This window comes from Streptomyces sp. NPDC033136 (assembly GCF_055578235.1).
In genome coordinates this window covers 320469-430868 of sequence record NZ_JBVIPD010000002.1, presented here as the reverse complement: position 1 = coordinate 430868, position 110400 = coordinate 320469, and the positions used below count along the sequence as shown (strand labels likewise).

General features: G+C 72.1%; 103 protein-coding genes, 2 tRNA genes, 3 pseudogenes and 1 riboswitch (1 of these 109 cut by a window edge). Of the genes and pseudogenes, 35 read left to right on the top strand and 73 right to left on the bottom strand.

All coding sequences use genetic code 11. From position 1 onward, the window contains the following. Together ACZ5TL_RS05140 and ACZ5TL_RS05135 are read right to left on the bottom strand one after the other, a co-directional pair. Positions 1-1013: the 5' portion of an NAD(P)-binding domain-containing protein gene (locus ACZ5TL_RS05140; RefSeq protein WP_468587789.1), read on the bottom strand. 700 nt of this gene lie to the left of the window's left edge; the window shows 1013 of its 1713 coding nt (coding positions 1-1013); the start codon lies at positions 1011-1013; the stop codon falls past the left edge of the window. Continuing rightward, entirely contained in the window at positions 1010-2839 is a 1830-nt protein-coding gene (locus ACZ5TL_RS05135) for a glycosyltransferase (protein ID WP_468587787.1), read from the bottom strand. Before ACZ5TL_RS05135 ends, ACZ5TL_RS05140 begins: the two co-directional genes overlap by 4 nt. A gap of 181 nt (positions 2840-3020) precedes the next feature. Between ACZ5TL_RS05135 and ACZ5TL_RS05130 the strand changes: the two genes are divergently transcribed. Continuing rightward, a complete protein-coding gene (locus tag ACZ5TL_RS05130; protein WP_468587785.1) occupies positions 3021-3908 on the top strand; it encodes an alkaline phosphatase family protein in 888 nt (295 codons plus the stop codon). 9 nt (positions 3909-3917) lie between these two features. Here the strand turns inward: ACZ5TL_RS05130 and ACZ5TL_RS05125 are convergent, their stop codons facing one another. Both ACZ5TL_RS05125 and ACZ5TL_RS05120 read right to left on the bottom strand, forming a co-directional pair. Further along, a complete protein-coding gene (locus ACZ5TL_RS05125; RefSeq protein ID WP_468587783.1) occupies positions 3918-5003 on the bottom strand; it encodes a GNAT family N-acetyltransferase in 1086 nt (361 codons plus the stop codon). Then, positions 5000-6070 (bottom strand): phosphotransferase family protein, encoded by a 1071-nt coding sequence (locus tag ACZ5TL_RS05120; RefSeq protein ID WP_468587781.1) that lies wholly within the window; start codon positions 6068-6070, stop codon positions 5000-5002. The genes ACZ5TL_RS05125 and ACZ5TL_RS05120 overlap by 4 nt, the downstream gene beginning before the upstream one ends. Before the next feature lie 152 nt (positions 6071-6222). On the opposite strand from ACZ5TL_RS05120, the gene ACZ5TL_RS05115 reads away from it, so the two are divergent. Continuing rightward, on the top strand, positions 6223-6951 hold the full coding sequence (locus ACZ5TL_RS05115; RefSeq protein ID WP_468587779.1) for a TetR/AcrR family transcriptional regulator: 729 nt from the start codon (positions 6223-6225) through the stop codon (positions 6949-6951). On the opposite strand, the gene ACZ5TL_RS05110 is transcribed toward ACZ5TL_RS05115, so the two are convergent. From ACZ5TL_RS05110 to ACZ5TL_RS05085, 6 genes are all read right to left on the bottom strand, one after another. After that, entirely contained in the window at positions 6917-7741 is an 825-nt protein-coding gene (locus ACZ5TL_RS05110; RefSeq protein WP_468587777.1) for a DUF427 domain-containing protein, read from the bottom strand. The two genes, ACZ5TL_RS05115 and ACZ5TL_RS05110, sit on opposite strands and share 35 nt — an antisense overlap. A gap of 256 nt (positions 7742-7997) precedes the next feature. Continuing rightward, a complete protein-coding gene (locus ACZ5TL_RS05105; RefSeq protein WP_468587775.1) occupies positions 7998-9185 on the bottom strand; it encodes an ABC transporter ATP-binding protein in 1188 nt (395 codons plus the stop codon). A gap of 90 nt (positions 9186-9275) precedes the next feature. After that, a complete protein-coding gene (locus tag ACZ5TL_RS05100) occupies positions 9276-10109 on the bottom strand; it encodes a carbohydrate ABC transporter permease (protein ID WP_468587773.1) in 834 nt (277 codons plus the stop codon). Next, positions 10109-11068 carry a carbohydrate ABC transporter permease gene (locus tag ACZ5TL_RS05095; protein WP_468587771.1) on the bottom strand — a complete coding sequence of 320 codons (960 nt, stop codon included), beginning with the start codon at positions 11066-11068 and terminating at the stop codon, positions 10109-10111. The genes ACZ5TL_RS05100 and ACZ5TL_RS05095 overlap by 1 nt, the downstream gene beginning before the upstream one ends. Before the next feature lie 70 nt (positions 11069-11138). Then, complete coding sequence (locus ACZ5TL_RS05090; protein ID WP_468587769.1) at positions 11139-12368, bottom strand: ABC transporter substrate-binding protein; 1230 nt, start codon at positions 12366-12368, stop codon at positions 11139-11141. A gap of 572 nt (positions 12369-12940) precedes the next feature. Continuing rightward, positions 12941-13014: transfer RNA gene (locus tag ACZ5TL_RS05085), tRNA-Pro, on the bottom strand. A gap of 97 nt (positions 13015-13111) precedes the next feature. Between ACZ5TL_RS05085 and ACZ5TL_RS05080 the strand changes: the two genes are divergently transcribed. Next, complete coding sequence (locus ACZ5TL_RS05080) at positions 13112-13654, top strand: DUF309 domain-containing protein (protein WP_468587767.1); 543 nt, start codon at positions 13112-13114, stop codon at positions 13652-13654. Between the two features lie 117 nt (positions 13655-13771). After that, positions 13772-14545, top strand: a complete 774-nt coding sequence (cobF, locus tag ACZ5TL_RS05075; RefSeq protein ID WP_468587765.1) for a precorrin-6A synthase (deacetylating) — start codon at positions 13772-13774, stop codon at positions 14543-14545. A gap of 293 nt (positions 14546-14838) precedes the next feature. On the opposite strand, the gene ACZ5TL_RS05070 is transcribed toward cobF, so the two are convergent. Next, positions 14839-15579, bottom strand: coding sequence for a cobalt-precorrin-6A reductase (locus tag ACZ5TL_RS05070; protein ID WP_468587763.1), 741 nt, complete (start codon positions 15577-15579; stop codon positions 14839-14841). A gap of 86 nt (positions 15580-15665) precedes the next feature. Here ACZ5TL_RS05070 and ACZ5TL_RS05065 point away from each other — a divergent pair, with 86 nt between their 5' ends. Further along, a complete protein-coding gene (locus ACZ5TL_RS05065; RefSeq protein WP_468587761.1) occupies positions 15666-16466 on the top strand; it encodes an HAD-IIA family hydrolase in 801 nt (266 codons plus the stop codon). On the opposite strand, the gene ACZ5TL_RS05060 is transcribed toward ACZ5TL_RS05065, so the two are convergent. Beyond that, positions 16452-17225, bottom strand: a complete 774-nt coding sequence (locus tag ACZ5TL_RS05060) for a sulfite exporter TauE/SafE family protein (RefSeq protein ID WP_468587759.1) — start codon at positions 17223-17225, stop codon at positions 16452-16454. The two genes, ACZ5TL_RS05065 and ACZ5TL_RS05060, sit on opposite strands and share 15 nt — an antisense overlap. 104 nt (positions 17226-17329) lie before the next feature. Then, positions 17330-18517 (bottom strand): thiolase family protein, encoded by a 1188-nt coding sequence (locus ACZ5TL_RS05055; RefSeq protein ID WP_468587757.1) that lies wholly within the window; start codon positions 18515-18517, stop codon positions 17330-17332. Positions 18518-18702: 185 nt separating this feature from the next. On the opposite strand from ACZ5TL_RS05055, the gene ACZ5TL_RS05050 reads away from it, so the two are divergent. From ACZ5TL_RS05050 to ACZ5TL_RS05035, 4 genes are read left to right on the top strand one after another with little or no spacing between them, the layout of a single operon-like run. After that, positions 18703-18960 carry a WhiB family transcriptional regulator gene (locus ACZ5TL_RS05050; protein WP_468587755.1) on the top strand — a complete coding sequence of 86 codons (258 nt, stop codon included), beginning with the start codon at positions 18703-18705 and terminating at the stop codon, positions 18958-18960. Continuing rightward, positions 18957-19439, top strand: a complete 483-nt coding sequence (locus ACZ5TL_RS05045; protein WP_468587753.1) for a Dps family protein — start codon at positions 18957-18959, stop codon at positions 19437-19439. The genes ACZ5TL_RS05050 and ACZ5TL_RS05045 overlap by 4 nt, the downstream gene beginning before the upstream one ends. A gap of 50 nt (positions 19440-19489) precedes the next feature. Further along, the gene (locus ACZ5TL_RS05040) at positions 19490-19834 is read left to right on the top strand and encodes a DUF3140 domain-containing protein (protein ID WP_468587751.1); all 345 of its coding nucleotides are present in this window, start codon (positions 19490-19492) and stop codon (positions 19832-19834) included. 2 nt (positions 19835-19836) lie between these two features. Beyond that, positions 19837-20484: an HhH-GDP family DNA glycosylase gene (locus tag ACZ5TL_RS05035; protein ID WP_468587749.1), complete on the top strand. Its 648-nt coding sequence runs from the start codon at positions 19837-19839 to the stop codon at positions 20482-20484. A gap of 83 nt (positions 20485-20567) precedes the next feature. Here the strand turns inward: ACZ5TL_RS05035 and ACZ5TL_RS05030 are convergent, their stop codons facing one another. From ACZ5TL_RS05030 to ACZ5TL_RS05000, 7 genes are read right to left on the bottom strand one after another with little or no spacing between them, the layout of a single operon-like run. Next, entirely contained in the window at positions 20568-21257 is a 690-nt protein-coding gene (locus ACZ5TL_RS05030; RefSeq protein ID WP_468587747.1) for an SDR family oxidoreductase, read from the bottom strand. Then, entirely contained in the window at positions 21254-22135 is an 882-nt protein-coding gene (locus tag ACZ5TL_RS05025; RefSeq protein WP_468587745.1) for a cupin domain-containing protein, read from the bottom strand. Before ACZ5TL_RS05025 ends, ACZ5TL_RS05030 begins: the two co-directional genes overlap by 4 nt. Then, a complete protein-coding gene (locus ACZ5TL_RS05020) occupies positions 22132-23502 on the bottom strand; it encodes an amidohydrolase family protein (protein WP_468587743.1) in 1371 nt (456 codons plus the stop codon). The genes ACZ5TL_RS05025 and ACZ5TL_RS05020 overlap by 4 nt, the downstream gene beginning before the upstream one ends. A gap of 34 nt (positions 23503-23536) precedes the next feature. Then, positions 23537-24517, bottom strand: a complete 981-nt coding sequence (locus tag ACZ5TL_RS05015; protein ID WP_468587741.1) for an alpha-ketoacid dehydrogenase subunit beta — start codon at positions 24515-24517, stop codon at positions 23537-23539. Next, the gene (locus ACZ5TL_RS05010) at positions 24505-25482 is read right to left on the bottom strand and encodes a thiamine pyrophosphate-dependent dehydrogenase E1 component subunit alpha (RefSeq protein WP_468587739.1); all 978 of its coding nucleotides are present in this window, start codon (positions 25480-25482) and stop codon (positions 24505-24507) included. The genes ACZ5TL_RS05015 and ACZ5TL_RS05010 overlap by 13 nt, the downstream gene beginning before the upstream one ends. Further along, positions 25482-26855, bottom strand: coding sequence for a M24 family metallopeptidase (locus ACZ5TL_RS05005; RefSeq protein WP_468587737.1), 1374 nt, complete (start codon positions 26853-26855; stop codon positions 25482-25484). The genes ACZ5TL_RS05010 and ACZ5TL_RS05005 overlap by 1 nt, the downstream gene beginning before the upstream one ends. A 52-nt stretch (positions 26856-26907) precedes the next feature. Beyond that, positions 26908-27540, bottom strand: a complete 633-nt coding sequence (locus tag ACZ5TL_RS05000; protein WP_468587735.1) for a helix-turn-helix domain-containing protein — start codon at positions 27538-27540, stop codon at positions 26908-26910. A 334-nt stretch (positions 27541-27874) separates the two neighbouring features. Between ACZ5TL_RS05000 and ACZ5TL_RS04995 the strand changes: the two genes are divergently transcribed. From ACZ5TL_RS04995 to ACZ5TL_RS04985, 3 genes are all read left to right on the top strand, one after another. Beyond that, entirely contained in the window at positions 27875-28690 is an 816-nt protein-coding gene (locus ACZ5TL_RS04995; protein ID WP_468587733.1) for a hypothetical protein, read from the top strand. Between the two features lie 374 nt (positions 28691-29064). Continuing rightward, a complete protein-coding gene (locus ACZ5TL_RS04990; protein ID WP_468587731.1) occupies positions 29065-29877 on the top strand; it encodes an SAM-dependent methyltransferase in 813 nt (270 codons plus the stop codon). A 140-nt stretch (positions 29878-30017) separates the two neighbouring features. Next, entirely contained in the window at positions 30018-30545 is a 528-nt protein-coding gene (locus tag ACZ5TL_RS04985) for an NUDIX hydrolase family protein (protein ID WP_468588017.1), read from the top strand. Positions 30546-30763: 218 nt separating this feature from the next. Here the strand turns inward: ACZ5TL_RS04985 and ACZ5TL_RS04980 are convergent. Continuing rightward, a tRNA-Pro gene (locus ACZ5TL_RS04980) sits at positions 30764-30837 on the bottom strand. Between the two features lie 136 nt (positions 30838-30973). Here ACZ5TL_RS04980 and ACZ5TL_RS04975 point away from each other — a divergent pair. Together ACZ5TL_RS04975 and ACZ5TL_RS04970 are read left to right on the top strand one after the other, a co-directional pair. Next, a complete protein-coding gene (locus ACZ5TL_RS04975) occupies positions 30974-31678 on the top strand; it encodes a transketolase (RefSeq protein ID WP_468587729.1) in 705 nt (234 codons plus the stop codon). Positions 31679-31707: 29 nt separating this feature from the next. Then, positions 31708-32619, top strand: a complete 912-nt coding sequence (locus tag ACZ5TL_RS04970) for a transketolase family protein (RefSeq protein WP_468587727.1) — start codon at positions 31708-31710, stop codon at positions 32617-32619. A 13-nt stretch (positions 32620-32632) separates the two neighbouring features. Here ACZ5TL_RS04970 and ACZ5TL_RS04965 read toward each other — a convergent pair whose 3' ends face one another. The 12 genes from ACZ5TL_RS04965 to ACZ5TL_RS04910 form a co-directional block, all read right to left on the bottom strand. After that, positions 32633-32992, bottom strand: coding sequence for an MmcQ/YjbR family DNA-binding protein (locus ACZ5TL_RS04965; RefSeq protein ID WP_468587725.1), 360 nt, complete (start codon positions 32990-32992; stop codon positions 32633-32635). A 30-nt stretch (positions 32993-33022) separates the two neighbouring features. Next, entirely contained in the window at positions 33023-33550 is a 528-nt protein-coding gene (locus ACZ5TL_RS04960) for a GNAT family N-acetyltransferase (protein WP_468587723.1), read from the bottom strand. Continuing rightward, on the bottom strand, positions 33547-34104 hold the full coding sequence (locus ACZ5TL_RS04955) for a helix-turn-helix domain-containing protein (RefSeq protein WP_468588015.1): 558 nt from the start codon (positions 34102-34104) through the stop codon (positions 33547-33549). Before ACZ5TL_RS04955 ends, ACZ5TL_RS04960 begins: the two co-directional genes overlap by 4 nt. A 61-nt stretch (positions 34105-34165) precedes the next feature. Beyond that, positions 34166-35068 carry a LysR family transcriptional regulator gene (locus ACZ5TL_RS04950; protein WP_468587721.1) on the bottom strand — a complete coding sequence of 301 codons (903 nt, stop codon included), beginning with the start codon at positions 35066-35068 and terminating at the stop codon, positions 34166-34168. A gap of 18 nt (positions 35069-35086) precedes the next feature. Beyond that, positions 35087-36292, bottom strand: coding sequence for a glycine C-acetyltransferase (locus ACZ5TL_RS04945; protein WP_468587719.1), 1206 nt, complete (start codon positions 36290-36292; stop codon positions 35087-35089). A 35-nt stretch (positions 36293-36327) separates the two neighbouring features. Further along, positions 36328-37356 (bottom strand): L-threonine 3-dehydrogenase, encoded by a 1029-nt coding sequence (gene tdh, locus ACZ5TL_RS04940; RefSeq protein WP_468587717.1) that lies wholly within the window; start codon positions 37354-37356, stop codon positions 36328-36330. 182 nt (positions 37357-37538) lie between these two features. After that, positions 37539-38111, bottom strand: a complete 573-nt coding sequence (locus ACZ5TL_RS04935; RefSeq protein WP_468587715.1) for a GAF domain-containing protein — start codon at positions 38109-38111, stop codon at positions 37539-37541. 61 nt (positions 38112-38172) lie between these two features. Then, positions 38173-38802, bottom strand: a complete 630-nt coding sequence (locus ACZ5TL_RS04930) for a GTP-binding protein (RefSeq protein ID WP_468587713.1) — start codon at positions 38800-38802, stop codon at positions 38173-38175. After that, positions 38780-39151 (bottom strand): DUF742 domain-containing protein, encoded by a 372-nt coding sequence (locus ACZ5TL_RS04925; protein WP_062930368.1) that lies wholly within the window; start codon positions 39149-39151, stop codon positions 38780-38782. Before ACZ5TL_RS04925 ends, ACZ5TL_RS04930 begins: the two co-directional genes overlap by 23 nt. A 2-nt stretch (positions 39152-39153) precedes the next feature. After that, on the bottom strand, positions 39154-39585 hold the full coding sequence (locus ACZ5TL_RS04920) for a roadblock/LC7 domain-containing protein (protein WP_466851364.1): 432 nt from the start codon (positions 39583-39585) through the stop codon (positions 39154-39156). A gap of 68 nt (positions 39586-39653) precedes the next feature. Next, positions 39654-41909 carry a sensor histidine kinase gene (locus ACZ5TL_RS04915; protein ID WP_468587712.1) on the bottom strand — a complete coding sequence of 752 codons (2256 nt, stop codon included), beginning with the start codon at positions 41907-41909 and terminating at the stop codon, positions 39654-39656. A 529-nt stretch (positions 41910-42438) separates the two neighbouring features. Further along, positions 42439-43704: an MBL fold metallo-hydrolase gene (locus tag ACZ5TL_RS04910; RefSeq protein ID WP_468587710.1), complete on the bottom strand. Its 1266-nt coding sequence runs from the start codon at positions 43702-43704 to the stop codon at positions 42439-42441. Positions 43705-43831: 127 nt separating this feature from the next. Between ACZ5TL_RS04910 and ACZ5TL_RS04905 the strand changes: the two genes are divergently transcribed. Then, positions 43832-45010, top strand: a complete 1179-nt coding sequence (locus tag ACZ5TL_RS04905) for a Glu/Leu/Phe/Val dehydrogenase dimerization domain-containing protein (RefSeq protein WP_468587708.1) — start codon at positions 43832-43834, stop codon at positions 45008-45010. An 84-nt stretch (positions 45011-45094) separates the two neighbouring features. Then, entirely contained in the window at positions 45095-45688 is a 594-nt protein-coding gene (locus ACZ5TL_RS04900; protein WP_468587706.1) for a TetR/AcrR family transcriptional regulator, read from the top strand. Between the two features lie 582 nt (positions 45689-46270). Here ACZ5TL_RS04900 and ACZ5TL_RS04895 read toward each other — a convergent pair. The 4 genes from ACZ5TL_RS04895 to ACZ5TL_RS04880 all read right to left on the bottom strand — a co-directional run bounded on the left by ACZ5TL_RS04895 (position 46271) and on the right by ACZ5TL_RS04880 (position 51600). Continuing rightward, on the bottom strand, positions 46271-47056 hold the full coding sequence (locus tag ACZ5TL_RS04895) for an SGNH/GDSL hydrolase family protein (protein WP_468588013.1): 786 nt from the start codon (positions 47054-47056) through the stop codon (positions 46271-46273). A 145-nt stretch (positions 47057-47201) separates the two neighbouring features. Continuing rightward, positions 47202-47918: a DUF6250 domain-containing protein gene (locus tag ACZ5TL_RS04890; protein WP_468587704.1), complete on the bottom strand. Its 717-nt coding sequence runs from the start codon at positions 47916-47918 to the stop codon at positions 47202-47204. Between the two features lie 192 nt (positions 47919-48110). Further along, positions 48111-49049, bottom strand: a complete 939-nt coding sequence (locus ACZ5TL_RS04885) for a LysM peptidoglycan-binding domain-containing M23 family metallopeptidase (RefSeq protein ID WP_468587702.1) — start codon at positions 49047-49049, stop codon at positions 48111-48113. 4 nt (positions 49050-49053) lie between these two features. Then, a riboswitch (cyclic di-AMP (ydaO/yuaA leader) is annotated at positions 49054-49208 on the bottom strand. A 316-nt stretch (positions 49209-49524) separates the two neighbouring features. Next, positions 49525-51600, bottom strand: a complete 2076-nt coding sequence (locus tag ACZ5TL_RS04880) for an alpha-galactosidase (protein ID WP_468587700.1) — start codon at positions 51598-51600, stop codon at positions 49525-49527. Between the two features lie 179 nt (positions 51601-51779). On the opposite strand from ACZ5TL_RS04880, the gene ACZ5TL_RS04875 reads away from it, so the two are divergent. After that, positions 51780-52577, top strand: coding sequence for a tyrosine-protein phosphatase (locus ACZ5TL_RS04875; protein WP_468587698.1), 798 nt, complete (start codon positions 51780-51782; stop codon positions 52575-52577). Positions 52578-52591: 14 nt separating this feature from the next. Here ACZ5TL_RS04875 and ACZ5TL_RS04870 read toward each other — a convergent pair whose 3' ends face one another. From ACZ5TL_RS04870 to ACZ5TL_RS04775, 20 genes are all read right to left on the bottom strand, one after another. Continuing rightward, complete coding sequence (locus ACZ5TL_RS04870) at positions 52592-52711, bottom strand: DUF6126 family protein (RefSeq protein WP_468587696.1); 120 nt, start codon at positions 52709-52711, stop codon at positions 52592-52594. Continuing rightward, a complete protein-coding gene (locus ACZ5TL_RS04865) occupies positions 52708-52986 on the bottom strand; it encodes a cupin domain-containing protein (RefSeq protein WP_468588011.1) in 279 nt (92 codons plus the stop codon). Before ACZ5TL_RS04865 ends, ACZ5TL_RS04870 begins: the two co-directional genes overlap by 4 nt. 98 nt (positions 52987-53084) lie before the next feature. After that, complete coding sequence (locus tag ACZ5TL_RS04860) at positions 53085-54500, bottom strand: aspartate aminotransferase family protein (RefSeq protein WP_468587694.1); 1416 nt, start codon at positions 54498-54500, stop codon at positions 53085-53087. Further along, positions 54497-56392 (bottom strand): 1-deoxy-D-xylulose-5-phosphate synthase, encoded by a 1896-nt coding sequence (gene dxs, locus ACZ5TL_RS04855; protein ID WP_468587692.1) that lies wholly within the window; start codon positions 56390-56392, stop codon positions 54497-54499. The genes ACZ5TL_RS04860 and dxs overlap by 4 nt, the downstream gene beginning before the upstream one ends. 28 nt (positions 56393-56420) lie before the next feature. Beyond that, positions 56421-57578 carry a flavodoxin-dependent (E)-4-hydroxy-3-methylbut-2-enyl-diphosphate synthase gene (gene ispG / locus ACZ5TL_RS04850; protein ID WP_468587690.1) on the bottom strand — a complete coding sequence of 386 codons (1158 nt, stop codon included), beginning with the start codon at positions 57576-57578 and terminating at the stop codon, positions 56421-56423. Between the two features lie 4 nt (positions 57579-57582). Continuing rightward, the gene (hpnH, locus tag ACZ5TL_RS04845) at positions 57583-58605 is read right to left on the bottom strand and encodes an adenosyl-hopene transferase HpnH (RefSeq protein ID WP_468587688.1); all 1023 of its coding nucleotides are present in this window, start codon (positions 58603-58605) and stop codon (positions 57583-57585) included. A gap of 5 nt (positions 58606-58610) precedes the next feature. Further along, entirely contained in the window at positions 58611-59252 is a 642-nt protein-coding gene (locus ACZ5TL_RS04840; RefSeq protein ID WP_468587686.1) for a 5'-methylthioadenosine/S-adenosylhomocysteine nucleosidase family protein, read from the bottom strand. Beyond that, the gene (gene shc / locus ACZ5TL_RS04835; protein WP_468587684.1) at positions 59252-61390 is read right to left on the bottom strand and encodes a squalene--hopene cyclase; all 2139 of its coding nucleotides are present in this window, start codon (positions 61388-61390) and stop codon (positions 59252-59254) included. The genes ACZ5TL_RS04840 and shc overlap by 1 nt, the downstream gene beginning before the upstream one ends. Positions 61391-61512: 122 nt before the next feature. Beyond that, complete coding sequence (locus ACZ5TL_RS04830; RefSeq protein WP_468587682.1) at positions 61513-62649, bottom strand: polyprenyl synthetase family protein; 1137 nt, start codon at positions 62647-62649, stop codon at positions 61513-61515. Further along, complete coding sequence (gene hpnE, locus ACZ5TL_RS04825) at positions 62646-64070, bottom strand: hydroxysqualene dehydroxylase HpnE (protein ID WP_468587680.1); 1425 nt, start codon at positions 64068-64070, stop codon at positions 62646-62648. The genes ACZ5TL_RS04830 and hpnE overlap by 4 nt, the downstream gene beginning before the upstream one ends. Beyond that, positions 64070-64435, bottom strand: a complete 366-nt coding sequence (locus tag ACZ5TL_RS04820; protein WP_468587678.1) for a DUF6380 family protein — start codon at positions 64433-64435, stop codon at positions 64070-64072. The genes hpnE and ACZ5TL_RS04820 overlap by 1 nt, the downstream gene beginning before the upstream one ends. Beyond that, entirely contained in the window at positions 64432-65382 is a 951-nt protein-coding gene (hpnD, locus tag ACZ5TL_RS04815; protein WP_468587676.1) for a presqualene diphosphate synthase HpnD, read from the bottom strand. The genes ACZ5TL_RS04820 and hpnD overlap by 4 nt, the downstream gene beginning before the upstream one ends. Next, the gene (gene hpnC / locus ACZ5TL_RS04810) at positions 65379-66281 is read right to left on the bottom strand and encodes a squalene synthase HpnC (protein ID WP_468587674.1); all 903 of its coding nucleotides are present in this window, start codon (positions 66279-66281) and stop codon (positions 65379-65381) included. Before hpnC ends, hpnD begins: the two co-directional genes overlap by 4 nt. Positions 66282-66639: 358 nt before the next feature. After that, complete coding sequence (locus tag ACZ5TL_RS04805) at positions 66640-67428, bottom strand: ABC transporter ATP-binding protein (protein ID WP_468587672.1); 789 nt, start codon at positions 67426-67428, stop codon at positions 66640-66642. Continuing rightward, on the bottom strand, positions 67421-68350 hold the full coding sequence (locus ACZ5TL_RS04800) for an ABC transporter permease (protein WP_468587670.1): 930 nt from the start codon (positions 68348-68350) through the stop codon (positions 67421-67423). The genes ACZ5TL_RS04805 and ACZ5TL_RS04800 overlap by 8 nt, the downstream gene beginning before the upstream one ends. A gap of 99 nt (positions 68351-68449) precedes the next feature. After that, positions 68450-69322: a glycosyltransferase family 2 protein gene (locus tag ACZ5TL_RS04795; RefSeq protein ID WP_468588009.1), complete on the bottom strand. Its 873-nt coding sequence runs from the start codon at positions 69320-69322 to the stop codon at positions 68450-68452. Positions 69323-69327: 5 nt separating this feature from the next. Continuing rightward, positions 69328-70107: a CDP-alcohol phosphatidyltransferase family protein gene (locus tag ACZ5TL_RS04790; RefSeq protein WP_468587668.1), complete on the bottom strand. Its 780-nt coding sequence runs from the start codon at positions 70105-70107 to the stop codon at positions 69328-69330. Further along, a complete protein-coding gene (locus ACZ5TL_RS04785; protein ID WP_468587666.1) occupies positions 70085-71146 on the bottom strand; it encodes an iron-containing alcohol dehydrogenase family protein in 1062 nt (353 codons plus the stop codon). Before ACZ5TL_RS04785 ends, ACZ5TL_RS04790 begins: the two co-directional genes overlap by 23 nt. Continuing rightward, on the bottom strand, positions 71134-71886 hold the full coding sequence (locus ACZ5TL_RS04780; RefSeq protein WP_468587664.1) for a phosphocholine cytidylyltransferase family protein: 753 nt from the start codon (positions 71884-71886) through the stop codon (positions 71134-71136). The genes ACZ5TL_RS04785 and ACZ5TL_RS04780 overlap by 13 nt, the downstream gene beginning before the upstream one ends. Further along, on the bottom strand, positions 71883-73688 hold the full coding sequence (locus ACZ5TL_RS04775; protein ID WP_468587662.1) for a DUF5941 domain-containing protein: 1806 nt from the start codon (positions 73686-73688) through the stop codon (positions 71883-71885). Before ACZ5TL_RS04775 ends, ACZ5TL_RS04780 begins: the two co-directional genes overlap by 4 nt. 278 nt (positions 73689-73966) lie before the next feature. Between ACZ5TL_RS04775 and galE the strand changes: the two genes are divergently transcribed. The 3 genes from galE to idi all read left to right on the top strand — a co-directional run bounded on the left by galE (position 73967) and on the right by idi (position 76988). Then, positions 73967-74938, top strand: coding sequence for a UDP-glucose 4-epimerase GalE (gene galE, locus ACZ5TL_RS04770; protein WP_468587660.1), 972 nt, complete (start codon positions 73967-73969; stop codon positions 74936-74938). Between the two features lie 226 nt (positions 74939-75164). After that, a complete protein-coding gene (locus ACZ5TL_RS04765) occupies positions 75165-76103 on the top strand; it encodes a cation diffusion facilitator family transporter (protein WP_468587658.1) in 939 nt (312 codons plus the stop codon). 291 nt (positions 76104-76394) lie between these two features. Then, positions 76395-76988: an isopentenyl-diphosphate Delta-isomerase gene (idi, locus tag ACZ5TL_RS04760; protein ID WP_468587656.1), complete on the top strand. Its 594-nt coding sequence runs from the start codon at positions 76395-76397 to the stop codon at positions 76986-76988. A 21-nt stretch (positions 76989-77009) separates the two neighbouring features. Here the strand turns inward: idi and ACZ5TL_RS04755 are convergent, their stop codons facing one another. Beyond that, positions 77010-77516 carry an ATP-binding protein gene (locus tag ACZ5TL_RS04755; RefSeq protein ID WP_468588007.1) on the bottom strand — a complete coding sequence of 169 codons (507 nt, stop codon included), beginning with the start codon at positions 77514-77516 and terminating at the stop codon, positions 77010-77012. 219 nt (positions 77517-77735) lie between these two features. On the opposite strand from ACZ5TL_RS04755, the gene ACZ5TL_RS04750 reads away from it, so the two are divergent. Beyond that, positions 77736-78491, top strand: a complete 756-nt coding sequence (locus tag ACZ5TL_RS04750) for an enoyl-CoA hydratase/isomerase family protein (protein ID WP_468587654.1) — start codon at positions 77736-77738, stop codon at positions 78489-78491. Here ACZ5TL_RS04750 and ACZ5TL_RS04745 read toward each other — a convergent pair. Continuing rightward, positions 78478-79114: pseudogene (locus tag ACZ5TL_RS04745) on the bottom strand (DJ-1/PfpI family protein). The gene ACZ5TL_RS04750 and the pseudogene ACZ5TL_RS04745 overlap by 14 nt on opposite strands. A gap of 273 nt (positions 79115-79387) precedes the next feature. Here ACZ5TL_RS04745 and ACZ5TL_RS04740 point away from each other — a divergent pair. The 4 genes from ACZ5TL_RS04740 to ACZ5TL_RS04725 all read left to right on the top strand — a co-directional run bounded on the left by ACZ5TL_RS04740 (position 79388) and on the right by ACZ5TL_RS04725 (position 83304). Beyond that, positions 79388-80257 carry an SCO6745 family protein gene (locus ACZ5TL_RS04740; RefSeq protein ID WP_468587652.1) on the top strand — a complete coding sequence of 290 codons (870 nt, stop codon included), beginning with the start codon at positions 79388-79390 and terminating at the stop codon, positions 80255-80257. A 128-nt stretch (positions 80258-80385) separates the two neighbouring features. Next, positions 80386-80517, top strand: coding sequence for an LPFR motif small protein (locus ACZ5TL_RS04735; protein WP_252100478.1), 132 nt, complete (start codon positions 80386-80388; stop codon positions 80515-80517). A gap of 99 nt (positions 80518-80616) precedes the next feature. Next, a complete protein-coding gene (locus ACZ5TL_RS04730) occupies positions 80617-83058 on the top strand; it encodes a Tex family protein (RefSeq protein ID WP_468587650.1) in 2442 nt (813 codons plus the stop codon). Between the two features lie 99 nt (positions 83059-83157). Next, positions 83158-83304 carry a hypothetical protein gene (locus ACZ5TL_RS04725; RefSeq protein WP_468587648.1) on the top strand — a complete coding sequence of 49 codons (147 nt, stop codon included), beginning with the start codon at positions 83158-83160 and terminating at the stop codon, positions 83302-83304. Here the strand turns inward: ACZ5TL_RS04725 and ACZ5TL_RS04720 are convergent. Together ACZ5TL_RS04720 and ACZ5TL_RS04715 are read right to left on the bottom strand one after the other, a co-directional pair. Next, positions 83301-84941, bottom strand: a complete 1641-nt coding sequence (locus ACZ5TL_RS04720; RefSeq protein WP_468587646.1) for an ABC-F family ATP-binding cassette domain-containing protein — start codon at positions 84939-84941, stop codon at positions 83301-83303. The genes ACZ5TL_RS04725 and ACZ5TL_RS04720 overlap by 4 nt on opposite strands. Positions 84942-84966: 25 nt before the next feature. Further along, a complete protein-coding gene (locus ACZ5TL_RS04715; RefSeq protein WP_468587644.1) occupies positions 84967-85989 on the bottom strand; it encodes an oxidoreductase in 1023 nt (340 codons plus the stop codon). A 67-nt stretch (positions 85990-86056) separates the two neighbouring features. Here ACZ5TL_RS04715 and ACZ5TL_RS04710 point away from each other — a divergent pair, with 67 nt between their 5' ends. Beyond that, positions 86057-87007, top strand: a complete 951-nt coding sequence (locus ACZ5TL_RS04710) for an FAD-dependent oxidoreductase (RefSeq protein WP_468587642.1) — start codon at positions 86057-86059, stop codon at positions 87005-87007. Positions 87008-87599: 592 nt separating this feature from the next. On the opposite strand, the gene ACZ5TL_RS04705 is transcribed toward ACZ5TL_RS04710, so the two are convergent. The 3 genes from ACZ5TL_RS04705 to ACZ5TL_RS04695 form a co-directional block, all read right to left on the bottom strand. Continuing rightward, on the bottom strand, positions 87600-89300 hold the full coding sequence (locus ACZ5TL_RS04705; RefSeq protein ID WP_468587640.1) for a BCCT family transporter: 1701 nt from the start codon (positions 89298-89300) through the stop codon (positions 87600-87602). Positions 89301-89405: 105 nt separating this feature from the next. After that, a complete protein-coding gene (locus ACZ5TL_RS04700; protein ID WP_468587638.1) occupies positions 89406-90701 on the bottom strand; it encodes a M14 family metallopeptidase in 1296 nt (431 codons plus the stop codon). Continuing rightward, a complete protein-coding gene (locus tag ACZ5TL_RS04695) occupies positions 90698-92653 on the bottom strand; it encodes a Xaa-Pro dipeptidyl-peptidase (protein WP_468587636.1) in 1956 nt (651 codons plus the stop codon). The genes ACZ5TL_RS04700 and ACZ5TL_RS04695 overlap by 4 nt, the downstream gene beginning before the upstream one ends. Before the next feature lie 66 nt (positions 92654-92719). On the opposite strand from ACZ5TL_RS04695, the gene ACZ5TL_RS04690 reads away from it, so the two are divergent. Together ACZ5TL_RS04690 and ACZ5TL_RS04685 are read left to right on the top strand one after the other, a co-directional pair. Continuing rightward, a complete protein-coding gene (locus tag ACZ5TL_RS04690; protein WP_468587634.1) occupies positions 92720-94186 on the top strand; it encodes an arginase family protein in 1467 nt (488 codons plus the stop codon). Positions 94187-94301: 115 nt separating this feature from the next. Then, a complete protein-coding gene (locus ACZ5TL_RS04685; RefSeq protein ID WP_468587632.1) occupies positions 94302-95018 on the top strand; it encodes a MerR family transcriptional regulator in 717 nt (238 codons plus the stop codon). On the opposite strand, the gene ACZ5TL_RS04680 is transcribed toward ACZ5TL_RS04685, so the two are convergent. From ACZ5TL_RS04680 to ACZ5TL_RS04665, 4 genes are all read right to left on the bottom strand, one after another. Next, positions 95004-97190, bottom strand: coding sequence for a 3-hydroxyacyl-CoA dehydrogenase NAD-binding domain-containing protein (locus ACZ5TL_RS04680; RefSeq protein WP_468587630.1), 2187 nt, complete (start codon positions 97188-97190; stop codon positions 95004-95006). The genes ACZ5TL_RS04685 and ACZ5TL_RS04680 overlap by 15 nt on opposite strands. A gap of 34 nt (positions 97191-97224) precedes the next feature. Further along, entirely contained in the window at positions 97225-98439 is a 1215-nt protein-coding gene (locus tag ACZ5TL_RS04675) for an acetyl-CoA C-acetyltransferase (RefSeq protein ID WP_468587628.1), read from the bottom strand. Continuing rightward, positions 98436-99596, bottom strand: coding sequence for a CaiB/BaiF CoA transferase family protein (locus tag ACZ5TL_RS04670; protein ID WP_468587626.1), 1161 nt, complete (start codon positions 99594-99596; stop codon positions 98436-98438). The genes ACZ5TL_RS04675 and ACZ5TL_RS04670 overlap by 4 nt, the downstream gene beginning before the upstream one ends. 110 nt (positions 99597-99706) lie before the next feature. Beyond that, entirely contained in the window at positions 99707-100087 is a 381-nt protein-coding gene (locus ACZ5TL_RS04665) for an MmcQ/YjbR family DNA-binding protein (RefSeq protein WP_468587624.1), read from the bottom strand. Between the two features lie 91 nt (positions 100088-100178). Here ACZ5TL_RS04665 and ACZ5TL_RS04660 point away from each other — a divergent pair, with 91 nt between their 5' ends. Continuing rightward, a complete protein-coding gene (locus tag ACZ5TL_RS04660) occupies positions 100179-101357 on the top strand; it encodes a saccharopine dehydrogenase family protein (protein ID WP_468587622.1) in 1179 nt (392 codons plus the stop codon). Between the two features lie 31 nt (positions 101358-101388). Here ACZ5TL_RS04660 and mmpA read toward each other — a convergent pair whose 3' ends face one another. Continuing rightward, positions 101389-101535 carry a morphogenic membrane protein MmpA gene (mmpA, locus tag ACZ5TL_RS04655; RefSeq protein ID WP_468587620.1) on the bottom strand — a complete coding sequence of 49 codons (147 nt, stop codon included), beginning with the start codon at positions 101533-101535 and terminating at the stop codon, positions 101389-101391. Between the two features lie 177 nt (positions 101536-101712). Between mmpA and ACZ5TL_RS04650 the strand changes: the two genes are divergently transcribed. After that, positions 101713-101907 carry a hypothetical protein gene (locus tag ACZ5TL_RS04650; RefSeq protein WP_468587618.1) on the top strand — a complete coding sequence of 65 codons (195 nt, stop codon included), beginning with the start codon at positions 101713-101715 and terminating at the stop codon, positions 101905-101907. On the opposite strand, the gene ACZ5TL_RS04645 is transcribed toward ACZ5TL_RS04650, so the two are convergent. From ACZ5TL_RS04645 to ACZ5TL_RS04635, 3 genes and pseudogenes are all read right to left on the bottom strand, one after another. Then, complete coding sequence (locus tag ACZ5TL_RS04645) at positions 101895-102587, bottom strand: endonuclease V (protein WP_468587616.1); 693 nt, start codon at positions 102585-102587, stop codon at positions 101895-101897. The two genes, ACZ5TL_RS04650 and ACZ5TL_RS04645, sit on opposite strands and share 13 nt — an antisense overlap. Positions 102588-102662: 75 nt before the next feature. Beyond that, positions 102663-102986, bottom strand: coding sequence for a plasmid stabilization protein (locus ACZ5TL_RS04640; RefSeq protein ID WP_402610745.1), 324 nt, complete (start codon positions 102984-102986; stop codon positions 102663-102665). Between the two features lie 70 nt (positions 102987-103056). Beyond that, a pseudogene (locus ACZ5TL_RS04635) lies at positions 103057-103182 on the bottom strand (oxidoreductase); the annotation flags it as partial. A 213-nt stretch (positions 103183-103395) separates the two neighbouring features. Here ACZ5TL_RS04635 and ssgD point away from each other — a divergent pair. Then, positions 103396-103812, top strand: coding sequence for a spore wall synthesis regulator SsgD (ssgD, locus tag ACZ5TL_RS04630; RefSeq protein ID WP_468587614.1), 417 nt, complete (start codon positions 103396-103398; stop codon positions 103810-103812). 359 nt (positions 103813-104171) lie between these two features. On the opposite strand, the gene ACZ5TL_RS04625 is transcribed toward ssgD, so the two are convergent. Then, complete coding sequence (locus ACZ5TL_RS04625; RefSeq protein WP_468587612.1) at positions 104172-104819, bottom strand: GOLPH3/VPS74 family protein; 648 nt, start codon at positions 104817-104819, stop codon at positions 104172-104174. Between the two features lie 292 nt (positions 104820-105111). On the opposite strand from ACZ5TL_RS04625, the gene ACZ5TL_RS04620 reads away from it, so the two are divergent. The 4 genes and pseudogenes from ACZ5TL_RS04620 to ACZ5TL_RS04605 all read left to right on the top strand — a co-directional run bounded on the left by ACZ5TL_RS04620 (position 105112) and on the right by ACZ5TL_RS04605 (position 110389). Continuing rightward, positions 105112-106791 (top strand): ABC-F family ATP-binding cassette domain-containing protein, encoded by a 1680-nt coding sequence (locus tag ACZ5TL_RS04620; RefSeq protein ID WP_468587610.1) that lies wholly within the window; start codon positions 105112-105114, stop codon positions 106789-106791. A gap of 146 nt (positions 106792-106937) precedes the next feature. Next, positions 106938-107918 (top strand): annotated as a pseudogene (locus ACZ5TL_RS04615) (ATP-binding cassette domain-containing protein); the annotation flags it as partial. 526 nt (positions 107919-108444) lie between these two features. Then, entirely contained in the window at positions 108445-109221 is a 777-nt protein-coding gene (gene ddaH, locus ACZ5TL_RS04610) for a dimethylargininase (protein WP_468587608.1), read from the top strand. A gap of 190 nt (positions 109222-109411) precedes the next feature. Continuing rightward, positions 109412-110389 carry an acyl-ACP desaturase gene (locus tag ACZ5TL_RS04605; RefSeq protein WP_468587606.1) on the top strand — a complete coding sequence of 326 codons (978 nt, stop codon included), beginning with the start codon at positions 109412-109414 and terminating at the stop codon, positions 110387-110389. Positions 110390-110400 lie beyond the last annotated feature (11 nt).

The window sequence follows — 110400 nt, the reverse complement described above, 5'->3', positions numbered from 1 at the left end:
ACGAGGCCCCGCCCGGTGCACGCGTGCACCTTCCGCGGTACGCAGGCGAAGGGCACCGCGCCGGTGGCGAGCACCACGGAGGCGGCGAGCGGTTCCTCGCCGGTGTCGAGGAGCAGCCGGAAGCCACCGTCGGCGGCCCGGATCCGGCGCACCCGGCAGGGCTCCACCTCAGGCACCTGGTGCTCCTGGAACCAGCGGCCGTAGGCGACGTACTCCGCCAGCGGCACCGGCCGCTGGTCGTCCGCCCGGGCCGGCCCCCTGGCCGCTCGGCAGTCCGTGAACCCGTAGCCGGGCTGCGGGGCCGCGATGGCGGAGGCGGCCGGGGCGGTCAGCAGGAGCATGCCGTCGGGCATGTGCGTCCGCCACGGCTCCATCGGCTGCCCGAACACGCGCGGCCGCATTCCGGCGGCGCGCAGATGGCACGCGGTGGCCAGGCCGTACGGTCCGGCACCGACGACGGCGACGGCGACGCGGTCGCCCGGCCGGGCCGGACCGCGCGAGGCGCCGGGCCGTTCGCCGGAAACCGGCCGGACCGTGGCGCCCGAGCCGTACGCGGTGCCCGTCCTGGGAGCGGGCCGGGTGCGGGGGGCCGACGGGGCGTCGTCCGGGCCGGTGCGCCGCGCGCCGGGACGGCGGCTGCCGGGTGTGGGCAGCAGCGCGAGGAGCGAGGTCATGGCCGCCAGGGTGATGATCACGCGTGTGGTGGTGAAGGAGTCGCTGAGGTAGAACGGCTGCGCCGTGAGGACCGCCAGGCACAGGCTGAGCGCCACGGCCAGGAACGCGGTCTCCACCACGAACGGCGAGCCCCGGTCGTGCCAGGGCGTCGGCCTGGCCCACCGCGTGGCCGCGGCCCCCGGGCACAGCAGCAGGAACGCGCAGACGGCCAGCAGGCGCGGGACGCCCGCGTCCGGCAGGGCCAGGCTCGCGGCGAGCGCGAGCCAGCCGGACAGCGCGAGCGTGATGCGCAGTGGCCATCTCCAGCGCGGCGGAAGGCTGGTGGGGAGCGTGGTCATGGCGCCTCCCCCGCGTCGGGGTTCTGGTACCGGTAGACCACGGCGTCCTGGTTGCGGAACACCTGCACGAACCCCCAGGTGTTCGACATCGCGGTGTCCATGCGCCGCATGGTGTCGGCAGGAAGGGTGCCGTTGAGGTAGCACTCGGCGGCCTGGGCGCGGCTGAGCACGATGTAGGCGGGTTCGCGGACCGTGGCACCGTCGATGAACGGCTCCAGCCCCTCGACCGGGTCGTCCACCAGCCGCTGCCGGACCGCGACTTCCTGCTCGTTGAGCTGGATCCGCGGATGTCTGTCGTAGTTCATCTCCAGGCCGGGCACATCGGAGGTGAGGGAGACGATCAGCGAGCCGGGAGGCGTGGTGGCCGTGACGAAGCGGGTGGCGGCCACCTCGTCCTTGGTGAAGTGGTTCGCCGCCTCCTTGCCGTAGTAGCCGAACAGCAGCCCGCCGAGCATCGCCGGCAGCAGCGGGGCGACCACGAACACGCGCAGCCGTGGGTGCCTGCGGGATTCGAACAGCAGTGCCGAGATGAGGAGGGCGGCGGCGGGCAGCGCGAACAGATAGGCGCGGAAGATCATCTCGCCGCCGTAGGAGTTCGCGATCAGGACCGGCATCGGGGCCAGGACGAGCAGCGGCATGCCCGTACGGCGGGTCCAGCGCCGCACGACGAACGCCAGGGCCGCCAGCAGGAACACGGCAGCGGACAGGCCCCGGTCGACCCAGGAGACCGTCACCTGCCCGGGGGCGGCGGCGCCCAGGGCCGCGAGCCCCGAGACCACGTTGGAGTCCGGCTCCAGCAGCGCGCTCACGAACTCGCTCAGATTCGCCGAGAGGAACGGCCGCGCCACGGTGGTGTCCCAGAGCAGGGTGAGGAGGACCCCGGCGCCCAGCACCGGCAGCAGCACGCGTCTGTTGCGGCGCGGCAGCGACAGCGCGACCAGGGCGCTGACCATCATCAGCGGGGTCAGCGGGTGGGAGCAGACGATCACCGCCATGATCAGCACGACGAGCAGGTACCGGCCGACGGGCCAGGCTCTGTCCCGGGAGCCCGGTGGTCGCTCCGCCCAGGCCCGCAACTGCCCCATCACCAGGGCGATCAGCGTGACGAACAGCAGGAACGCGAACGCCTGGGGCGCGAAGTAGTCCTGTCCCACCCACGAGCAGGAGTAGAAGATCCAGACGGCTCCCCACACGAGTCTGCGGTCGGTGGTCACGGCCCGGTAGGTCAGCAGGAGCGGGGCGAGCAGCAGGACGTTGTTGACGGGCGGGGCCCACACCGCGTAGCCGAGCGACGACTCCAGGCCGGTGGCCCGCACCACCAGCGCGTTGAGGTGGAAGAAGCCCGGCCACTGGTCGTAGACGTCGAGTTTCTCCGCGCCGGGCACACTGCCGTCGTTGCGGATCATGGCGTCGACGACCGCGACGTGCTTCCACGCCCAGCCGTAGCGGAGGGTGGGATACAGCAGGGCCGGCGTGGCGTGCAGGATCGCGATCAGGCCGAGGACGTAGGCGGCGAACCAGCCGCCCCGGGTCCGCCGGTCGGACAGGGCCACGCAGAAGCCGAGGACGAGCACACCAAGGGCGATCCAGAAGAGCACCGGCAGCACCTGGAGCAGGCCCAGGTCGGTCATGGCGTTCAGGTTCACGTGGCGCAGGGACAGCAGCCACAGGACGAGCGCGACGGGCAGCACGGCGCGCACCGCCCACTGTGGTGCCGTCGTGCGCCTCCGGCCGGGCGGCACCACCGGCGCTTCCCCGGATCGCCGCGTCTCGGCGGTGGCACGCGGCGCCCACTGACGCGTCGTCAGCGGCGAACGGTTGCCCATGGAGATGCCTCCCGCACAGCGGGTGGGACGACCGGGCCGTGGAGCGCCTGCCGCGGCGCTTCCCTCATCTGCACACACCAGCGATGCAAACCGGCCAAAATGCGGCATTAGTGCTAAAAGTTACGTTACTGCCGTTTTGTGCGCCCGGCAGCGCGGATGGACCGACCGCCGGAGGAGAGCAGTGACGCCACGAGTGATGACACCGCCCAGGCCGCCGCACCGCCTGCGAAAGCCGCTCATCGCCGCGTCGGCCGTCCTCGCCGCGCTCCTGCCGGTGGCGGGCTGCGGTTCGCCGGGCCAGAGCGACGGCGTCCCCAGGCCCGACCACATCGTGGTGGTCGTCGAGGAGAACCGCGGCTACGAGGACATCATCGGCTCGCCCGATGCCCCGTTCATCAACGAACTGGCCCGCAAGGGCGCCAACCTCACCCAGTTCTTCGCCATCACCTATCCGAGCCAGCCGAACTATCTGGCCCTGTTCTCCGGTTCCACCCAGGGCGTCGGCAACGACTGCCCGAACGACTTCTCGTCCCGCAACCTCGGCTCCCAGCTGCTGCAGGCCGACCTGACGTTCACCGGCTACGCGGAGAGCCTGCCGAGGGTCGGCTTCAAGGACTGCACCAGCGGCCCGTACGTACGCCGGCACGCGCCATGGGTGAACTTCACGAATCTGCCGGACTCCGTCAACCGCCCGTGGACGGACTTCCCCGAGGACTTCTCGGACCTGCCGCACGTCTCCTTCGTCGTACCGAACCTCGACAACGACATGCACGACGGCGGCATCGAACGCGGCGACGCATGGCTGCGGAAGAACCTCGGCGACTACGCCGAGTGGGCGATGACCCACAACAGCGTCCTCGTGGTCACCTGGGACGAGGACGAGGGCGGCGAGGACGAGGACAACCACATCCCGACCGTCGTCGTCGGCGAGCAGGTGGAGCCGGGCGCACACGACCAGCCGAACAACCTGTACGGCCTGCTCCGCACCATCCTCGACGCCTACGACCTCGACCCGCTCGGGCACAGCGCCGAGGCCGAGCCCCTGGACATCTGGAAGGGCGACGGCTGACCGGCACCCTCAGGCGTCCTGAAAGCGGATCACGCGCTTGACGGCCGTCCGCAGTCCGCGTTCGGCCGCGGAGACGGGCAGCCGTTCCCGCGAGAAACGCGGAGAGGAGCCGGGCACCGCTCCGAAGCCCGCCTTGTAGTGCTCCAATGAGGATCCCGGGGCGGACTCACCCATGTCGTAGTACCGGCAGCCCTGCTCGCACGCCTCCTCGATGGCCAGCTTGTTCAGCAGGGAGCCGGCCCCGGCCGGATGGGCCACGTCCCGGTTCATCGCCGCCCGCCAGAACTTGGCGTGAGAACCGTGCCGCAGGACGACGATGGACGCCGCAGGCTCACCGTCGCGCCGGACCACCCAGATCGCGCAGGACTCGCCGAACCGGGCGGCCACTGCGGCCAGGCGCCCCGTGGGGAACTCCCTCCTCCTGCGCCACCGGGCCAGCGCCAACGGCTCGTGCTGCTGCCTGGCCCAACGCTCGATCGACTGGTCGTACAGCTGCTGGAAGACGGGGGCGAGCCTGCCAGTGCGGTCCACCTCCACGTCGAGGTGCGCCTTCTCGGCATGTCTGATGTCACGCCGGGCCCGTTTGTGGAAGACGTGCTGCCATACGGCGCCGAAGCCGCCGTCGAGGTCCACCACCTGGGTCATGTGGGACTCCAGCCGGAAATTCCCCGGAGCGGCCCGCTGCCACAGCTCGGCGTCCCACGGCCGGAAGCGCACACCGACCCGCAGGGCAGGCCGGCGCGCCAGGTCGTCGAAGAGCGCCCGTGCCTTCTCAGGGCCTACGCGCCCCGACGCCACCGGCCCACCGATTCCCCAGCCGGCCGGCCAGGACTCCTCCGTGTCGAGCCGTCCTGGTCGTCGCCCTCTGTTGACGAGGGGGAGCACGATCCGGCCGCCGTCGTCGAACCGGTAGAGCCGACTGGCGTCCCGGTAGGGCCCCGTGTCGCACAGGCAGTCGAGCCAGGTCGGTGTCTGTGTGACGCAGTTGCCCGGGTCCTGCGCGGCCAGTTCCCACCAGGTGTCGCGGGGCGCGGGAGTCGTGATGTGCGCGGGGCCCGCAGCCGTGTCGATCAGGAATTCAGCGGGTGTGTTCACGATCTTCTCCAGCGGGATCCTGGGCTGTGCGGCTTCTGGTGTGCCAGCACCTCGCTGAGCACGGACACGATGTTGTCGGCGACCCACCGGTGGCTGCGCCCGTACCGGGCCGACTTCTCCACGTTCCCCGCCACGTGCCACAGCCAGGTCAGCAACGTGAACGCGGCCTCCGCCCCGGGGCCGGGCGCCAGCGCCCCCGACTCGGCAAGCAGCCGTCGGTCCTCGGACAGGAGGGAAGCACTCCGGACCACATCGGCGACGACCTCTCCGAACTCCCGTCCGCCGAGTTGGTGCCGCATGGTCAGCACGAAGGTGTGGCAGTCGAGTACGGCCGGGCCGTCGGGGACGGCGCCCGCCCAGTCGATCACCCCGGAAAGGGTGCCCTGGCCGTCCGTCAGCAGCACGTTTCCGGGGTGGAAGTCGCCGTGCGTCCAGGCCACCAGCAGCCGGCGCCCGGCCAGTGCGTGGTCCACCTGCTCACGCACCGCCGCCAGCGCTTCCGCTCCCTCGCCCCGGCGGCACCAGCGGACCTCCTCGGCGAGTACGGCCAGCCGGGGTTCCACCCACCCGGCCACCCGGGGTGTCACCTCCTCCGTCCGGCCGGTGGCGAGGTGCAGTTCGCGGATCGCCGCGAGGGCGGACGCGGTGACCCGGCGGGCCAGCCCCGGGGAGCGCCGCAGCAGCGCATCGGCCTCGACGCCCGGCAGGCAGGACTCCACCAGCACCGGCAGCGGCCCTTCCAGTCGGTGCTCCTCCACCGACGGAAGGAGCCGCCGCCACGACCCGAGCCGCTCGTCCCGGGCCAGCCGCCGCACGGCCGCGCACTCGTGCTCCAGCGAGGCGGCCGCGCGTGCGCTGCGGGGGTGCTTGACCAGGGCGGGCGCCGTGCCGCCGCCGTCGAGCCGGAAGACCAGGAGGTCGGAGAAGGTGCGCCGGGGCCTGTGCGGCTCACCGTCGGGGTCCAGCGAGTCCGCGAGCCTGCGCGCCGCCAGGGCGTCGGCGGGACGCGTCAGGAGGCCGGCGGGACGCAACGGCAGGAAACCCCTCAGCTCCTCGGTGAACGTCATCCGGCACTCCCTCCAGCCAGATGCCCGCGACTGCCCCCGTATCACCTCTTTTCATCATCGGCGCAGCTCGGTCGAGGTGCGACTCGGCCCGGATCGTGTATGTGTACGTCGTAGAGGGTCGGCTTCGTCCCTCCGCACACCGAGGAGGCAGCATGGCGAACGGCCGTGGGCAGGGCGAGTCCCGCCGCGCCAGCGACCGCGGCCGCTACGGCCGGCTGAACCGGGAGCGGGTGCTGGCCAGCGCCCTGGAGCTGGTCGACCGTGAAGGGCTCTCGGCGCTGAGCATGCGCCGTCTCGGCAGCGAGCTCGGCGTGGAGGCCATGGCGCTTTACCGGTACGCGGCGAGCAAGGACGCCCTGCTCGACGGGCTGGTCGAGGCTCTGTACCTGGAGCTGGAGGAGCGACTGGCCGCCGGCGCGGCGGCGGACGCCGACTGGCGGGCCGCACTGCACCGCGTCGCCCGCACCACCTACGACGTGTGTCTCACACACCCCCAGGCGGTACCGCTGATCGCCACGCGTCTGCTCGCGGTCCCGCTGGCCCGGCGGCCCGCCGCGGTCCTGCGGGACCACGAGCGGGTGCTGGCCCTGCTACGGGACGCCGGTTTCGACGAGGCGGCCACGGCCGGCCTGTTCCGCGCGTTCACCGCCTGGCTGCTGGGCTATGTGTCCGTGGAGCTGCGGCCCACGGTGGACAACCCGGACGAGACCGATCCGGCCTTCCGTCTGGGGCTGCACCGGCTGCCGCCCAAGGAGCTGCCGACCCTGCGGGAGACGGCGGCCGCGCTCGCCGAGCGGGGCGGTCCCGAGGGCCTCGCGGCCGGCCTGGACGCCCTGCTGGACGGCTTCACCGGCGGCGCCCCTTCCGCAGCATCCGGCTGAACGGCGTGTCCGGGCGCTCCAGCCGCTCGCCGTCGAGCGTGATGTCCACGGCCTCGTTGAAGAAGGCGATCCGCCCCTGGATCGCCGTCACCGCGGGCAGCGGCTCCGGGTAGCTCCAGACGATGTTGGGCGGTACGTCGCCCTCGCCACGCCAGGACCAGTACGCGGCGGTGCCCTTGTAGGGGCATCCGGTGCTGTGGTCGGTGGCGTCGAACAGATCGAGGCGGACGTCCTCGCGGGGGAGGTAGTACCGGGTGGGCAGGGAGGTCTCGAAGAGCAGCACCGGGGCGTGGCTGTCGGCGACGACCCGGCCTTCGATCTCGACCCGGACGTGGCGGCTGCTGGGCAGGGCGTCCACGCGTTTGTGCGGGTCACGGGGGTGGACGAAGATCTCCTCGTCCTCCTCGTACCAGTGGTCGAGGCCCGTGTCCGTGCGCAGGAACCACTCGAAGGCGATGTGGCCGGCCAGGTCGTCGGCGGGGAACGTCCAGGCCGCATTCTCACGGACGTCGCCGGCGGTGTCGAGGTCGTAGAAGACCTGGGAGCCGGTGTGGGTGCCGGTGGGCGGGTTCTTCGCCGGGCGGAGGAGGTCGGTGCGGACGTCCTCCCGCGGGAAGGCGTACTGCGGCACGGGCAGGCCGGGTTCCCAGACAAGGACCGGGTTCCGGCTGTCGACGACGGTGACATCGCCCTTGAGGCCGCGCACCCAGCGCTCGCTGGGCTCCCACAGGAGGCCTTCCGGGGTGGTCCTGATCGACCGGGCGGTGGGGTGGGCCGGGCGGCTGTTCATGGCCGGTGCTCCTTCCGGAGGGTCCGGATGCGGGTTCCTCTCCACGGTCCCATGCTCGGTTCCCCGCTCTCAGCGCGCCCCGTCCAGCCGGGCCCGCTGCTCGCGCTCTGCTCGAAGAGCTTGGGGGAGGTCCGTGCCGATCGTGCGGTACCGCATACCTGTCGCTCCCTCCGGCGGGTTCCGGGAGTGAGTCTTCAGCCTGGAGTGCTCTCGAGGTGAGACGGGCCGAGCGGTGGTCCCCGTGTGGGGTGCGTCGTCAGGCCGCACTCACCGGATGCGTGAGGTTCGCTCCGGTCGCCGGGGCGAACACGTGAGCCTTGGCCATGTCGACCCGCAGCTCGAGCGGTTCGCCCTCGCGGGCACGCGTGGCGGCGTCCAGACGGGCCACGATCTGCTGGGTGTCGGTGCCGGTGTCGCGCAGGCCCGAGTCCTTGGCGAGCTCCTCCAGTTCGGTGGTCGTGGCGGGCCCGCCCTCCGCGGTGAAGTAGACATACGCGTCGGAGCCCAGCGACTCCAGTACGTCCACGGTGACGGTGCAGACCGGACCCGTCCGGTCCCGGTCCTGGGACAGGGCCACGTCCTCGAATGCCTCCGGCCGCAGCCCGACGATGACCTCACGGGGCGCGTTCTGGCGTTCCAGCGCCTGCCTCGTACGGTCGTCGAGGGTCAGGTCGCCGAGGGGTGAGCGCAGGGCACCGTGCTCCAGAGTGGCGTTCAGGAAGTTCATCGCCGGGGAACCGATGAAGCCCGCGACGAAGAGGTTGCGCGGCAGGTCGTACAGCTCGGCGGGGGTGCCGATCTGCTGGACCAGGCCCTGCCTCATGACCACGACGCGGTCGCCCAGCGTCATCGCCTCGGTCTGGTCGTGGGTGACGTACACGGTGGTCGTGCCGAGGCGCCGCTGCAGCCGGGAGATCTGGGTGCGCATCTGTACCCGGAGTTTGGCGTCCAGGTTGGACAGCGGCTCGTCCATCAGGAACGCCTTGGGATCACGGACGATCGCCCGGCCCATGGCCACCCGCTGGCGCTGCCCGCCCGAGAGGTTGGCAGGCTTGCGGTCCAGGTGCTCGGTGAGGTCGAGGATCTGGGCGGCGTGCGTCACCTTGGCGTTGATGGTGTCCTTGTCCACCTTGGCCAGACGCAGCGGGAAGCCCATGTTCTCCCGGACGTTCATGTGCGGATACAGGGCGTAGCTCTGGAACACCATGGCGACGTCGCGTTCCTTGGGGGCCAGGTCGTTGACGACTCGGTCTCCGATGCGCAGGGTGCCCTCGGTGATGTCCTCGAGTCCGGCGATCATGTTCAGGGTGGTGGACTTGCCGCATCCCGACGGACCGACCAGGATCACGAACTCGCCGTCGGCGATCTCGAGGTCCACGTCCTTCACGGCGAGGGCCCCGTCGGGAAAGCGCTTGGTGACTCCCTCGAGGATGATCTCGGCCATGGATGGTGCCTCCTTGCCTTCATGCCTTCCGGGTCCGGATACCGCGGTCGGTGTCCCGGACCGGTGGCCTGCCTGCCACGGTCGGCCCGTTCACCCCTTGACCGCCCCGGAGGTCAGTCCGGCGACGATCCGCCGTTGGAAGAGCAGGACGAAAACGATGATCGGGATGGTGATCACCACAGCGGCGGCGGCGATCGATCCTGTGGGCTGCTGGAACTGGGAGCTCCCGGTGAAGAACGCGATCGCGGCGGGCACGGTGCGCGCGGACTCGGTGGACGTGAGCGAGATGGCGAACAGGAAGTCGTTCCAGCAGAAGATGAACACGAGAATGGCCGTGGTGAACACGCCGGGTGCGGCCAGCGGCGCGATGACCAACCGGAAGGCCTGCGCGGGCGTCGCCCCGTCGACCTTGGCGGCCTTCTCCAGATCCCACGGGATCTCCCGGAAGAACGCCGACAGGGTGTAGATGGCGAGCGGCAGGGAGAAGGTCATGTACGGGATGATCAGCCCGATCCAGGTGTCGAAGATCCCGATGATCCGCTCGATGTTGAACAGCGGTGACACCAGGGAGATCGGCGGGAACATGGCGATCAGCAGTGACATGCCGATGAGTACCCGCTTGCCGGGGAACCGCAGCCGGGCCACCGCGTAGGCGGCCATGGTGCCCAGGGCCACCGCGATCACCGTGGCGATGAGGGCGATGCCGATCGAGTTGATCAGCGCACGGGTGAACTCGGTGGTCTCGAAGATTCCCCGGTAGTTCTCCCAGGTCCAGTCCGTGGGGATGTAGTTGCCGTCCGTCAGGGTGGCGGGGTCCTTGAACGACAGCGCGGCGATCCACCACACCGGGAACAGGGCGTACAGCACCACCACCACGTTCAGGACGCCCCATCGGGCGGCATGTGTCTTTCCCACTGCGGCCATCAGCGCTTCACCTCCGCTCCCGGTGCTGCGGTGCCGAAGAGTTTGACGAAGGCGAAGGCGATGATCGCGACGCAGATGAAGATCAGGACCGAGATCGCCGAGCCGATGCCCAGGTTCAGCGCGGTGAACAGGTTGTCGTACCCGAGGATCGACAGAGAGCCGGTCCCCTGGGCGCCCCCGGTCAGGATGTAGATGTTGTCGAAGATCCGGAACGCGTCCAGGGTGCGGAAGAGCAGTGCCACCAGGACGGCCGGCTTCATCAGCGGCAGCATGATCTTGGTGAAGCGCTGCCAGGCGGTGGCGCCGTCCACCATGGCCGCCTTCAGGGTCTCCTCGGGGACCAGCGCGAGGCCCGCGAGCAGCAGCAGGGCCATGAACGGCGTCGTCTTCCACACCTCGGCGAGGATGATCAGCCAGAGGGCGGGCCACTGTTCGGTCAGCGGAGCCTCCCCGCTGGGCAGCAACTCGGCGAGGTATCCGAGCTCCGGGGTCCAGGCGTACTGCCAGGAGAAGGCGGCGACCACGGTGACGATCCCGTACGGAACGAGGACCGACGTGCGGACGGCGCCGCGCCAGAAGATCGTGCGGTGCATGACCAGGGCGAGGCCCATTCCGAGGGCCAGTTCGATCGCCACGGACACGGCGGTGATGAACAGCGTGACCCAGAAGGCGTCCCACCAGAACGGGGAGGACAGCACCGCCCCGTAGTTGCTCAGGCCGATGAACTCCGCCTGTCCGGGGAAGCGCAGGTCGTACCGCTGGAGGGACAGATAGACGGCGTACCCGATGGGGTAGGCGGTCACGGCGATCATGACGACGACGGCGGGCGCGCAGAGCAGCCAGCCGAGCCGGCGCTCCTGCCTGGCACCCGCGGAGAGTGCCGCCCGGTCCGGCTCCGCCTGCTCCGTCTGTGCCTCTGGGGGCGGTGGGGGTCCGGCGGGTTGCGCCCGTGTGCTCATCTCGGGCCGCCCGAGGACGCGGCCCGCGCGGTGCGGCGCCGGGCGACGAAGTGGTGCGGGAAGTGGTGGTTCACGGGATCACACCCTCGGATCGCAGGGCCTGGTCGATCTGTTCCCGGATGGTGTCGACCGAGCTCTCCGGACTGATCTCGGACGGCGGGGACAGCGTGTGGGAGACCGCGATCGACACGTTCTGGTAGACCGGAGTGATCGGGCGCACGCTCGCCGACTCCAGGGCGGCCAGCACTTCCTCGGAGAAGGGGTACTCCTTCATGAACGCCGGATCGTCGTACAGGGCGCGCAGCGTGGGCGGCAGACCGCCCTCGAGCGCGGCGGTGAGCTGGTTCTCCCGGTTGCGCAGGCACAGCGCCGCCTCGAACGCCAGGTCGGGGTGGCGTGAGTAGGCGCTCACCGCCAGGTCGATGCCGCCGATGGTGGGCCGTGCCGGGCGGTTCGCGTCGACCCGGGGGTACGGCGCCCAGCGGAAGTCCTTGAACAGCTCGGGGTTGTTCGCCCTCATCGACGGATAGACGAACGGGTAGTTGAGCTCGAACGCCGCCACCCCCGACTCCATGGCGAGCCGGTTCTGGTCTTCCATCTGGTTGGACAGGGAGGGGTCCGCGGCCGGGGAGTTCGCCAGATCGCGCATGATCCCGGCGGCCCGCACGGCAGGAGGACCGAGGGAGGGCTCGGTCGCGCTCGCGTTGAGGATGGAGCCGCCCGCACTGTTGACCAGCGTGTTGAACCAGACGGTCAGGCCCTCGTACTGGGCTCCCTGGATCTCCACGAAGTGCGGTTTGCCCTGCTGGGCGAGGTCTGCGGCCATGTCGAGCATCTCGGCCCAGGTCCTGGGCGGAGTGGGCACCAGGTCCTTGCGGTACCACAGGAGCTGGGTGTTGGTGTTGTACGGGACGGCGTACAGCTTGCCTTTCCAGGTCGAGGTCTGCAGCGGTACGCGCAGGGTGCCCTCGGTGGCCTGCTGCTTCACCGCCCCGGTCCATTCCCGGATCCAGCGTGCCTCGGCGAATTCCGCGGCCCAGGTGACGTCCAGGCCCAGGATGTCGAGCGAGTCGTCTTCGGCGGCGAGTCTGCGCACGAGTTGCTGGCGCTGGCCGTCCGCGGCACGCGGGAGTCTGTTGTAGCTGATCGAGTAGCGGCCGCCCGACGCCTGGCTGCACCGGTCGGCCGCCTTCTGGAGCGCTCCCGAGTCGTCCGGGAAGTTGTACCAGTTGAGGGTGGGCCTACCGGAGTCCTCGTCACCGCCGCAGGCGGCGAGCACCGACGCCAGCAACGGCAGCACGGCGAACGCCCGCAGCCATCGCGTCCCTCTGGGACGCCCCCTCTGACCTGAAACCGGTCGGCAGCCGCACCTCGCGTGCACGCGCTCCACACCTCGCTTCCGGACGGTGGCAGGGGACTCGGGCCTCGCAGCGTTTTCCTCCCGGCGAACACTAAGAGGTACATAGGGCATGATCAAGCACATATCGCACCTAATCACCCAAAGGCTCACTGGGGGCCGACTCGGCGAGCCTGCGGGCATGGAAGGGGAGACGGTCGACCTCGGCTGCTTCCCGCTGCCCTGCGGCAGGGTGCGCGATCCGTCCGGCCGTTCGGCATGGAAGGGTCCGCCGAAGCCGATCGATGAGGGGGGCGCCGTTCTGTGCGTGGCCGTGCGTGTCGGCCGGACGCGGCGTCAAGGGAACCTCTGAGCAGGTGAGAGTGCCTGAACAATCGCCCCGGTGACGCGCCCGGACCGAGTCGGGGCGCGGTGCACGACCGCCCCATGGCGCTCGGTCCCATCCGGTCCCACGAACAGCCGAGGGCCGGTTTCGGATTCCTCCGAAACCGGCCCTGACCAGCGACTCTCACAAGTCGGGACGACAGGATTTGAACCTGCGACCCCTTGACCCCCAGTCAAGTGCGCTACCAAGCTGCGCCACGTCCCGATGCGCGCATCCGCGGTGAACCGCGTGATCGCGCGGACAGCACTTTACCCCACACCCCCTGCCGCGCCGAAAGCGGGCCGGGCGGGACAATCGGCATATGGGCAGCACTGGAGAGACCTACTCGGACCGGCCGGGCGACGGCGCACGGGACCGCGACCACGAGGGGCGGGCGCGCAACGCCCGGCCGCGGGACGGTCTCGGACGGCCCCTGCCGTACGGCGCGGACGGCGTGCCCCGGCAGCCCGAGGGCGTCGTCCGCACCCCGCGGGAGACCGTCACCGAGGCGCAGCGGCTGCTGGACGAGGGGAAACCGTTCCACGCGCACGAGGTCTTCGAGGACGCCTGGAAGTCGGGACCCGACGAGGAGCGCGAGCTGTGGCGCGGTCTCGCCCAGCTCGCCGTGGGCCTGACACACGCCGCCCGCGGCAACCTCACGGGCGGGGCACGACTGCTGCGGCGCGGGGCGGGCGCGGCCGAGGCCTGGGTGTCCGCCTCCGGGCAGGAGCTGCCGCACGGGATCGACGTCGAGGGCGTGGCCGCGTGGGCACGGGAGCTGGCCGGGGAGGTGGAGCGGAACGGCCGTGCCGTGGACGCGGGGGCACGGGCGCCTCGGCTGCGGGGTGCGGCGGCCGGGGGCTGAGCCGGGGCGGTGAGGACCGAGGTAGCGGACAGCGGCCAGGATGCGGAGCCGGGAAACGGCACCCGGCAGTCCGACCGCGGTGAACCCGCCGCCGACCGCGTGCGGCAGACTCGGGGCGTGCGAAAGATTCATGTCATCGGTATCGGCGCGGGCGACCCCGACCAGCTCACCCTGCAGGCCGTCAGGGCGATGCGGAGCACGGACGTGTTCTTCATCCTGGACAAGGGCGAGGTGAAGGCGGACCTCACCGCACTGCGGCGGAACATGCTCGACGCGCACCTGCCGCAGGGGACGGCGTACCGGGTCGTCGAGGCGCGCGATCCGGAGCGGGACCGCGGTGCCGGTGGCGCGGCCTACTCCCCCGCCGTCGGGGACTGGCGCAGCGCCCGGGCCGACATCTACGAGCGGCTGATCGCCGAGGAACTCGGCGCGGAGGAGACCGGCGCGTTCCTGGTGTGGGGGGACCCCTCGCTGTACGACAGCACGCTGGGGATCCTGGAGGAGGTGCTGGAGCGCGGCACCGTGGCGTTCGAGTACGACGTCATGCCCGGCATCAGCAGCGTCTCGGCGCTCGTCGCCCGGCACCGCACGGGGCTCAACCGCGTTGCCCGGCCGGTGCAGATCACCACCGGCCGACGGCTCGCGGAGGGCTTCCCGGAGGGCGTGGACGACGTGGTGGTGATGCTCGACGCCCATCAGACGTTCCGGCAGTACGCGGACGAGGACGTCGACATCTACTGGGGCGCCTACATCGGCACCCCGGACGAGGTCCTGGTCTCCGGCCCGATCGCCGAGGCCGCGCCCCGCATCGAGCGGCTGCGCGCCGAGGCCCGTGAGCGCAAGGGCTGGATCATGGACACGTATCTGCTGCGCAGGCATCCCCGCGCCTGACACCGGGGCGCGGGGCCCGGAGCGCGGCCACCCCGGGAGGCTTCCCGCCCGTCACGGCCTGCTCCTCTCCCGCACGGAGGCCGGTGCCCGTGAGGTGGCGGTGATCACCCGGGCCTGGGCCGGCGGGCCGGTCGGCTGGAGGCCCGGCTCGGGCGGGACTTCGGCCGCCCCTCGGACAGCGGCCTGCGCCTCGCGGTCGACGCGATCGCGAGGCGGCTGCTGACGGAGAACCGGGGCCAGGGGCTGCTGGGCAGGGCTGCGAAGACCCGGGCGACCAGCGCGGTGGATCCGTCCTATCCGAGCCCCAGCCGTTCCAGCACCCCCGCCACATCGGGTACGGCTGTCACGCCGTCCGGCAGCGGCGGCCGCCGGACCACCACGACCGGCAGACCGAGCTCCCGGGCCGCCGTGAGTTTGGCGGCCGTGGCCGCTCCCCCGCTGTCCTTGGTCACCAGCACGTCGACGCGGTGCTCGCGCAGCAGGGCCGTCTCGCCGGGCACGGTGTACGGGCCGCGGGCCAGCAGCACGTGGGTGTCGGGCGGCATCGGCGGCTCGGGCGGATCCACCGACCGTACGACGAAGTGGAGTCGCGTGAGGTGCGCGAAGGAGGCCAGGCCCAGGCGCCCGGTGGTGAGGAACACCCGGCGGCCGAGACGGGGCAGCAGGTCCGCCGCCGCGTCCAGGGAGGGGACCGGGTGCCAGAGGTCCCCGCGGCCGGGCTGCCATCCGGGGCGGCGGAGCACCACGGCGGGGACGCCGGTCGCGGTCGCGGCCCGTGCTGCGTTGGCCGTGATCGAGCCGGCGAAGGGGTGCGTGGCGTCGACGAGCGCGGTCACGCCCTCCGCCCGCAGCCACCCGGCCAGCCCCGCCGCCCCGCCGAAGCCTCCGACGCGCACCTCCCCGTCGAGCGCGCCCGGCTTCGCCACGCGCCCGGCGAGGGACGTCGTCACCCGGACACCGGGGTGCTCGGCCAGCGCGGCGGCCAGTGCGCGGGCCTCGGTCGTGCCGCCGAGGATCAGGACGTGAGGGGACACGGCGCCGAGCCTACGAGGTCCCGTACGGCGGACAGCGGGACGGGTGCGGACCGGCGGGCGCGGCGCGCGGTGGCTATGGTCCTGGCATGGAGTCCGTGCGTGCCGTGCTCGTGGACATCGACGGGGTGCTCACCGTCTCGTGGCGGCCGCTGCCCGGGGCGGTGGAGGCGTTGCGGGAGATCCGGGAGGCCGGGCCGGTCGTCCTGCTGGTGACGAATACGACCTCCCGGACCCGGGCGTCGATCGCCGGGACGCTGGCGGACGCGGGGTTCCCGGTGTCCGCCGAGGACATCCTGACCGCGCCCGCCGCCACCGCCGCGTACCTCGCCGAGCACTGTCCCGGCGCCCGGTGCGCGCTGCTGAACAGCGGCGACATCGCGGAGGACCTCGACGGGGTGACCGTGGTCGACCCGGCGGACACCGGCAGCGTGCCGGATGTGGTGCTGGTCGGCGGGGCCGGTCCCGAGTTCGGCTACGAGGCACTCGACCGGGCCTTCGGTCATCTGCAGCGCGGCGCCCGGCTGGTGGCGATGCACCGCAACCTGTACTGGCGTACGGACGCGGGGCTGCGGCTGGACTCCGGTGCGTTCCTGGCCGGGCTGGAACGGGCCGCCCGGGTGGAGGCGGAGATCACCGGCAAGCCGGCGCGGGCGTTCTTCGACTCGGCGCTCGCCCGGCTGGGCGTCGGCGCGGACGCGGCCGTGATGGTGGGGGACGACGTCGAGTCCGACGTGCTGGCGGCGCAGCGGGCCGGTGCCACCGGGGTCCTCGTGCGCACCGGCAAGTTCCAGCCGGAGACGCTCCGGTCCGCCGACGGCACGCCCGATCACGTGATCGACTCGTTCGCGGACCTCCCGGCGCTGCTGCGGGGGTCAGCGCAGCAGTAGCTGCAGGCCGCCCAGGACGGTCGCCGCGATGACCAGCTGCTCGAACAGCCGCTGGTTGATCCTGCCGACGGCCCACGTGCCGAACAGCGCGCCGGGCACGACGAACACCACGAGGGCCAGGTCGAGCAGGAGCGAGCGGCCGTCGATCAGGCCGAGGCCGGCGCTGAAGGGCAGTTTGGAGACGTTGACGATCAGGAAGAAGAAGGCCGACGTGCCGAGGAAGCCGAGTTTGCGGAAGCCTGCGGACAGCAGGTACATCGACATCACCGGGCCGCCCGCGTTGGCGACCATGGTGGTGAATCCGCCCAGGACGCCGTACGAGCGGGCTTTGAGACGGCCCGGCCGGGTGGTGACGGACTCCGGCTCCTCCTCCGTGCCGGCCGTGCGCCGGCGCCACACCGTCACACCCGCCATCAGCAGCAGGATCACGCCGATCGAGGTCCGTACGACCGCGTCGTCGGCCCACATCAGGAACACCGTGCCGACGACGACGCCCGCGGCGACCGCCGGGAACAGCCGCCACAGCGTGGGCCAGTGCGCGTGCCGCCGATAGGTGGCGACGGCGAGGAGGTCTCCGGCGATCAGGACCGGCAGCAGGACGCCGGTGGAGGCGCGGGCGGGCAGCACCGCGGCGAAAATGGCGAGGCTGACGGTGTTGGCCCCGCTCACCGCGGTCTTCGAAAAGCCGACGAGCAGGGCCGCGAAGGCGAGGGCGGCGAACTCCCAGCCGGTGATGTGCCAGAGCGTCATGGTGTTCATGCGAACACTGATGCTATGGGCAACGACCCGGGGCGGGTAGCGGCGTCTCGCCTGGTGGGCCGGGTCCAGGGGCCTTCCTGACGGGTCTCCGCGGGAGAAGGCTCCTAGTGCCGTTCGACGAGTACGGCACTGCCCTGCCCGACACCCACGCACATCGTCGCCAGCCCCCGCCCCGCACCCGTGCGCCGCATCCGGTGGAGCAGTGTCGTCAGGATGCGGGCGCCCGAGCAGCCAAGCGGGTGGCCGAGGGCGATCGCGCCGCCGGTCGGGTTGACCAGATCGGGGTCGATGCCGAGCTGGTCGACGCAGGCCAGGGCCTGGGCCGCGAAGGCCTCGTTGAACTCGGCCTCCTCCAGGTCGCCGACGCTCCAGCCGGCGCGGGCGAGGACCTTGCGGGTGGCGGGGACCGGGCCGATGCCCATCACGTCGGGGTGCACACCGGCCGAGGCGCCGGCGACGTAGCGGCCCAGGGACTCCAGGCCCAGCTCGTTCAGGGCCTCCTCGCTGACCAGGAGGAGGCCGGCGGCGCCGTCGTTCATCGGCGAGGCGTTGCCCGCGGTGACCGTGCCGCCCTCCCGGAAGACCGGCTTCAGCCGGGACAGCTTCTCGTACGAGGTGTCCTCGCGGACGCACTCGTCGGTGTCGACGACGACCCCGTCGGGGCGTTCCACGGGCAGGAGTTCGTTGTCGAAGTGACCGTTCTTGCGGGCCAGGGCGGCACGCTGGTGGCTGCGCAGGGCGAACTCGTCCTGGCGTTCGCGCGGGATGCCGTACCGCTCGGCGACCTCCTCGGCCGTCTCGCCCATGGCCAGCAGGCCGTGCAGGTCCCGCATCGCGGGGTTGACCAGGCGCCAGCCGAGGCGGGTGTCGGCGGTCTCCATGCGGTGCGGCAGGGCCTCGTCCGGGCGGGGCAGGACGAAGGGGGCGCGGCTCATCGACTCGGAGCCGCCCGCGATCACGATGTCGGCCTCGCCTGCGGCGATGGTACGGGCGGCCGTGGTCACGGCCTCCAGGCCCGAGGCGCAGAGGCGGTTGACGGTGGCGCCGGGCACGGACTCGGGGAGGCCGGCGAGCAGCGCGGCCATGCGGGCGACGTTGCGGTTGTCCTCGCCGGCCTGGTTGGCGGCGCCCCAGTAGACGTCGTCGACGCGGGCGGGGTCCAGCGCGGGCACCTCGCCGACCAAGGCGCGGACCACGGTCGCGGCGAGGTCGTCGGGCCGCACCGAGGAGAGGGAGCCCCTCAGCCTGCCGAGGGGGGTGCGGCGGGCGGCCGCGAAGTGGACGGGACGCACGAGAGGACTCCTCACACCACTTAATTAGCACTGCTAGTTTCGGACTATAGCCGCTCGGCCCGCCTCCTGTGAAGATTTCGCGGGTGGAAGTGCCCCCGGCGGGCGTGATCGCAGGCCGGGAACAACCGGCATCCGCGCTTCCGCATCCGGGTTTGCCCCAGAGGACCCGGGGCACCCGCGCGGTCATGGAGTGGTTGCGGAGCGCCGCCTGCGTGGACGAGGACCCCGAGCTGTTCTTCCCCGTGGGCACCGCTGGACCCGCCGTACGGGACGTCACCGCCGCGAAGCGCATCTGCGCGCGCTGTCCGGTCACCGACGACTGCCTGACCTACGCGCTGAGCAACGGCCAGGCCTCGGGCGTCTGGGGCGGCACCTGCGAGGAGGAGCGTGACGCGCTGCTCCGCACCACGAGGAACGACGCGAGAAGGAGAAGCGCCCTATGACGGCTGTGCGCAGCACACTGCCCGACGAGGCCCGACGGGTCTCCTGCGAGGCACTCCAGGACACCCTGGTGGATCTGCTCGGACTCTCGCTGATCGGGAAGCAGGCGCACTGGAACATCGTCGGACCGCGGTTCCGGTCCATCCACCTCCAGCTCGACGAGGTGGTCACGGCCTCGCGGAACTTCGCCGACACGGTCGCGGAGCGGTCCGCGGCGCTCGGCGTCCCGCCGGACGGACGGCCGGAGACCATCGCCAAGGCCTTCACGCTGCCCGCCCCGAAGGAGGGCTGGGTGCGCGACGCCGACGCCGTGCAGGTGATGGTGGAGTCGCTGCAGGAGGCGATCGGCCGGCTGCGCGAGCGCATCGACACGACCGAGAAGGCGGACCTGGTCACCCAGGACCTGCTGATCGGCATCACCGCGGAACTGGAGAAGCAGCGCTGGATGTTCGACGCCGAGAACGGCCCCGGCGAGGGCTGACACACGGGCCCGGCGCAGAGCATCCGACGTACGTACGGAAGGGGCAGGCGATGACCGACGCCCTCGAACTCGACGCGCTGTGGGAGGACTTCCACCGCGTGGTGAACATGACATCGCAGGAACTCGCGGCCTGGCTGCGGGTGCGGGACGCCGACGAGGCAACGGAGCCGCTGCCGGAGCAGGCGGGCACGCCCACCGGGCAGCACGTTCTGGCGATCCTGCAGAAGCGGCGCACGGACCTGACCGACGACGATCTGCGCGTGATGCAGAAGGTCGTGGACACGGTCACCGATCAGGCCGACCTGGAGAACGAGCCGGAGCCCGAGGTGACGGCCGAGGACACCCGCCGCCGGCACCGGCTGATGACGCTCGGCCACGACCCGCTGAAGGCGTAGCCGTGCGACGGCAGGAGCGCGTCGTGCGGGCACTCGTCGATGCGCACAGCCGGACGTACGCGGACGAGGCGGGCATCCGGCTGAAGGACACACCGCAGCCGCTCTACCGGCTGCTGGTGCTGTCCCATCTGCTCAGCGCCCGCATCCGCGGTTCGATCGCGCTGGCCACCGCCCGGGCCCTGCACGAGGCGGGGCTGCGCGATCCGCGCCGCATGGCGGAGGCCGACTGGCAGGAGCGGGTGAACGCGCTCGGCCGGGGCGGTTACCGGCGCTACGACGAGCGCACCGCCACGCAGCTCGGCGACGCCGCCGAGCTGCTGAGGGACCGGTGGGGCGGGGACCTCAGGCGGCTGCGCCGCGAGGCGGACGGCAGGATCTCCGAACTGCGTCGGCTCCTCGGGGAATTTCCCGGGATGGGACCTGCCGGAGCCGGCATCTTCCTGCGTGAGGCGCAGGCCGTCTGGCCGGAGGTGGCCCCCTTTCTGGACCCCAAGGCCCTGCGGGGCGCCGAGCGGCTGAACCTGCCGAAGGACCCCGAGCGCCTAGTCCACCTGGCCGGGAGGACCGACCCGGCCGTCCTGGCCGCCGCGCTGGTACGGGCGGCGGTGGACAAGGACGTGGCGCAGGACACCCTCCGGCGCGCCGGGTGACCGGGACGGGCTCGAGCCGGGACCGGGCCTCGTCCGCCCGGGCACGGCCCTGCGCCGGCCGGTCCTCCCGGTTCCCTTCGCGCTCACCCGAGCAACCAGCCCCCGTCGACGGGCAGTTCCACCGCGTTGACCGCCTGGTTGCACAGCAGGAAGTCGACCGCGTCCACCACGTCCGCCATCGCGGCGAGCCGCCCCGTGGGCGTCTCCGTGCGCAGCGCGGCGAGCACCTTCTCCGGCTTGGCCTGCCAGTACGGGCTGTCGCCGACGACACCGGGGTGCACGGCGTTGACCCGGACCGGCGCGAGTTCCACGGCGAGGGAGTTCATCAGGCCCCGCACCCCCGCGTTGACCGTCGCCACCGTCGTCGCCCCCGGGTAGGGGCGTTCCTTCGCCTGGCCGCCGAACAGCACGATGGCGCTGTCGTCGTGCAGCCGGCCGCGCAGCGTGTGCACGACCTCGGTGTAGCCGACGAGCTTGAGGGTGACCAGGCGCAGGGCGGCGTCGATGTCGTACTCGGTCACCTTGTTGTCGTCCCGGGAGACACCCGAGATGACCAGATGGTCGACGCGCCCCACGTCGGCCAGGGCCGCCGCGATCTCCAGCGGTCGCGCCAGGTCGACGGCGAGCCCCCGCGCGCCGACGTCCTTGGCGACCCCGTCGGCGCGCTGGGCGTCCCGGCTGGTGAGCGTCACGTCGTCCCCGCGTCCGGCCCGGGCACGGGCGAACTCGAACCCGATCCCGGACGTCCCGCCGACGACGAGCACACTGTTCATGACTTCTCCTCCAGTGCCGTGCGCAGGTAGTCCCAGTCCCGCGTGAACCGGTACGCGTGCCGTGCCGGCGGCTGCGGCGCCTGCGTCTCCAGCCAGCGCAGCGGCCCCTGCCCGGCGTTGGCGAACCCGTGGACGCAACCGGCCCCCGCCCAGGCCAGATCGCCGGGCTCCAGCCGGTACCGCTCCCCGTCGAGCGTGGCCTGCGCCACCCCTTCGAGGATCAGGTACGTCTCCTCGAAGGGGTGGTCGTGGGTGCCGATGACCCCGTCGGAGGCATACCGCACCATGAACATCGTCGAGGCGACCGCGCCCAGGTCGCCGTCGACCATCATCTTCACCGTGATCCCGCTGTAGACCAGCAGTGCCGTGCGCATGCTCGCCGTGACGGCGAGCAGGTCCTGGGACTGCCTGCCGGGATCCATCTGGCCGGGCTCGAAGCGGCCGAAGGAGCGGGTGCGCGGGTCGCGGACGTCGACCCGGACCGGATCGCGCTCGGGCAGGCCGGGCACGGCCTGGGTGTCGTGCCCGTAGCGGGCCCTCGGGACGGGGGCGAGCATGCCCGCCCAGCGGCCGCCGGTGCCCCCGGCACCGCGCCAGGCGTGCGGAACCCCGACGGGCAGGAGGCCGTAGTCGCCCTCCCGCAGCAGGTACGAGCCCTCGGGCACGTCGAGGACCACGGCCCCGTCGAGGACGTGGAAGGTCTCCTCGTACGAGTGCACATGGGCCGGAACGCGGCCGTCCGGGCGCAGTTCGCACAGGCCGAAGCCGGTGTGCACACTGCCGTCGTCCTCGCCGACCAGCGTCCGCCGCCGGTGGCCGTGGGCGTCGTACGGCGGCTCGGGCACGTCGGCGGCGTGGCGCACGAGGTGGTTCGTCATGCCGTCGCCTTCGTCCGCTGCGCCCTCTTCGCCTCCTTGGCCGCGAGGAGCCGGTCACGGGACTCCCCGACGAGCCGCAGGGCGCGTGCCGTGTCGGCGAGCAGCCTGCCGTCGCGCTTGTGGAGCACACCGTCGACGAGGACGGTGTCCACGTTGGACACGTCGGCGCACAGCGTCACCGCGGCCGCCGCGTCGTGCACGGGGGCGACGTTCGGCGCGGTGGCGTCGATCGCGACGATGTCGGCGCGCTTGCCGGGGGTCAGGGAGCCGGTACGGTCCTCCAGCCCGGCGACATGGGCGCCGTTGCGGGTGGCGATCTCCAGCATCTGACGTGCTGTCAGCATGGTGTCCGGGACCGGCAGGTTGGCCTGCCAGCAGTCGGCGTTGACCCGGGCCCGCTCGGCGCCGAAGGCGGCGCGGATCTGGGTGAACATGTCGCCGGGCACGGTGGTGACGACGTCGATGCTGAACGAGGGCCGCAGGCCGTGCTCGATCGCCTGCATCACGGGCGGCCAGCCGTGCCCCATCTGGAGTTCCACCTGCGGGGCGACCGACACCGTGCCGCCACTGTCGGCGACCATCCGCCACTCCTCCTCGCTGAGGTGGCAGCAGTGGACGTAGGTGGTGTCGGGGCCGAGGAGCCCCAGGCCGTGGAGCTGCCTGACCATGCCGAAGCGGCCGGCCAGCCGGCCCATGGCCACGTGCACGGTGATCGGCAGGCCCAGCTCGCGCGCCATGGCCCACTCGGCGGCGACGACCTCGTCGACGCAGAAGCCCGGGCCGCGCGTGGCCAGGGCCATGGTCAGCAGGCCGTCGTCGGACGCGAAGTGCGCCGACCGGATCCGCCGGACGTCGTCCGCCGGCATCGCGATCCTGCTCTCGAACCAGTAGTCGGCGAGGGAGGTGTTGGCGCTGCCGTACGCGTACTGCGCCCGGATGCCGGACTCCGCCAGGCCCTGGATCGCGGCGTCCGGGTGCTCGGGGGTGTTGTTGATGTGCGACCAGTCGACGAGCGTGGTGATGCCGGCGTTGAGGCACTCCAGCGCGCCCGCGAGGTTGCCCGCGTACACGTCCTCCGGGGTGTACAGGGGAGCGAAGGTGTCGAGTATGTCGACGAAGTAGTCGTCGAGGGTGGCGTCGGGGGCGACGCCCCGAATGGGGGCCTCCCAGGTGTGGCGGTGGGTGTCGACGAAGCCGGGGATCACGATGCGGCCGGTCATGTCGAGCACCTCGGCGTCGGCACTGATCTCGGGCTCGACGGCAGCGATCCTGCCGTCCTCGACGAGGACGTCCCCCTGGGGCAGGTCACCGATGCCGGGATCCATCGAGATCACGTGACCGGAGCGGAGCAGTGTCCTGGTGGTCATCGCGCTTCCTCCCATGGGGTGTGCGGTACGGGGATCAGTAGGCGGCGAGTCCTCGGACCGCCGTGACGACCTTGTCGACGGTGGGGACGACGCGCTCCTCCAGTACGTCGGCGAACGGCAGCGGTACGCACTCCCCCGCCACTCGCCTCAAGGGCGCGTCCAGCAGGCCGAAGCCCTCGTCGGCGACGACCGAGACGACGGTGGCGCCCCAGCCGCCCTGGTACGGGTTCTCCTCGACGGTGACGAGCCGCGAGGTCCTGCGCAGCGAGTCGAGGACGGCCGCCATGTCGAGCGGGACCAGGCAGCGCAGGTCGATCACCTCCGCCTCGATGCCCTCCCCGGACAGCACGTCGGCGGCCTTCAGCGCCAGGGGTACCGTCGAGGCGAGCGCGACGAGGGTGAGGTCGGCGCCCGGGCGGACGACGGCGGCCCGGCCCAGCTCGACGACGTGGTCCGGCGGGGGCGGGGCGCCCTTGGTGGACAGGAGTGCCTTGTGCTCGAAGAAGACCACGGGGTCGTCGCTGCGGATCGCCGCCGCCATCAGGCCGATGACGTCGGCGGGTGTCGCCGGTGCGGCGATCTTCAGGCCGGGGACGGTCAGGGCCCAGTTCTCGGTGGCCTGGGAGTGCTGGGCGCCGAAGCCGAGCCCGCCGCCGTTGGCGGTGCGCACGACGAGGGGGACCGTCACCTGGCCGCCTGTCATGTAGCGGACCTTGGGGATCTCGTTGGCGAGATAGTCCCAGCAGCAGGCCAGGAAGTCGGAGAACATGATCTCCGCGACGGGCCGCGTCCCGGTCATGGCGGCGCCCATCGCCGCACCCACGATGGCCTGTTCGGATATGGGTGTGTCCCACACCCGCCCGGGCCCGAACTCGTCGAGCAGCCCCGCGGTCGTCTTGAACACCCCGCCGGCCGCGCCGATGTCCTCCCCGAGGCACACGACCGACGCGTCCCGGCGCATCTCGCGGGCGATGCCCTCGGCAACGGCGTCGCGGTAGGTGATCACGTCCGCCATGCGGCACCTCCGTCCGCCCACACGTCGGTCAGCGCCTCACGCGGATCGGGGGCCGGGCCGGCCTTCGCCGCCTCGACGGCCCGCTCCACGACGGCCCGGGCCCGCTCGTCGGCCCCGGCGATCGTCTCCTCCCCTGCCCCCAGTTCGGCGAGACGTCCCCGCGCGAGGTCCAGCGGGTCGTGCTTGAGCCACCGTTCGACCTCCTCGGCCGGGCGGTAGGCCGCCGGGTCGGCGCGGCTGTGCCCGTAGTGGCGGTAGGTCTCGGCCTCCAGCACGGCTGGCCCGTCTCCGGCCCGGGCCCGGCGCGCCAGCCGCTCCACCGCCTCCTCGACGGCCTCGACGTCGTTGCCGTCGACGACCTCGCCCGGGATGCCGTTGGCGGACGCCCGGTCGGCCGCCGGGCGGGGCACCGCCGTGACATCGGCGATCGGCGTGTACTCCATGTACAGGTTGTTCTCGCACACGAACAGCACCGGCAGTTTCCATATCGCGGCCAGGTTGAGCGACTCGTGGAAGGCACCGATGTTGGTCGCGCCGTCCCCGAAGAAGGCGACCGCGAGCTGGTCCGTGCCGCGCAGCCGGGCGGACCAGGCGGCTCCGACGGCCATCGGCAGATGGGAGCCGACGATGGCGTACGAGCCGAGCATGCCAGTGTCGGCCTTGGTCAGGTGCATGGAGCCGCCCTTGGCCTTGCACAGCCCGGTCGCGCGGCTCATCAGCTCGGCGAGGCACTCCTCGGGGGTGCCGCCCCGGGCGAGGGCATGGTGGTGGCCCCTATAGGTGGCGAACACGTAGTCGTCCGGGCGCAGGGCGGCGCTCGCCCCCACTGCGACCGCCTCCTGCCCGGCGGCGAGATGGGTGGTGCCCTTCACGAGACCCTGCAGGAACAGGTCGTGGGCGGCCTTCTCCGTACGGCGGATGACGGCCATCCGCTCGTAGCGGTCGAGGAGGGCGGGCGCGTCCATCAGCGGTCCCCGGAGGTCGTCGCCGGGCGGTCCCCGGAAGTCGTCACCGAGCCGTTCCCGGTGTTCAGGTGGGACTGCGCCTCGCGGCGGGTGTTCAGTTCACCGCCCACCGTCCAGTACTTCCGGCCGGCCACCAGCAGTTCCTCCGCGGGGAACTTGGTGATGACCTCGCAGCCGTCCGCCGTGACGACCAGCTCCTCCTCGATGCGGGCGGCGGACCAGCCGTCGGCGGCGGGCCAGTACGTCTCCAGCGCGAACACCATGCCCTCTTCGAGGACTTCGGGGTGGTCGAGGGAGACCAGGCGGCTGAAGATCGGCTTCTCCCAGATCGACAGGCCCACGCCGTGGCCGTACTGGAGGGCGAAGGCGGCCGTCTCGTCGGCGAAGCCGAACTCCTCGGCGCGCGGCCAGACCCGGACGATGTCGGCGGTGGTCGCGCCGGGCCGGACGAGCGCGATCGCCTCGTCCATGAACTCCCGGCAGCGCACGTAGGCGTCACGCTGCGCCCGCGAGGCGCTGCCCACGGCGAACGTGCGGTAGTAGCAGGTGCGGTAGCCGAGATGACTGTGCAGGATGTCGAAGAAGGCCGGGTCGCCGGGGCGGACCAGACGGTCGCTGTAGACGTGCGGGTGTGGTGAACAGCGCTCGCCGGAGATGGCGTTGACACCTTCGACGTACTCGCTGCCGAGGTCGTACAGGACCTTGCTCACCAGGCCGACGCACTCGTTCTCGCGCACGCCCGGGCGCAGATACCCGTACAGCTCCTCGTAGGCCGCGTCGACCATGGCGCAGGCCTGGGTGAGCAGGGCGATCTCGTCGCCGGTCTTGATCCGGCGGGCCTCCAGGAAGACCTGCTGTCCGTCGACGACGTCGATGCCCTCGGCGCGCAGCGCGGCGAGCACCGGCAGCTCGGCGACGTCGACGCCGAGCGGTTCTCCCGCGAGCCCGTGGTCGCGCAGCTCTGCGGCGATCTTGGCGGCCACGTCCTCGGCGATGCCGGCGTCCGGGTGGAACGCGCCGCGCAGGGTGGAGATGCCGGCACGGGCCCCGGTGGGCGGGCCGCCCTTGCCGTCGGTGTAATCGAGCCACGGGTTGTACAGCTGGTGGTGGCGGGCCGCGGAGCCGAAGTCCCAGACGACGGGTTCGCCGTCGCGCACCAGCAGGGAGAAGCGGATCAGCTTGTCCATCGCCCAGGTGCCGATGTGCGTGGCCGTCATGTAGCGGATGTTGGCGAAGTCGAAGCTGAGCACCGCGCCCAGCGCGGAGCGGTTCAGCGATGCGTGGAGCCGGGCCAGCCGCTGCCCGCGCAGCCGGTCCAGGTCGATGCGCTCTTCCCAGTCGACGGCGTTGGGGCCGTATGTGCGGATCGCCATGGCGACCACCCCCACTTCGGAGTGAACGCCCGGGTGCGGCGGGTGTCAAGCCTCACTGAACATCGCCGGACACGAACCAGACACCCACAGCCGGTACCTCTCCATCGTTGCGGTACCGGTGGGGGGTCGTCGACTCGAAGCAGACGGAATCCCCCGGGCGCAGCGTGTGCTCGTCGAACCCGAGGGTGAGGACCAGCTCGCCGGAGGTCAGATAGCCGTACTCGGTGCCGGTGTGCCGCATCAGCGCGCCGGAGCCCGAGGATGCGCCGCCGGGCCGGTAGGTCACCAGCAGGAAGTCGACGTCCGCGCCCGGCACCCGCCCGAGCCGTTCCCAGACGACCCCCGAGTCCAGCTCCAGCGTCTCGCGCTCGCCCGCGCCGGTCAGCGGGCCGATCCGGCGGGCCGGGCCGGCGGCGAGGGCGGCGAACGGGGCCGTGCCGGGCGGGCTCACGCCGGCCGTCGGCGAGGCGGCCCGGGCATCGAAGAGGGACTCGACGGAGATCCCCAGCACCGTGGTGATCGCGTACAGGGTGCTGACGGACGGCTGGCTCTTGCCGGTCTCGATCTGCGACACGAGGCTCGCCGACACACCGGCCTCCCGGGCGAGCGCACGCAGGCTCATCCCCCGCTCCAGGCGCGCCTGCCGCATACGCGCCCCGACGGGCGGAACCTCGGCGGGTGACACGGGCGGCTCCTCGTCTCGGTACGGTAAGTGTGCAGTGTCATTGAACAGTGCACGGGAACCGGGACGCCACCGTTTCCCCGGTGCTTCGCCACCACGGCCCGCAACCGTCCGCACCGCCCGTATCGCCTGTACTGCCGGCACCGCCCGCATCACCCGCACCGCCCGGCCCGAAGACCACAGCCAGGGCGATGATCACGCCCGGCGGGGCGGCACGCCCGGCCGTGGTGAAACACCGGCGCCGCGGGACTCACCTGAACGGCCCGACGCCGGTGGTGGGGCGTGGGTGCCGGTGGTGCGCTGAGGGCACGCGTCACGTTCTCAGGAGGCACTCCCGATGACCCGTCGATCGCCCCGGCTTGCCCGCGTCCTCTCCACCGCCCTGGCGGCGGGCACGCTGCTGACCACCGCCGCCTGCTCGGACGAGGGCGGCACGGAGGGTTCGCACGTCGCGGGCGTCACCACGTCACAGGTGGCCGGGAAGCGGCAGACCCCCTCCCCCACCGCCACCCTCAGCACGGACGGCGCACGGACCGCGCTGATCACGGAGGCGGACATCGAGGACGACTGGAACCAGGTCACGGACACGGAGGCCGAGAACTGGCACGACAGTCTGCTCATCGGCACGGTCGACGTCTCCGACTTCCTGACCGCCAAGGCCGACGCAGCCGACTGCCAGCGGCTCATGGACTCCCTGTTCGACGACGACCTGCTGGGCAGGCCCTCGGGCGCCTCCGAGCTGCGCGGCTTCGAGCAGGGCGACTCCCGTCTGCTGTACCAGGTCGCCTCCTACGGCCGGGCCGACCCGCAGGACTCCCTGAAGTGGATGGCCGCCCTGCCGGAGAAGTGCGACCGGTTCACCGTGACCGACGGCGGCGAGAAGCGCACCGTCCAGGTCGTCGAGACCTCGCTGCCCCGCGTGGGCGACGCCCGGGAGGGCCTGCGCGTGACGGTGCAGGGCACGGCCGGGGGCGACGCGGCCACCCTGACCCTGGACGTCGCCGCCGTGCGGGTCGGCGACGACGGGATCACCGTCACGGCGGGCGGCCTCGGCGGGGACGAGAGCGACTCCGTCGAGCAGGCGGCCGAGCTCGGCACCCAGCGCCTGAAGGACGTCCTGGCCGGCAAGTCACCCGCCGCGAGCCCCAACTAGTGCCGCGGCAGGCAACGTTTGCCCGTCAAGGAGCGGCGTCGTGGGGGTGCCTCCCGCCCGAGCCGTGCGAAGCGCGGTTCGAGGGTGGGGGAGCGTGCTCTCGGTGTGCCGGCCGGAAGTCCTCGTACTGGATGTACCTGGGCTTTCGGCCGGTGCGGCGAGAGTGCGCCGGGCGTCGCGACGGGGCGAACGTTGCCTGTCGCGGCACTAGCCGCGACAGCACGTCGGGCGGCTCGGGCAGCCCTCTCCCGCCCGGCGGCCCCGACTGCCGTGCCCGCTCTGCCGATTCCCGGGACAGCGTGATCATCGCAGCGGCACAATGGCGGCGACGACCGGTTTCGGTCGTTCGTGCGAGGGCGAGGAGAGGACGAGTCGTGAGCGATGCCCACACCCCTTCGGGAGGATCGGCGAAGCTGAACACCGGTGTGGCGCACAACGCGCGCGTGTGGAACTACTGGATCGGCGGCAAGGACAACTACGAGGTCGACCAGCAGGTCGGCGAGCACGTCGCGGGCATGTTCCCGATCATCCGGGACATCGCCCGGGCGGACCGCGACTTCCTCGGCCGGGCCGTGACGTTCCTGGCCGGTGAGCGCGGAGTGCGGCAGTTCCTCGACGTCGGCACGGGCCTGCCGACAGCGGACAACACCCACGAGATCGCCCAGCGCATCGCACCCGACTCCCGCATCGTCTACGTCGACAACGACCCGATCGTGCTGGTGCACGCCCGCACGCTGCTGACCGGCAGCCACGACGGCGTCACCGCCTACATCGACGCCGACGTGCACGACCCGGACGCCATCGTCGAACGCGCCGGGGACACCCTCGACCTCGGCCGCCCGGTCGCCGTGATGATGCTGGGCATCCTCAACTTCGTCCTGGACGTGGACGAGGCCCGGGACATCGTGCGCCGCGTGATGGCCGCGGTCCCCTCCGGCAGCTTCCTCGTCCTCACCCACCCGACCTTCGACGACGAGTTGGGCGGCGCGGGCCAGATCCCCGCCATGAAGTTCTGGAACGAGAACGCCACTCCCCCGATCACCGCCCGCAGCGGCGCGGACATCGCCGCGTTCTTCGAGGGGCTGGAGCTGCTGGAGCCGGGCATGGTGTCGTGCGGGCAGTGGCGTGCCGAGCCCGGCTCGGCCGTGCTGGTACCGCAGTACGGCGCGGTGGCCGTGAAGCCCTGAGGGCGCCGGCTTCGCCGCGGGCACCCGGCAGAAACGGGCTGCCCTGGACGATTGAGCGGGCGTGTGGCCGGTCACAGTTCTCCTGGAGCGGCTATCCAGGAAGTCCGAACGGCTGAAAGTATGATCAAGCAATGTCTGACATGACCGAAACCACGCCCGGCTGGCTGTCCTCCGACGAACTGGAGATGGCGCGCGCCCGCATGCCGATCCTGTACGTCGAGGCCGTCCCGGTACGCGTCGACGACAGCGGCGAAGTCACCAGCGTCGGCCTGCTGCTGCGCATCGGCCCCGACGGTACGGTCAGCCGGACGCTGGTCTCCGGCCGCGTGCTGCACCACGAACGCGTCCGCGACGCCCTCCTGCGCCACCTGGAGAAGGACCTCGGCCCGGTCGCGCTGCCCCGTGTCCCGGCGTCGCTGCAGCCGTTCACGGTCGCGGAGTACTTCCCGACGCAGGGCATCACGCCGTACCACGACCCCCGCCAGCACGCGGTGTCCCTCGCGTACATCGTGCCGGTCACAGGCGACTGCCGGCCCCGGCAGGACGCGCTCGACCTGGTGTGGTTCAGCCCGCGGGAGGCCCTCTCGGAGGCGGTGCAGAGCGAGATGCCGGGCGGGCACGGGGTGCTGCTGAAGCAGGCACTGGCGTACGCGGGGTGCGTGAGCTGACCGTCCGGGGCGCCCGGCGAAAGGGCCTCGCCGATGCGGCTGGCCGCTGCACCGCACTCCTGACGGTCCCTGCCCATGCCGTGGTCGACCTGCGGTCAGCGGCTGGCTGCCCTGGCCGGCGCGATGACCTGGACGGTGGCGGACGAGGCGGACGGGCCGCTCTCCCAAAAAAACGATCAGCGGGTCCGCCGATACGGCGGACCCGCTGATCGATTCTGTCGGGACGACAGGATTTGAACCTGCGACCCCTTGACCCCCAGTCAAGTGCGCTACCAAGCTGCGCCACGTCCCGTTGCCCGTCTGACCTGGGGATTCCCCCGGCCCGACGCGCAGGGAAACAATACCGCACTCGCGCCGGTGATCGCGCATCCGTTTCCCGGTGACCACCGCTTGACCTCAATATAGCTTGAGGTTGCACGCTCGTGGACATGACCAACGCGACACACACCTCCACGGCCAGGTACACCGATCTGCCTGGGCTGATGGCCCTGATGACCGGCGACGAGAAGCACGGCCCGGCCGCGACGTCCACGCTGGACGTGCTGTGGGTGCTCTACGACCGGGTGCTGCGGGTGAGCCCGGAGGGGATGGCCGACCCGGGGCGGGACCGGTTCCTGCTGTCGAAGGGGCACGGGCCGATGGCCTACTACGCGGTGCTGGCCGCCAGGGGATTCGTACCGGTGGAGTGGCTGCCGGGCTTCGGCTCGTACGACTCCCCGCTCGGCCACCACCCCGACCGCACCCTCGTGCCGGGGGCCGAGATCGGCAGCGGTTCCCTGGGGCACGGGCTGCCGATCGCCGTCGGGACGGCACTGGGGCTGCGCGCCCAGGGGCTCGACGAGCCCCGGGTGTGGGCACTGATCGGGGACGCCGAGCTGGACGAGGGCAGCAACCACGAGGCGATCGCCTTCGCCGGGCCCGCCGGACTCGACCGGCTGCACACGGTCGTCGTCGACAACTCCTCCGCGTCGTACGCGCGCCCCGGCGGGATCGCCGCCCGCTTCGAGGCGGCGGGCTGGTCCGCGCTGACCGTCGACGGCCGTGACCACGAGGCCCTGTACGCCGCCTTCACCGCACCGCACCCGGGCCGCCCGCACGTGGTCGTGGCCCGGGTCGAGCCCAAGTCCGCCTGACCTCCCGTACCGGAAGGAACCCGAACTCCATGGACACCATGCGTGACCGTTTCGCCCCTGCCGTCTCCCGGCTGCTCGACGAGGATCCCCGGGTCGCCGTGGTCCTCGCCGAGATCGGCGCGGACGGCTTCGCCGAGGCCGCCCGGCGCCATCCCGGCCGGGTCGTCAACGTCGGCATCCGCGAGCAGCTCCTGGTCGGGGCGGCGGCGGGAATGGCACTGACCGGGCTGCGGCCCGTCGTGCACACCTTCGCCAGTTTCCTCGTGGAGCGGCCCTTCGAGCAGGTGAAGCTGGACCTCGGACACCAGGACGCGGGCGCGGTCCTGGTGAGCGCCGCCGCCTCCTTCGACTGGCCGGCCGGGGGCTACACCCACATGGCGCCGGGCGACGTGGCCCTGCTCGACACCCTCGACGGCTGGACCGTCCACGTGCCGGGCCACCCCGACGAGGCCGGGACACTGCTGCGGCACGCGGTCGCCGCGGGCGACGACAAGGTGTACGTACGGCTGTCCCTGCAGTCCAACGGGCGGGCCCTGCCCGTCGACGGGGAGCGCTTCCGCACGGTCCGCGAGGGGCACGCCGGCGTCGTGGTCGCCGTCGGTCCGGTGCTCGACGCGGTGCTGGCCGCCACCGAGGGCCTCGACGTCACCGTCCTGTACGCGACCACCGTCCGCCCCTTCGACGGTCCCGCCCTGCGCCGGGCCACCGAGACGGCCGGGACGGACGTCGTCCTGGTCGAGCCCTACCTGGCGGGCACCTCGACGGCCGCCGCGAACGACGCGCTGTCCGATGTGCCGCACCGGGTCCTCGGGCTGGGTGTGGGCCGTCGTGAACTGCGGCGGTACGGGCGGCTGGAGGAGCATGTCGCCGCCCACGGCCTGGACGCCCGGTCGCTGCGGGGGCGCATCGGGAGCTTCCTCGGGGCGGCGGCTCCCGCGTGAGAACCGCGGGAGGTCACTCCCCCGCCGCGAGACCGAGCCGGGGATGTGCCTCCAGGAGCCGGGTCGGGGCGGCCTGGCGCCAGGAGTCGGCGAGGATGTCCCGCAGTTCGGCCTCGTCCTCCAGCGCGCCGAGCCGGGCTCGCACCCAGGCGAACTGGGACTCGTGGTCGGCGATCCAGAACTTTCCCGGCTCGGCGAGCACCAGCTCGTTCCGCTCCTCCTTGGGGCAGCGCACGGCGAGGGACGTCTCGTCCTCGGGCAGCGTGGCGAACATCTTCCCCGCGACCCGGAACGTGGGCATGCTCCAGGCGATCTTCTCCGTGGTGTCCGGCAGGGACAGGGCGATCCGTCGTACGTCTTCGGCATCCGGCATGGCAGGCACCGTATCGGCTCCCACTGACAATCACCTGGTGAGAGCGGTTGCCGGTATGTGCTTGTAGTAGATCGTCGTCGGCCGCAGCACCCCGCCCGGGTCGGCCGCGTAGTCGGGGATCGCGCCGATCGCGGTCCAGCCGGCGGACCGGTACAGCCGCTCGGCGGGGCTGCCGGTCTCGGTGTCCAGGTGCAGGAGGGTGACACCGGCCGCCGCGGCCGCTTCCTCCGCGACGGCCAGGAGACCACGGCCGAGGCCCTGCCCTCGGGCCTCCCTGTGCACCATGAGCTTGACGAGTTCGGCGCGGTGACGGCTGTTGGCCTTGCCGGGGAAGGCGAGGCTCACGGTGCCGAGCACCCGCTCGCCGTCGTAGGCCGCCCACACGGCGAGCCGGCCCGCGGCCACCTCGGCGGCCCGCTCCCGCCACCAGGCGAGGGCCTCGGCACGGCCGAGCGGGGCGAGGAAGCCGACCGAGGCGCCACTGTGCACGGTGTCGGTCAGCAGGTCCGCCAACGCCCCGGCGGAGCCGAGCAGCTGAGCCTCGTTCAGACGGATCACGGCCGCACCACCGCCAGCAGGTAGCGGACGCCCTCGGGAGTGGTGCAGCGGAACCGGGTCGGGCCCCATACGCGCATCCGCAGGCAGTCGCCGGTGCCCAGGTGGTGTTCGGTGTCCTGCGCGGTCACGGCGAGGTCCCCCTCCAGGACCCAGATGTGCTGCTCGAGACCGACGACGGGTGGCCGGTCGTAGGCGATGTCGGCGCCGGGGGTGAGGCGGCCCTCGACGAGCTCGCCGCGCAGGGCGGGGTGCGGGGGTGACACGGACCGCCGCACGAAGCCGGAGGCCCGGTCCTCCCACAGGGGCTGGCCGGCGGCCCGCACCACGGGCTCCGGTTCGGCCTCGACCTCGCTGAGCACCTGGGACATGGTCCGCCCGTAGACCGCGCACAGGCGGTTCAGCAGCGAGGCCGTGGGGCTGATCTCCGCCCGCTCGGCCCGGGACAGTGTGGACCTGCTCACTCCACTGCGGTCCGCCAACTCGCCCAGGGTGTAGCCGTGTTCGGCCCGCAGCCCGGCCAGGCGGGCGCCCAGCCGGGTGTCGACCGGGTCCATGTCGTCGCTTCTCACATACGGGACGCTATCCCGGATATGAAACGTACGCGTGAACGAGTCCTCACACCGGGGCCGCCGTGCCGAGCGCGTCCAGCACCGGGCGGATCAGGGGATGCTCCTCGGCTCCCCGGCGTACGGCGGCGAAGACCCGGCGGGTGGGGGCGGTGCCGTCGACGGGGCGGACGACGACCCCGGCGAGGTCCATGCCGCGCAGAGCCGAGCGCGGCACCAGGGCGACGCCCGCATCCGCCGAGGCGAGGGCGACGACCGCGCGGAAGTCGTCCGAGGAGTGCTCCATCCGGGGCTGGAAGCCGGCGTTCTCACAGGCCAGGACCACCACGTCGTGGCAGGGGTTGCCGGAGTACGGGCCGATCCAGGGGTCCTTGGCCAGTTCGGCGAGCGGGACCTCCGCCGCGCCGGCCAGGCGGTGGGCGACCGGGACGACCGCGTCGAAGGGCTCGGCGTACAGCGGCACATGGGCCAGCCGCGGGTCGTCGGCGGGCGGGGCCCCGCGGTACTCGACGGCGACGGCGACGTCGACCTGCCGGTCCAGCACCATCGGCAGGCTCGCGTCCCCCTCGGCGTCCTGGACGCGGATGCGGATGCCGGGTGCCGACTCGGCGAGGCGGACCACGGCGGGCGCCACCACCAGGGCGATCCCGGTGGCGAAGGAGGCGACCGTGACGGTGCCGGCCGCGCCCGAGCTGTACGCGGCGAGTTCCGCCTCGGCCCGCTCCAGCTGGGCGAGGACGGCATTGGTGTGGTCGAGCAGGATCTCACCGGCCGGGGTGAGGCGTACGCCCTTGGCGCCCCGCTCGACGAGCCGGTGTCCGGTCTCCTGCTCCAGCGCGGCGAGCTGCTGGGACACGGCCGACGGGGTGAGGTACAGCGCGGCGGCAGCCGCCGTCACCGTGCGGTGGTCGGCCACCGCACGGAGGATGTGGAGCCGCCGCGCCTCGATCATGTGACCGATTCTCTCAGGTCACCGGCTGTTTTCAGCCTCCAGCTCCGCCCGCGCCGCCACGAAGGCGTCCACCGCACGGTGCACGTCGTCCGTGGAGTGCGCGGCCGACAGCTGGACGCGGATCCGGGCCTGGCCCTGCGGCACGACCGGGTACGAGAAACCGATCACGTACACCCCGCGCTCCAGCAGCAGCTCCGCCATGCGCCCCGCGATCGTGGCGTCCCCGATCATGACCGGGGCGATGGCGTGGTCGCCGGGCAGGACGTCGAAGCCCTCCTCGGTCATGCGGCTGCGGAAGAGGGCCGTGTTCTCGGCGAGCCGGACGCGCAGGTCGTCGGCCGACTCCAGCAGGTCGAGCACCTTCAGGGAGGCCGCCGCGATCACCGGGGCGAGCGTGTTGGAGAAGAGGTAGGGCCGGGAGCGCTGGCGGAGCAGGGCGACGATCTCGGCGCGGGCGGCGACGTAGCCGCCGGAGGCACCGCCGAGCGCCTTGCCGAGGGTGCCGGTGATGATGTCGACGCGGTCCATGACGCCGTGCAACTCGGGCGTGCCGCGGCCGCCGGGGCCGACGAAGCCGACGGCGTGCGAGTCGTCGACCATGACCATCGCGTCGTAGCGGTCGGCCAGGTCGCAGATCTCGCGCAGCGGGGCGACGTAGCCGTCCATGGAGAAGACGCCGTCGGTGACGATCAGCCGGCGACGCGCGTCGGAGGCCTCCTTCAGCCGGGCCTCCAGCTCGGCGAGGTCGCGGTTGGCGTACCGCAGGCGGCGGGCCTTGGACAGCCTGATGCCGTCGATGATCGACGCGTGGTTCAGCGCGTCGGAGATGACCGCGTCCTCCGGGCCTAGCAGCGTCTCGAACACGCCGCCGTTGGCGTCGAAGCAGGAGGAGTAGAGGATCGTGTCCTCCTGCCCGAGGAACGCCGACAGCCGCGCTTCGAGCTCCTTGTGCACCTCCTGGGTGCCGCAGATGAAGCGGACGGAGGCCATGCCGTAGCCCCAGCGGTCCAGGGCCTCGTGTGCGGCGGCGACGACCTCGGGGTGGTCGGCGAGACCGAGGTAGTTGTTGGCGCAGAAGTTGAGGACCTCGCCGGGGCGGCCGCCCGCGGTGACGTTCACGGTGGCGGACTGCGGGGTGCCGATCACGCGCTCGGGCTTGTGCAGGCCGGCGGCGCGGATCTCGTCGAGGGTGGCGCGCAGGTCGTCGCGCACGGAGTCGAACATGGAAGAGCTCCTGAGGTGCTTGCGGGGAAGGGGAGTCACGCGGTCCAGTCGAGGATGACCTTGCCGCCGCGGCCGCTCGCCGCGTCCTCGAACGCCGCCTCGAAGTCGCGGTGGCCGTAGCGGCCGGTGATGACGGGCGCGAGGTCCAGGCCGCCCTCCAGCAGGACCGACATGGCGTACCAGGTCTCGAACATCTCGCGGCCGTAGATGCCCTTGATGGTGATCATCGAGGTGACGATCCGGGCCCAGTCGACGGGGAACTCCTGTGCGGGCAGGCCGAGCATCGCGATCCGGCCGCCGTGCGTCATGTTGGCGATCATGTCGCGCATCGCCTCGGGGCGGCCGGACATCTCCAGACCGATGTCGAAGCCCTCGCGCAGTCCGAGCGTGCGCTGCCCGTCGGCGATGGTGGCGGTCGAGACGTCGAGCGCGAGGCTCACGCCGATCTTGCGGGCCAGCTCCAGGCGCTCCTCGCTGACGTCGGTGATCACGACGTTGCGGGCCCCGGCGTGCCGGGCCACGGCTGCCGCCATCAGCCCGATGGGGCCCGCTCCGGTGATCAGGACGTCCTCACCCACGAGAGGGAAGGACAGCGCGGTGTGCACGGCGTTGCCGTACGGGTCGAAGATCGCGGCCACGTCGAGGTCGACGGGCACCCGGTGCACCCAGACGTTGGCGGCGGGCAGCGCCACGTACTCCGCGAACGCCCCGTCCCGGCCGACCCCCAGCCCCACGGTGGCCCGGCACAGGTGCCGGCGGCCCGCCAGGCAGTTGCGGCACTTGCCGCACACCAGGTGGCCCTCACCGCTCACCCGGTCCCCGACGGCGATGTCGGTGACGTCGCGCCCGGTCTCGACGACCTCGCCGACGAACTCGTGCCCGACCACGAGCGGGGTGCGGATCGACTGCTGGGCCCAGCCGTCCCAGGCCCTGATGTGCAGGTCGGTGCCGCAGATGCCGGTGCGCAGCACCTTGATCAGGACATCGCCGGGGCCGATGGCCGGCTCCGGGACGTCCGCGAGCCACAGGCCGGGCTCCGCCTTCTGTTTGACCAGCGCCTTCACCGCTACGGCTCCTGGGGGTGAGTCCCGGCTCCGGGCGTGCCGAAGGAGCCCCTGGGCCGGGAGAGGAGTGGAATCGCACAGCAATCTGCCGGACGCCGGCCGCATGGTCCATCGAGGATTTCTTAAGCGCCGCCTCAGCTTTCCTTCACGCCCTCACCTGTCCCCGCGGGAATCCGGGGCGGTCAGCAGGGCGGCAGGCCCTCCCGGCCCTCCAGCCGGGCGACGAGTTGCGCGGCGTGATCCTTGATGGCGGTCAGGCCCGGCTTGCCCCAGGGCCGCGGTTCGACGTCGGCGACACTGACAGTGCCCAGCACCAGGCCCGTGCCGTCGATGAGCGGTGCCCCCAGATAGGAGCGGACTCCGAACTCGTCGACCACCGGATTGCCCGCGAACCGCGGGTAGTCCCCGACGTCCTCCAGGGCCAGGGCCTTGCGACGCGCCACCACATGGGGGCAGAAGCCGTGGTCGCGGGGCAGGGCACGGCCGAGGCGCGGGCTGCTGCCGTCGCTCCGCACGACCGGCGCGACGGCCGGGACGTGCAGGCCCGCGTAGAACTGCCCGTGCTCGTGAGGGAAGTTGACCATGGCGTACGGAGCCCCGGTGAGCTCGGCGAGACGGTACGCGAAGGCGTCGAGGACGGGTTCGGGGCGCTCCCCCAGGCCCATCCCGCGCAGTCGGCGAGCGCGAGTGGGGGCCTCCGTGTCCTCGGGTGTGAGCAGTAGACGACCGGCCGGGCGCGGCGGGTCGTAGCTCATGGGCGTGCTCCCGGAGTGTGGGCATGTGTCATATACGGTCTCCCTGAGGGGTGTTGGGGGATCACATGTGGGCGCCGTACCCCGTCGTGGGGGCGGGCGTGTGGGCGATGAGGTGGCGCACCAGGGTCAGCAGGGTCTGGACCCCTGAGCTGGAGATCCTGGCGTCGCAGCACACGACGGGGATCTCGTCGGACAGGTCGAGGGCACCTCGTACCTCCTCGGGGTCATAGCGGTAGGCGCCGTCGAACTCGTTGACGGCGACGATGAAGCCGAGGCCGCGCTGTTCGAAGAAGTCGACGGCCGCGAAGCACTCCTGCAGGCGGCGGGTGTCGGCGAGGATGACCGCACCGAGCGCGCCCTCGCACAACTCGTCCCACATGAACCAGAAGCGTTCCTGGCCGGGTGTGCCGAACAGGTACAGCACGTGTTCCGGGTCGAGCGTGATGCGGCCGAAGTCCATGGCCACGGTCGTCTCGACCTTGTTCTCGATGCCGTCGAGGTTGTCGGTCGCGGCGCTGACGGTGGTGAGCAGCTCCTCCGTGCTGAGCGGCGCGATCTCGCTGACCGCGCCGACGAAGGTCGTCTTGCCCACGCCGAACCCGCCCGCCACCAGGATCTTCAGCGCGGTGGGAAACGGGTCCGAGCCGTGGCCGGGTCCGCCGGCGTGGTCAGAGCTGTCGTCGTAGTCCATCGAGCACTGCCTCCAGAAGAGCCCGGTCCGTCGGGTTGTGGTGGAACGCGGGGGGCTTGGTGGTCAGCGCCCCGCAGTCGACGAGGTCCGCCAGCAGCACCTTGGTGACGGCCACCGGCAGTTTCAGATGGGCGGCCACCTCGGCGACCGCGACGGGCACACGGCACCGTTCGAGCGCCTGCGCGTGTTCGGGGCCGAGGTAGCCGAGGGGGGTCGCCCCGGTGGCCATCACCTGCGACACGAGGTCGAGTGCGACGGTGGGACGGGTACGGCCGTTGCTGACCGTGAACGGGCGCACCAGCCGCCCGGCCGCGTCGTCGAGCCAGGGCCCGTCACCGGCCGCCGTCACGCTCAAGGCCTCATCGCCGGAGATTCGACGGACTGCCGGGGAGCGGTCACCAGGTAGGGGCGGACGCTCTTGACCAGCATCGCCATCTCGTAGCCGAGCACGGCCGCGTCGGCCTCCCGGCCGGCGAGCACGGCCAGGCAGGTGCCCGAGCCGGCGGTGGTGACGAACAGCAGGGTCGAGGCGAGTTCGACGACGACCTGCCGGACGTCGCCGCCGTCGCCGAAGCGGACCCCGGCGCTGCGACCGAGGGAGTACAGGCCGGAGGCCAGGGCGGCCATGTGGTCGGCACTGTCCGGGTCGAGGCCGTGCATCGACTTCACGAGCCCGTCGCAGGACAGGAGCACCGCGGCGGTCGTGTGCGGTACGCGCTGCACGAGGCCGCTCATCAGCCAGTCGAGATCGGATACGTGGGCGGTCGGCGCATCGCTCGCCATGGTGGATCGACTCCTTGGGGTACGAAGGTCTGCGGGAGCGCTGGGGGTGGGGGTGGAAACGGGGGTGGTCATCCGGCGGGTGCGCTCCCGTTGTGCCGGGTGGTGGTGTCGCCGTGGTCGGGGCGGGGCCGGGTGGCCCGGGTGGTCGAGGGGGACAGCTCCGTGGGGAAGGCCTCGAGGTGGACCGGCCGCACGGGGATCGGGTCCCTGTGGGGGGACTCCCTGGGGGTCGGGTCACTGTGGGTCGGGTCCGGGGGTGTGGGGCCCGTGGGTGCCGGGTCCCTGGGTGGGGGGTCCCTGGGTGGGGGGTCGGTGTGGGCCGGGTCCGTGTGGGACGGGTCCATGCGGGACGGGTCCGTGTGGGACAGGTCCGTGTGGGACGATCCCAGGTCGCCCCACTCCGTGTTCCCGGCCTCCATGTGCTGTTGGGCCTCGGCGAGGCTGATGCCGCGCTGGAAGGCGGCCATCAGACCGGGGTCGTGGCTCACGAGGAACTCGGGGTCCTGGCGCGGCGTCGGGCCGTCGCGCAGCTGCGGTGCGATGTGCTCCTGGGCGCGGCGGCGGGGCAGTTGGGGTTTGCCCATGGTGCCGCGCACGGTGCCGTTGCGGGGGGTGGGCGGCGCGGTCCCGTGCTCGGCGAGGGCGCGCCGGTCCTCGGGGCTGATCCCGGGCCGTGCCTCGGCCGGGGTGGGCCGTTCACGGCGGGCTCCGCGCACGGGAAGGGGGGCGGGGCAGCCGCTCTGTCCGGCCGGGTCGCGAACCGTTTCGGCCCCGTGCCGCTGCCCGCGGGGAAGGGCGGGGGACGCGAGCGGGTTCGAGGTTCGCGCGTCGGCCCCGGCCACGGATGCGGTCGGGAACCCGGACGCGATCCCTTCTTCCCGGGTCTGCTTGTCCCGGGTCTGCCCGCCGGTCCCGCCTTCGTCTCCGGCCCCGGAGCCGCCTCCAGGACCAGCACCGGCACCAGCCGAGAGCCGCCCGCTCTGCCTGTTCTGCCCACTTTGGCCGATCTGCCGGATCTGCGGCGGCCCCGCCTGCCCCATCGGCACGACCGCACGCTCCGCCCCCACCGTCGCCCCGCCCTGCGGCTCCGCTCCCCCGGGCGCCCCGGCCTCCGCCCCCAGCAGCGCCTGCGGCACGACGAGCACCGCCTGCACTCCGCCGTAGATGTTGGTCTGCAGGCGGACGGTGATGCCGTGCCGCCGGGCGAGCTGCGAGACGACGAACAGGCCGATCCGGCCGTCCGCGAGGAGCCGGGCGACGTTCACCTGGTCGGGGTCGGCGAGCAGGGCGTTCATCCGCGTCTGCTCCTCGACGGGCATGCCGAGGCCTCGGTCCTCGACCTCGACGGCGAGCCCGGAGGTGACGAGGCTGGCGCGCAGCAGCACCTGGGTGTGCGGGGCGGAGAACACCGTGGCGTTCTCGACGAGTTCGGCCAGCAGGTGGATCACATCGGCGACGGCGTGACCGCGCAGCTCCCCGTCGATCGGCGGGACGAGCTTGACCCGCGAGTACTGCTCGACCTCGGCGATGGCCGACCGCAGCACCTCGGTCATGGAGACCGGGTTGCTCCACTGCCGGCGGGAGACGGCCCCGCCGAGCACGGCGAGGTTCTCGGCGTGGCGGCGGATGCGGGTGGCGAGGTGGTCGACGTGGAAGAGCCCTTTGAGCAGGTCGGGGTCCTCCATCTCGTTCTCGAGCTCGTCGAGGATGGAGATCTCGCGGTGCACCAGTGACTGCAGGCGCCGGGCGAGGTTGACGAACACCTCGAGCTTCTGTTCACTGCCCGCCTGGCTGGAGAGCTGCGAGGCCTGGACGACGGCGGTGACGGCACCGTCGTGCGCGCGGGCCAGGTCGCCGGCGAGGAGGTCGAAGTCGTCGGCGTCCTCGGCGGGACCGCCGGACCGGCTCGGCGGACTGTGCTGCGGCGGACCGTCGCCGCGGCGCAGCGTCTCGACCAGGGCGCGCAGATCCGCCTCGCGCCGCGCGGTGGTGCGGCGCAGGGCGCCGAGGCGGTCGTGCACGGACCGGGCGGCCCGGTTGGCGGCCACTGCGGCGACGGCGATGCCGACGAGGGCCACCGAGACCGCGCCGCCGAGCACGGCCCACAGGGTGAGCCCCGGCCGTACCCCGGTGGACCGGACGGTGAAGAGGACGGCCGCGCAGCCGCTGAGGGCGACGGCGACGGGCGGCAGTACGGCGATGCGCAGCAGCTGGGAGCGTATATGGGTCTCGGGAAGCGCGGGTGCGGTGCGGGCGGCCGGCCGCCCGTGCCGCCCGCCCTCACGGCGGTCTGCGCGTGCGGCCGGGGCGCGGAGGTGAGACATCGGCGTCCTCGTACTGGTCCGTCGGGCCGGGGTGCCTTGGGGGCTCGCGGGGGTGCGTCCGGGCTCACGCGGCCGCCTCCGCGCGCCCCGGGCCGTCCGCCCGGCCTCACCCGGCTTTCGCCCCGTACCGGCGTGACCGGGATCGGTGTGCTGACCCGGGCCGGAGGTCACGGCGGCACCGGTGCCGGCGTCGGTGGTACGCGGGCAGCGGGAATCCCCGTCGCGTCGACTCCCTCGTCCGCCTTGCGCCTGCACGTGCCGGCCCCCGCTCCCTGATCCGCCTGTTTCCCGACGGCCACTGACAGTAGTCGCCAGCGCATCATGTGCGGTGGGCAGTTGACAAACTCATACGCTGAGCGTCCCGCTCTGGTATGAGGTCTCGCACGACAGAGCGATAACTCACTCATGGATCCGACCACGAACGACAGCCGTTCGATCCAACCTGGTCAGAAGCGGTCATACGCCGACGGCGAGGGCCGGGGAGCCTCTCGCCCCCGGCCCTCGCCGTCCCTCCGCCGTACGTCCCGAGTCAGCCCGCCGGGAGTGTTTCGGGGCTCTCGGTGCTCTGGCCGGCCCGCCGTCCGCCGTCACTCACCGTGTCGGTCTGGGCCATGGCTGCCCGGTCCGAGACGGTCTTGATCGTGGCGTCGGAGACCGCTTCCGCGGCCGGACGCCCGCGCGCCGGTGCGAGCGCCACCCCACGCCACCACGGCTCGGAAGGGACGGCCCCGCCCGTGGGCTCGAAGGGCTCGCCGGGCCGGGGCAGGGCGACCCGGGCGCCCACGGTGCGGGCGGCCTCGTGGGTCCCCTCGCCGGGTTCCGCCCACGGGTGCGTGGCCAGGTTGAAGGTGGCCCAGTGAATCGGCAGCATCGGCCCGTGCTCCGGCCCGCCCTGCAGGTCGAGGTGGGCGCGCATGCCCTCCTCGGGGGTCATGTGGATGTCGGGCCAGAAATCGGAGTACGCGCCGATCTGGATCATCGTGGCGTCGAACGGCCCGTGTGCGGCGCCGATCTCCTTGAAACCGTCGAAGTAGCCGGTGTCGCCGCTGTGGTAGATCCGGTGCTCCTCACCGGCTACGACCCAGGAGGCCCACAGGGTGTGCTGGGTGTTGCGCAGGCCCCGGCCGCAGAAGTGCCGGGCCGGGGTGGCCGTCAGGGTGAGGCCGCCGATCTTCGTCGACTCGTGCCAGTCCAGCTCGCGCAGCCGGCCGGCGGACACGCCCCAGTGCTCCAGGTGCGCGCCGACGCCGAGCGGGACGGCGAACAGCGTGTCGGTGCCGGCCAGCGCCTTGATGGTGGGCATGTCCAGGTGGTCGTAGTGGTCGTGCGATATGACCACGACGTCGACCGGGCCGAGCGCGGCCAGCGGCAGGGGCACCGGGTGCAGCCGCTTGGGACCGGCGAAGGCGAGCGGCGAGCAGCGCTCGCCCCACACCGGGTCGAACAGGACGCGCCGGCCGTCCATCTCCGCGAGCACGCTGGAGTGCCCGATCCAGGTCAGCCGCAGGCCCGTGGCCGGGGGCCGGGCGATGTCGGCGAGGGTGGTGGCGTGCACCGGCACGGTGCCCTTCGGGACGCGGCGGGGCCGTGTCTCCTTGTCGAAGAAGGCCTTCGCGAAGTCCAGGGCCGAGCCCGAGGGGCGGGTCCGCGCGGGGCCGCCGGGGTTCTGGAAGACCCCGTCCTTGAAGTGGGGCGATCTGCGGACGCGCGCCATGCGCTCACCGTCCGGGTCCGCGCCGAACGCCCCGGGCTGCAGCGCGCGGAGCCCGGAGCTCAGGGTACGGAAACCGGCCACGGTACCTCCAGGTCGAGTCGGTCAGGCTTTCCATTATGGTCGGACCCTCCGACACCACTGGGTCACGGATGTCCCGCCGGGGGGACACTGACCGACGATTCAGCGACCCGGCGGCGAAGGAGCCCGTATGGTCGGCCCCCTGATGTCCCTGACCTGGACCGATCACCTCACCGGCCGGCAGGGCTTCCTGGTCGTGGACCGGCTGGTGCGCGGTGTCGCCAGCGGCGGGCTGCGGATGCGCGCGGGCTGCACCCTGGACGAGGTGACGGGCCTGGCCCGCGGCATGACCATGAAGGAGGCCCTGCACTACGACCCCGCGAGCCGCTACGTCCCGCTCGGCGGCGCCAAGGGCGGCATCGACTGCGACCCCCGGGATCCAGCGGCGTACCCGCTGCTGGTGCGCTACCTGCGCGCGATGCGGCCGTACCTGGAGAGCTGCTGGACGACGGGCGAGGACCTGGGGCTCACGCAGGACCTGGTGGACCGGGCCGCCGCCGAGGCGGGGCTGGTCTCCTCGATCCAGGCCGTGTATCCGCTGCTGGACGACGAGGCCGAGGCCCGGCGGCGGCTCGCGGACGCGTTCGCGGTCGAGGTGGACGGCATCGGGCTCGACGGGCTGGCCGGCGGCTGCGGTGTCGCCGAGGCGGCCCTCACCGCCCTGGACCGGGCCGGGGTGCCGCACTCGGGGACACGCGTCGCCCTCCAGGGGCTGGGCACCATGGGCGGGGCCACCGCGCGGTTCCTCACGCGCGCGGGGCTGACGGTCGTGGCCGTCGCCGACCTCAAGGGCACGATCGCCAACCCGGCGGGCCTGGACGTCGAGGCGCTCCTCGCGGCGCGCGACGCCCACGGCACCGTGGACCGCGCCGCCCTGCGGCCCGACGACCGCGAACTGCCGGGCGACGCCTGGCTGTCCGCCGACGCGGACGTGCTGGTTCCGGCGGCCGTGTCGTACGCGATCGACGCCGGGAACCAGCAGCGGATCACCGCCCGCTGGGTCGTCGAGGCGGCCAACATGCCCGTACGGCCGGAGGCGGAGCTGCCGCTGGCCGCGCGCGGTGTGACCGTGCTGCCGGACGTCGTGGTCAACTCCGGGACGAACGCCTGGTGGTGGTGGACGCTGTTCGGGGACATCGGCGCCGACGCCGGGGAGGCGTTGGCGCACACGCGCCGCTCGATGCGGGCCCTGGTCGAGCGGATGCTGGCCCGCGCGCAGGCCGACGGGACGACCCCGCGGGCCGCCGCCCACGCGATCGCGGCGGACCTGCTGCCGGTGATCGCGGAACGGTTCGGCTGGTACCGCTGAGGCAGCGGCGGACCGGCCGGATCCGCACGTCGGCAGGAAGCGGCGCGTAGGTAGGGTGACGGAGTGACGAGAGTCCGGTTGAGCGTGGCGGAACGGCGCGGGGAACTGCTGCGGGCCGCCGTCGAGCAGATCGAGGCCCGGGGCGTGGCCGCGGTCAGGATCGCCGACGTCGCCTCGGCGCTCGGGGTGAGCAACGCCCTGGTGCTCTACCACTTCGCGTCGAAGGAGCAGTTGGTCGCCGCGGCCTTCCGGCACGCCGCCGAGGCCGACCTCGCGCACCTGCGCAAGCTGCTGGGCCGCCGGACGTCGGCGCTGCGGCGGCTGCGGTCGGCCGTCCGCTGGTACGCCCCGACCGGCCAGGCCAAGGGCTGGCGGCTGTGGATCGAGGGCTGGGCGGCGGCCCTGCGCGAGCCCGCGCTGCGGGAGGTCACCCAGGACCTCGACCGCCAGTGGAAGGCGGCCCTGGCCGAGGTCATCGCGGAGGGCGTCGCGGCGGGCGAGTTCCACTGCCCGGACCCGCAGGCCACGGCCCTCCGCCTCACCGCGTTTCTCGACGGCCTGGCCGTCCAGTTGACGTCCTACCCCGGGGCGGTGCCGCGAGCTCGCGCCCAGCAGTGGCAGGAGGAGGCCCTGTCACGCGAACTGGGTTTGCAGTCGGCCCCCTTGCCCCGCCCATGAGCAGCCCGGCGTAGGTGCCAGGATCGGGGCGATGCGCAATTCGGCACAACGGGGTGCCGCCGCGCCCACCCTCCCCCAAGCTCTCGGCTTCGCTCGAGCAGGGGGACCCCGTCGCCCCTGACGGCACGCATGCCCACAGCCGGGCGGGGGCGCGACGCGCCCGCAGTCGCCGGACGACTACGGGGGGCGTCGTTCGCATCTGGGCGGAGCTACGACGTGCCCGCGGCCACCCGACGGCACAAGAGGACGGCACCACCACGCGCCCGCAGCCACCCGACGACGCAAGAGGACGGCACCACCACGCGCCCGCGGCCACCCGACGACGCAAGAGGACGGGGCCACGACGCGCCCGCACCCGCGTACGGCGAGCAGGGGACGTGTCGGGGGGTGTCCGCCCGCAGCGGTCGGCGCGTCAACGACCAGTCAGTCGGCGTCCGACCCCATCGCGCCGTTCCGAGGACGGACACCCCCCGGCGCGGCCCCGACCCACCACCCGGCGTCAGGCGCTACGCGCACCCCCCACCCACCCCGCGCAGGCCGCCGCAGGCACCCCGCCCCACCGCCGGAGGCACCCGCCCACCGTCACGCCACCGAAGCGATCCGCATCCTGATGTCGTCCGGCGACAGCGCCCCCTTGGCCGTCACATGGTCCCCCGACGACTCCCCGCGCAGCCGGCGCCCGATCCACGGCACCAGGAACTCGCGTGCCCAGTGGACGTCGTCGCGCCGGATGTCGAGGGTGCCGCGCGGCGGCAGCGGAGGCCACACCTGCTCGGGGTCGGCCGGCACCTCGAGCCCGAGCACCTGGCCCGCACGGAGCGCCACGCGCGTGTGCCCCTCGGGCGACAGGTGCAGCCGGTCGGAGTCCCACGCCCTGCGGTCCTGGACACTGCGCAGGGACCACAGGTCGAGCACCGGGCAGCCGTACCGGTCGGCGATGGCCCGGACATGCCCGTTGTACGTGGCGATCTTGCCCCGCAGATGCTTGAGCACGGGCACGCCACGGGTGTCGAACCCGGTCGTCACCATGACCGTGCCGGCCACGGCGGTGAGCTGGACCAGGGCCCGCTCGAAGCGCCCGGCCACCTCGTCCGGGTCGGTGCCGGGCCGGATGATGTCGTTGCCCCCGGCGCAGAACGAGACGAGGTCCGGGGCCATCTCGACGGCCCGCGGAACCTGGTCCGCCACGATCTGGTCGAGGAGTTTCCCGCGCACGGCGAGGTTGGTGTACCGGAAGTCGCCCTCGGGCCTGCGGTCGGCGAGCAGGACGGCGAACCGGTCGGCCCAGCCGACGAACGCCCCGTCGGGGCCGGGATCACCGACGCCCTCGGTGAAGCTGTCCCCCACCGCCACGTACGACCCGATCACTGCTCTGCTGTCACTCTTCGAATCGTCTGCCACAGCCGCTCATGATTCACCTTCCAATGTGACTTACGCGACCGTAGGAAGGGGTTGACGAGTGGTGAGATAAGCCACTCCCCAAGCGTTCGCCAACTCCGGAATACGCAGCTTGTCAGGGATGTTTCGGGGTGAGCCGCCAGACCCGGAATCCGGTGATCCGGAAATGGCTCCACACCGTCCGGAAGGCGAAGTGGCCGCCCGTGTAGGGCTGCGGGTCGGTGTGGTCGAAGACGAGCCGCCCGTTGTTCCACCACCTGACCGTGGATCCGTCGGAGACGATCCGGACCCGGTTCGGCTCGTTCGGGACCAGCAACGGCTCGGTGTAGTCGTACACCAGGGGGCGGACGCCGGGCTCGCCGACGTAACGGCGCAGCCGGGTCGTGGTGTTGTAGTTGGCTCCGTAGCCGGCGTAATACATCGCGAGGTGGTCGTACTCGGCGAGGGCGCCACCGCGTGGTGTGGCGAAGAGATCGTCCGGGGAGCGGACGTCGGTCGCGTTCCAGAAGTTGTTGAGGTCCGAGACCCGGTCGTTGACCCCGCCGGCGGAGACGGGCGTGGCGGTGTACTCGAGGACGTACGGCCCTTCGAGCCGCCGTGTGAACCACACGGTCGCCCCGCTCGGTACGTCGATCTCCAGCACGCCGCGGGAGGCGGTCACGGTGCCGCCGTCCTGGAGTTCGGTCACCCACTGCGTGAGGCCGTGGCGGAAGTCGTCGTGGGCGATGAGACGGCGGTGACGGGGCTCGGCGTGCGCGGTCGCCGCCGGGGCGAGCGCCGCCAGGGCGGCTCCGGCTGCCAGGGTGGTGAACGCTCTGCGGGTGGTCGGCACGGGACACAGCTCCTCGGGATCCGTCTGGAAGCTCCAGAAAGCGCTTGCACTCCGGTCGGGATCACTCTGTCCCAACTGCCGCCCGCTGTCGATCCCTTGGGGATCGGCGGAGGCGCACGCGACCGAAGGCCGGACCCGGGAATCGGGGTCCGGCCTTCGGTCGCGTGTCAGGCAGGTGGTGCTGTCGGCCGGTCAGCCGACGGAGACGCCGTGCGAGCGCAGGTAGGCGACCGGGTCCACGTCCGAGCCGTAGTCCGGCGTGGTGCGGATCTCGAAGTGCAGGTGCGGACCGGTGACGTTGCCGGTCGCACCGGACAGGCCGATCTGCTGCCCGGCGGCCACGGTCTGGCCGGCCGAGACGGAGAGCTGGGACAGGTGGGCGTACTGGGCGTAGCTGCCGTCGGCGAGACGGATGACGACCTGGTTGCCGTACGCGCCGCCCCAGCCGGCGGAGACGACCGTGCCCGCGCCGACGGCCTTGAGCGAGGTGCCGGTCGGGACGACGAAGTCGACACCGGTGTGGTAGCCGCTGGACCACATGCTGCCGGACATGCGGTACGGGGTGCCGACGGTGGCACCGGCCACCGGGGAGCTGTAGCCGCTGGAGTTGCTCTCCGCCGCGGGCTTGGCGGCCGGCTTGGCGGCGGCCGGCTTCGCGGCGGTGTCCGCCTTCGCGGACGACTCGGAGGAGGAGGACGGCTTCTCGGCCTGGCGCTCGGCCGAGGCCTTCGGCGCGGACGGCGCCTTGGGCGCGCTCGTCGCCGCCTTCTTGCCGAGGGAGAGCTTCAGGCCCGGGTGGATCAGCGACGGGTCGTCGCCGACGGCGTCCCGGTTGTCCGAGTAGAGCTTCTTCCAGCCGCCGCTGACGTTCTGGTCGTCGGCGATCTTCGCGAGGTAGTCGCCGGCCTTCACCGTGTAGGTGCGAGCGCCCGTGGCCTTTTCGGCGGCCTTCTTCTCGGCGGCCGGAGCGGACTGGACGGCCTTTTCCGGAGCCGACTGGCCGGTGGCGGCGTGGGCTCCGGCGGCCCCCATGAGCGGAAGGGCGAGAGCGGCCCCGCCGGTTCCGGCGGCGGCGATGGAGCGGGTGAAACGCTGGGTCTTGGGGCGGCGGTGCTTACCCTTCGCGGGCATGGCGAATTCCTCTCCGTCGCCTGCGAGGTGAGCTGTCGGGTGCGAGCTGGAGATGCCCGGCCGCGCCGAGGCGCGGCTTAACCCCAAGCCGTTCCGGGAACCGGAACAGGCGTCTTACCTGTGGGTCCCCCGCTCCTGCCGTACGTCGGGTCAGTGTGTGGGGCTCCGGGCGGCGGCAGGATTAGGCGTCCGTCCGGATGGGTGTGGAACGTAAGCGACCAAGACGCAATGGGACAAGCTTGCGGTTTCCTGTGACGGCTTTTTTCTTGACGCGTCGGCACATTCGCCGTCACCGAGCGTGGATCAGCGATCTCCCGCTTTGCTCAACCACCCTGAATATCGCCAGAATTACGTGAACATGGCGACAACGCATCGTCACGAATATGACGATGGTCACGCACCCCGATCTCATCTTCTTTACGATCGGGGCACGTTATGGCGAAAGGATGGGAAACACTCCATTCGGACAGAAGGGCTACTTCCGCTTAAGGCGGACGACGGTGGCGTCCAGGTCCCCGTGCAACCCGACCCGCAGTCCGTGATGCCGCAGCACGGCACCCCGGTGAACTTCGCCCGTTTCGAGGCATTCGTACGTTGCTGCCGGGTCGATGCCGCGCAGCCTGAGCGCCGGCACGGGCTCGCCGTAGCGCTGCGCCTGGAGCCAGGCGAGGACGACGGTCTCGTCACCGAGGACGTACTGCACCGCACTGAGGCCGCCCTCCGGGGGCCTCAGCCGATACAGGTCGCCGCGCTGCACCACGGGCCGGATCTCCTTGTAGAGCCCCACCCACTGCCGCGCCTCGGCGAGTTCCTCCTCCGTCCACTTCGTGAGGTCGCCGCCGACGCCGAGCACCCCGGCCATGGCGCTGACGAACCGGAACCGCAGGGAGCTGGCCCGGTGGTTGAGCATGGCGTTCGGACTGTCGGTGACCCAGGCGGCCATGACCCGGGCCGGGTGGATCTGACTGAATCCGTGCTGGATGGCGAGCCGGTCGAGCGGGTCGGTGTTGTCCGACGTCCACACCTGGTCCGTGCGGCTCAGCACCCCGAGGTCGATCCGCCCGCCACCGCCCGAGCATGACTCGAAGGCCACGCCCGGGTGCGCGGCCCGCAGCCGGTCCAGCAGGGCGTACAGGCCACGGACGTGGTCGACCCACAGCCGCTGCGGGTAGGGGTCCTCCGGCCAGCCGGCGTCGGTGAAGCAGCGGTTGAAGTCCCACTTGACGTAGTCGATCGGAGCGCCGGAGAGCAGCCTGTCGAGCTGCTCCCACAGGTACTCCTGGACGTCCTCACGGGCCAGATTGAGTACGAGCTGATTGCGGAACTCCGTCCGCTTTCGTCCCGGTTGGTACTGCACCCAGTCGGGGTGCGTACGGTACAGCTCGCTGTCCGGATTGACCATCTCGGGCTCGACCCAGATCCCGAACCGCATGCCGAGGCCGTGCACGTGGTCGGCGAGCGGCCCCAGCCCGCCGGGGAAGCGGTCGGGGTTCGGTGTCCAGTCGCCGAGCCCGGCCCGGTCGCTGGTGCGCGCCCCGAACCAGCCGTCGTCCACCACGAACAGCTCGACCCCCATGGCCGCCGCCCGCTCGGCCAGCACCCGCTGCTGCTCCTCGGAGATGTCGAACTCGGTGGCCTCCCAGGAGTTGAACAGCACCGGCCGGTCCTGGCCGGCGTCCGGGATCACGTGGGCCCGCTGGTAGGCGTGCCAGGCACGGCTCGCCCCGCCGAAGCCGCCGTCGCTCCAGAGCCCGGCGAAGACGGGGGTCGTGTACGACTCCCCCGTGCCCAGCGTCAGCAGGCCCGAGTCGTCGTAACCGGCGCCGCCGGTGATCTGCACGCGTCCGTCCGGGAGCTGTGCCACGGCGATCCGCCAGGACCCGGACCAGCCGAGGGCGCAGCCGTAGACCTCGCCGCGCTCCTCGGTGGCGTCGGTGTCGAGGGCGACCCACGGCAGATGCTGGTGGGAGGTGTGGCCGCGGCGGCTGCCGATGACCTTCTCCCCGTGGGTGAGGGCCGAGCGCGTCAGCCGGGACTCGGCGCCCCAGCGGCCGTGCAGCTGGGACAGCCGCCAGCTGTCGCGGTCCGGGAGGGTCCAGGTGGCGGAGTCGGCGCGGAGCACCTCGACCGCCGGCCCCTGGTTGTCCAGGGTCACCCAGCGCTCGACGACATCCGCCGAGGAGCGCATCCGGTAGTGCAGCGTGACGGCCAGGCCGCCGTCGCGAAAGCGGAGCCTCAGCTCGCCGTCCTCGGTGTCATGCCCTTCGTAGACCCACTCGGTGCCGCGCCGCTCGCCCGTGCGGACGGACAGGGCAGGCCGGACGAAACGGGGGCCGCCCTCGACCGGGTACTCCTCGCGTCCGTCGAGCGGGGACTCGAAGGGCCAGTAGTCCGGCAGCGGCCGGACGGCGAGGGCCTCGGCGTCGGCGAGGCCAAGACGGGGGCCCCAGTGCAGGTGCAGCAGCTCGTCGTGATCGGTGACATGGACGGCGTAGCTGCTGGCCGGCCCGGAGAGCACCCACGTACGACCGTCTTCGGAGATGTCCAGCATCAAGGCCTCACAGATTCGAACAGGCCCGACCAGGTGCGATCAGGCAGCAACATCATCGAGGGCTGTGGGGGCCCGGGGCAACGCCTGCGGACAACTCATGGCCCCAGGCAGGCATGTCGTATCGTCGAGTGATGCCCGTCGACGAGCCGCGTCGGTGGCGCCGAAGGGGAGGAGCCCTCGTGACGCAGCAGGTCCCGTCGACCGAGCCCGAGCTGGCCGGAGTGCGCAACTTCCGTGATGTGGGCGGACTGCCGACCGTCGACGGACGGCGGCTGCGGCAGGGCGTGCTGTTCCGCAGCGGCCACCTCGCCCACGCGACCGGGGAGGACGCGGCGTTCCTGACCACCCTGGGCCTGCACACGATCTTCGACTTCCGCAACGCGGCCGACCAGAAGCTCGAAGGCCCGGACGTCGAGCTGCCGGGCGTGCGCAATGTGAACCTGCCGCTGAGCGACCCCGCCGACGGCGCCGAGTTCTGGAAGATGGTCCGCGACGGCGACCTGGACCAGCTGCGCGCGATCCTCGCGGACGGCAAGGGCGCGGCCCGGATGATCGCCTCCTACCGCATGATCATCAAGGACCGCACCGCCGAGCACTCCCGGGTGCTGCACGCGCTCGCGGAGGACAGCGTCCCCGCGCTGATGCACTGCGCCGCGGGCAAGGACCGCGCGGGCCTGTCCGTGGCGGTGACGCTGCTCGCGGTGGGCGTCGAGCGCGAGGCGATCGTCGACGACTACCTGAAGTCGAACGCCAAGCACCGCCGCTACAAGGTGCACCGCACCAGCTCGCACGCCTCGGCCTACTCCCCCGAGGTCATGGAGTTGCTCAGCCCCCTCTTCGACGCCCGCGCCGAGTACCTGACGGCGGCCTTCGACACCATCGAGGAGACCTGGGGCGGTGCCGACGCCTACCTGGAGAAGGGGCTGGGGCTCACTTCCCAGGCCCGGGAGCGGCTGCGCGAGCGGCTCGTCGACTGAGGCGCCCCCGGCGGCTACTTCGCCCCCACCTCGAACAGCAGGTACACGAACGCGGCGAAGACATGCCCCAGCACGAGGTAGATGAGCAGCCGCACCCACAGGGCGCGGGGGAACCTCTCCTCCCTGCTGCTCATGACACGTCCCCAGGAGTGGGGACCAGGCAGAGGGCGGCCGTGGGGCTCTGCAGCAGGGTGTGGACGAAGAGCAGTTCGACGCCTTCGTGGTCCTCGGCGGCGATCCGGTGCGGGGTGAGCGAGTCGAAGTGGGCGCTGTCGCCGGCCTCCAGCCGGTGCGCGGCGTCCCCGAGCCGCAGCCGGCCCCGCAGCACATGGAGCCACTCCTCGCCGGGATGGACACGGACGATGTCGCCCTGGGAGCCGTACGGGACGTGGACCCGCAGGGCCTGCATCCCGCACACAGGCAAAAGATCCTCAGTGGAAGAACCCCGGTGAAAGACCACGGATGAAGACCACGGGTGAAGACCGCCGATGAGGGACGGAAGGCGGCTCAGCGGTTGGCGACCGCCTGCTTCACGAGCGTCCTGCCGAAGTCCCACACCAGCCCGCCGTTGTGCGCGTCGTCCATGACGGCCGTGAAGGCGTCGACGAACCGGTCCACCTCCCGCTCGCCGATGATCAGCGGCGGGATCAGCTTGATCACCTCCATGTGATCGCCGGAGACCTGCGTGAGGATCCGGTGCTTCCGCAGCAGCGGCACGACGACCATCTGCGCGAACAGTCCCTTGCGGGCGGCCTGGAGCATGGTCCAGCGGCTGCGCAGCTTGAGCGACTTCGGCCGGCCGAACTCGATGCCGATCATCAGACCCCGGCCGCGGACGTCGGCGAGCATCTCGTACGTGTCCGTCAGCGCCGCCAGCCGGGACCGGAGCTGTTCCCCGGTGGCCCGGACGCCCGCGACGATCTGTTCGTTCTCCATCACCGACAGCACCGCCAGGCCCGCCGCCATGGCCTGCGCGTTGGACCCGAAGCTCGCCGAGTGGACCAGCACCCGATCCATGGACGAGTAGACCTTCTTGAAGATCCAGTCCTTGCCGATCGTGGCGCCCACCGGCACATAGCCGCCGGAGAGCGCCTTGGCCACGCACACCAGGTCGGGCTCCACGCCGTCCTCGTGCTGGTAGCCGTAGAAGTCGCCGGTCCGGCCGAGGCCCGTCTGCACCTCGTCGGCGATGAGCAGCGCCTTGTGCCGGTGCAGCAGCTCCTGGGCGGCCCGCAGCCAGCCGGGCGGCCCTTCCAGGACGCCCTTGCCCTGGATCGGCTCGACGATCAGCGCGGCGACGTCGCCCGTCCTCAGCTCCCGCTCCAGCGCGTCGAGATCGCCGAGCGGGACGGCCGTGTCGGGCAGCAGCGGGGCGAAGCCGTCGCGGAAGCCGGACTCGCCGTTCACGGAGAGGGAGCCGGTGGTCAGGCCGTGGAAGGCGTGATCGCAGTACAGGACCCTGGGCCTGCCGGTGACGAACCGGGCGAACTTCAGCGCGCCCTCGACCGCCTCGGTGCCGCTGTTGCCGAAGAACACCCGGTCCAGGTGCGGGCTGTGCGCGAGCAGCTTCTCGGCCAGCAGGCCGGGCAGCGGCTGGCAGTCGAACCGGGTGAGGTCGGCGAGCCGGGCGTCCAGGACGTCGTGCAGCGCCTTGCGCACCACGGGGTGGTGGCGGCCGAGCCCCATCACCCCGAACCCGGCGAGCATGTCCAGGTAGTCGTTGCCGTCCGTGTCGTAGAAGTACGCGCCCTCGGCGCGCTCGTAGACCTTGTCGAAGCCGATGGTGTGCAGCATGCGCGGGAGCTGGTGGTTGAGGTACCGGGTGTGCAGCTCGTAGCGCTCGGCTCCGCGCTCGGCCAGCAGCTTGCCGAGATCGAACTCCCCGGCCCGCGACGACTCCGACGCGGATTCGGCGGTTGTCATTCCTGTGGCTCCTTGGACAGCTCTTCCTTGAGGGTCAGGCTCGCGCTGATCCGGCCGGCGACCTCGACCGGGGTCAGGCCGATGTCGGCGAGCACCTCGCCGCGCTTGGCGTGCGCGAGGAACTGCTCCGGGATGCCGAACTGCCGTACGGGCACGTCGACCTCGGCATCGCCCAGGGCCAGCGCCACGGCGGAGCCGACTCCGGCCGCCCGGCTGTTGTCCTCGACGACGGCGACCAGACGGTGTTCGGCGGCGAGATGGGGGAGCGCCGGGTCCACGGGCTTGACCCAGCGGGGGTCGACTACGGTGCAGCCGATACCGCGGGCCTGAAGCAGCTCGGCGGCCTGGAGGCAGACGGGCGCCATCACGCCCACGGCCACCAGGAGAACCCGCGGCTCCGCGGCACGGTGCAGCACGTCCAGTCCGCCCACCCGGTCGACCGCGGGGATGTCCGGTCCCACCGACTCCTTCGGGAAGCGGACCAGGGTCGGGGCGTCGTCGACGGCGACGGCCTCCCGCAGCTGGGCGCGCAGCTGGGCGGCGTCGCGCGGCGCGGCGATGCGCAGGCCGGGCACGACCTGGAGGACGGACATGTCCCACATGCCGTTGTGGGAGGCCCCGTCGACACCGGTGACACCGGCCCGGTCCAGGACGAAGGTCACCCCGCAGCGGTGCAGGGCCACGTCCATCAGGAGCTGGTCGAAGGCGCGGTTGAGGAAGGTGGCGTAGACGGCGACGACCGGGTGCAGGCCGCCGGTCGCCAGGCCCGCCGCGGACACGGCCGCGTGCTGCTCGGCGATACCGACGTCCCAGACCCGGTCGGGGAACCGCTCGGCGAATCCGCCCAGGCCGACCGGGTGCAGCATGGCGGCGGTGATCGCCACCACGTCCTCCCGCTCCTCCCCGATCCGCACGATCTCGTCGCCGAACACGGAGGTCCAGGAGGGGGTTCCCGCCGGAGACAGCGGTGCGCAGGTCAGCGGGTCCATCACGCCCACGGTGTGGAAGTGATCCTCCTCATGGGCGAGAGCGGGTTCGTAGCCGCGTCCCTTCTCCGTGAGGCAGTGGACGAGGACCGGCCCGTGGAAGCGTTTCGCGCGCCGCAGCGCGGACTCCACGGCCCCGATGTCGTGCCCGTCGATCGGGCCGACGTACTTCAGGCCCAGGTCCTCGAACAGGCCCTGCGGGGAGAAGGCATCCTTGAAGCCCTTCTTCGCGCCGTGCAGGGCCTCGTAGAGGGTGCTGCCGACCAGGGGCGTGCCCTGGAGCACGTCCTTGCCCCAGGCCAGGACCCGCTCGTAGCCGTCGGTCGTGCGCAGCGCCGCGAGATGGTCGGCGAGGCCGCCGATGGTCGGGGCGTAGGAGCGCTCGTTGTCGTTGACGACGATGATCAGCGGCCGGTTCCTGGCGGCCGCGATGTTGTTCAGGGCCTCCCAGGCCATGCCGCCGGTGAGCGCTCCGTCGCCGATGACCGCGACGACGTGGCCTCTCTCCCCCTGCACCTGGCGGGCCTTGGCGAGCCCGTCGGCCCAGCCGAGGGCGGTGGAGGCGTGGCTGTTCTCGATGACGTCGTGCTCGGACTCGGCGCGCGAGGGGTAGCCGGACAGGCCGCCCTTGCCACGCAGCTTGGAGAAGTCCTGGCGTCCGGTGAGGAGTTTGTGGACGTAAGCCTGGTGGCCGGTGTCCCACAGGATGCGGTCGACCGGCGACTCGAAGACCCGGTGCAGGGCGACGGTCAGCTCCACCACGCCCAGATTGGGCCCCAGGTGGCCGCCGGTCCGAGCGACCGCGTGCACCAGGAACTCCCTGATCTCGTCGGATAGTTCCCCCAGTTCCGCCTCGGACAGCGCCTTCAGGTCGCGTGGTCCCCGGATGCTCTCCAGAATCGTCACGGTCGGGCCCCCTTCGGTTCCGTGCTGCTCAGCTCACGGTGACGGCGGGCTCCCCCGGCCCCACGCCGTCCTGCTCCATCTGCTCGGCGAGTTTCATCGCCTCGTCGATCAGCGTCTCGACGATCTTCGACTCGGGGACGGTCCTGACGACCTCGCCCTTCACGAAGATCTGCCCCTTGCCGTTGCCGGAGGCCACGCCAAGATCGGCCTCCCGCGCCTCGCCGGGACCGTTGACCACGCACCCCATGACGGCGACGCGCAACGGCACCTCCATGCCCTCGAGTCCGGCCGTGACCTCCTCGGCGAGCTTGTACACATCGACCTGGGCGCGTCCGCAGGACGGGCACGACACGATCTCCAGCCGGCGCTCCTTGAGCCCGAGGGACTGCAGGATCTGGATGCCGACCTTGACCTCCTCGGCCGGAGGCGCGGACAGCGACACCCGGATCGTGTCGCCGATGCCCCGGGACAGCAGCGCCCCGAACGCCACCGCCGACTTGATCGTGCCCTGGAAGGCCGGGCCCGCCTCCGTGACGCCGAGGTGCAGCGGGTAGTCGCACTGCTCGGCGAGCTGCCGGTAGGCCTCGATCATCACGACCGGGTCGTTGTGCTTGACGGAGATCTTGATGTCCCGGAAGTCGTGCTCCTCGAACAGGGACGCCTCCCACAGCGCGCTCTCCACGAGCGCCTCCGGGGTGGCCTTGCCGTACTTCTGGAGCAGGCGCCGGTCCAGCGACCCGGCGTTGACGCCGATCCGGATCGGCGTGCCGTGGTCCTTCGCCGCCTGGGCGATCTCCTTGACCCGGTCGTCGAACTGCTTGATGTTGCCGGGGTTGACGCGGACGGCCGCACACCCGGCTTCGATGGCCGCGAACACGTACTTCGGCTGGAAGTGGATGTCCGCGATCACCGGGATCTGCGACTTGCGCGCGAGGGTCGCCAGCGCGTCCGCGTCGTCCTGTGTCGGGCAGGCGACCCGGACGATCTGGCAGCCGGACGCGGTGAGTTCGGCGATCTGCTGCAGTGTGGCGCCGACGTCCGACGTACGGGTCGTCGTCATCGACTGCACCGACACCGGGGCCCCGCCCCCGACCGGCACCGGACCGACCTGGATCCGGCGCGACGCGCGCCGCTGCGCGACCGGCCGGACCGGCACCTCGGGAACGCCCAGCGGGACGGCGGTCATGGCGTCACTCCCGGTTCCCGGAGACCGTCTCGCGCATGGCGCGCAGGGACTCCTTCAGCGATCCCATGGTGGCGAGGACGGCGGTGGGCTCGTAGCCGCAGTGCGCCATGCAGTTGGCGCAGCGCGGGTCCTTGCCGCGGCCGTACTTGTCCCAGTCGGTCTCCTCGACCAGCTCCCGGTACGTCGGCACGTACCCGTCGCTCATCAGGTAGCAGGGGCGCTGCCAGCCGAAGAGCGAGTAGTTCGGGATCGCCCACGCCGTGCACGGGAAGTCGACCTTGCCCTCCAGGAAGTCCAGGAAGAGCGGGGAGTGGTTGAGCCGCCAGCGCCGCCGGTTGCCACCCGAGAAGGCCTTCTTGAACAGTTCGCGGGTCTGCTCCACGCCCAGGAAGTGCTCCTGGTCGGGTGCCTTCTCGTAGGCGTAGGCGGGCGAGATCATCATCTCGTCGACCTGGAGGTCGTCGTTGAGGAAGTTCAGCACCTCGATGATCGTCTGCGGGGTGTCGGTGTTGAAGAAGGTCGAGTTGGTGGTGACCCGGAAGCCGCGCCGCTTGGCCTCCTTGATCGCCTCCACCGCCTCGTCGAACACGCCCTCCTTGGCCACCGACTCGTCGTGCCGCTCACGCAGCCCGTCGATGTGCACCGCGAAGGCGAAATAGGCGGAGGGCTCGAACTTGTCCATCTTCTTGCGGAGCAGCATGGCGTTGGTACACAGGAAGACGTACTTCCGCTTGGCCACCAGCTGACGCACGATCTCGTCGATCTGCGGGTGCATCAGCGGCTCGCCACCGGCGATGGACACCATGGGGGCACCGGACTCCATGACCGCCCCCACAGCCTGGGCGACCGGCATCCGCTGCTTCAGCACCCCGGCCGGATGCTGGATCTTGCCGCATCCCTCGCACTTGAGGTTGCAGGCGAACAGCGGCTCCAGCTCGACGATAAGCGGGAACTTGTCCCGCCGGCGGAGCTTTTGCTCAGCCAAATACGTAGCGATCTTGATGGACTGTCGGAGCGGCATGGCCATCTGGCTCACCTCCTGGGGAGCAGCAAGGAACGGTGCCATTCGAAGAAAGCGGGAAGGACGGAGCGAAGGACGCGGAAAGCCGATATTCCACCGCGCACCGTGCCGATCCGGACGAGTTCATGCTCAGGAGCGTCCACGACCACCCGGACAGCCGCAACCGGGCGCTCGCCCGCGCGCACGGCGCTCAGGAGCGTGACCGCCGACTCCATGTCGACCGCGATCGCGCCGGTCGCGCGCAGGGCGGACCGTTCGGGACCGCGCACGACGTGGTCGGAGCCGGTGAGCGGCCCGGTGTGCACGGTCCGGCCGGGCACGGCGCGGGCCAGCGCCTTGACCAGCAGCTCCGCCCCCACACAGGGGATCGCGCCGCGCGGGTCCCGGGTCTCCTCTGCGACGACCAGGTCACCGGGGTGCATGCCCGGGGCGAGCCCCGCGCAGAAGCCGGTGGCGAGTACGGCGGCGTCACGCAGGGCCGGGTCGGCCAGCATCCGTGTGACGGCCCGCTCGGCCGCCGCCGGTCCCATCCCGGTCCGCAGGACGGTGACCGGACCGCCGGCACCGCCCCGGCCGCCCGCGCGCAGGGCGAACTGCTCGATGCCCAGCGCGCAGGCGATCAGCAGCGGGACCGGGGCGGACTGTGCGCTCATCAGCTCCCCTTGGCCTCGAAGAGCGGCGTCCCGGCCTCTGCGCTCCCCCGGGCCCCGGCGAGCGGCCTTCCGGTCTCGCCACCGGCCCCGGCCCCGGCGAGGGGCTTCTCGCTCTCCCTTCCAGTCCCGGCGAGCCGCCGCTCGCTCTCCTCGTCTCCCGGGAGTTTCCCGGCGAAGGGCTCTCCGTGCAGGTACCGGCCGAGCGCGGTGAGCGGGAACACCTGCCGGTAGAGGTGGTAGTTGATGGAGAAGTCCCATGGGAAGCCCGTCCCCGTGAAGTACGGCTCGTCCCAGGAACCGTCCTCCCGCTGGGTGGCGGCCAGCCACTCGATGCCGCGCTCGACGGCCTTGGAGTCCCGCTCCCCCGCCGCCAGCAGGGCCATCAGCGCCCAGGCCGTCTGGGAGGCGGTGGAGGCGCCCCTGCCGCTCCACTCCTTGACGTGCTTGTAGGACCTCAGGTCCTCGCCCCAGCCGCCGTCGTCGTTCTGCACCGACTCCAGCCACGCCACGGCCCGGCGGATCGCCGGGTGCGCGGCGGGGATGCCGGCGGCGGTCAGGGCGGGGATGACGGATCCGGTGCCGTAGACGTAGTTGACGCCCCAGCGCCCGAACCAGGAGCCGTCCGGTTCCTGTTCGGCCAGCAGCCACTCGATGGCGCGCCGGGTGCGCGGGTCGTGGGCGAGGCCCTCCACGGCGAGCATCTCGACGACATGTGCGGTGACGTCCGCGGAGGGCGGGTCGATGACCTCGCCGAAGTCGCAGAACGGCAGCCGGTTCGGGAAGGGGCTGGTGTTGTCGGCGTCGAAGGCGGCCCACGCGCCGTTCTTTGACTGCATGCCGAGCGTCCAGCGCATGCCGCGGACGACGGCCTTGTCGACCCGCTCCGGGTCGTGGTGGGCGATCCGGCGCAGCGCGAGGATCACTTCCGCGGTGTCGTCGATGTCGGGGTAGTTGTCGTTGTGGAACTCGAACGCCCAGCCCCCGGGCAGCAGCCCCGGCCGGCGCACCGACCAGTCACCGGGCCGGACGATCTCCTCGCCCAGCATCCAGTCGGCCGCCTTCACCAACTGCGGGTGATCGGCGGGCAGTCCGGCGTCGGCGAGCGCGATGGCGGCCAGGCAGGTGTCCCACACCGGCGACTGACAGGCCTCGATCATCCGGGCCCCGTCCTCGCGCCACACGGCGAACCGGTCCAGGGACGCGATCCCCTCCCGCATCACCGGGTGCTCCAGGTCGTAGCCGAGCAGGTGCAGCGCGATGATCGAGTACACGGCGGGAGGCTGGATACCACCCCAGCAGCCGTCGTTCTCCTGCCGCTCGATGATCCAGCGGGCGGCGCTGTTCATGGCGGCCCTGCGCAGTCCGCGCGGCGCGACCTTCCGCAGAGCGTGCAGTCCCTTGTCCAGTCGCTGGAAGGCACCGTCCCAGCTGAGCGGCGACGCTGGGGGCCTGACCGGGTTCGGGTGGTCCGGGTCGGTGTGCAGCTCGTCGAGCGGGAAGGGCGCGGGCCGTACCGGCCGCTTCGCGGAGACGACCGTCAGCGGGACGATGGTCTGCCGGGCCCAGCAGCCGAAGTCGTAGATGTTGAGCGGTACCCACTTCGGGAAGAAGATGAGTTCCGGCGGGAGTTCGGGCAGGTCCTCCCACTTCCACCAGCCGAACAGGGCCAGCCAGATCCGGGTGAAGACCCGGGCGGCGGCGATGCCGCCCCGGGCGCGGATCCAGGCCGAGGCCTTCGCCATGTGCGGGGCGCCGGGCGCGTCACCGGCCAGGCGCAGGGCGACGTAGGCCTCGATGGTGGCGGAGAGTTCGCCGGGGCCGCCGTAGAAGGTGCCCCAGGTGCCGTCCTCGCGCTGCTCGCCGCGGATGAAGAGCGCGGCGGCCTGTGTGGTCCTCTCGTCGCGGATACCGAGGAACTGACGGAGCAGCAGGTCCTCGGCGTCCATCGTGACGTTGGTCTCGAGGTCGCCCTTCCACCAGCCCTGGGCGTCCTGGCGCGAGAGCAGGAAGTCCGTGGCGCGCCGCGCGGCGCGGGCGGCGGATTCTGGTACCCCGGCCGCCCCGGGGGTGTCGGTGTCGCTGGCCGCGGCGGCGCGGGGTGGCAGGGCCCCGGTCCTTCCGTCGGTCGTCGCTGTCATGGCTTCCCCTTCGTGCAGTGGTGCAAGGTGTGCAGCTGCTGTGGGTCCGCCGTCGGCCGGTGCTCCGTGGTCTCTCGCGGCACCGGCCGGCGACTACGCGAGGGCTATTCGACCGATAGTGATCATCTCTTTCGTACGACGACGAAGTCCGCGAGTGCCGTGAACTGTGCCCGCACCCGGTCGGGCATGTCGACGGCGTCGAGGGCCTCGATGGCGGTGGTGTGCTGACGGCGTGCCTCGTCGGCGGTCCACTCGCGGCCGCCCGCCTCCTCGATGAGGGCGGCGCGGGCCGCGAACTCCTCCTCGGAGAAGTTCTCGAAGTCGCTGCTCTTGGCGTCGGCGGCGAGGAGCTCGCCGAGCCGCTCCGAGGCGGAGCCGCCGGCCGCGAGCGCGGCGACGACCGGCAGGGACTTCTTGCGCTGGCGCAGGTCGCTCCAGGTCTGCTTGCCGGTGGAGACCGGGTCACCCCAGATGCCGAGGAGGTCGTCCACGGCCTGGAAGGCGAGGCCCAGGTGGTAGCCGTACTTCTCCAGCGTGTCGGCGGTGGCGTCGTCGGCGCCGCCGAGGACGGCGCCGACGGAGCTGGCGCAGGCGAGCAGGGCACCGGTCTTGTTGCCCTCCATCTCCAGGCACTCCCCGACGCTGACGCGGTCGCGGTGTTCATAGGAGATGTCCTGGGCCTGACCGTCGATCAGGGCGCGGGTGGCGGTGGTCAGGCGGCGGGCGGCGCGGCCGGCCTCGACGGTGCCGAGTTCCAGGAGCACCTCGTTGGCCAGGGCGAACAGGGCGTCGCCGACGAGGATGGCCTGGGCGGGGCCATGCACCTTCCAGACCGTGTCGCGGTGGCGGCGCTGCTCGTCGCCGTCCATGAGGTCGTCGTGGAGGAGGGAGAAGTTGTGGACCAGTTCCACGGCGACGGCGCCGGGGATGCCGGTCTCGGGGGCGGCGGACATGACCTCGGCGGACAGCACCGCGAGGGCGGGGCGCACGGCCTTGCCGCCGTCGCCCTCGGCGGGCCTGCCCTGGGCGTCGATCCATCCGAAGTGGTAGGCGGCAACAGTGTCCATGGGAGGTGCCAGGCGGTCGATGGCCGCCCGCAGTACCGGTGTGGCCAGGGTCCGGCCGCGCTCCAGCAGCGCGGTCACGTCCACCGCCTCGGCAGTCTTCGAGGCCGGGGGCACAGTGGGCACAGTCTCTCCTCTTGTCGCGGTACCGGGGGTGCGGGGGCCGCCTGCCGCGCCGTGCCGATCGAGCGTCACGCCGCCTCCTCGAACTCGAAGAGGTGCTGCGGGCGGGGCCGGCCCAGGGCGTCCAGCACGGCGTCCGCCGCGCTCACACCACTGCGGACCGCACTCTCCATGGTCGCGGGCCACCCGGTGGCGGTCCACGCTCCGGCCAGGTACAGGCCGGATGCCTTGGTTCGGGCACCGGGCCTGAGGCGCCCGACGCCGGGGGTGGGAGCGAACGTCGCGGTGCGCTCCCGGGTGACGAAGAAGTCCTGCACCGCGGCGCCGCGAGTCAGCGGCAGCAGCCGCTCCAGCTCGGGCAGATACCGCTCGCGCAGCACCGCCACGGGCGCGTCGATCTCGTCCTGGGCCGCCGACTGCGACAGGGCGAGGTACTGCCCCGCCCGCAGCCCTGACGCCTCGGTCCGGTCGAAGACCCACTGCACCGGGCTGCCGAGGGCGGTGAAGAACGGCCGGGCGAGCACCTTGCGGTCGTACACCACATGGACGTTGAGGATCGGCGCGGTGCCGATCTCCAGTAGCCGTTCGGGCTTGTCGAGGGCGCCCGAGGGCAGCAGGTCGTGCGCCTCGCGCTGCGGTACGGCGAGCACCACCGCGTCGGCCTGCAGCGTCTCGCCGGGAACCCCGACGCTCCACCGGCCGTTCCCGGTGTCACGGAGGGAGGTGACGCGGGTACGGACCTCGGTGCGCACACCCGCGGAGTCGAGCGCGGCGCGGGCCAGCCGGTCGTGCAGCTCGCCCAGCGGGACCCGCGCCCAGCCGATGTCGGCCGCCCCCGGGTCGGACAGCAGACCGGTCTTGAACACCATCGCCGCGAGCGCCAGGGAGGCGTCGGAGGCGACCGCGTTGAGGGTGGCGACGCCGACCAGGTCCCACAGGGCCTCGACGGCGCGCGCGGACTGCCCGTGCGCGGCCAGCCAGCTGCCGAAGTCCTGCGCGTCCAGCGCCGGGTCGGTGGGGTCGAGCCCCTTGATCGCGAGCGCGGCCCGGCCCACCCTGGCGCGGTCGGCGAGCGAGAGATGCGGATAGGTGGCGAGGCTGCGCCCCAGATGGAGCGGTACGGGCAGCGCGTCGCGCCGCAGCCTGCCGAGCCGGCGCCCCGCGGCCCGCGCCACGTCCAGGACGGGTACGTCGAGCCGGTCCTGCAACGGGGCCAGGGCCGCGCCCTCGATGCGGTCGAGGAACCAGCGATAGGCGGTGCAGCAGCGCAGATACACGTGCTGGCCGTTGTCGACGGTGAGGTCGCCGCGCTGGAAGGAGAAGGCCAGGCCGCCGAGTCTCGGCCTGCCCTCCAGCAGGGTGACGCGCACTCCGGCGTCGGCGAGCGCGAGCGCGGTGGTGACGCCGGCGAGCCCGCCGCCCACCACGACGGCGTGCCGCCCGTCCGCGACCGGCCGGGACCGCGTGCCGTGGGACCGCGTGCCGTGGGTCATCACGCCCCCTCCTCTGCGCGGCGGGCGTGCTGCTCGAACGTCGCACGACCGGCCGTCTTGGTCAGGGACGCGGCCCCGCACCGGAGGGTTGCCCGCCGGTTGTCTCCGACGGGGCGGCCGGAAGGGGCGTCGTGGCCGCGCTCGGCCGCCGAGGTCGTGCGGGCGGGGCCGGGCGACCCGACACCGCCGACCGTGACGCGCCGTCGTGGGCGGACCGCGGGGAGCACCGGCCCGGTCTCCCGGCCGGCCTGCGGGGCGCACCGCACCACGCTCACGGACGCCGCCCGGCAGCAGAGGCCCGCACCCGTGCGGCGGGCGTGGGCCTGGTCGCCGGTGGCGTTTCTGTGGACCGGTTCGTTGGTCACGCACGCCTCCTGACGGTCCGTCGGGTCGCATGCCGGGCGTCGAGACCCGACAGGCCGCGCACGGCGACGTACGCCTTCTCCCGGCCGGGCAGCGAGACCCGGCCGCGCAGCACGGCCCCCGGGTCGCGTTCGATGCGGTCGAGGAGGCGGCGGTAGATGCCGGCCATGGCGGCGACACAGGCGCCGCTGCGCCGGTCGAGCATGGGAAGCAGGCGGTATCCCTCGGCGAAAAGAGCGCGGGCCCGCCGCACTTCGAAGTGCACGAGGCCCGCGAAGTCGGAGCCCTCCGGTGGCCGCGGCCCGCTGAAACCGGCCGAGCAGCCGAACTTGGCGAGGTCGTCGCCGGGCAGATAGGTACGCCCGCCCTCGGCGTCCTCGCGGACGTCTCTGAGGATGTTGGTGAGCTGGAGCGCGAGCCCCAGCGTGTCGGCGTACTCCGGCGCGCGGTCCACGCCACGCACCCCGGGTTCCGTGCCGAAGACGCCGAGCGACAGCCGCCCGATGGCGCCGGCCACACAGCGGCAGTAGACCTTCAGGTCGTCCCAGGTCTCGTAGGTCTCGCCGCGGACGTCCATCCGGACACCGTCGATGAGCTCGTCCAGGCCGCCGAGCGGGATCGGGAAGTGCCCGGCGGCGTGCGTGAGGGCGACGGCGACCGGGTCGGTGTCGTCCTCGTCGACCTCGCCCTGGCGGATCCGGGTGAGCAGCGCCCTGGTCTCCTCCAGGCGGGCGACCTTGACGTCGTCGGGGAGCGCGCCGTCGCCGATGTCGTCGACCCGCCGCGAGAACGCGTACAGCGCCGACATCGCACGGCGCTGGGACGTCGGCAGCAGCCGGATTCCGTAGGCGAAGTTCCGGGCCTGCCGCCCGGTGACGGCCTCGCAGTAGCTGTAGGCGGCGAGTACCGGTGCGGACGTGCGTGGTTCCGACGCCACGGTCCGGATCACCTCTCTCCTCGCAGAGTCACGCCCACCTCACGCAGCAACTGCACCTTCCCGGGCTTGGGCGGGCCGGGAAGTACGTCGAAATCGACGGCGGCGATCGCGCGGACGGCCGCCCTTCCCCCCGCCACGAACCCTGCGAGCAGCAACTTCAGCCTGCCGTGGACGCTACCCACCAGGGGGGCGCCTTCATTCAGGAGATCCCGGGCCCTTTGCGCTTCGTATGCGATCAGCGCACGGACCGACGCTCCGGCGGTTGCCGTGGCGAGATCCGCCTCCTGGACGTGAAAACGCTTCATGTCGGTGGCGGGCAGGTAGACGCGGTCGCGGCGGAGGTCCTCGGCCACGTCCTGGAGGTGCTCGACGATCTGCAGCCCGGTGCAGATCAGGTCGGAGCGGCGGATCCGCTCGGGGGTCGAGGTGCCTGTGACGGCGAGGACGAGACGGCCGACGGGATTGGCCGAGAGCTCGCAGTAGGCGAGCAGGTCGTCATAGGTCTCGTACCGGCTGACCAGCTGGTCCTGGCGGTTGGCGGCGATCAGGCCGAGGAACGGCTCGGGGGTCAGCGAGCGGCGGCGGACGGTCGGCTGGAGACGGCGCAGCAGGGGGTGACGCGGGGTCGAGTCGAAGACCCTGCGCAGGTCGGCCTCGAAGGCGTCCAGCAGGAGAAGCCGGTCCCCGGCCTCCCGCGGGGAGACGCCGAGCAGCCGTGCGTCGGCGCCGCCGGGGGCCAGGTCGCCGTCGCCGATGTCGTCGACGAGGCGGGCGAAGCCGTAGACGGCCATGAGGTCGGTGCGCCAGGCACGGGGCAGGAAGAACGGGGCCACGGGGAAGTTCTCGCCCGCGGCCTTGTCGAGGGTGCCGCGCTCCGGATCGAGGGCGCGGGCCGTGCCGGTTCCCGTCACCGCCGGCTGCCCGGCGCGGGGACGGCACGTGCTGCGTGGAGCTGGGGAGTTTCCGTAGCCATCGCCGTCACATCTCCCGTTCTACACTGCCGACCCAATACGCACTATTTCGGACACGCCGCCCGGCCGTCCGCACGGTGGCCCGACGGGCGGTGTCGCGCATTATCGCCCTGATTGCCGTGTTTCGGGACCGGTACAGCTTACGTTGTACAACGCATCGTGGTTCGTCAGGGTGTCCCGCGCATCACGAGAACACACCGATTGGCCCCAAGATTCCTGAGATGGGCCGGAGTTGACGTTTCCTTCGCAGACGCGGGGCCCCGCCGGAACAGTTCCGCCGGGGCCCTGGCCGAGCCGTCTACTTGCCGGTGAACTTCTCGTACTCCTTGAGCACCTCGTCGGTCGGGCCGTCCATGCGCAGTTCGCCGCGTTCCAGCCACAGGACGCGGTTGCAGGTGTCGCGGATGGACTTGTTGTTGTGACTGACCAGAAACACGGTGCCGGCTTCCTTGCGCAGCTCCCGGATGCGGTCCTCGGAGCGCTTCTGGAACTTGCGGTCGCCGGTCGCCAGGGCCTCGTCGATCATCAGGACGTCGTGGTCCTTGGCCGCGGCGATGGAGAAGCGGAGCCGGGCCGCCATGCCGGAGGAGTACGTGCGCATGGGCAGGGTGATGAAGTCGCCCTTCTCGTTGATGCCGGAGAAGTCGACGATGTCCTGGTAGCGCTCCCTGATCTCCTCGCGGGACATGCCCATCGCGAGCCCGCCCAATATGACGTTCCGTTCGCCGGTGAGGTCGTTCATCAGAGCCGCGTTGACGCCGAGCAGCGAGGGCTGGCCGTCGGTGTAGACCTTGCCCTGCTCGGCGGGCAGCAGGCCGGCGATGGCGCGCAGCAGCGTCGACTTGCCGGAGCCGTTGGAGCCGATCAGACCGATGGCCTCGCCGCGGTAGGCGACGAAGGAGACGCCGCGCACCGCGTGCACCTTGCGCACCCCGCGCGCCGCGTCGTCGGAGCCCCGCTTGAGGATGCGGCTGAGGGCGGCGGTGGCGCTGCCCTTGCCGCTCTTGGCACCGTTGACGCGGTAGACGATGTGCAGCTCGTCCGCGATGACGGTGGGGATCCGCGCGTCCTGCTTCTGCTCAGCCACGGCCGTACCTCTCCTCCGCCTTCCAGAAGTACACGAAGCCACCCAGGGCGAACAGCACGGCCCAGCCTCCCGCAACCGCCCAGACGTGGTCCGGCAGGTACCGCGAGCTGTAGTCGTCGATGAGGGCGAAGCGCATCAGGTCCATGTAGATCGCGGCCGGGTTCCACTGCAGGACGTTCGCGATCCACTCCGGCCTGTCCGCCAGGAAGATCGGGATGGAGAACATCACCCCGGACGCGTACATCCACGTCCGCATCACGAACGGCATCAGCTGCGCGAGGTCGGGGGTCTTGGCGCCCGCCCGGGCCATGATCAGCGCGAGGCCGGTGTTGAAGCAGAACTGCAGGACGAGCACCGGCACGATCAGCAGCCAGGACAGGTCCGGGTAGTGGCCGAAGCCGACCGTGATGGCGAACAGCACGATCATCGAGGCCAGGAGCTGCTGGAGCTGCTGGAGCGCGAAGGAGATCGGCAGCGAGGCGCGCGGGAAGTGCAGGGCGCGGACCAGGCCGAGGTTGCCGGAGATCGCGCGCACGCCCGCCATCACCGAGGTCTGGGTGAAGGTGAACACGAAGACGCCCGTGACCAGGAACGGGACGTACACCTCACGGGACATGCCCCGGTCGGCCTTCAGGAGCAGGCCGAAGATGAAGAAGTACACGGCCGCGTTCAGCAGCGGTGTGGCCACCTGCCACAGCTGGCCGAGCTTGGCCTGGCTGTACTGGGCGGTCAGCTTCGCGCGGGAGAAGGCGAGGATGAAGTGCCGCCGGTCCCAGAGCTGACGGACGTACTCGATGAGGGAGGGCCGGGCGCCGCTCACGCTCAGCCCGTGCCTGGCGGCGAGTTCCTTCGCCGTGAGGCCCTCGTCGGGCGCCGCGGGCGCGCTCACCGCGACCGGGGCGTCGTGCGTTGTCTCACTCACTAGTGGAAACTTTCGTCTTCGAGATACGCGGCCTGTGCGGGCCTGCGGGAGCCGGGGCCAGGGTACGGCCCCTCCCGGATGGTCCCGGACACGAGCTTGTCAGATGACGGGGGGCCGGCCCAGCCGGGTCAGCCGCCACACCGTACGCCACTTCATGGGCCGGCGGGGGCCGCAGGGGGTGGTCCAGCCCTCCCGGAATCCGCCGAGCCAGGCCCGCAGAGCGGGGCGGGAGGGACGGCGGACGAGGGTGAGCAGCAGCCACACGCCCAGATAGACCGGGACGAGGAGCGTGGGGAGGTTGCGGCGGGCGAGCCAGACGCGGTTGCGGGCGACCATGCGGTGGTAGACCGCGTGCCGCGAGGGAGCGGTCGTCGGGTGGTACAGCACCATGTCGGACCGGTAGTCGATCATCCAGCCGGCGTCGAGGGCCCGCCAGGCGAGGTCGGTTTCCTCGTGGGCGTAGAAGAAGGCGTCGGGGAGCCCGCCGACGTCGGCGAAGACGCGGGTGCGGGCGGCGTTGGCACCGCCGAGGAAAGTGGTGACCCGGGAGGAGCGCATCGGGTCGGAGGCCCGCAGCCGGGGCACGTGGCGGCGCTGGGTGGCGCCGGTGTCGGGGTCGGCTATGCGGAAACTCACGATGCCGAGTCTCGGGTCGGCCTCGAAGGCCTCGCGGCACAGCTCGGCGGTGTCGTGGTTCGCGAGCATCCCGTCGTCGTCCAGGAAGAGCAGGATGTCGACGTCCCGGCCGGCCGGGCCGAAGGCCTCGATCCCGGCGTTGCGGCCGCCGGGGATGCCGAGGTTCTCGGGCAGCTCGATGGTGCGGACGCCCTCGGGGACGTCCGGGACGGGCGAGCCGTTGCCGACGACGACCACCTCGACCGGATCGCCGTCCTGCTTGGCGACGGAGTCGAGGAGGGCGCGCAGCTCGTCGGGGCGGTTGCCCATGGTGATGATGACGGCACCGACCTTCATGCCGCTCACTTGAGCCTGCTGGAAGCGAGGATGGACACGAGGTGCAGCAGGGTCTGCACCAGCGCGATGCCGGCCAGCACCGCCACGCCGAGCCGGGAGAAGAACAGGTCGCCGCGGGCCTGGTCGACGATCGCCAGGACCAGGATCAGCAGGGACGCCTCGATGCCCAGGATCAGGCGGTGGAACTTGAGCGCGGCGGCGGCCTTGCGGGCCAGCGCCATGCCGGAGGAGCGCATCTCGGAGGCCGTCTCCTGGACCGGCGGCTTTCCGGCCTGGTGCCGGGCGACGCCGACGAGGTCGGTCTCGGCCTTGATCAGGATGGCGCCGAGGGCGGCCAGCGTGCCGAGGAAGGCCCACAGCCAGTCGATCCGGCCGCTGCCCCACAGGTCGGCGGCGCGCAGGCCGAAGCCGACGAGCACCGCGGCGTCGGTGAGGTAGGCGCCGACGCGGTCCAGGTAGACGCCGCCCAGCGAGTACTGCTTCTTCCAGCGCGCGATCTCGCCGTCGACGCAGTCCAGCAGGAGGTACATCTGGACCATGACGACGCCGAGCACGGCGCCTGTGATCCCCGGCACGAGGAGTGCCGGGGCCGCGAGCACACCGAAGACGGTCATCAGGTACGTGAGCTGGTTGGGCGTGACCCTGGTGTTCACCAGGTAGCGGTCGACCCGCAGGGACACCTCACGCATGTAGAGGCGTCCCATCCAGTGCTCACCGCTGCGCCGGTCCTTCACCCCTGCGGGGTGAACGACGGGCCGAAGTTCAGCTACCGATGGCCTTGACATAGTCGGCGTAGGTGTCCTTGATCTGTTCGGTGTTCAGGTCGAGGTGTTCGAGGATGGTGTAGCGGCCGGGCCGGGTCTCCGGGGCGAACTCGACGGCCTTGACGAACTCGTCCGTCGTGAAGCCGATCTCGTCCGGGAGCACGGGCAGCCCGTGCCGGCGCAGCACCTCGGCCATGTACGCCGACTCCTCGTGCGCCCCGCGCAGCCACATCGCGAAGGCCGCGCCGAGACCGCACTGCTCGCCGTGGGCAGCGGCCCGCTGCGGGTAGAGCAGGTCGAAGGCGTGGTTGATCTCGTGGCACGCCCCGGAGGACGGCCGCGAGTCGCCGGACACCGACATGGCGATGCCGCTGAGGACCAGCGCCTCGGCGAGCACCTGGAGGAAGTTGTTGTCCCCGATGCCCCCCGGGTGCCGCAGTACGGCCTCGCCGGCCTGGCGGGCCATGGCCGCGGCGAGTCCGTCGATCCGCTCGCCCTTGACACGGTTGGCGAGCTCCCAGTCGGCGATCGCCGAGATGTTGGAGACGGCATCGCCGATGCCGGCGCGGACGAAGCGGACCGGGGCCTCGTGGATGACGTCCAGGTCGATGACGACCGCGATCGGGTTGGGCACGCCGTAGGAGCCGCGGCCCGCGTCGTTGTCGAGAGTGGCGACCGGCGAGCACAGGCCGTCGTGCGCGAGGTTGGTGGGCACGGCGACCAGGGGCAGGCCGACGCGTGCGGCGGCGAACTTGGCGCAGTCGATGATCTTGCCGCCGCCGAGACCGACGACCGCGTCGAAGTGGCCGGCCTTCATGTCACCGGCCAGCCGGACCGCGTCGTCGAGGGTGCCGCCTCCGACCTCGTACCAGGTGGCGCCTGGCATGCTCGGCGAGATGCGCTCGCGCAGCCTGGCGCCGGAGCCGCCGCTGACGGCGACGGCGAGGCGGCCGGAGTGCGAGATGCGCTCGTCGGCGAGGACGCACGCCAGGTCGTCGAGGGCACCCGGGCGGATGTCCACGACCAGCGGCGAGGGGATCAGCCGGGTCAGTACTGGCATGCGATCTCCCGGCCCCGAGCGAGATCGTCGTGGTTGTCGATCTCCACCCACCTGACGTCGCCGATCGGCGCCACGTCGATCCGGAAGCCGCGGTTCACCAGCTCCTGGTAGCCGTGCTCGTAGAACTGCTGCGGGTCGGTCTCCCACACGGCCTTCAGCGCGTCGGCCAGCTCGGGGGCGGCGTCGCCCTCGATGAGGGTGACGCCGATGTACTCGCCGGTGGCCTCGGCGGGGTCCATCAGCTTGGTGATCTTCGTCATGCCCTTGGCGGGGTCGACGACGACCTTCATCTCCTCGTCCGCGAGCTGCTTGACCGTGTCGAGGGCGAGGATGATCTTCTTGCCCTCGCCGCGGGCGGCGAGCAGCGTCTTCTCGACGGAGACCGGGTGGACGGTGTCGCCGTTGGCGAGGATCACCCCGTCCTTGAGGGCGTCACGCCCGCACCACAGGGAGTAGGCGTTGTTCCACTCCTCGGCCTTGTCGTTGTCGATGAGGGTGAGCTTGAGGCCGTACTTCGCCTCCAGCGCCTCCTTGCGCGCGTACACGGCCTCCTTGCGGTAGCCGACGATGATCCCGACCTCGGTGAGGCCGATCTCGGCGAAGTTGCCGAGGGTGAGGTCGAGAACCGTGGGTTCGCCCTCTGTGCCCGCCGGGCCCACTGGTACGAGCGCCTTGGGAAGGCTGTCGGTGTAGGGGCGCAGACGCCTTCCGGCGCCGGCCGCCAGCACGAGGCCGATCATGCGGGTTCTCCTTCATCGTGTACGGCGGGCGCCCCTGCGGACACCCAGAAGCGGATGCTCTCGACGAGCACCACCAGGGCCACGGACACGGCGAGGACCGTGAGCGCGACCATGAACTGAGAGGCGGTGAGCAGCGCGGCGAGGACGGTGACGAGCAGCGTCCGGCCTTCGTGGCCCCCGATGGAGCGCACCAGCCAGGCGGGAGGCGCTCCGGCGTTGCCGCGGATGCGGTACACCGTGTCGTAGTGATGGTAGGCGACCGCCGCCACCAGCCCGAAAGCCGCAGGAAGGGCCCCGTTCACGTCCGCCTTGGCCGCGAGGAGCAGGACGGTGCCGTATTCGGCGGCGCGGAAGAGCGGCGGGACGAGCCAGTCGAGGGCGCCCTTGAGGGGCAGCGCGACGGCGGCGGCCGAGGTGAGCGCGTACAAGGCGGCCGCCGCGACGGGCAGCGCAGCGCCGTACGGCTCGAGCGCCGCGGCCAGCACGAGCAGGACCGCCCCCGGCAGGGCGACGAGGAACCGGGCGCCGAACGGCGGCTGGGCGGGCAGCTTGCGCAGGGCGCGCACGAGCACCTCGGCCACGGGCCCGCTGTCCGCCAGTTCCGCGAGGGCCCGTGCCGCCCGGTCGGTCCGCCTGGCCTTGCGGGTCAGGGAGCGCAGCACCCGGCCCGCCGTGGTGTACGTCGCCGCGAAGGCGCAGCCGATGAGCAGGGCGTAGAAGGTGACGCGGGGCGTGGTGAGGGCCGTGAGGACGGCGATCATCGCCCAGCGTTCGCCGATGGGCAGGACGATCATGCGGCGCACCCAGACCGTCCAGCCGACGCTGTCGAGCTTGTCGGAGAGGGCGGCGGTGGGGCTGGTGTTGGCCGTGGCGTCGTGGTTGGCCTCGTTGAAGGAGAAGTCGACCACGTGCCGGCAGGTCTGCAGGACCATCGCGCCGAGGGCGAGGGCCCACACGTCATCGCCGCCGCGGGCGGCACCGAGGGCGAGTCCGGCGTAGTAGGCGTACTCCTTGGCCCGGTCGAAGGTGGCGTCCAGCCAGGCGCCGAGCGTGGAGTACTGCAGGGAGTAGCGGGCGAGCTGGCCGTCGGTGCAGTCCAGGACGAAGGACGCGATCAGCAGGACGCCGGCCGCGACGAACCCGCCGCGGGTGCCGGTGGCCGCGCAGGCCGCCGCTATGAGGGCGGTGAGCAGGGAGGCGGTGGTGACCTGGTTCGGGGTCAGGCCTCGGCGGGCGCACCAGCGGGCGATGTAGCGGGAGTACGGGCTGATGCAGAAGGTGGTGAAGAAGCCGTCGCGGGACTTCACGGCCGACTTCAGGCGTACGGCCTCGTCGTCGACGTCCGTCACCGCCTGCCGTGCCTCGTTGCGGGCCTGCGGGTCGGCGGGGACGGCGGCGACGAGGCTGCCCAGTTCGGGGCGGTGCACGTCGGTGCCGTCGGTGTCCAGGGCACCGAGGATGCGGTCGGCGAGGCTGTCGAGGAGGGTGGTGCCGCCGCCCGCGGAGTTCTCGCGGGCCATGGCCCGGGTGAGGGCCTGGCGGCCGGCGGGCTGGGCGGCGACGGCGCCGGGGATCGCCGCGAGCGGGAAGCGGGGGTCGGTGAGGCCGAGGCGCAGCGCGTGCACATGTCCCACGAACCGCGCGTCGACCAGGGCGACCCGCTCGTCGCCCGGCACCCCGGCGAGCAGCGTCTCGGCCTCGGCGGCGTCGGCCGCTACCCGGACGTCGAACCCGAGGGACCGCAGGTCACCCTCGATCGACGATCCGGGGACCGGCTGACCGGTGAGGATGGCGGTCGACAACCGAATTCACTCCCTGGGTACCGACGCGTCCGCGCCGGTGATGTGCATGGTGGGGGCGCCCGCGCCGGTGGCTCCCGGGTGGCATGTCGGCAGAGGCTATCGGATGCCGGGAGGGCCGCGTTCACCACCCGTTCGGCAGATTGATCAACGGAGTTCGCCCCAGCCCTTGCCGCGATCATCATCGGGGATCCGGGGCCCGCCTCACAAGCCGCGCCTCCCGGAGCGGACATCGGGGACATTGCGCGGGGTGCGGCGGTGGCGGCATAGGGTGGGCGACCATGACTTGGCTGATCACCGGCGGTGCCGGCTACATCGGAGCCCATGTGGCCAGGGCCATGACCGAGGCCGGGGAGCGCGTCCTCGCCCTGGACGACCTCTCGGCCGGGGTACCCGCGCGGCTCCCGTCCGGTATCCCCCTCGTGCAGGGCTCCTCGCTCGACGGTGAGCTGCTGAAGCGGGTGTTCGCCGAGCACGGCGTGACGGGTGTGGTGCATCTCGCGGCACGCAAGCAGGTCGCCGAGTCGGTCGCGCAGCCGACGCGGTACTACCGGGAGAACGTCGGCGGCCTCGTGACCCTGCTGGACGCGGTGGCCGGGGCCGGGATCGAGCGGTTCGTGTTCTCGTCGTCGGCGGCGGTGTACGGCGACCCCGGTGTGGACCTCATCACGGAGGACACCCCGTGTGCGCCGGTGAACCCGTACGGCGAGACCAAGCTCGCCGGGGAATGGCTGGTGCGGGCGGCCGGGCGGGCGCACGGGATCTCCACCGTATGTCTGCGTTATTTCAACGTGGCGGGCGCGGCCGCGCCGGAGCTGGCCGACACGGGTGTCTTCAACATCGTCCCGATGGTCTTCGACCGGCTGACGCGGGACGAGGCACCCAGGATCTTCGGTGACGACTATCCGACGCCGGACGGCACCTGCGTCCGTGACTACATCCACGTCGCCGACCTCGCCGAGGCCCACCTCGCGGCGGCCCGGCGGCTCGCCGAGGGCGGCCTCGCGGGCGACCTCACGGTCAACATCGGCCGCGGCGAGGGCGTTTCGGTCCGCGAGCTCATCACGGTCATCGGCGAGGTCACCGGCGACCGCCGGCCCCCGCTCGTCGAGCAGCGCCGTCCCGGCGACGCGCCGCGAGCGGTGGCCTCGGCGGACCGGGCGGCCGGGGAGCTCGGCTGGACCGCCCGGCGCGGGGTGCGCGAGATGGCCGAGTCGGCGTGGCGGGGCTGGCAGCTGCACCACGGCTCCTGACCGGCTCACGCCCCTTCGGTCCTCCGCGCGGTACCGCGGCTCCTGACCGCCGGACGCCCGCCGGGCCCCGCAGCACGGCCACCGACCAGGGCCCTGACCTGCGCATCGTTTCAGCAGGTCAGGGCACATGACAACGGTGTTCAGTGCCGCGTTGCACATACCCCCTCCCCGTAGTTCACTGGGGCGCTCGAGCATGATCGGGCGGACCGCGGGAGGATGACTTTTCATGGGGGCTGGGCACGACCACGGGCACGCGCACGGCGGGCGGGGCGGCGGTACGGCGACCTCGGCGTACCGCGGCAGGCTGCGCGGCGCGCTGGCGATCACGCTCGGCATCGTGGTGGTCCAGATCGTCGGCGGTGTCCTCGCCAACTCGCTGGCGCTCGTCGCGGACTCCGCGCACATGGCGACGGACGCGCTGGGCCTGTGCATGGCTCTGCTCGCGATCCACTTCGCGAACCGCCCGCCCAGCGACCGGGCCACCTTCGGCTACGCCCGCGCCGAGATCCTCGCCGCCCTGGCCAACTGCCTGCTGCTGCTCGGGGCCGGCGGCTACGTCGTGTACGAGTCGGTCCAGCGCTTCATCACCCCGGCGGACACCGAGGGCGGGCTCGCCCTCCTGTTCGGCGGGATCGGCCTGGTCGGGAACCTGGTGTCGCTGTCGCTGCTGATGCGCGGCCAGAAGGAGAGCCTGAACGTGCGGGGCGCGTTCCTGGAGGTCGCGGCGGACGCCCTGGGTTCCGTCACGGTGATCGTCTCGTCCGTGGTGCTCATGCTCACCGGCTGGCAGGCCGCCGACCCGATCGCCTCGCTGGTCATCGCACTGATGATCGTGCCCCGGACGTGGAGGCTGCTGCGCGAGACGCTCGAGGTGCTGCTGGAGGCGGCACCCAAGGGCGTCGACATGGCCGAGGTGCGGGCGCACATACTCGCCACGGACGGGGTGGAGGACGTCCACGACCTGCACGCCTGGACGATCACGTCCGGCATGCCGGTGCTCTCGGCGCACGTGGTCGTGAGCTCCGAGGCGCTGAGCGCGATCGGCCACGAGAAGATGCTGCACGAACTGCAGGCCTGCCTCGGCGATCACTTCGACGTGGAGCACTGCACCTTCCAGCTGGAGCCGGGCGGGCACGCGGAGCACGAGGCGCACCTCTGCCACTGACGCGCCGGTCTCCGGGGCGCATGAGGCTGGTGGGGCGCACTCCGAGAGGTGCGCGCCGGGTGCCGCAGCCCTCGGGCGCGCGCCCGCCCCCTGACTCCCACCGCGGCGGCGGAGACGATTTTCGGCCCGTCCTGCCGGGCACGATCCCCTACTGGGTCCCTCTTCCGGCGCCCGAACGGCGCCTTGCGCGCTCCACGCCGCCGTGCGGGACATGCGGGCAGTCGCGAAGTGCCGGGAGTGCCGGATTCGTACGGCAGACTTGGGGCGCGAAGACCGATGTGAAGGATGGGTATGCCGATCACACCTGCCACCGCGACGCACAGCCCGTCGAACGGCACCGCAGACGCGATTTTGCTGGAACTGGTCGACGAGGACGGCGTGACGATCGGCACCGCGGAGAAGCTCGCCGCCCACCAGCCGCCCGGACAACTGCACCGCGCGTTCTCCGTGTTCCTCTTCGACGAGTACGGCCGGCTGCTGCTCCAGCAGCGCGCGCTGGGCAAGTACCACTCCCCCGGCGTGTGGTCCAACACCTGCTGCGGCCACCCCTACCCGGGCGAGGCGCCGTTCGCGGCGGCGGCGCGGCGCACGTTCGAGGAGCTCGGCGCCTCCCCGTCCCTGCTCGCCGAGGCGGGCACGGTCCGCTACAACCACCCGGACCCGGAGTCCGGGCTGGTGGAGCAGGAGTACAACCACCTCTTCGTCGGCATGCTGCAGGCCGTGCTGCGGCCGGATCCCGAGGAGGTGGCGTCCACGGCGTTCGTGACGCCGCCCGAGCTGGCGGAGCGGCACGCCAAGGACACCTTCTCGGCCTGGTTCATGACCGTCCTGGACGCGGCACGGCCGGCGATCAGGGAGCTGACGGGGGCGTCGGCCGGCTGGTGACGAGGGCCCTGGCGTGAGGGTCTAGGGAAAGCGGGCGGGTTTGAGCGGCAGGGCGGCCCAGATCACCTTGCCGCCGCTCGCGGTGTGATCGACCTCGCAGATGCCGCCCGCCTCGCGGGTGATCTCGCGCACCAGGAGCAGTCCGCGGCCGCCGGTCCGGCCGTGGTCGGTCTCCAGCGCCGTGGGCCGGTAGGGATGGTTGTCCTCCACGGACACACGCAGCCACTCGGCACCGACGGCCACCTCGACGGCCACCGTCGGCGACAGCACCGCCGCGTGCTTCACGGCATTCGTCACCAGCTCGGAGACGATCAGCAGCAGCCCCTGGGCCAGGTCGTCCGAGACCGGCACCCCCTGGCGCAGCAGCAGGTCCCGTACGGCGTGCCGGGCCTGCGGGACGGAGGACTCGACCGCCGGCGCGGTGAACCTCCAGACCCCTTCGTACGGCAGCGGATTCCCGGACCCGGGGCCGAGGGACGCCGCGCCGCCCTCTGGGCGTGGACCGAACCCACGCCCGTCGTCGTCCATCGTCCGGTCGCCACCCTCGCGCTCGATTGTCGCCACACCTCGAGTGTTGGTAACGATGCGCTCCCGACCCCGGGACTGAACAGAAGTCAGCAACTATCGAGCACTTATGACCTGTTGGCGTATGACACGGTCAGTTGTGGGACTGGTCCTGTCCCTGTTGTGCCGTCTCGGCGAACTATTCGGGTTGTACGGGTTTGGCATCCGGATAGCATCCGGCGCATGTTGCCGCAGCTGCAGTACAGCGTGACCGACTCGGTCGCGACGGTCGTCATCCGCCATCCGGAAAAGCGCAACGCCATGACGGCCGCGATGTGGCGCGCCCTGCCGCCGCTCCTGGAGGAGCTCGCGGGTGATTCCGCGGTGCGGGCGCTGGTGCTCACAGGGGAGGGCGGGACGTTCTGCGCCGGGGCCGACATCTCGACGCTGCGGGGTTCACCGGAGGAGGCGCAGGGTCTGGCCGTGCGGGCCGAGGAGGCACTCGCCGCGTTCCCCAAGCCGACGCTGGCTGCGATCCGCGGTCACTGCGTGGGAGGCGGGGCACAGTTGGCGGCGGCCTGCGACCTGCGGTTCGCGGAGGAGGGGACGCTGTTCGGGGTGACGCCGGCGAAGCTCGGCATCGTGTACCCGGCGTCCTCGACACGGCGGCTGGTGTCCCTGGTGGGGCCGGCCACCGCCAAGTACCTGCTGTTCTCCGGTGAGCTGATCGACACGGAGCGGGCACTGCGATCGGGGCTGGCCGACGAGGTACTGCCGGAGGGTGAACTCGACAAGCGGGTCGCCCAGTTCACCCGCATCCTGGCGTCCCGTTCGCAGCTGACGCAGGCGGCGGCCAAGGAGTTCGCCGACGGGCGCACGGACCGGGACGCGCACTGGGCCGGGCAGGCGCGCGCGAGCGGCGACACCGCCGAGGGCGTCGCCGCGTTCCTGGAGCGCAGGCAGCCGCGGTTCGGCTGGAGTGTGCCTACGTCAGGATGAGGCCGGCGTGCGACCGGAGCAGTTCGACGAGGTGGGCGGGCGCCTTCTCCGGTGATCCGGCGTCGTAGGGCGGCTGCGGGTCGTACTCGGTGGCGAGCTGGACGATCCGCGCGTGGTCGTCGCCCGCGATGCGGCCGAGCAGCATCAGTCCCATGTCGATGCCCGCGGAGACGCCGGCCGCGGTGACGTACTTGCCGTCGGTGACGACCCGCTCCCCCGTCGGCTCGGCGCCGTGGCGCTCCAGCTCGTCCAGGGCCATCCAGTGGGAGGTCGCACGGCGGCCCCGGAGGAGTCCGGCGGCGGCGAGCAGCAGGGAGCCGGTGCACACGGACGTCGTCCAGGCGCTGGTGGCGTCGGCGGTGCGCAGCCAGGTGAGCACGGGTCCGTCCGCCGCCAGCGGGAGCGGGCCGGGACCGCCGGGGACCACGATGATGTCGGGGCTGGGCACCTCGGCCAGGGGTCCGGTCGGCGATGAGGGCGAGGTTCCCGGAGTCGTTCCGTACGGGACCGGTCTCCTCTGCGACGAAGACGGTCTCCGCGCCCGGGAGCCGGCCGAGGGTCTCGTAGGGGCCGGTGGCGTCGAGGGCGGTGAAGCGGTCGTAGAGGACGATGGCGATCTGCATGGGGTCCCTTCCGTGGGTGCGGTGGATTCGCAGGTGGTCGCAGGGCCCGGGTTCGGGCGGGCGCGGGGCCGCGGCGGGGTCGCCGTGTTCAGGACGTGGCGCGGGGCGGAAACTCTGCAGGCCGTCGAAGAGGACGACGAGAACCGTGCGCTGGGTCATGCCGTCGATTCTTCGCGGGCCCGGAGCATGGCCGCAATGACGAGTCCCCCACCTTTCCTGCCATGCGGCGCACCGCCTCAGAGGCCATACCAAGCGGTTGGTAACCTGCCACGCATGACGACTGCCGCCCTGGAGCCGCGCGCCGGCCGACACTGCCAGAACGTGCTCAACTCCCTGCACTCCACGCACTACTTCTCGCCGGACCTGGGGCGGGAACTGGGTGCCGTCGGGGTCGCCCACCCTCACGCCGTGAACTTCGCCGTGCGGGCCGCCGCCCTCGGCGCGGTCGGGGCCGGGGCGGTGGCGGCGGCCTTCTACAACTACAAGTACGAACTCGTGGCCCGGCACGTGCCGGCGGTGTGGGAGACGGCCACACCCGGGCAGGTACTGGCGGCACGCGCGCGTGCCGTCGACGCGACCCTGCGCCGCCTGCTGGGCGAAGACGCACTGGCGTCGGCGGAGATGGCCGAGGCCGCGCGGCTCGCGCTGCGCGCCACCGAGGCCTGTGCGCGCGGAGCGAGGCCCTTGTACGCCGCCCATGCCGACCTGCCCGTGCCCGAGGAGCCGCACCTCGCGTACTGGCACGCGGCGACCCTGCTGCGCGAGCACCGGGGCGACGGGCATCTGGCCGTGCTGATGTCGGCGGGGCTTGACGGTCTCGAGGCGATGGTGACCCACGCCGCGACGGGCAAGGGCATGGCGCCGAAGTGGGTGTTCACCACCCGCGGCTGGACCCAGGAGGAGTGGGACGCGGCGTCGGGCCGGCTGCGGGAGCGCGGGCTGCTGGACCCGGCCGGCGAGCTCACCGGGCGCGGCCTCGCCCTGCGCGAGGAGATCGAGCAGGAGACCGACCGCCTCGACCGCGCGCCGTACGAGCACCTGGGCCCCGAGGGCGTGGCCCGGCTGACCGACCTGGGTGCGGCGTTCGCCAAGGCGGCCGTCACGGCGGGGGCCTATCCGGCGGGGCTGTTCGGCAAGCGATGAGGCGCGCTCCGCCGCGGCTGTGAATCCCGCGTCGGGCACGTGTGTTCGGCCGTGACGCATGGTGAGGCGTCTGCGAGGTACCCGCTCTCCACCGGCCGGTGCGGCCGGAGTGGAGAAAGGGGAATTTCGTGTTCCGTGCCATCGCAGACGTGTTGCGCCAGATCGGCGGGGCCATCGCCACCGTCGTGACCCTGCCCTTCCGTGCCCTGGCCCGGCTTTTCGGCGGGGCCTCGTCCTCCACCCGCAGCCGCCGGGCCTGACCGGGGTCCCGACCTGCCGGATGCCGCCCTGATCCCCGAGTGTCGGCGCCACCTGCCACAATTGCCGCGCAACCTCAGTGGAGAAGGCGGTACGGGATCGTGACGACACCCGGGTCCAACGGGTCCAACGGGTCCATCAAGGTAGGGTCCATCGAAGGCAGGATCGCCGAGGAGCTCGGCGTACGGGAGCGGCAGGTCAGGGCCGCAGTGGAACTGCTCGACGGCGGTTCCACGGTTCCCTTCATCGCCCGCTACCGCAAGGAAGCGACCGAGATGCTCGACGATGCGCAGCTGCGCACGGTCGAGGAGCGGCTGCGCTATCTGCGGGAGCTTGAGGAGCGCCGGACCGCGATCCTCGACTCGGTGCGCGAGCAGGGCAAGCTCACCGAGGAGCTGGAGGCACGCATCCGGGGCGCCGAGACGAAGGCGCGCCTGGAGGACATCTATCTCCCGTACAAACCCAAGCGGCGCACCAAGGCTCAGATCGCGCGCGAGGCCGGTCTCGAACCGCTGGCGGAGGGGCTGCTCGGCGATCCGGCCGTGGAGCCCCTCGCCGCTGCCGCCGCGTTCGTCGACGCCGACAAGGGCGTGGCCGATCCGCAGGCCGCTCTCGACGGCGCCCGGGCGATCCTCACCGAGCGGTTCTCGGAGGACGCCGACCTGATCGGCGAACTGCGCGAGCGCATGTGGGTGCGGGGGCGGCTGGCCGCCAGGGTGCGGGAGGGCAAGGAGGAGGCGGGGGCGAAGTTCGCCGACTACTTCGACTTCGCCGAGCCGTTCACGGAGCTGCCCTCGCACCGCATCCTCGCGCTGCTGCGCGGCGAGAAGGAGGAGGTCCTCGACCTCGTCCTGGAGCCCGAGGAGCCGACCGACGGCCCGTCGTCGTACGAGGGGATCGTCGCGCACCGGTTCGGGATCGCCGACCGTGGCCGCCCCGGCGACAAGTGGCTGAAGGACACGGTCCGCTGGGCGTGGCGCACCCGCATCCTCGTCCACCTCGGCATCGACCTGAGGCTGCGGCTGCGTACCGCCGCCGAGGACGAGGCGGTGCGGGTCTTCGCGGCGAACCTGCGCGACCTGCTGCTCGCCGCCCCGGCGGGCACGCGCGCGACGCTCGGCCTGGACCCCGGCTTCCGTACGGGCGTGAAGGTCGCCGTGGTGGACGCGACCGGCAAGGTCGTCGCCACGGACGTCATCCACCCGCACGTCCCGGCCAACCGCTGGGACGAGGCCATCGCCAAGCTGGCCCGGCTGGCGAAGGAGCACGCGGTCGAGCTGGTCGCGATCGGCAACGGCACGGCGTCCCGCGAGACCGACAAGCTCGCGGGGGAACTGATCGCCAAGCACCCGGAGCTGAACCTCACCAAGGTGATGGTGTCCGAGGCCGGCGCGTCCGTGTACTCGGCGTCCGCCTTCGCCTCGCAGGAGCTGCCCGACATGGACGTGTCGCTGCGCGGCGCCGTGTCGATCGCCCGTCGGCTCCAGGACCCGCTGGCCGAGCTGGTGAAGATCGACCCGAAGTCGATCGGCGTGGGCCAGTACCAGCACGACCTGTCCGAGGTGAAGCTGTCGCGTTCGCTGGACGCGGTGGTGGAGGACTGTGTGAACGGCGTGGGCGTGGACGTCAACACGGCGTCGGCGCCGCTGCTGTCCCGGGTCTCCGGCATCACTTCCGGACTCGCCGAGAACATCGTGGCGCACCGGGACCAGAACGGGCCGTTCAAGGCCCGTGGTGAGCTGAAGAAGGTGGCGCGGCTCGGTCCCAAGGCCTACGAGCAGTGCGCGGGCTTCCTGCGGATCCGCGGCGGTGACGACCCGCTGGACGCGTCCAGCGTGCACCCCGAGGCGTACCCCGTGGTCCGGCGCATGGTGAAGACCGCCGGGCAGGAGGTCGCCGCGCTCATCGGCAACACCGGGGTGCTGCGCTCGCTGAGGCCGCAGGACTTCGTGGACGAGTCGTTCGGCCTGCCGACGGTCACCGACATCCTGAAGGAGCTGGAGAAGCCGGGCCGTGACCCGCGCCCGGCCTTCAAGACGGCCGCCTTCAAGGAGGGCGTGGAGAAGATCTCCGACCTGTCGTCCGGGATGATCCTGGAGGGCGTCGTGACCAACGTCGCCGCCTTCGGGGCGTTCGTCGACGTCGGTGTCCACCAGGACGGCCTGGTGCATGTGTCCGCGATGTCGAAGACGTTCGTCAAGGACCCGCGGGACGTGGTGAAGCCCGGCGACATCGTCAAGGTGAAGGTCCTCGACGTCGACATCCCGCGCAAGCGGATCTCGCTGACGCTGCGGTTGGACGACGAGGCGGCCCCGCAGGGGCAGGACGGCGGACCCGGCGAGCGCCGGCAGCGCGGCGGGCGTCCCCCGCAGCAGCGCCAGGGGGGCGGTCGAGGCGGCCAGAGCAGCGATCGCGGCGGTCAGAGCGGCGGTCGAGGCGGCCAGGGCGGCGGTTCGCGTCAGGCGCCTGCCCCGGCCAACAGCGCGATGGCCGACGCGCTGCGCCGCGCGGGGCTCGTCGACCCGAAGAACGGCAAGCGCTGACGGCTCCGCCGGGGGATCGTGGGAAGCTGCGGGGCCGTTGTGGCTGGTCGCGCAGTTCCCCACGCCCCCTGGAGAGGGACGTTACGCTCCCTGCCAGACATGAGTGAGCGGTATGTCTGCTGTGCGCGCCCTCCCCTGGGCCGTGTCCGCGAGCCGGGGGTTCGGGACCGCAGCGGCCTTGAGTTCGCCGAGGACGGGTACGTCGTCGCCCCCGCATTCGCCGCTCGCCTGGAGGCGGTCCGCTAGCGCTCGGTCACCTTGCCGTCCGCCACCTCCAGGCGGCGGGTGACGTGTACGGCGTCAAGCATGCGGCGGTCGTGCGTGACCAGCAGGAGCGTGCCCTCGTAGGCGTCGAGGGCAGACTCCAGTTGCTCGATGGCGGGCAGGTCGAGGTGGTTGGTCGGCTCGTCGAGGACCAGGAGGTTCACGCCCCGGCCCTGGAGCAGCGCCAGGGCGGCTCTGGTGCGCTCGCCCGGGGAGAGGGTCGCCGCGGGGCGCAGGACGTGGTCCCTCCTGAGGCCGAACTTGGCCAGGAGGGTGCGGACCTCGACCGGTTCGACGTCCGGTACGGCCGCGCGGAAGGCGTCGAGCAGGGGCTCCTGGCCGTGGAACAGCTTGCGGGCCTGGTCGACCTCGCCGAGCAACACGCCCGAGCCGAGCGCGGCGTGCCCGGCGTCCAGCGGGGCGCGGCCGAGCAGGGCGGCCAGCAGCGTGGACTTGCCGGCGCCGTTCGCGCCCGTCACCGCCACCCGGTCCGCCCAGTCGACCTGCAGGGACACCGGGCCGAGGACGAAGCCGCCACGGCGCACCTCGGCGTCGCGCAGGGTCGCGACGACCGTGCCCGAGCGCGGGGCCGAGGCGATCTCCATGCGCAGTTCCCACTCCTTGCGGGGCTCCTCGACGACGTCCAGGCGCTCGATCATGCGCTGGGTCTGCCGGGCCTTCGCGGCCTGCTTCTCGCTGGCCTCGCTGCGGAACTTGCGGCCGATCTTGTCGTTGTCGTCGCCCGCCTTGCGGCGCGCGTTCTTCACGCCCTTGTCCATCCAGGAGCGCTGCGTCCGGGCGCGAACCTGGAGGGCCGCCTTCTTGTCGGCGTACTCCTCGAACTCGTCGCGGGCGTGGCGGCGGGCGACGTCCCGCTCCTCCAGGTAGGCCTCGTAACCACCGCCGTAGAGGTTGATCTGCCCCTGGGCGAGGTCGAGTTCGAGGACCTTCGTGACCGTGCGGGTGAGGAATTCGCGGTCGTGGCTGACGACCACCGTGCCGGCGCGCAGGCCGCTCACGAAGCGCTCCAAACGCTCCAGGCCGTCCAGGTCGAGGTCGTTGGTCGGCTCGTCGAGGAGGAAGACGTCGTAGCGGGACAGGAGCAGGGAGGCGAGGCCGGCCCGGGCCGCCTGGCCGCCGGACAGGGACGTCATCGGCTGGTCCAGGCCGACCGCGAGACCGAGTGAGCCGGCGACCTCCTCGGCGCGTTCGTCGAGGTCGGCGCCGCCGAGGCCGAGCCAGCGCTCCAGGCCGGTGGCGTAGGCGTCGTCGGCGCCCGGCGCTCCGTCGACCAGGGCCTGGGTCGCCTCGTCCATGGCCCGCTGGGCCTCGGCGACGCCGGTGCGGCGGGCGAGGAACGCCCGGACGGACTCGCCGGGGCGGCGGTCCGGCTCCTGCGGCAGGTGGCCGACGGTGGCGGCCGGCGGGGACAGGCGCAGTTCGCCCTGCTCGGGCGCGGTGAGTCCGGCGAGCATCCTGAGCAGCGTGGACTTGCCCGCGCCGTTGGCTCCGACCAGGCCGATCACGTCGCCGGGCGCGACGACGAGGTCGAGCCCGGTGAACAGGGAGCGGTCGCCGTGGCCGGCGGCGAGGTTCTTGGCGACGAGGGTGGCAGTCATCAGAGCGCCGATCCTAATGGGCCGCTCAGTGGGTCACCGCCGTCACCAGGACGCCGGTGGAGGTGCGCGCCACGACGAAGGACCGCCCCTTGACCGCCTTCGCCTCCAGGGCCACGCGGTGCCGGCCGGGTTCCAGGACGCCGTCGAAGAGTTCGCGGGTGTGGACGCGCGAGAGCCGGTCGACGCGGTACGCGGTGAGGGCGACCCGGCAGGCGGAGGTGACCTCGACGTCCGCACCGTCGCCGTGGGCGGTCAGGCCGGTGAGGCGGCGCTGACCGGCCGGGCTGCGGTCCAGGGCGTGTTCGACCTGGGCGACGAGGAGCGGGACGATCGGCGCGAGACCGTCGACGCGGGCGACCGGGACCCCGGCGTGCTCGAAGGCGCGGCGGACGGCGGCACGTTCCCGCTCAACGGTGCCCGGCGCGAAGACGACGGCGCCGTAGCCGCGCAGTTCGTCGGCGGGCACGCCGTCGGCGTCCTGGGCGAGGTCGGCACCGACGCCGATGGAGCGTAACGCCGCGGCGAGCTTGGCACGGACGGCGACGCGGGCGCCGATCAGCAGGACGCGGGGGCGGGGGTCCGGGGCGGAGCCGTTCAGCAGGGCGCTCAGGGCCGCCCGGTACTCCGCGCCGCGGAAGCGGAACGGGCCGATGCCGTGGTAGCCGTTGAGCTCCAGGTCGGCGTGTTCGCCGGTCTGCCAGGCGAAGTCCCGCCAGATGAAGTCCTCGCCGTCCCGCCGGATGACCGCGGTGACGGCGCCGCAGGCGAGGTCCTCGCACTCGGGACAGCCGTAGACGACGTACCGGGCGCCGGGGAGCGGAGCCGCGCTCTCCAGGAGCAGGCTGCGGACCTGCGCGGTGAAGATCGCGGGCGGGACGTCGGAGGCGAGCGGGGAGACCGCGTCGAGGTCGGAGAGCTGGAACAGCAGCGGACGTCCGTCGACGATGAAGTCCAGGAAGTCCCGGTGGACCTGGAAACCGCCGTCGTTGAGGACTCCCCCGGCCCGCATCGCGGGAGCCAGGCCGAAGGTCGCGTACTCGGCACACATGCTGTGAGTATCCCCACACAGCGCGTGATGTGAGCACGGCATGGCGCATTCCGCTACGGTCCGGGTCATGGCAAGTGAGCTGAGCGACGACGTCGTGGTGGTCGGCGGAGGGGTCGTCGGGCTGACGACCGCGGTGGTTCTCGCCGAGCGGGGGCGACGGGTGCGGGTGTGGACGCGGGACGCCGTCGAGGCGACCACCTCCGCCGTCGCGGGCGCGCTGTGGTGGCCGTACCGGATCGAGCCGATCGCCCTCGCGCGGGCGTGGGCTCTGCGGTCGCTGGAGGTGTACGAGGAACTGGCGGCGGGGGCCGAGCCGGCCGGCGTACGCATGGTCGAAGGGGTACTGGGTGACACCCGGCTCGACGAGGTCGACGGGTGGCTGGCGGGCCGGGTGCCGGGGCTGCGGGCGACGACGGCCGCGGAGTTCGCCGGGACGGCCGTCCGGGCCCGGCTGCCGCTGATCGATATGCCGGCGCATCTGCCCTGGCTGCGGGAGCGGTTCCGCGCGGCGGGCGGGGTGGTCGAGGCGCGTACGGTGTCCTCCCTCGCGGAGGCCGACGCGCCCGTCGTGGTCAACTGCACGGGCCTGGCGGCCCGGAAGCTGGTGCCGGATCCCTCCGTGCGGCCGGTGCGCGGGCAGCTGGTCGTGGTGGAGAACCCCGGGATCGACACCTGGCTCGTCGCCGCCGACGCGGCCGGGGAGTACGCGTACATGTTCCCGCAGCCGGGCGGGCTCGTCCTCGGCGGTACGACCGAGGAGGACACCTGGTCGCTGGAGCCCGATCCCGCGGCGGCCGAGGCGATCGTCCGGCGCTGCGCCGAGCTGCGGCCGGAGATCACCGGGGCGCGGGTGCTGGAACACCGGGTGGGCCTGCGCCCCGTCCGGGACACGGTCCGCCTGGACCGCGAGGAACTCCCGGACGGGCGCGTGCTCGTGCACAACTACGGCCATGGCGGCGCGGGCGTCACCGTGGCCTGGGGGTGCGCGGAGGAGGCGGCGCGGCTGGCCTCCGGCTGAGAGCGTCCGGGGCGCTGCCGGACGGGATTCGGCACGGCGGCCGTCACGCTGCCGGGCGGCATCCGGCTGGGAGCGGCCATGGTGCTGCCACACACGGCGAGTCGGCCGAGAGCAGCCGTGGCACCACCGGGCGGCGCCTGCCGTCACGCTGCCGGGCGGCATCCGGCTGGGAGCGGCCATGGTGCTGCCACACACGGCGAGTCGGCCGAGAGCAGCCGTGGCACCACCGGGCGGCGCCTGCCGTCACGCTGCCGGGCGGCATCCAGGCGCCAACAGTCGCACCACCACCTCCGGCGGCACCCCGGCCGACGCCAGTCGCTCCCCACCGCTGCCGGACAGTCCGCGGGCGGCCCGGCCGTCAGGTCGGGCCGCCCTGGGTGAAGGGAGCCCGGCCGACGGGCACGAGCCGACCCGGTTGAGAGAAGCCGAACCGCCTGGCCCGGTTCCGGGCCGGAGAGGTCCGCCGTCAGGGCCGTTCGGCCGGAATCGGCCCGGCCGGGACCACCAGAACGGGGAATCGGCCCGGCCGGGGACACCAGGACGACGAGGCCGGGCGGCCCGGGCCACGGACCCGGACCGCCCGGCCCTCCGTTCAGTGCTTGCCGATCGGGTCTCCCTCCACGTCCGGGCCGCGGCCCGGGCCGATGCGGAACTCGAAGTCGCCGTCGTACTTCCTGTGGCCTTCGATGACGGCCAGTTCGACGGCCTCGGAGCCCATCTGCTCGCGCACGATCACCGGGTCGCGGCGCAGGTCGCGCATGAGGGCGACACACATGAAGGTCATCACGATGACGAACGGTGCCGCCGCGAGGATCGTGAGGTTCTGCAGACCCGTCAGGGCGTCGCCCTGGCCACTGCCGACCAGCAGCATGATGGCGGCCACCGCGCCGGTGACCACACCCCAGAACACGACCACCAGGCGGCCGGGTTCGAGTGCGCCCTTCTGCGACAGGGTGCCCATGACGATCGAGGCGGCGTCGGCGCCCGAGACGAAGAAGATGCCGACGAGGATCATGACGAGCAGGCTCGTGACGGTGGCGATGGGGAACTGCTGGAGCACGCCGAAGAGCTGCCCCTCCGGGGTCGCCTCCTTGCCGAGCCGGCCCTGCTCCTGCATCTTCATCGCCGAGCCGCCGAAGATCGCGAACCAGAGCAGGCTGACCGTGCTGGGCACGAGGATGACGCCGCCGACGAACTGCCGGATCGTCCGGCCCCGGCTGATCCGGGCGATGAACATGCCGACGAACGGCGTCCAGGAGATCCACCACGCCCAGTAGAAGACGGTCCAGCTGCTCAGCCAGGCCGCGACGCCCTCCCCGCCGCTGGCCTCCGTGCGCCCGGCCAGCCGGGGCAGGTCGCCGAGGTAGGCGAAGACGGACGTGGGCAGCAGGTCGAGGACGACGATGGCCGGGCCCGCGACGAACACGAAGAGGGCGAGCACCAGCGCCAGCACCATGTTGGTGTTGGACAGCCACTGGATGCCCTTCTCCACACCGGAGATCGCGGACGCGACGAAGGCCAGGGTCAGCACCGCGATGATCGTGACGAGTAGCCCGGTGCTCACCTCGTCCATCCAGTTCAGCTCCTGCACACCGGAGCCGATCTGCAGCGCGCCGAGCCCCAGGGAGGCGGCGGAGCCGAAGACGGTCGCGACGATAGCGATGACGTCGATGACGCGCCCGGCGGCGCCGTTCGCGTGCTTCTTGCCGATGAGCGGGGTGAAGACGGCGCTGATGGTCTGCCGGCGCCGCCTGCGGAAGGTGCTGTAGGCGATGGCGAGGCCCACCACGGCGTAGATCGCCCACGGGTGGAGCGTCCAGTGGAAGAGGGTGGTGGCCATGGCCGTCTCCATGCGTTCGCCGGAGTCGGCCGGGTTCGTACCGGGCGGGGGTGTGCCGTAATGCGACAAAGGCTCGCTCACGCCGTAGAACATCAGGCCGATGCCCATGCCCGCGCTGAACATCATCGCGACCCAGGACACGGTGCGGAACTCGGGTTCCTCGCCCTCCGCGCCCAGGTGGATACGGCCGTAGCGGCTGATCGCGAGCCAGAGGGCGAAGACCACGAAGCCGGAGGCGGCGAGCATGAACGCCCAGCCGCCGTTGTGCATCAGCCCGCTGAGCATCGTGGAGGAGGCGTCCTCGAGCGAGTCGGTCGCCGCGGCTCCCCAGGTCACGAAGGCGAGGGTGAGCACCGCCGTGACGCCGAAGACGATCCGGTCGGTCTGCGGCCGGTCCTGACCGGGCAGGCCCGCTTCCGACCCCGGCAGCGCGGCTCCCTCATGGGAGTCCATTTCGCTTGGTCCTTCTTGCGTCACAGGCGGCACCTTTCATACGGACAGCAGGGAGGATGTGGTTCCTCGGAAGGCTGCTACCACGTATGGCGGAATTTCACCCCCTCAACATGCGGTTTCGGATGATCCCCCCGTCAGGTGGTACTCGGCCCGGTCGTCCAGCAGCAGCGGCACGAGTGCCCGCAGGGGCTGGCGCAGGGGTACGAGCACGCCCTCGCCGTCCTTGCGTACGCGCACGCCGTGCAGCGCGAGTTCGTCGCCCACCTCGGCGTACTGGGCGTCGGTGAGCCGGTAGCCGCAGGGAGGGTTGTGGATGATTTCGGCCAATTCAGGCGGTTCGTTGTCGGCGCCGCCCAGGTAGACGGGGCCGCTGTCGGCGTAGCCCGCGAGCCGGGCCCCGGTCGTCGTCGCCTCGATCCGTGCGCGGCGCTGGCCGGTGTACCCGAAGAGGCCCTTGAGGGCGTCCAGTTGTGAGGTGACCCGGCGCCGGTTGTTCAGCGCCTCGTCCACCTTCTCCGCCTCGGTGAGCGGGTCCACCCGGCTCTCGATGAGCAGGCCGACGGAGTGCTTCACACCGGACATGTTGCGCAGAATGCGCTCCTGTCCGTCTCCGGCGACCTGCTTGACCGGCTCGCTGGTCACGGGGTCGGTCCAGATGCCGTAGGTGCCGGTCGAGTGCCCGGCCCGCCGCGCGGCGGGCCGGACGTAGGTCTCGGAGAGGGTCCGCGCCTCGCCGCGGACCGTCTCGTGGGTGTTCAGGTTGCGCGGCCACAGGTCGAAGAGGTCCTTGTCGTAGTACGGGGGTGTGGCGCCGTACTCGTGCAGGTCGTAGACGACGTCGGGGCGCTGGTCGCGGATGACGGCGGCCAGGGCGCGGCCCTCGGCGGTCCGCAGGGCGAGGTGGTCGCGGTTGATGTCGACGCCGTCGCCGTTGCCGCGAGTGCCGGCGGCCCGGCCGTCGGGGTTGGCGGTGGGCACGACCAGGACCGTGGTGCGGTCCAGGAAGCGCCGGGTGCGGCTGTCCCGGGCGTACGCGAGGTCGCGGACGGTGGTCAGACAGGCCTCGCGGCCGGAGGGTTCGTCGCCGTGCTGGCTGCACACGAGCAGCACCTTGCTGGAGCTCGGCCGGGTGCCGATGCGGACCAGCTGGAGCGGGCGGTCCTGCTTCGTCGTGCCGAAGCGGGTCATGGACACACGGCCGCTCGACCGGTCGACGGCCGTGAGGAAGTCCTGCTCCTCGGGCTGGGTGGTCCAGCGGGCGCCGTTCGTCTGCTCGAAGCCGGTGCGGGGCGGGGAGTGCGCGGTCGTCGCCCCGGCGGGGGCGGCGGCCAGGGTCGCGGCGAGGGCCGCGGCGGTGAGGGTGAGGGCGCGGAAGCGGGGCGCGGTCCTGGCTGCGGTCACCGGCTTCCTCCCGGGACGCGGTGAGTGGTGCGCGGTTCCCGTACGCCGTCCAGGTGTGCGGCACCGGGCGGGGCGGAAACGGCCCCCGTGGTGGCGCGCGCGAAGGCGGCGGCTCCGCCGACGAAGGGGACCCGTGCCGAGGTGCGGGACAGGTCGAGCGTGAGCTTCGGTGTGTCGGCCGGAGGGTCGATGAGGCCCTGGTCGGTGCCCGCGACGATCAGCGCCAGGCGGTGGCCCTCGGGGACGACGTGGTCGGTCGCGGCCAGGTCGAGGGTGATCGTGTACCGCTTGCCCGGGGTGAGCGGGGCGCCCTTGACGTCCGAGGCGTGGTTGCCGAGGTCGGCCCAGCCGCGGCTGACGACCGTGTAGTCGACGTCGGCGGTCTTCGCCCGCGTCTCCTTGAAGCAGGCGCTGTCGCCGGTGGTGCTCGCGCCCCAGCAGGTGCGGTTCGTGAGGGTGGTGACGCCCTCGCCGGTGTCGGCGTAGTCGCGGATGGTGGCGGGGCCGATGTCCACGAGGACGGCGGAGAGGTGGGCCGTCGGGGTGGAGGGCGTCGCGGTCACGGTGACCTCGGAGGAACCGGACAGGCGCAGGTTGCGGGTGAGCGGCCCGGTGACGAAGCCGGCCTTCTCGGGTGTCGGCCTGTCGATCCCCGCGGCCCAGTCGGTCTCGCTCCGCTTCGGGTCGTCGGTGAAGGTCTCGGTGCCGTGGCCGCGGCGCAGACCGAGGGTGCCGACGCCGGCCTGGGTGCCCAGGTCGGGGCGCAGGGTGGCGGCACGGGTGCCGCTCGGCGGCCAGGTCCGGGAGGCGGTCCACTGGTCGGGCGCGCGTTCGATGTCGGCCATGGGCTCACGGTCGATGCCGTTGTCGTAGCCCATGAGTTCGTGGTCGAACCAGCGGTGCAGCGTCTCGACCCAGGCGCCGCGCCGGAAGTCGAAGGGGTCGACGTGGCCGGTCTGCGAGAGCCAGATCTTGCGCTCGACGCTGTGCTCGGCGAGGGCGTCCCACCACTGGCCGACGTGCTTCATCCGCACGTTGAGGTCCTGCATGCCGTGCACGAGGAAGACGCTGGCCTTGACCTTCCGCGCGGCCCTGACGTAGTCGCGCTCGGTCCACAGCGGGGTCCGGTCGCCGGTGCGCGGGGCGCCGTCGACCAGCTTCTGCTGGACGGCTCCGCACTTGGCCCGGGCGTCGGGGCTGTTGACGTAGTTCGACAGCCACTCCGGGCCGGAGTCGTAGAGCGGGGCGCCCTGCTGGAAGTAGTAGTCGTACCAGGAGGAGATGGCGCTGATCGGGACGATGGTCTTCAGGCCCTCGACTCCCGTGGCGGCGACGCCGTTGGCGATGGTGCCGTCCCAGCTCTTGCCGATCATGCCGGTGCGGCCGTTGGTCCAGGCGGCCTTGGCGCGGGTCGTGCCGGTGCGGGTGGTGTAGGCCCTGGCGCGGCCGTTCAGCCAGTCGACCACGGCCTTGGCGGACTGGATGTCGGAGCGGCCGCCGACGTCGACGCAGCCGTCCGAGCGGTTGGTTCCTGCCAGGTCGACGCCGACGAAGGCGTAGCCGCGGGGCACGAAGTAGTTGTCGTAGTACAGCGGCATCTGCGTGACGTCGCCGTTCGCGTCGTACGTCTTGCGCTGGCTCTCGTTGCCGCGCCCGCAGCAGGAGTAGTACGGGCTGGCGTCCATGATGACGGGGACCTTGCGGCCCTGCCGCGCGGGTTCGCGGGGGCGGACGATGTCGACGGCGACCCGGTCGGCCTGTCCGTCGCGGTCGCCGTCGAGTCCGGTGTCCACCCAGACGGACTCGCGGATGGCGTTCTCGTACGAGTGGACGGGCCTGCTCCCGCGCGGGGCGGCATCTGCCGCGGCCGGGGTGAGCAGTGTGGCCATCAGGGCGGCCGTGGCCGCCGTCGCGAGCGGTCTCCAGGTCGTGAAGCGCGTGCGTTTCGGCATGCGCCGGACGCTACATCGGTGAACTCCCGTTCAGAAGAGGGCGGCTGACGGACCGGCGTGTCCGGGATGGGCGGTTCACCAGCCGGGCCCCGCACCCCGGACGGGGGCGTCGCGGCGAACGAGCCCGAGGCGGCGGCGTGGTCGTTCCCGAGCAACGGCGACCCGCTCGACGAGGCCACCTACGACAGGTCCGCCCTGATCCCGGACGGCACGCAGGCCATCTCCAACGGCACTCTCCAGTGGACGCGTTCACGGCTCGGCCGGCCCCGGTGGAACTGGCGCTCCGACAAGCCGCAGGCCACGCACCTCGCCCCGCTCGCGGGTGAGGAGGTGTCCGGCAAGCCCTTGGCGGCGCTGTTCGACACGTGGCTGTACCAGCCGTCGAAGCCGGGGACGGGCGCCGGCGGCCCGGGCCGCGGCGGTCGCGGAGGGCCGGGGGCCGTGCCGCAGCCGGGGTCGTGGAAGAGGATCGCGGCGACCACGGGGTGCACGAACACGCGGAGCAGGGGACCGCCGGGCCGGGGACCGCCGGGCCGGGGACCGCCGGGCACGCGCGCTGACGCGCCCCGGCCCGTACGGCGGTCTACGGTGGGCCCATGCGCGCCGGCGTGCGGGCCCGGCCGGCGCGAGGGCTGGCTGGTGAAGGAGCCGGACGTGCGGAACGTGGCGATCATCGAGGCGCCGTCCGTGCTCGGCCTGCGGCCGACCGGCGTGGAGGACCTGCCGGCAGCCCTGCTCCGGGCCGGGCTGGCCGGGGGAATCGGGGCGGCAGCCGCGGGGCGGGTCGACCCGGAACGGGACCCGGAGACCGGGGTCCTGAACCCCCGTGGCATCGCCGCGTACTCCACCGCGCTGGCCGACGCCGTGGGCGGCGTCCTCGACGACGGCCGGTTCCCCGTCGTACTGGGCGGCGACTGCAGCGTGCTGCTCGGCACTCTGCTCGCGCTGCGCCGCCGGGGCCGGCACGGGCTGCTCTTCCTCGACGGGCACACCGACTTCTACCAGCCCTCGGCCGAACCGGCCGGCGAGGTGGCCTCCATGGAACTCGCCCTCGCCACCGGTCGCGGCCCGCGCGTGCTGGCCGACCTGGAGGGCCGGGGCCCGCTCGTACGGGACGGGGACGTCGTCGCGCTGGGGTTCCGGGACGCGGAGGAGTCCGCGGGGTACGGGATGCAGCCGCTGCCGTCGGCGCTGCATGCGCTGGAGCTGGACACCGTGCGCGCCCTGGGGGCGGGCGAGGCGGCCCGTCGCGCGGTCGGGCTGCTGACCGGCGACGGATGGGGCGCGGGGTACTGGATTCACCTCGACGCCGACGTCCTGGACGACGCGGTCATGCCCGCGGTCGATTACCGGCTCCCGGACGGACTGACCTGGCAGGAGCTGGAGACCGTCCTGCGCACGGCCCTGTCCGGCGGCGGTGCCGTCGGCCTCACGGTGGCGATCTTCAACCCGCGGCTTGACCCCGGCGGGGCACTCGCGCGGCGCCTCAGCGACTGCCTGGTACGGGCGTTCGACAGGGACGGCCGGGACTGAGCGGGGGCGTCACCGCGGACATGTCCGGTCCGGCATGACACCACCGTAGGCCGCCCTCCCCACGGGGGTGCGGGTGAGGTTTCACAGCACTGGTGAGACAGCGATACTGCTGGACATGACGACCGACACCGAGGAACCGACCCTCACGATCGACGAGCTGGCCGCCCGGGCCGGTGTCACGGTGCGCACGGTCCGCTTCTACGGCACGAAGGGGCTGCTGCCGCCGCCGGCGCTCGGTCCCCGGCGCGTGGGGCACTACGGGCGGGAGCATCTGGCCCGGCTGGCGCTGATCGAGGAGCTCCAGCACCAGGGCATGACGCTGGCCGGCATCGAGCGCTACCTCCGGCAGCTCCCGCCGGACCTGAGCGCACACGACCTCGCCATCCACCGGGCCGTGGTGGCCTCCTGGGCGCCGGAGACCGTGGAGAGGGTCACGCGGGAGGAGCTGGAGCGGCGGGCCGGGCGGCCGCTCGGCGAGGGGGACGTCGAGCGGCTCGTCGCGATGGGCGTCGTCCGGCCCGCGGACGACGGGTACGACGCCGACCTCGGTCTGCTGCGGCTGGGCGCCGGGCTGCTGGACGTGCCGCTCTCCCAGGAGGCGATCTTCGCGGCGCGCACGGTCCTCATCGACCACACGCGCGCCGCGGCCCGCGAACTCTCCCAGCTCTTCCGCGGCGAGGTGGCCGAGCGTGACGCGCGGGACGTGCGGTCCCTGTCGGCGCACATGCACCCCCTGGTGGTACAGGCGCTCCTCACCGCTTTTCAGCGATCGCTGAAGGAAGAGCTGGGCGAGTGGCTCACCGGGCCTTCGGGGGAGTCAGGCGCGGGCTGAGTCGCTGAACCGCTCCCCCTTCTCCGCCTTCTCCACCAGCAGCGCGGGCGGCGTGAACCGGTCGCCGTAGCGCTCGGCGAGCTCCCGCGCCCGTGCCACGAATCCCGGCAGGCCCCCTTCGTAGCCGTTGATGTACTGGAGCACGCCGCCGGTCCAGCCCGGGAAGCCGATGCCGAAGATGGAGCCGATGTTGGCGTCGGCGACGGAGGTCAGCACGCCCTCCTCCAGCAGCCGGACGGTGTCCAGCGCCTCGGCGAAGAGCATGCGCTCCCGCATGTCCTCGAAGGGGATCCGGTACCCGGGCTTCGTGAAGTGCTCACGCAGTCCCGGCCAGAGTCCGGTGCGCTTGCCGTCGTCGCCGTAGTCGTAGAAGCCGGCGCCGCCGCTGCGGCCCGGGCGGTCGAACTCGTCGACCATGCGGTCGATGACGGCCTCGGCGGGGTGGGCCGTCCAGGTGCCGCCCGCCTCCTCGACCGCCCGCTGCGACTCGGCCCGGATCTTGCGGGGCAGGGTCAGCGTCAGCTCGTCCATCAGGGACAGCACCTTGGCCGGGTAGCCGGCCTGCGCGGCGGCCTGTTCGACCGAGGCGGGCTCGATGCCCTCGCCGACCATGGCGACGCCCTCGTTGATGAAGTGCCCGATGACGCGGGAGGTGAAGAAGCCGCGCGAGTCGTTGACGACGATCGGCGTCTTGTTGATCTGCCGTACCAGGTCGAAGGCGCGGGCCAGGGCCTCTTCGCCCGTGCGCTCGCCCTTGATGATCTCGACGAGGGGCATCTTGTCGACGGGCGAGAAGAAGTGCAGTCCGATGAAGTCGCTCTGGCGCTCGACGCCCTCGGCGAGCGCGGTGATGGGCAGCGTGGAGGTGTTGGAGCACAGCAGCGCGTCGGGGGCGACGACGTGCTGGATCTCCTGGAACACCTTGTGCTTGAGGGACGTGTCCTCGAAGACCGCCTCGATGACCGCGTCGCATCCGGCCAGATCCTGCACCTCGGCCGTGGGCGTGATGCGCGCGAGCAGCGCGTCGGCCTTCTGCCGCGTCGTACGGCCCTTGGCGACGGCCTTGGCGCACAGCTTCTCGGAGTAGCCCTTGCCCTGGAGAGCCGCCTGTGGGGACACGTCCTTCAGGACGACGTCAATGCCGGCGCGGGCACAGGAGTAGGCGATGCCCGCCCCCATCATGCCGGCGCCGAGGACGGCGACCTTGCGGACGGGGCGGGGCTCGATGCCCTGGGGGCGGTTGGCGCCCGAGTTGACGGCCTGGAGGTCGAAGAAGAACGCCTGGATCATGTTCTTCGAGGTCTGCCCGGCCGCGAGTTCCACGAAGTAGCGGGCCTCGATGACCTGGGCGGTCTCGAAGTCGACCTGGGAGCCCTCGACGGCGGCGGCGAGGATGCCCCGCGGAGCCGGGTACGGGGCACCGTTCGTCTGCTTGCGCAGGGAGGCCGGGAAGGCGGGGAGGTTCGCGGCGAACTTGGGGTTGGCGGGCGTGCCGCCCGGGATGCGGTAGCCCGGCCTGTCCCAGGGCTGCTGCGACTCGGGGTGGGCGTCGATGAAGGCACGGGCCTTGTCGAGGAGTTCCTCCCGGGTGGCGGCCACCTCGTCGACGAGGCCGTTCTCCAGGGCGCGGCGCGGGTTGTACTGGGTGCCCTGCAGGAGGACCTTCAGCAGCGCGTCGGCGATGCCCAGCAGGCGGACGGTGCGGACGACGCCGCCGCCTCCGGGCAGCAGGCCGAGGGTGACCTCGGGACAGCCGATCTTGGAGCCGGGCGCGTCGAGGGCGACGCGGTGGTGGCAGGCCAGGGCGATCTCGTAACCGCCGCCGAGGGCCGCACCGTTGAGGGCGGCGACGACGGGCTTGCCGAGGGTCTCGATGCGGCGCAGGTTCCTCTTGATCGTCATGCCGCCGTCGAACAGCTCCTGGGCCGTCTCGGGCGTGACCCGGATCAGGTCGCGCAGGTCGCCGCCGGCGAAGAAGGTCTTCTTCGCGGAGGTGATGATGACACCCCGGATGGAGTCCTTCTCGGCCTCCAGGCGGTCGGTGACCGCGGCGAGCGAGTCGCGGAACGCCTGGTTCATGGTGTTCGCCGACTGGTTCGGGTCGTCGATGACCAGGGTGACGAGGCCGGTGCGGTCCTGTTCCCAGCGGATGGTGGTGGATTCAGTGCTCATGTGGAGGTGCTCCGTGTGATCCGTCGGGAGGTGGTCAGATGCGCTCGACGATCGTGGCGACGCCCATGCCGCCGCCGACGCACAGCGTGGCGAGGCCGTAGCGCTTGTCCTGGCGCTCGAGTTCGTCGACGAGCGAGCCGAGGATCATCGCGCCGGTGGCGCCGAGGGGGTGGCCGAGCGCGATCGCGCCGCCGTTGACGTTGACCTTGTCCAGGGACAGGCCCATGTCCCGCGCGTAGCGCAGCACGACCGCCGCGAACGCCTCGTTGATCTCGACGAGGTCGATGTCGTCGATGGTGAGTCCCGCCTTGGCGAGGGCCTTGCGGGTGGCGGGGGCGGGGCCGGTGAGCATGATGGTCGGCTCGGAGCCGGACACGGCGGCGGAGACGATCCGGGCGCGGGGCGTGAGGCCGTAGCGCTCGCCGACCTGCCCGGAGCCGATCGCGACGAGCGAGGCGCCGTCGACGATGCCGGAGGAGTTGCCCGCGTGGTGGACGTGGTCGATCTTCTCCACCCAGTGGTACTGCTGGAGCGCGACCGCGTCGAAGCCGCCGAGTTCGCCGATGTCCGCGAAGGACGGCTTCAGCTTCGCGAGGGAGTCGGCGGTGGTGCCGGGGCGCATGTGCTCGTCGTGGTCGAGGACGACGAGGCCGCTGCGGTCCTTCACCGGGACGACGGACTTGTCGAAGCGCCCCTCCTTCCAGGCGGTGGCCGCCCGCTCCTGGGAGAGGGCGGCGTACTCGTCGACGTCGCGCCGGCTGAAGCCCTCGATGGTGGCGATGAGGTCGGCGCCGATGCCCTGCGGCACGAAGTTGACCTGGAGGTTGGTCATCGGGTCGTTGAACCAGGCGCCGCCGTCGGAGGCCATCGGCACCCGGGACATCGACTCGACCCCGCCCGCGAGGACGAGGTCCTCCCAACCGGAACGGATCTTGGCGGCGGCCAGGTTGACGGCCTCCAGGCCCGAGGCACAGAAGCGGTTCTCCTGCACGCCGGCCACCGTGTCGGGCAGCCCCGCCGCGATGGCGGCGGTCCGTGCGATGTCGGAGCCCTGGTCGCCGACCGGGCTGACGACGCCGAGCACGATGTCGTCGACGGCGGCCGGGTCCAGGTCCGGGAAGCGGGCGCGGATCTCGTGGATGAGTCCGACGACCAGGTCGATGGGCTTGGTGCCGTGCAGGGCGCCGCCGGCCTTGCCGCGTCCGCGCGGAGTGCGGATCGCGTCGTACACATACGCTTCGGTGCTCACGAGGAGGCCTTTCGCTGAGGGGTGCGGGACGCTGAGAGCAGCCCGGGAACGTCCCACTCCCGGGCGACGTCCGCCGTGTCGGCGCCCGGCCGGGCCGGGCCGGTGCGGACGGAGGTCGGGGTCGCGGAGAAACGGGGGGCCGGGGCGGGCTGGGTGATGCCGCCGTGGTCGGTGAAGGTGCCGCGGGCGGCCAGGTGCGGGTGGTGCGGGGCTTCGCGCAGCGAGAGCACGGGCGCCACGCACGCGTCGGTGCCGTCGAAACGGGCCGTCCACTCATCCCTGGTACGGGTCGTGAAACGGGCGGCGACCTGTTCGCGCAGTTCACTCCAGCGGGTGACGTCCTTGCGGGCCGCTGCCTGGTCCTCGATGCCGAGGAGGGCGAGGAACTCCTCGTAGAACCGCGGTTCCAGGGCGCCGACGGCCATGTACCGGCCGTCGGCCGTCTCGTACGTCCCGTAGTAGGGGCAGCCGCCGTCCAGGAGGTTGGCGCCGCGGCGGTCCTGCCAGCCGCCCGCGGCGAGCATGCCGTGGATCATCGTGGCGAGGTGGGCGGTGCCGTCGACGATGGCGGCGTCGACGACCTGGCCGGTTCCGGTCGCGCGCGCGTGGTGGAGGGCGGCGAGGAGGCCGACGACCAGGTAGAGGGAGCCGCCCGCGTAGTCGCCGAGCAGGTTGGCCGGGACCGGCGGCGGCTCGTCCGGCCGGCCGATCATGCCGAGGGTGCCGGTGGGGGCGATGTACGCGATGTCGTGCCCGGCGCGCTGCGCGAGCGGGCCGTCCTGGCCCCAGCCGGTCATCCGGCCGTAGACGAGACGCGGGTTGCGGGCGTGGCAGGCCTCGGGGCCGACGCCGAGGCGCTCGGCGACGCCGGGGCGGTAGCCCTCGACCAGGAGGTCGGCGCGGGCGGCGAGGCCGAGCACCCGGTCCGGGCCGTCCGGCGCCTTCAGGTCGACGACCACCGAGCGCTTGTTGCGGTTGGTGACGTCGTATGCCGGGTCGATCGCGAGGCCGGGGCCGCCCGGGCGGTCCACGCGCACGATGTCGGCACCGAGGTCGGCCAGGAGCATGGCGGCGAACGGGCCGGGCCCGATGCCGGCCAACTCGACCACGCGCACGCCGGTGAGCGGGCCGTGTCCTGGCGTCCTTGCCGTGGTCATCCAGCCCCCAGTGCTGTGACACAACTGATGTAACACCAGTGATGCTAAGAACGCGTTCCACTCGGCACAACCCCCGAACGAGCAAGCGCTTAGCAATCTGCCCGACGAGGTCAGCTCCCGTCCAGCTCCGCTATCAGGCGCTTCGGCGCGATCACCCGGTAGCTCTCCTCCACCCAGTCGCACAGGACCTCCGCGGCCGGGGCGCCCTGCCGCTCCAGGGGGATGCTCACCCAGCCGGCCTTGCCCAGGCCGTATCCGGCGGGCTCGGCGCCGGGACTGGCCAAGGCGTGCGCGTGGGCCGTCTCGTCCGGGAGCTTCACTGTCACTCCCAGGGGGTAACTGCCGTCCCGGGCACCGAGGAAGACGAACACCTTCCTGTCGGCCTTCGCGACGGACTCGCCCCAGGGGAACTCCTCGACGGCACCCGGCAGCCCCAGCGCGAACGCGCGGACTTTCTCCCACTTCTTCAGGGCATTCCTGGGCACGGCCATCGTCGTCCTCCGGGCTCGTCGTCGGGCTCCGCACCCCTCACGCTAGCCTCGGCCACCGACAGCGGCACGGGCTGCACGACCGAGGGGTGTCATGAACAGGCAAAGCAGGACGGACCGTCCGTACGACATCGTGCTCTTCGGAGCCACCAGTTTCGCCGGCGCGCTCACCGCGGAGTACCTCGCGGCCCACGCGCCCGAGGGGCTGCGCTGGGCGATCGCCGGCCGCGACGCGGAGAAGCTGGAACGGCTGCGGAAGCGGCTGCCCGGTGACACCGAGGTCGGGGTGGTGCGGGCGGACGTCCGCGATCCGGCCTCGCTGCGCGACCTCGCCGAGCACGCGCGCGTGGTGGCCACCACGGTCGGCCCGTACCTCACGTACGGCGAGGAGCTCGTCGCCGCCTGCGCGGACGCCGGGACCGACTACCTGGACCTCTGCGGCGAGCCGGAGTTCGTGGACCTGATGTACGTCCGGCACGACGCACGCGCGCGGGAGACCGAGGCGCGGCTGGTGCACGCCGCCGGGTTCGACTCGATCCCGCACGACCTGGGGGTGTACTTCACCGTGCAGCAGCTCCCGGAGGACGTGCCGCTGAGCGTGGAGGGCTTCGTCACGGCCGACGCGGCGTTCTCGGGCGGCACCTTCGCCTCCGCCCTCAACCAGTTCGCGCGGCAGCGGGAGATGGCGGCGGCCGCGCGGGACCGGCGGCGGCACGAGCCACGGCTGGTGGGCCGGCGGGCGTCGGCGCCGGTGGGCGGGCCGCGGTTCGCCAGGGAGGTCGGCGCGTGGGCGCTGCCGATGCCGACCATCGACCCGCAGATCGTGCGGCGCTCGGCGTCGGCGCTCGACCGGTACGGGCCCGACTTCCGCTACCGGCAGTACGCGGCCGTCCGGCACCTGCCGGTCGCGGTGGGCGGTGTCGCGACGGTCGGGGCACTGGTCGCGGCGGCTCAGGTGCCGTCCGCGCGGCGCTGGTTGTCGGACCGGCTGCTGCCGGGGGACGGGCCGAGCCCGCAGAAGCGGGCGAAGAGCTGGTTCTCCGTGCGCTTCGTCGGCGAGGGCGGCGGCCGGCGGGTGTACACGGAGGTCTCGGGCGGCGATCCCGGCTACGACGAGACGGCGAAGATGTTCGCCGAGTCGGCGCTGTGCCTGGCCGTCGACGACCTGCCGGAGACGTCGGGGCAGGTCACCACGGCGGTGGCGATGGGCGACACGCTGGTCGGCCGGCTGCGCGCGGCGGGCATCCGCTTCCGCGTCGCGTCGACGCGCTGACGGACCTGCAGCGGCCACTCGACGATCGGTCCTACAGCGGCCACTCGGCGATGGTGTAGATCATCCCGGCGATCCAGCCGAGCCCCGCCAGCACGGCGATGATCAGTCCTATGGTGACGGCCCGCTCGACGCTCTGGGTCGGGCCGGCGACGGGCTTGGGGGCGCGGTGCGTTGTCATGTGCCCAGCCTGCCGAGGCGGGTGGCGGCGGGCATCCGTACAGGTACTCAGGGACGGTACTCAGATCCCCCGCCCCGCCCTGCGCAGGCCTCGCCCCCGGTTTGAGGCTTTGCGCCTTCCGCTCCTGGTGACAGCTCGAAAAGTACCAACAAGGAGTTCGATGAAACCATTGAAGGCATGAAGTTCCTTCTCGAAGTCACCATGGACGACGCGGCGTTGGCCGGGGACCCGGCGGGCGAGCTGGGCCGGATCCTCAGGTACTGGGGCGGCAATCTGCGCCACTACGCGCTCCGGCCCGGGGACGGGTCGGTCATCCACGACTCGGAGTACCGCGAAGTGGGCCGCTGGAGCGTGACCGGTCAGGCGGAGTAGGTCTCCCGCAGCGCCTTCCGGCACAGCGCGTCCGCCCGGCGCGTGGTCTCCGGGAGGCGGTACCCGGGAGTCAGGGCGAGGGTGTGCGCGCACGCGTTGGCCAGGGACACGCGGTGGCCCGCGGAGACGAAGACCGGCTTGACCCCGTCGCGCGTGCGCAGGGCGCGGCCGACCTCCTCGGTCCCGGCGAGCAGCGCGGAGGTGCTGCCGCGCGGGGTGTCCGGGTCGTCGTAGGTGAAGGTGAACGGGTTCTTGGCGACGCCGATCGTGGGCAGGCCGGTCAGGACGCCCAGGTGGCTGGCGAGGCCGAAGCGGCGCGGGTGGGCACGGCCGTAGCCGTCACAGACGACCAGACCCGGCGGGCACGGCAGGGCATCGAGGGCTGCCAGGACCGTGGGGATCTCGCGGAAGGCGAGCAGTCCGGGCACGTAGGGGAAGGAGACGCGGCCCACCGCCGTGGCCTCGGCGACGATGCCGAGCCCCGACGCGTCCAGGACGACGGCGGCCGCCACGACGATGTCCCGTTCGTCGTCGTAGGCGACGTCGACGCCGGTCACATGGCCGGTCCCGGGCTGCGGTCCGGGTTCGTCGAGGATCACGCGGGCGCGCAGTTCGTCCTGGACGGCGCGGGCCTGTTCCTCGGTGGCGGGCCAGTCCTCGGGGGTGCGTACGGTCGTCATGGTGCCGCTGAGCCTACGGGCCGCGCGAAGGCCGGGAGGATCAGGGAGTCCTGCCGGCCTCGCCGTGCGGGTTCCTCACTTGCCCAGTGCGCGCTGCAACTGGCTCTTGTTCATGCTGGAACGGCCCTCCACACCACGGCGCTTGGCCTCCTGGTACAGCTGGTCGTAGGTGGGCCCCTGGGAACCCTGCCCCGACCGCTGGCCGCCGCGCTTGCCGGACGACATGTCCTGGGTGGAGGTGCGGCTGGCCGTCTTCGACTCGCCGGAGCGGGCGCGTTCCTTGTTCACCGTCCGCGCGGCGATCTCCTTGGCGCGGCCGGTGCTTTCGCCCCGGTCCTTCGCACTTTCCTTGATGTGCTCGTACTGGCGCTCCCGCTTGGAGCTCGAACCGCGTGGCATCACCGCTCACTTCCTTTCACGATCAGTGAACGAGTACCCACCCTGCCAACGATCAGGGCACCTCGCATGCTCAGTGCTCCAGGCGGGCAACCCGCCCCTCCTCACCGGCGGCCCAGCACCCCCGGTCCGGGGTGCAGTCGTCGGTGTCGTAGGAGCCGGTGTCGACCGTCCGCCAGGTGCGGCCGCCGTCGGGGGTGGGCGCGGCCGCCCGTGCCCCGGCTGTGCCGGCGGGCGCCCCACGTGCACGGCGGGGCACACGAGGAGAGTCACGTCACTCTGGTGCATGAACGCGGTGACAGAGGTCACTCGCACTTCGTGTGCACGGATTGGCTGATTCCGTCGTCTCTTCCAGTGCCCGGCCTCATCCGCCCGGAAGTGTCCCGTCCAGCCGTCACAAGGGAGCAAGGCGTTGTCCATCGTCATCGAGCAGCCTGTGGAGGCCCGCCTCGTCGCCGCCGCGCCGCGTATGCCGAGCATTCCCGCGACGCTGCACTACGACCGGCGTGACCCGTTCGCCGTCCGCATGACCTTCCCGGCCCCGGCCACGCTGGAGGGCATCGAGGTCTGCTGGACCTTCTCCCGGGAGCTGCTCGCCGCCGGCCTGCACGACATCGAGGGCCACGGCGACGTGCGGGTGCGGCCGTACGGGTACGACCGCACCGTGCTGGAGTTCCACGCCCCCGAGGGGACCGCCGTGGTCCATGTCCGCTCGAGTGAGATCCGCACGTTCCTCGATGCGACCAGCGAGCTCGTACCCGTCGGCCTGGAACACCTCCAGCTGGACCTCGACCACGGTCTGGCGGAGCTGATGCGGGACGCGTGCTGAACGCTGACGCGTCCACTCGAGAAGGGCGTTGACCGCGTCGTGGCCGAGCGCCCCGGCCAGTGACCCGTACGCCCCCCGGGCCGAGCAGCTCCCGCGCGGACCGGCGGACCAGGGCGTGGGCGGCCCGGGCGACGGCCGAGCCCACGCTGACGCGAGCGACGCCCAGGGCGGCCCAGTTCGGCGACGGGCTCGGGCTGATGCGTCACGCGGTCCACCCAACCAGCGGAATCGAGGCCGTGGTTGGCAGGAATCCGACAGAGTGGTCGTCGGTCGGGACGGGGCGGCACGCACCGGCGGCACCGCCGCGGGGCCACCTCCACGCCGGTCGACGTGGGCGCCGCGGGCCCCCTGGACGTCCGTCAGGGCGAGGCGGCCGCCGTCGCCCCCGCCGCGGTCACCGCCGTACGCACCTCGCGCACGATGCTCCCCAGCCCGGGCGCCGCCGCCCCGGCCCGCTCGGTCAGTTCCTCCACGCGCTGCCCAGGAGTGCTCTCGCCGAGGAGGTCCGCCGCGGCGGCGAGGGCGGCGAGGGCCGCGTCCCGCTCCGGGATCCCGGCGGCCGGCAGGGGCCCCCGGAGGACCTGCCGCGTCTTCTCCCGCAGCGCCTCCACGGCCCGGACGCGCTCCAGGGCGTACTCCACGGACGGGAACACCCCGAGCACCCGCTTCTTCTCCGCCCGCAGATACCCCTCGGCCACCAGCTGCTCCCGTACGGCGTCGAGGGTGACCCGCGCCCGCAGCGTCAGCCACGTCCGCCAGGTGTGCGGGCACGATTCGTGGACGAGTTCCAGCAGCCCGTCGAGGACCGCGTCACCGGCGCTCGCGTCCAGATCGACCGGCGTGGCGATGCCGTCCTCGTCGACGAGCAGACCCCGCCGCGCCAGCTCGACCAGCGCACCGGCCCGGACCAGGCCGGGCAGGTGGCCGGTGCCGGTGACGGGCGGCCGCGCGGCGTCCCAGGCCAGCAGACAGAGCCGGGCCGGCAGCGAGAGCGGGCCGTTGGGCACGGGGCCTCCTCAGGGTGGGACGGTCGGGGTCGGACGCTAATGCGTTGACAGGCTCAAGGCCCCCTCCTACGGTGTACAGCGGTCCTGTTGCCGTCGATTGGAGAAGGACGTTGCTCGTCTGAGGTCCTGAGACACCGCCTCACACCCGTCTGGTGTGTGCGCCGCGTGCGACCTCGGCGTCCGAGCCGTCCTCCGGTACAGGGCTTTTCTCATGCCCGTGGAGCCTCCTTCCTGGTCGCTGGTGTCTCGACACGCGTTTGCCCCTGACCGCTCCAAGCAACCGCGAGGCCCCATGTCTGCTTCCGTCACCATCACGTCCCTGTCGTTCGCCTGGCCCGACGGCAGCCCCGTCTTCGAGGGCCTGGACGTCACGTTCGGCCCGGGCCGAACCGGCCTGGTCGGCGTCAACGGATCAGGGAAATCAACCCTGTTGAAGCTGATCGCCGGTGAGCTCGCACCGGCCGACGGCATCGTCCGTGTCGCCGGCGAGGTCGGCTGCCTCCCGCAGAACGTCACGCTCGACACCACCCTGCGGGTCGACGAGGCGCTCGGCATCGCCGCGCGGCGGGCCGCGCTGCACGCCATCGAGTCCGGTGACGTGGCCGAGGCGCACTTCGAGACCGTCGGCGACGACTGGGACGTCGAGGAGCGCGCCCTCGCCACGCTCGGCGAACTAGGCCTCGGGCACGTCGAGTTGGACCGCACGGTCGGCGAGGTGTCGGGCGGCGAGTCCGTGCTGCTGCGTCTGGCCGCGCTGCTGCTGCGCCGACCCGACGTGCTGCTGCTGGACGAGCCGACGAACAACCTCGACCTGTACGCCCGCAGGCGGCTGTACGCGGCCGTCCAGTCCTGGCCGGGCGTCATGGTCGTCGTCAGTCACGACCGGGAACTGCTGGACCTCGTCGACCAGATCGCCGATCTCCGCCGAGTGAATCCTGCGGCGCGCAGCGCCTCGGTTGAGGGTGGTGGTGGGAGACGGGTGGCCGAGATCACCTGGTACGGCGGCAACTACTCCGACTACGAGGAGGCCCTGGAGATCGAGCAGCAGGCGGCCGAGCGCATGATGCGAGTCGCCGAGGCCGACTTCCGCAAGCAGAAGCGCGAGCTGGCCGACGCCCAGGTCAAGCTGGCCCGCCGCAAGCGGTACGGGCAGAAGATGTGGGACCAGAAGCGCGAGCCGAAGATCGTCATGGGGGCGCGCAAGCGCGCGGCGCAGGAGTCCGCGGGCAAGCACCGGATCATGCACGAGGAGAAGCTCGCCGAGGCCAGGGAGCGGCTGGACGAGGTGGCGGAGGCCGTACGGGACGACGACGAGATCCGCGTCGACCTGCCGTACACGGCCGTGCCGCCGGGACGTACGGTCCTCACCCTCCAGGATCTCGGGCTCCGGTACGGCGCCCGGGTGGCGGGCGGTTTCGAGCTGCGCGGTCCCGAACGGGTCGCTCTGATCGGACGCAACGGCGCCGGCAAGACCACGCTGCTGCGCACGGTCACCGGGGAGCTGGCTCCGGAGTCGGGCGAGGTGACGGCGCATGTCCCACTGCGGTTCCTGCCGCAGCGGCTCGACGTCCTGGACGGGGAACGGACGGTCGCCGAGAACGTGGCCCGGTTCGCGCCGAGCGCCACGAACAACCGGATCCGGGCGCGCCTGGCGCGCTTCCTGTTCCGGGGCGCCCGGGCCGACCAGCGGGCGGCGACGCTGTCCGGCGGCGAACGCTTCCGGGCCGCGCTGGCCGCGCTGATGCTGGCCGAGCCCGCCCCGCAGCTGCTCATGCTGGACGAGCCGACCAACAACCTCGACATGGCCAGCGTGCGGCAGCTGACCACAGCCCTGGGGTCGTACGAGGGGGCGCTGATCGTCGCCAGTCACGACCTGCCGTTCCTGGAGTCGATCGGCATCACGCGCTGGCTGCTGCTTGAGGAGGGAGAACTGACGGAAATCACGCCAGAGGCTGTCGGGTTTTCCGCCTAGCTTCGGGTGCATGCCCGCATTCATCACCCTGACCGGAGCCCGTGAGAACAACCTCAAGGACGTCACCCTCCGCATCCCGAAGGGCCGGCTGACCGTGTTCACCGGCGTTTCGGGGTCGGGGAAGTCGTCGGTCGTCTTCGACACGATCTGGCACGCTCACCGGACGCTGTATGCGCCGCCGTACGGCGGTCAAGGACGAGGTGCGCCCACCCACCGGCGAGCTGTGGGTCGAGGGCGCCGGCCGGCACAACCTGCGGGACGTGACCGTGCGGTTCCCGGCCGGTGTGCTCACGGTGGTGACCGGGGTCGCCGGGTCGGGAAAGAGCACCCTGGTACGCGAGTTCACCGCTGCCCACGACGAGGCAGTGGTCGTCGACCAGTCGTCGATCGGGATCTCGGGCCGGTCCACCCCGGCGACATACCTGGGGATCATGGACACGGTCCGGAAGGTCTTCGCCCGCGAGACGGGAGCCGAGGCGGGCTTCTTCAGCTTCAACTCCAGCGGCGCCTGCGGCACATGCGAAGACAGGGGGATCATCTACACCGACCTCGCCTTCATGGACCCGGTGACGACGACCTGCCACGACTGCGAGGGGAGGCGCTTCAAGGAGGAGGTGCTGCGGCTGACCGCGCGGGGCAACTCCATCGCGGACGTCCTCCAGATGACCGCCGAGCAGGCACTCGGCTTCTTCGACGACCCGGGCGTACGGCGCCGGCTGCGCGCCCTCCGGGACGTCGGACTGACGTATCTGACGCTCGGCCAGCCCCTGTCCACGCTCTCGGGCGGTGAGCGGCAGCGCATCAAACCGGCCACGCGGCTGCACCGGACGGGCGCGGTCTACGTGCTCGACGAGCCGACGACCGGCCTGCACACGGCGGATGTGGAAGCTCTGGTCGCCCTGCTGGACCGGCTGGTCGACGCGGGCAACACGGTCATCGTGGTCGAGCACAACCTGGACGTCGTCGCCCGGGCCGACTGGGTGATCGACCTCGGCCCGGACGGCGGCCGGGACGGCGGTGAGGTCGTCTTCGAGGGTACGCCGCGCCAACTCCTCAAGGTGGAGGGGTCGTTCACCGGGGAGCATCTGAGGCGGGCGGTCCAGGCTGACGTCGGCGTGCCGGCGTGAACTCCCCAGGTGAGTGAGCGGTACTCCCTCCGACCGCCCTGGGATCCTTCGACCGGTGCTTTCCCGGGCTCGGCAGCGGGACGCCGGGGGCGAGGCGGGATGCGGACGGCGGTGACTGCCTGATCGAGTGCCTCCCGCGCGGAGGCTCGGGAGGGGGCCGACGGCGTGGCGGCACCGGCTCGACGGCGGGAGCCGGAGGGCACCGGGTCGGTGAGTGCCGGATCAGCGGGCCCCGGCTCAGCGGCGCCGGATCGGACGGCGCCGGATCGGTCGGTCGCCGCGGCGGCCGGATCCGAGGGCGTCGGATCGGTGGGCTGAGTTCACGGAGGTGGGGTAGGGGCTTGGTGGCGGGCCCGGGGACAGTGCCCGGGCCGCCACCGAGCCGGCGACGGGCACGGGTCCCAGGGGTGTCCTCTCCCCGATTCGCCCTGCATGATGGTCGGCCGACGCCCGATGGGTTCCGGTCGATCCCGGAGGCCCTGTCGGTGCGGTCCAGACACGTCCCACCCGATACGGAGTCACGCTCGTGCCCAGCAAGAAGGCCCTCGTCCGCCGCCCCAGCCCGCGCCTCGCCGAGGGGCTGGTGACGCACATCGAGCGGGAGAGGGTCGACGCCGGCCTCGCGGTCGAGCAGTGGGAGGCGTACGTGGAGGCCCTGCGCACGCACGGCTGGGAGACGGTCGAGGTGGAGCCGGCCGACGACTGCCCGGACTCGGTGTTCGTCGAGGACACGGTCGTGATGTACAAGAACGTGGCGTTGATCGCCCGCCCGGGCGCCGACTCCCGGCGTGACGAGACCGCCGGGGTCGAGGAGGCCGTGGCCGGTCTGGGCTGCTCGGTGAACTGGATCTGGGACCCGGGCACCCTGGAGGGCGGTGACGTACTGAAGATCGGCGAGACCGTGTACGTGGGCCGAGGCGGGCGCACCAACGCCGCCGGTGTCCAGCAGCTGCGCGCCGCGTTCGAACCGCTCGGCGCACGGATCGTCGCCGTACCGGTGAGCAGGGTGCTGCACCTGAAGTCCGCGGTCACGGCGCTGCCCGACGGCACGGTCATCGGGCACATCCCGAAGATGGACGCGCCGTCGCTGTTCGCGCGTTTCCTGCCGGTGCCGGAGGAGGCCGGCGCACACGTCGTGCTGCTCGGCGGCGACAAACTGCTCATGGCGGCGAGTGCGCCGAAGACGGCGGAGCTGTTCGCGGACCTCGGGTACGAACCGGTGGTCGTGGACATCAGCGAGTTCGAGAAGCTCGAGGGCTGTGTGACATGCCTCTCGGTCCGGCTGCGGGAGCTGTACGTCTGACGGGACCGGCCAAGCCGCCCGACGGGCCGCCGGCCTGCGGGTCCGGAGGGTCCGGCACACGTTTGGACGACACCGCTGATCAGCGGCCTTTACAGCGCCCTTGACCTACGGCATCGTAACCTACGGATACGTAGCCTACGATGCCGTAGGTTACTGTTTACCGCTCGTACGCATGTCCCCTGGAGAGTCCATGACGATCACCACTCCCCACCTCGTCAGCCCCGCCGGCGCCTGGACCGACGCTCAGCTGCTGTACGCACTGGAGGAAGTGGTCGAGAAGGAACTCAACCGGCATCTGCAGGTCGCCAAGGACTGGATGCCGCACGAGTACGTGCCGTGGAGCGACGGGCGCAACTTCCCCGGCCTCTTCGAGGACGGCGAGGCCTGGGAGAAGGAGCATTCCAAGGTCACCGAGATCGGCCGCATCGCGCTCGTCGTCAACCTCCTGACCGAGGACAACCTGCCCAGCTACCACCACGAGATCGCCAGCCTTTTCGGCCGTGACGGCGCCTGGGGCACCTGGGTGCACCGCTGGACCGCGGAGGAGGGCCGGCACGGCATCGTGATGCGGGACTACCTGCTCACCTCGCGCGCGGTCGACCCGGACAAGCTGGAGCAGTTCCGCATGTCCCACATGAGCGAGGGCTTCGAGTCGGACAACCGCCACTCGATGCTGCACTCGGTCGCCTACGTCGCCTTCCAGGAGCTGGCCACCCGCATCTCGCACCGCAACACCGGCCACCAGTCCGGTGACCCGGTCTGCGATCGCATGCTCTCCCGCATCGCGACCGACGAGAACCTGCACATGGTCTTCTACCGGAACCTGCTCAAGGCGGCCTTCGACCTCGCGCCCGACCCGACCATGCAGGCCGTACGGGACGTGGTCGTCAACTTCCGGATGCCCGGCCACGGCATCCCCGGCTTCGAGCGGGCCGCCGCGCAGATGGCCATCGGCGAGGTCTACAACCTGCGCATCCACCACGACGACGTGCTCCAGCCGGTGCTGCGCTTCCTCAAGGTCCTGGAGATCGACGGGCTCGGTCCCGAGGGGCTCAAGGCGCAGGAGGAGCTGGGCCTGTTCATGGGCGGCCTGGACTCCGAGGCGTCGAAGTTCGACGAGAAGCTGGCGGCCCGCAAGGCCCGCATGGCGGCCCGGGCCGGCGCCTGACAGGCGACCCG

What these genes read in the sequence shown, in the direction of transcription:
- ACZ5TL_RS04685 (WP_468587632.1), top strand. Translation starts at nt 94,302, where the DNA reads ATGACGACCGACACCGAGGAACCGACCCTCACGATCGACGAGCTGGCC.
- ACZ5TL_RS05065 (WP_468587761.1), top strand. Translation starts at nt 15,666, where the DNA reads ATGGAGTCCGTGCGTGCCGTGCTCGTGGACATCGACGGGGTGCTCACC.
- ACZ5TL_RS05010 (WP_468587739.1), bottom strand. Translation starts at nt 25,482, where the DNA reads ATGGACGCGCCCGCCCTCCTCGACCGCTACGAGCGGATGGCCGTCATC.
- ACZ5TL_RS05025 (WP_468587745.1), bottom strand. Translation starts at nt 22,135, where the DNA reads ATGACGAACCACCTCGTGCGCCACGCCGCCGACGTGCCCGAGCCGCCG.
- ACZ5TL_RS04795 (WP_468588009.1), bottom strand. Translation starts at nt 69,322, where the DNA reads ATGAAGGTCGGTGCCGTCATCATCACCATGGGCAACCGCCCCGACGAG.
- ACZ5TL_RS04950 (WP_468587721.1), bottom strand. Translation starts at nt 35,068, where the DNA reads ATGATCGAGGCGCGGCGGCTCCACATCCTCCGTGCGGTGGCCGACCAC.
- ACZ5TL_RS04970 (WP_468587727.1), top strand. Translation starts at nt 31,708, where the DNA reads ATGGACACCATGCGTGACCGTTTCGCCCCTGCCGTCTCCCGGCTGCTC.
- ACZ5TL_RS05120 (WP_468587781.1), bottom strand. Translation starts at nt 6,070, where the DNA reads ATGACGTTCACCGAGGAGCTGAGGGGTTTCCTGCCGTTGCGTCCCGCC.
- ACZ5TL_RS04765 (WP_468587658.1), top strand. Translation starts at nt 75,165, where the DNA reads ATGGGGGCTGGGCACGACCACGGGCACGCGCACGGCGGGCGGGGCGGC.
- ACZ5TL_RS05045 (WP_468587753.1), top strand. Translation starts at nt 18,957, where the DNA reads ATGACGGCTGTGCGCAGCACACTGCCCGACGAGGCCCGACGGGTCTCC.
- ACZ5TL_RS05060 (WP_468587759.1), bottom strand. Translation starts at nt 17,225, where the DNA reads ATGAACACCATGACGCTCTGGCACATCACCGGCTGGGAGTTCGCCGCC.
- ACZ5TL_RS05050 (WP_468587755.1), top strand. Translation starts at nt 18,703, where the DNA reads ATGGAGTGGTTGCGGAGCGCCGCCTGCGTGGACGAGGACCCCGAGCTG.
- ACZ5TL_RS04945 (WP_468587719.1), bottom strand. Translation starts at nt 36,292, where the DNA reads ATGTTCGACTCCGTGCGCGACGACCTGCGCGCCACCCTCGACGAGATC.
- ACZ5TL_RS04750 (WP_468587654.1), top strand. Translation starts at nt 77,736, where the DNA reads ATGTTGCCGCAGCTGCAGTACAGCGTGACCGACTCGGTCGCGACGGTC.
- ACZ5TL_RS04660 (WP_468587622.1), top strand. Translation starts at nt 100,179, where the DNA reads ATGAACAGGCAAAGCAGGACGGACCGTCCGTACGACATCGTGCTCTTC.
- ispG (WP_468587690.1), bottom strand. Translation starts at nt 57,578, where the DNA reads ATGACCGCCGTCCCGCTGGGCGTTCCCGAGGTGCCGGTCCGGCCGGTC.
- ACZ5TL_RS04965 (WP_468587725.1), bottom strand. Translation starts at nt 32,992, where the DNA reads ATGCCGGATGCCGAAGACGTACGACGGATCGCCCTGTCCCTGCCGGAC.
- ACZ5TL_RS05080 (WP_468587767.1), top strand. Translation starts at nt 13,112, where the DNA reads ATGGGCAGCACTGGAGAGACCTACTCGGACCGGCCGGGCGACGGCGCA.
- ACZ5TL_RS04710 (WP_468587642.1), top strand. Translation starts at nt 86,057, where the DNA reads ATGGCAAGTGAGCTGAGCGACGACGTCGTGGTGGTCGGCGGAGGGGTC.
- galE (WP_468587660.1), top strand. Translation starts at nt 73,967, where the DNA reads ATGACTTGGCTGATCACCGGCGGTGCCGGCTACATCGGAGCCCATGTG.
- ACZ5TL_RS04640 (WP_402610745.1), bottom strand. Translation starts at nt 102,986, where the DNA reads ATGCCACGCGGTTCGAGCTCCAAGCGGGAGCGCCAGTACGAGCACATC.
- ACZ5TL_RS04680 (WP_468587630.1), bottom strand. Translation starts at nt 97,190, where the DNA reads ATGAGCACTGAATCCACCACCATCCGCTGGGAACAGGACCGCACCGGC.
- ACZ5TL_RS04705 (WP_468587640.1), bottom strand. Translation starts at nt 89,300, where the DNA reads ATGGACTCCCATGAGGGAGCCGCGCTGCCGGGGTCGGAAGCGGGCCTG.
- ACZ5TL_RS04930 (WP_468587713.1), bottom strand. Translation starts at nt 38,802, where the DNA reads ATGGACTACGACGACAGCTCTGACCACGCCGGCGGACCCGGCCACGGC.
- ACZ5TL_RS05135 (WP_468587787.1), bottom strand. Translation starts at nt 2,839, where the DNA reads ATGGGCAACCGTTCGCCGCTGACGACGCGTCAGTGGGCGCCGCGTGCC.
- ACZ5TL_RS04605 (WP_468587606.1), top strand. Translation starts at nt 109,412, where the DNA reads ATGACGATCACCACTCCCCACCTCGTCAGCCCCGCCGGCGCCTGGACC.
- ACZ5TL_RS05115 (WP_468587779.1), top strand. Translation starts at nt 6,223, where the DNA reads ATGGCGAACGGCCGTGGGCAGGGCGAGTCCCGCCGCGCCAGCGACCGC.
- shc (WP_468587684.1), bottom strand. Translation starts at nt 61,390, where the DNA reads ATGACAGCGACGACCGACGGAAGGACCGGGGCCCTGCCACCCCGCGCC.
- ACZ5TL_RS05005 (WP_468587737.1), bottom strand. Translation starts at nt 26,855, where the DNA reads ATGGCGATCCGCACATACGGCCCCAACGCCGTCGACTGGGAAGAGCGC.
- ACZ5TL_RS04790 (WP_468587668.1), bottom strand. Translation starts at nt 70,107, where the DNA reads ATGTCAAGGCCATCGGTAGCTGAACTTCGGCCCGTCGTTCACCCCGCA.
- ACZ5TL_RS04715 (WP_468587644.1), bottom strand. Translation starts at nt 85,989, where the DNA reads ATGTGTGCCGAGTACGCGACCTTCGGCCTGGCTCCCGCGATGCGGGCC.
- mmpA (WP_468587620.1), bottom strand. Translation starts at nt 101,535, where the DNA reads ATGACAACGCACCGCGCCCCCAAGCCCGTCGCCGGCCCGACCCAGAGC.
- ACZ5TL_RS04865 (WP_468588011.1), bottom strand. Translation starts at nt 52,986, where the DNA reads ATGCAGGCCCTGCGGGTCCACGTCCCGTACGGCTCCCAGGGCGACATC.
- ACZ5TL_RS04665 (WP_468587624.1), bottom strand. Translation starts at nt 100,087, where the DNA reads ATGGCCGTGCCCAGGAATGCCCTGAAGAAGTGGGAGAAAGTCCGCGCG.
- ACZ5TL_RS04920 (WP_466851364.1), bottom strand. Translation starts at nt 39,585, where the DNA reads ATGGCGAGCGATGCGCCGACCGCCCACGTATCCGATCTCGACTGGCTG.
- ACZ5TL_RS04725 (WP_468587648.1), top strand. Translation starts at nt 83,158, where the DNA reads ATGAGTGAGCGGTATGTCTGCTGTGCGCGCCCTCCCCTGGGCCGTGTC.
- idi (WP_468587656.1), top strand. Translation starts at nt 76,395, where the DNA reads ATGCCGATCACACCTGCCACCGCGACGCACAGCCCGTCGAACGGCACC.
- ACZ5TL_RS04975 (WP_468587729.1), top strand. Translation starts at nt 30,974, where the DNA reads ATGACCAACGCGACACACACCTCCACGGCCAGGTACACCGATCTGCCT.
- ACZ5TL_RS04650 (WP_468587618.1), top strand. Translation starts at nt 101,713, where the DNA reads ATGAAGTTCCTTCTCGAAGTCACCATGGACGACGCGGCGTTGGCCGGG.
- ACZ5TL_RS04935 (WP_468587715.1), bottom strand. Translation starts at nt 38,111, where the DNA reads ATGAGCTACGACCCGCCGCGCCCGGCCGGTCGTCTACTGCTCACACCC.
- ACZ5TL_RS04915 (WP_468587712.1), bottom strand. Translation starts at nt 41,909, where the DNA reads ATGTCTCACCTCCGCGCCCCGGCCGCACGCGCAGACCGCCGTGAGGGC.
- ACZ5TL_RS05100 (WP_468587773.1), bottom strand. Translation starts at nt 10,109, where the DNA reads ATGGCCGCAGTGGGAAAGACACATGCCGCCCGATGGGGCGTCCTGAAC.
- ACZ5TL_RS04755 (WP_468588007.1), bottom strand. Translation starts at nt 77,516, where the DNA reads ATGGACGACGACGGGCGTGGGTTCGGTCCACGCCCAGAGGGCGGCGCG.
- ACZ5TL_RS04670 (WP_468587626.1), bottom strand. Translation starts at nt 99,596, where the DNA reads ATGACCACGGCAAGGACGCCAGGACACGGCCCGCTCACCGGCGTGCGC.
- ACZ5TL_RS05040 (WP_468587751.1), top strand. Translation starts at nt 19,490, where the DNA reads ATGACCGACGCCCTCGAACTCGACGCGCTGTGGGAGGACTTCCACCGC.
- ACZ5TL_RS05105 (WP_468587775.1), bottom strand. Translation starts at nt 9,185, where the DNA reads ATGGCCGAGATCATCCTCGAGGGAGTCACCAAGCGCTTTCCCGACGGG.
- ACZ5TL_RS04885 (WP_468587702.1), bottom strand. Translation starts at nt 49,049, where the DNA reads ATGCCCGCGAAGGGTAAGCACCGCCGCCCCAAGACCCAGCGTTTCACC.
- ACZ5TL_RS05110 (WP_468587777.1), bottom strand. Translation starts at nt 7,741, where the DNA reads ATGAACAGCCGCCCGGCCCACCCCACCGCCCGGTCGATCAGGACCACC.
- ACZ5TL_RS04880 (WP_468587700.1), bottom strand. Translation starts at nt 51,600, where the DNA reads ATGCTGGACATCTCCGAAGACGGTCGTACGTGGGTGCTCTCCGGGCCG.
- ACZ5TL_RS04860 (WP_468587694.1), bottom strand. Translation starts at nt 54,500, where the DNA reads ATGACAACCGCCGAATCCGCGTCGGAGTCGTCGCGGGCCGGGGAGTTC.
- ACZ5TL_RS04645 (WP_468587616.1), bottom strand. Translation starts at nt 102,587, where the DNA reads ATGACGACCGTACGCACCCCCGAGGACTGGCCCGCCACCGAGGAACAG.
- ACZ5TL_RS04995 (WP_468587733.1), top strand. Translation starts at nt 27,875, where the DNA reads ATGACCCGTCGATCGCCCCGGCTTGCCCGCGTCCTCTCCACCGCCCTG.
- ACZ5TL_RS04620 (WP_468587610.1), top strand. Translation starts at nt 105,112, where the DNA reads ATGTCTGCTTCCGTCACCATCACGTCCCTGTCGTTCGCCTGGCCCGAC.
- ACZ5TL_RS04985 (WP_468588017.1), top strand. Translation starts at nt 30,018, where the DNA reads ATGACCGAAACCACGCCCGGCTGGCTGTCCTCCGACGAACTGGAGATG.
- ACZ5TL_RS04840 (WP_468587686.1), bottom strand. Translation starts at nt 59,252, where the DNA reads ATGAGCGCACAGTCCGCCCCGGTCCCGCTGCTGATCGCCTGCGCGCTG.
- ACZ5TL_RS04905 (WP_468587708.1), top strand. Translation starts at nt 43,832, where the DNA reads ATGGTCGGCCCCCTGATGTCCCTGACCTGGACCGATCACCTCACCGGC.
- ACZ5TL_RS04870 (WP_468587696.1), bottom strand. Translation starts at nt 52,711, where the DNA reads ATGAGCAGCAGGGAGGAGAGGTTCCCCCGCGCCCTGTGGGTGCGGCTG.
- ACZ5TL_RS04780 (WP_468587664.1), bottom strand. Translation starts at nt 71,886, where the DNA reads ATGATCGGCCTCGTGCTGGCGGCCGGCGCCGGAAGGCGTCTGCGCCCC.
- hpnH (WP_468587688.1), bottom strand. Translation starts at nt 58,605, where the DNA reads ATGGCCATGCCGCTCCGACAGTCCATCAAGATCGCTACGTATTTGGCT.
- ACZ5TL_RS05030 (WP_468587747.1), bottom strand. Translation starts at nt 21,257, where the DNA reads ATGAACAGTGTGCTCGTCGTCGGCGGGACGTCCGGGATCGGGTTCGAG.
- ACZ5TL_RS04740 (WP_468587652.1), top strand. Translation starts at nt 79,388, where the DNA reads ATGACGACTGCCGCCCTGGAGCCGCGCGCCGGCCGACACTGCCAGAAC.
- hpnE (WP_468587680.1), bottom strand. Translation starts at nt 64,070, where the DNA reads ATGACCCACGGCACGCGGTCCCACGGCACGCGGTCCCGGCCGGTCGCG.
- ACZ5TL_RS05020 (WP_468587743.1), bottom strand. Translation starts at nt 23,502, where the DNA reads ATGACCACCAGGACACTGCTCCGCTCCGGTCACGTGATCTCGATGGAT.
- ACZ5TL_RS04720 (WP_468587646.1), bottom strand. Translation starts at nt 84,941, where the DNA reads ATGACTGCCACCCTCGTCGCCAAGAACCTCGCCGCCGGCCACGGCGAC.
- ACZ5TL_RS04695 (WP_468587636.1), bottom strand. Translation starts at nt 92,653, where the DNA reads ATGCCGAAACGCACGCGCTTCACGACCTGGAGACCGCTCGCGACGGCG.
- ACZ5TL_RS05015 (WP_468587741.1), bottom strand. Translation starts at nt 24,517, where the DNA reads ATGGCGGACGTGATCACCTACCGCGACGCCGTTGCCGAGGGCATCGCC.
- ACZ5TL_RS04690 (WP_468587634.1), top strand. Translation starts at nt 92,720, where the DNA reads ATGGGCGGTTCACCAGCCGGGCCCCGCACCCCGGACGGGGGCGTCGCG.
- ACZ5TL_RS04785 (WP_468587666.1), bottom strand. Translation starts at nt 71,146, where the DNA reads ATGCCAGTACTGACCCGGCTGATCCCCTCGCCGCTGGTCGTGGACATC.
- ACZ5TL_RS05095 (WP_468587771.1), bottom strand. Translation starts at nt 11,068, where the DNA reads ATGAGCACACGGGCGCAACCCGCCGGACCCCCACCGCCCCCAGAGGCA.
- ACZ5TL_RS04955 (WP_468588015.1), bottom strand. Translation starts at nt 34,104, where the DNA reads ATGGACCCGGTCGACACCCGGCTGGGCGCCCGCCTGGCCGGGCTGCGG.